This is a genomic window from Streptomyces violascens, from assembly GCF_014649955.1.
GTDB classification, from domain to species: domain Bacteria; phylum Actinomycetota; class Actinomycetes; order Streptomycetales; family Streptomycetaceae; genus Streptomyces; species Streptomyces violascens.
On record NZ_BMUA01000002.1, the window covers coordinates 631456 to 731234 of the forward strand.

Here is a 99779-nt window from a genome sequence, read left to right on the forward strand (position 1 = left end):
CACCGAGCCCTCGAATCCGGCGACGACGCCCTGGCCAACCGCCTCCTGGACGGCTTCTTCGTGCCGCTCGTCGAACTGCGCAACCAAGGGCGCGGGTACGCGGTGTCGCTGGTCAAGGCGGGGGTGCGTCTCGGCGGCCTGGAGGTGGGCGAGGTGCGGCCGCCCTTGAGCGAGCCGGACGCGGACCACGTCAAGCGGTTGGCCGCGCTGATCGAGCGGGGGCGGGGGCTGCTGGGATCGGGGGAGGCCGGGTCGGGCGCACCCGGGGCGGGCGCGTGAAGGCGTCCGCGTTCCTCTATCCGTGGGACGTCCTCGGCGACCCGGACGCCCCCGCCCGCATCGCCGACCTCGGCGTACGCCAGGTGACGCTGGCCTCCGCCTACCACTCGACCCGCGCCCTGACCCCGCACCACCCACGGCACCGCATCGTCACGGCCGAGCATGCGGCGGTGCTGTACCCGCCGGACGAACCGCACTGGCAGGGAAGGGAGTTGAGGCCGTACGGGGCCGGTGCCTGGGCGCCGGGCGACGCGTACGGCGAGGCCGCCGCATCGTTGGCGGCGGCCGGTCTCGACGTCCACTCCTGGGTGGTGCTCGCGCACAACTCCCGGCTGGGCGCGGAGCACCCCGAGACATCGGTGGTCAACGCGTACGGCGACCGCTACCCGTGGGCGCCCTGCATCGCCCGGCCCCGGGTCCGCGCCTACCTCGTCGCCCTGGCGGCGGAGGCGGCGGCGCGCCCCGGCGCGGGCGGCACCGAACTCGAATCCTGCGGCTGGTACGGCCTCGCGCATCTGCACGGCCACGACAAGATCGCGGGCGTGGCACTGGACGGCACCGCGGAGTATCTGATGTCGCTGTGCTTCTGTGCGTCCTGCGAGCGGGGGTACGGCGAAGTCGGCCTGGAGGCCGGTGAGTTGAGGGTACGGGTGCGGGGGGCACTGGAGCCGGTGTGGCGGGGCGGGCCGGTGGGGGCGTCCGGCGCGGAACTGCTCGCGGACACGCTGGAGTTCCGTACGCGCGCCGCACGGGAGCTCCAGGAGGCGGCCGTCGCGGCGGTACGGGAGCGGGGTGGGCCGGGGTTCCAGGTGCTGCTGCATGCGGATCCGCGGCCGGAGCGGTGCGGGGCCAATGCGGGGGTCGACGCGGGGCACGTCCTCGGCGTGGCCGACGGGGTGGTGGTGCCCTGCGCGGGCGGCCCGGAGCTTCTCGCGCCCTTCGCGGCGCTGGGCTCTTCGGGGGTGCTTGCGGCGAACCTTACGGTGGTGTCGGGGATGGGGGGCCGGCCGGGGGAGCTGGCGGGGGATGCGGCTCGGGTGGCGGCGCTCGGTGCGACCGAACTCCGGCTCTACCACGCGGGGTTGGCGTCGGGGGCGGACCTGGAGGCGGTACGGAGGGCGGGAGTGCTGGGGTAGCGGCCTGCGGCGCGTTCCCCACCCCGCCCCTTCCCGAGACCCTCCGGGGGCGGTGATGGTTCGGCTGCGGACCGTGCGTGGCTGGGCGCGCAGTTCCCCGCGCCCCCAGCAGGGGGTGCCGGCCCGCGCCGGGACATTTCAGCCTGTCCGGCGATTGAGGACGAGCGCCCTTCAGGCGCGAACGGGGTCTGGGGCGGAGCCCCAGCAGCCACCGGGCCGCAGCCGAACGAACTCCCCCCCGGAGGGTCTAGGGAAGGGGCGGGGTGGGGTCCTACCCCCGGTAGGACACAGTGCGGCAAAGATTTCCGCATTTCCCCTGGCGGGACGCCATGTGATGCGCGTAGACACTCCCCATGCGCACTCTCACCAAAGCCGCAGCCACCGCCGCCGCGTTCGCCGTCACCGGCGTCGCCTTCTACGGCGTCGGCGCGGCCTCCGCCGACAACGCCGCGCCGAAGTCGGACCGCGAGATCCCGAACATCACCAAGGTCGAAGACAAGATCAACGCGTACTACGGCGGTACCGCCGACGCCTCCGGAAACTTCCAGGCGTCGCCCAAGAGCAACTACGCCAAGCAGGTTGCCGACATCGAGGCCCGCGCCAAGCGGCAGATCAAGCACGCCGCCGAGCACCCCGGGCGGGACGGCCGCAAGCCCGCCATCGTGCTCGACGTCGACGACACGACGCTCCTGACGTACGACTACGAGAAGAAGAACGGCTTCGCCTACAACGCCGCCGCCTTCAACGCCTATGTGCAGAGCGCGCAGTCGATAGCCGTGTTCGGCATGCCGGACCTGGTCAACTACGCGGCCAAGAACGGCGTCACCGTCTTCTTCCTCACCGGGCGCGACGCCTCCCAGCGCAACGCCAGCGCCGCCAACCTCACCAAGGCCGGTTACAACGTGCCGGTCGACGCCGCGCACTTCTTCCTCAAGGACAAGGCCAACCCGCCGGCCTACCTGAGCTGCGGAAAGCCCACCTGGACCTGCTCGACCGTCGACTACAAGGCCGGCACCCGCAAGCACATCGAGTCGCTCGGCTACAACATCGTCGCCAACCTCGGCGACCAGTACACCGACCTCTCGGGCGGCTACGCCGACAACACGTACAAGATCCCGAACCCGATGTACTTCCTGCCGTAGCCCTTGGTGCCGACCACTTCGGTCCGGGGCGCCCGTCCGTCCGCGTGCGCCCCGGACCGTGCCTCACTGCGAGGCCAGTGCCGCCTTCATCATCGCCTGGGCCACCGGACCCGCCAGGCCGTTGCCGCTGACCTCCGAGCGCTCGGCGTCCGAGTCCTGGATGACCACGGCCACCGCGACCTCCTTGCCGGTCTTCGCGTCCTTGGCGAACGAGGTGAACCAGGCGTACGGCTTCTTGGAGTTGTCCACACCGTGCTGGGCCGTGCCCGTCTTGGCGCCGACCTCCATGCCGTCGATCTTCGCGTTGGAGCCGGTGCCGTCGGTGACCACCGAGACCATCGCGCTGTACATCTGCTGGGCCGTCTTCGACGACATGATGCGCTTTCCGTCCGAGTCCGGGTAGGACTGGAGGGTGCTTCCCTTGGAGTCCGTCACCTTGGACACCATGTGGGGTGAGGACATGACGCCGTCGTTGGCTATGGCGGCCGACACCATCGCCATCTGCATCGGCGTCGCCGTCACGTCGAACTGGCCGATGCCCGACAGCGCCGTCGACGACGCGTTCATCTTCTTCGGGTATACGCTCGCCGCCGCGCGCACCGGCACGTCCAGCTCCGCGTCGTTGAAGCCGAACTTCTCGGCCATCGCCCGCACCTTGTCCTGGCCCAGGTCCACGGCCATCTTGCCGAAGACGTTGTTGCAGGAGTATTCGAGCGCGGTACGGATCGAGGCGTTCTCGCAGGGCGCGGACGCCGACTCGTTGCGCAGGTCCGTCGTCGTGCCCGGCATCCGGTACGGGTTGGGGCTCGTCGTCTTCTCGTCGATCGAGGAGTAGAGGCCGTTCTCGAGCGCCGCCGACGCCACCACCAGCTTGAACGTGGAGCCCGGCGCCAGCGGCTGGCGCAGCGCCCGGTTGAGCATCGGCTGGCTCTTGTCCTCGGACAGCTGCTTCCACACGTCGCCGTCCGCGGAGGAGGACCCCGCGATCTTCGACGGGTCGTACGACGGGGTGGAGACCATGCCGAGGATGCGGCCGGTCTTCGGGTCCATCGCGACGGCCGCGCCCTCCTTGTTGCCCAGCGCCTGGAACCCGGCCTTCTGCACCGCCGGGTCGATCGTCGTCAGGACGTCGCCGCCGGGCGCGCGCTGCCGGGTGAGCGCGTCGAACGGGTTCTGCATGCGCGGGTCGCTGCCGTCGAGGACCTTGGAGTAGATCCCCTCCAGCTGGGTCGATCCGTACACCTGCGAGGCGTAGCCCGTGACCGGCGCGTACATCGGCCCGTCCTTGTAGCTGCGCTGGTAGGCGAGGTCGCCGCTCTTCGTCCTTTCCGAGCCGGTGACCGGCGAGCCGGCCACGATGATGTCCCCGAGCGGCTGCGAGTACTCCGCGATGGTGTTCCGCCGGTTCAGCTTGTCGTCCGCGAGGGCCTGGCCTTGGTAGAACTGCACATAGGTGGCTCGTCCGAGGAGGGCGAGCACCATCAGCAGACAGAAGACCGAGGCGCGCCTGATTGTCTTGTTCATCCCGTACGCAAGACGGACGGGCCGGAGCGCGGAGTTCCTGTTGTGCCGGGTTCTCAGGAAACCTTCATCGGGGCCGTACGAAGCCCGACTCGTACGCCGCGATCACCGCCTGGGTGCGGTCGCGGGTGCCCGTCTTGGCCAGGACCGAGGCGACATGGGTCTTCACGGTGGCGGGTCCCACGCCCATCCGCCCGGCGATCTCCGCGTTGGTGAGGCCCGTCGTCATCAGGCGGAGGACCTCCGCCTCGCGCTCGGTGAGCCGGGCCGTCCAGGGGGCTGCGGCGCGGGCGGACGAGTGCCGGGCGGCCAGCTCGCGGACCTTCGCGGGGAACAGGAGCGAGTCGCTGCGGGCGACCAGGCGGACCGCCTGGATCAGCTCCTCGGCGGCGGCCCGCTTCAGGAGGAACCCGGAGGCGCCCGCGCGCAGCGCGTCGTACACGTAACTGTCGTTCTCGAAGGTCGTGACCACCACGATCCTCGGCGGCGCGGAGAGCGTGGCCAGGATCTGCTCGGTGGCGCGGATGCCGTCGATCTCGGGCATCCGGACGTCCATCAGAACGACGTCGGGAAGCCTGTCGCGGACGACCGAGACGGCTTCGGCGCCCGTGGTGGCCTCGCCGACGACCTCCAGGTCGGGCTCGGCGTCGAGGATCACCCGCAGCGCCGTGCGCACCATCCGCTCGTCGTCGGCGACCACCACCCGCACCGTGCCGCTCATCGCGCACCGCCGAGCGGGAGGCGGGCGCTGAGCCGCCAGACGTCACCGTCCGGGCCCGCCGAGGCGTGTCCGCCGAGCAGCACGGCCCGCTCGGCGATGCCGCGCAGACCGCGTCCGCCGCCCGGCCGCACCACCGGCGCGGCCCCGGACAAGGGGTTCTCCATCACAAGGGCCAACTCTCCGTCGCTCAGGGCGACTTGCAGGGTGACGGGTGAACTCCCGCCGTGGCGAAGGGCGTTGCTCAGGCCCTCCTGCACGATCCGGTACGCCTCCCGCGAGACCAGCTCGGGCACCGAGGCCGGGTCGCCCTTCAGGGAGTACGCCACCTTCAGGCCCGTGCGGGACAGCAGGCCCTCCAGGGCGGTGAGGTCCGGCGTCGCGAGATCGCCGTCGTCCTGGCGCAACAGGCCGAGAACGGAGTCGAGTTCGCCGACCGTGCGCCGGGTGGTCTCCTCGATGGCGGCGAGCGCCTCGCGTACGAACTCGGGGTCCGAGTCCAGGACGCGGCGGGCCGCGCTCGCCTGGAGCGTCACCGCGCTCAGGGCGTGGCCCACCGAGTCGTGCAGCTCGCGCGCGAGCCGGTTGCGTACGGCCAGCTCCGCCGCGCGCTGCTCGGCGGCGGCCAGGCGGTCGGCGGGCGACGGGCCGAGCAGGACCGGCGCGAGCCGGGCGAGCAGCGCCCCGGCCGCCGCCGAACAGGCCGCCAGGGCGAGCAGCATCGCGATCCCGGCGGCCGGGGCGCACGCGATGCCCCAGCCGCTGGAGAGCGGGCCGGAGGTGCTGTACACCGTGTGGCGCAGGCCCGGGAAGGCGGGCAGCACGATCAGGAACACCGTGAACGGGGGCAGCGCCAGGCTCATCCCGCTCAGGATTCCGCCGAGTGCGACGTGCAGCGTGTACCAGGCGGAGGTGCGCAGGCGGGCGTCCCGGGAGCGCGCGGGCCCGTCGGCGAGCGCCGCCGGATCCACCCCGGACAGCGCCCGCGCGCCGAACACGAGCAGCGGCCGGGCGATCGGCACCAGGCCGGATACGGCCGCGAACGGCAGCGCGACGACGAAGGTGACGAGCGCACGAGGGAACGAGTCGAAGGAGCTGGCCCCGGGCGTGATCGAGCCGACGATGACCGAGCCCACCAGGAAGTACGGCATCAACAGGGCCCCGCCGATGACCAGATGGACCCAGCGGTGGCGCGCCCGCACCCCGAACAGCGCGCGCATCACGGCGTACGGCCCGGGTGGCGGGGGCGCTCGGCGAAGAACCGGACGCCCAGGGTGACGACGAGCATCCCGACGATCATCTGCACAGCGTAGGTGAGGTCCATCATCGCGGTGGGCCCGTCGGCGGTGCCGTCCGTGACCACGAGCGCGGAGAGCCAGAGCCAGCCGCCCCAGCAGGCGGTGGCGCCCGAGCCCAGCCACGCCAGGGCCAGCGGCACCCGGAGCGGAAGCGACCGGCCGAGCCCGAGGGCGACCATCAGCACCCCGGCCGCGCCGAGCACGGCGAACGCCGCGAACACCGCCTCCACGACGTACTGGTCGGAGGTCCGTTCCTCGGCCCAGGACCGGCTCAGACCCGCCGCCGAACCCGTCGCCCACAGCAGGTGCATCCCGGCCGGAAGCAGCGAAAGCACCGCCACGGCGACGGCGGCCGCCCGCAGCGCGGGCCGCACGGTGCCGTCCGGGAGCTCGCCGAGCCGGCCGCGCCACAAGTGCCCCCAGCGGTCACGGGCGTACAGCGCGAACAAGCCGCCGAGTGCGAGGCCCTGGACGATGAAGCCCGTGTAGACGACGCCGAAGACCCACTCGTGGAGGTACGGGGTGCTCGCGGGGGCGGACGACTTGCCGACGGCGGTGCCGCTCAGCGCGCGCACCAGGAGCTGGAGCGGGTATCCGGTCATGACCGGCGCGAGCAGACCGGTGGCGAGCCACATCGGCAGCAGGAGCAGCCAGGCCTTCACCCGCAGTCCCCAGGGCCGGGTCAGGAGCAGCGCGAGGACGACCACGCACGAGTCCATGAGCACCGAGGCGCTGTTGCCGGCCGCCATGGCGACGCGGTGTGCAAGCAGGACGCTGTGGTCCGGGATGCCCAGGTGGCTGCCCGCGACCCAGGCGATCTTGAGGGCGAGGTAGGGGAGGCAGGCGGCGATGGCGACGGCCCGCAGGGCGGGACGGAGCGCGGGGCGCGTGAGGGCGGCGGTGGTCATGCCTTCACGCTCCCGCGCGGCCCCGCCCCACCGCGTCCTGCGCCCCGATGATCCGCCTCCGCCGCGCGGGGGAGGGGAGGCGGGACCGTCAGAGGCGGCGGGTCGCCAGCGTCAGACGGTCGCGGGCGTCGAACAGGGCGTCCTTCACCATCTGTTCGTGGGCCGGGGTGAGCCGGGCCACCGGCACCGAGCAGCTGATCGCGTCGCGGGCCGGGGTGCGGTACGGGATCGCGACGCCGAAGCAGCGCAGGCCCAGCGTGTTCTCCTCGCGGTCCACGGCGTAGCCCTGCTCGCGGATGAGGTGCAGCTCCTCGATGAGCTTCTCGCGGTCGGTGATGGTGTGCTCGGTGAGCTGCTGGAGGGTCTCCGGGAGCAGCTTGCGCACCTGCTCGTCGCTGTGGGTGGCGAGCAGCGCCTTGCCGAGCGAGGTCGAGTGGGCCGGCAGGCGGCGGCCGACGCGGGTGAACGGGCGCAGATAGTGCTGCGACTGGCGGGTGGCGAGGTAGACCACGTTCGTGCCGTCGAGGCGGGCGAGGTGGATCGTCTCGGTGGTGTCGTCCGAGAGCCGGTCGAGGGTGGGGCGGGCCGCCGCCACCACCTCGTCGCCGTCGATGTACGAGGTGCCGACCAGCAGGGCCCGCACGCCGATGCCGTACCGGGTGCCCGTCGCGTCGGTCTCCACCCAGCCGAGCTCGACCAGCGTGCGCAGAAGCATGTACAAACTGGACTTCGGGTAGCCAACCGCTTCCTGGACCGCGGCGAGGGAGTGCATTCCGGGCCGCCCTGCGAAATACTCGAGCAACTCGACGGTCCGCACCGCGGACTTGACCTGTGCTCCACCTGAATCGGCAGCCGACATCCAGCACCCCGCTCCTTCTCGCCGAGGCTTCTTGCCAAGGCGGAACGCCCGTTAATAGAGTCCCAGCATATTCAGCACCGGGAACTCTGTTCAGAATACCGAACAAGTCCTGGTGGGTGGCAGGAGCGGACCGGCAGTGGAAGGACAATGCGGTGAGCGCAGCAGCACCAGTCTGGAGTGTCGACCCCCGAACGGGGAAGCCGCGTGAAGAGGTCGCGGTCGAAGCCACGCCCCAAGAGGTCGACCAGGCCGTCCGGGCCGCCCACGCCGCCCGCGGGGCCCTGGCCGGCCTGAGCGTACGCGCCGTGTTCCTGCGGACCGCGGCCGACCTCCTGGACGCCTCGGCCGAGCACGTGGTGGAGGCTGCCGACGCCGAGACGGCGCTCGGACCGGTCCGGCTCAAGGGCGAACTGGCCCGGACCACCGCCCAGTTGAGGGCGTTCGCCGAGGCCGTCGAGGACGGTTCCTTCCTCGACATACGCATCGACCACGCCGATGCGTCCCGCACCCCGCCGTGGTCGGACCTCAGGCGCGTCAAGATCCCGCTCGGTGTCGTCGCCGTCTACTCGGCGTCCAACTTCCCGCTCGCCTTCTCCGTGCCCGGCGGCGACACCGCGAGCGCGCTCGCGGCCGGCTGCCCGGTCGTCGTCAAGGCGCACCCGGACCACCCGGCGACCTCGGAGCTGTGCGTCTCGCTCCTGCGCCGCGCGGCCGTCCAGGCGGGCCTCCCCGAGGACGTCGTGGCCCTGGTGCACGGCTTCACCGCGGGCGTCGAGCTCGTACGTCATCCGCTGGTGTCGGCCGCCGGGTTCACCGGGTCGGTGCGCGGCGGACGGGCGCTGTTCGACGCGGCGGCCGCACGGCCCGTGCCGATCCCCTTCCACGGCGAGCTCGGCTCGCTCAACCCCGTCGTGGTGACGGCGGCCGCCGCCGAAGAGCGCGGCGAGCAGATCGGGTCGGGGCTCGGCGCCTCGATGACCGTGGGTGTCGGCCAGTTCTGCACCAAGCCCGGCTTCGTGCTCGCCCCCCAGGGCGAGGCGGGCGACGCGCTGATCAAGGCCCTCACGGCGGCCGTCAGCGACACCGACGCCGGGGTCATGCTCGACCACCGGATGCGGGACGCGTTCGTCGCCGGGGTCGCCGAGCGGGCCGCGCTGCCCGGCGTCGAGGCCCCGGTCACGCCCGGCGCGGGCGGCGAGCACACCGTGAGCGGTGGATTCCTGACCGTACCGGCGGCCCTGCTGGCCACGGAGGGCGAGCACGACCTGCTCCTGGAGGAGTGCTTCGGCCCGGTCACCGTCGTCGCCCGGTACGCGGACGAGTCCGAGATCGGCGCGGTGCTCTCGCGCCTGCCGGGCAACCTGACCGCGACCCTCCAACTGTCCTCCGCGGAGGCGGCGGGCGAGGGCTCGGGGTCCCAACTCCTCGCGAAGCTGACCCAGTTGGCGGGCCGCGTCCTGGTGGACGGCTGGCCCACCGGGGTCGCGGTCGCCCCCGCCCAGCACCACGGCGGCCCCTACCCGGCGACCACCTCCACCTCCACCTCGGTCGGCGCCACCGCCGTGGAACGCTGGCTGCGCCCGGTCACGTACCAGAGCATCCCCCAGGCCCTGCTGCCGCCGGAGCTGCGCGACGACAACCCGCTGGGGCTGCCCCGCCGCGTGAACGGCACCCTCGGATGACGGTGCGCCTGCCCGAACTGCCCTTCCCGCTGGAGCCGTTCGGGCCCGAGGCGCCCTGGACGTACGACGACGGCGTCCTCTCGGTACGCGCCGGAGCCCGCCAGGACCGGTTCGTGCCGCCGGGCGGGGAGAGCCTGGAGCCCGCCTCCGACGCGCCCCGGCTGCTCGGAACGCCCCCCGCGGGCGACTTCCAGCTGATCGCGCGGGCGACCGTCTCCTTCGAGGCGCCCTTCGACGCGGGCGTCCTGTACGTCCACGTGGGCGAGCGGCAGTGGGCCAAGCTCTGCCTGGAGCTCTCGCCGCGGCGGCCGACGATCTGCACGGTGGTCACGCGGGGCCTTTCCGACGACGCGAACTCCTGGGAGGTGGAGGGGGACAGCGTCTGGCTCCGCGTCAGCCGGACCGGCAAGGCGTTCGCCTTCCACGCCTCGACGGACGGCGAGCGCTGGATCTTCGTCCGGGTCTTCGCGCTCGGGACGGCGGAGGAGAGTGCCGGGGCCCGGGTCGGCTTCCTGGCGCAGTCGCCTGCGGGGGAGGGGTGTGCGGTGGCCTTCGACTCGGTGGAGTTCCGGGGGTGTGCGCCGCCGGATCTGCGCGACGGAACCTGACCCCGGGCGCCCTCCCGGGGCTCCGCCCCGGACCCCGGAATCCCCCACCCCGCCCCTTCCCGAGACCCTCCGGGGGGGGAGGTGGGGGACTACGCCCGAGGCGTGGTCGGTCGACCGCGGACCGTGCGTGGCTGATCGCGCAGTTCCCCGCGCCCCTGGCAGAGTCAGTGCTGGCCTGCACCGGGGCATTTCAGCCTGGCCGACGTTTGAGGACGAGCGTCCTTGAGGCGCGAACGGGGTCTGGGCCGGAGCCCCAGGGTCCTTCAACTCCCGGAGGGTCTCGGGAAGGGGCGGGGTGGGGAAAGCTACCCCGCCGACGGTCGCAGCCGCAGCGTCGCCAGCGCCGACACCGCGAACAACCCCGCCGCGACCAGCAGACTCGTCCGCAGGCCCGGCACGAACCCGCCCCCGCCCGCCACCAGCGTCCCGAACACCGCGATGCTCAGCGCCCCCGCGACCTGCCGGCCCGCGTTGAGGACGCCCGCCGCGAGCCCCGCCCGTTCCTGCGGCAGCGCCTCCATCATCGCCGCGGTCAGCGCGGGCACCGAGGTGCCGCAGCCCAGCGCGAGCGGGACCATCAGGAACGCGGCGAGCAGGGTGGGGGTGTGCTCGTCGGCCAGAAGGAGCACCAGCAACCCGGCCAGGGCCAGGAGTTGGCCCGCCAGCATCGGGACCCGGGCCCCGTACCGGGTCGACAGCTTGCCCGACAGCACGTTCACCACCGGGATCAGTGCCGTCATCGGCAGGAACATCAGGCCGGCCGTCAGGGCGGATTCTCCGCGCACCCGCTGGAAGTACAGGCTGAAGACGAAGATCACCCCGTAGAACGCGACGCTGGCCGCCGCGCCCGCGCCGATGGCGACGGTCACCGTGCGGTTGCGGAACAGGCCGAGCGGCACCACCGGGTGCGCGACGCGGCGCTCGATCAGCCAGAACGCCACCCCCGCGGCCACTGCCACCGCGCCCGCCACGATCCGTACCGTGCCCTGTTCGATCACCGCGAAGGCGAGTGCGGCCAGCGCGATCGCCGCCGTCAGCTGGCCCGGCAGGTCCAGCGGCGCGGGGCGGCGCTCGGTGCGCGGTGCGCGGGTGGTCAGGGCGAGGGCCGCGAGGCCGAGGGGCAGGTTGATGAAGAAGATGCCGCGCCAGTCCCACACCGTGGTCAGGGCGCCGCCCGCGACCGGGCCGAGCGCGACGGCGACCGAACCCCCTGCCGCCCACAGCGCCACCGCCCTGGCCCGCCGGGCCGGGTCCGGATACGCCTGGCGGACCAGGGCGAGGGAGGCGGGCAGGACCACCGCCGCTGCCACGCCCTGGACGACGCGGGCGCCGATCAGTACGCCGAGGTCCGGGGCCAGGCCGCAGGCCGCCGAGGCCAGGGTGAAGACCACCGTGCCCAGCGCGTACGCCTTCGCCGAGCCGATCCGGTCGGCGAAGGCCCCGGTCGAGAGCATCAGCGCGGCGAACGCGAGCGTGTAGGCGTCCACCACCCACTGGAGGCCCGACATGCCGCCGCCGAGGTCGCTGCCGATCGCCGGCAGCGCCACGTTCACCACGGAGGCGTCCAGGGTGATCAGCGCGAAGCCGAGCAGGGAGGCGGCGAGGGCCAGGGCGGGGGAGGCGCCGCGCGGCGGCCTCGGGGTCAACTGGTGGTCGGCGGGCGGGGCTTGGAGTGCGGCGTTGGGTGACATGCCCCCAGCTTGGCGAGCGCCGGCCGCGTACAGTAGTGGCCTGAACGCCATACGTCCGGAGGTTCTGGCCATGCCGCTGCACCGGGTCGCCGTCATCGCGCCCTCGCCCGTCTCGATGTTCAACCTCGCCATCCCCGAACTGCTCTTCGGCAAGGTCGAGGTGGCGGGGGAGCCCGGGTACGATCTGGTCGTCTGCACGCCCGAGCCGGGGCCGATCGCCACGACCGGCGGGCTCGATCTGTCCGTGGGCCGGGGCCTGGACGCGGTCGAGGGGGCCGATACGGTGCTCGTCGCCGGGACCGGGCAGCGCTACGAGCCCGACCCGCGCACCGTGGCCGTGGTCGCGAAGGCGGCCGCCGAGGGCGTGCGCATCGCGTCCATCTGCAGCGGCGCCTTCGTGCTCGCCGAGGCCGGACTGCTCGACGGCCGCAGCGCCACCACGTACTGGGAACTCGCCGAGGAACTGCGCAGGCGCTACCCGGCGCTCGACCTCAAGGGTGACGTCCTGTACGTCCAGGACGGCAACGTCATGACCTCGTCCGGGTACGCGGCCGGGATCGACCTGTGCCTGCACATCATCCGCACCGACTACGGCGCCGCCGTCGCCAACACGGTGGCCCGCCAGGCGCTGGTGGCGCCGGTGCGGCCGGGCGGGCAGACCCAGTTCACCCAGACCCCGCTGCCCGCCGAGCGCGGGACGGTCTGCGCGGACACCCGGGGCTGGGCGATGCGCAACCTCGACAAGCCGCTCACCCTCACCGACCTGGCCCGGCACGCGGGCGTCAGCGTGCGCACCCTGACCCGGCGCTTCCACGCCGAAAGCGGGGTCAGCCCGCTCCAGTGGCTCCTTCACCAGCGCATCGAGCGGGCCAAGGAGCTCCTGGAGACGACCACCCTCGCCATGGACCAGGTCGCCGAATCCAGTGGCCTGGGCAGCGCCGACTCCCTGCGCGGCCACCTCGTACGGCGCACCGGCCTCACCCCGAGCGCCTACCGGGCCACCTTCAGCAGGCTGGCCCCGGCGGCCTGACCTGGGCGAAAGCGCTCGGGAATGGGCCGGGCGCCCTGCGCGTTGGCCTAAAACGTACGACCTTCAACAAACTGAGAGAAGTGACATGCGCGTCGAGATCTGGAGCGACATCGCCTGCCCGTGGTGCTACATCGGCAAGGCCCGCTTCGAGAAGGGCCTGGCGGAGTTCGCCCACCGCGACGACATCGAGGTGGTCCACCGCTCCTTCGAGCTCGACCCCAGCCGCCCCAAGGGCGACATCGGCCCGGTGATCCCGATGCTGGCCAAGAAGTACGGCCGCACCATCGAGGAGGCCCGTGAGATGGAGGCGCACGTCGCGTCCAACGCGCACGCCGAGGGCCTGGGCTACCTGGCCGACGGCCGCGACCACGGCAACACCTTCGACATCCACCGCGTCCTGCACCTGGCCAAGGCCCGCGGCCGCCAGAGCGAGCTGCTCGACCTCGCCTACCGGGCCAACTTCGCCGAGGAGCGCTCCGTCTTCGACGCCGAGGTCCTGGTCGAGATCGCGGTCGCGGCCGGTCTGGACGCCGACGAGGTCCGTACCGTGCTCGCCGACGAGAACGCCTACGCCGACGAGGTGCGCGCGGACGAGCGCGAGGCGGCCGAGCTCGGTGCCAACGCCGTCCCGTTCTTCGTGCTCGACCGGAAGTACGGGATCTCCGGCGGCCAGCCCGCCGAGGTCTTCACGCAGGCTCTGGAGCAGGCCTGGCGGGCGCACACCCCGGCCCTGAAGATCGTCGAGGGCGACGCCGAGGCCTGCGGCCCCGAGGGGTGCGAGGTTCCCCGCTGAAGCCCCTTTCATAAGCGTTGCTTAGGGGTCTCGGTCAATTTTGCCCAATTGACTTGGGGTGGGCGGGGATTCAGGGTGGAGTCATGGAACTGGACTCCCTCGCGCGCAGCGAGTTCGCCCCGCAGACCACCTACCTCAACACCGCCAGCACCGGGCTGCTGCCCGCCCGGACCGTGGCGGCCATGGGCGAAGCCGTGGCCGCCTCCGCCGCCGGGGCGCCGACCGACATGTTCGGCGACGTGGAGGCGGCCCGCGCCACCTACGCCCGGCTCGCCGGCGTGTCCGTGCGGCGCGTCGCGGCCGGTGCGTCGGTCGCCGTCTACACCGGGCTCGTCGCGGCCTCCCTGCCCGAAGGGTCCGAAGTCCTCGTCGCGGAGGCCGACTTCAGCTCGGTGGTGAACCCGTTCCACATGTGCCGCGACCTGAAGGTGCGCACTGCCCCGCTCGACCGGCTCGCCGAGGCGGTGCGGCCGGGCACCGCCGTTGTCGCGGTCAGCGCGGTCCAGTCCGCCGACGGCCGCATCGCCGACCTCGCCGCGATCCGCGAGGCCGCCCGCACCCACGGCGCCAGGACCCTGGTCGACGTGTCCCAGGGGGCGGGCTGGTACCCCGTCGACGCCGACGCGTACGACTTCACGGTGACCGTCGGCTTCAAGTGGCTGACCACCCCGCGCGGGGTCGCCTTCCTCACTGTCCCCGACGACCTCGGCGGCCTGAACCCGGTCTTCGCGGGCTGGGTGGCCGGCGAGCACCCCTGGGACAGCTGCTACGGGCCGGTCGAGGAACTCGCCCACTCCGCGCGGCGGTTCGACGAGAGCCCCGCGCTCTTCTCGTACACCGGGGCCCGGCACTCCCTCGCGCTCGTCGAGGAGCTGGGCGCCGAACGCATCCGCGCGCACAACACCGCGCTCGCCGACCGCTTCCGCGCGGGGCTCGCGCCGCTCGGGTACGAGCCGGTGGCCGCGCCCGGCTCGGCGATCGTGGCGGTGCCCGGACTCGGCCACCGCCAGGAGGAGTTGAGCCGCGCGGGCATCGAGCTCTCCAACCGCGCGGGCAACCTGCGCGCGGCCTTCCACTTCTACACCTCGGCCGAGGACGTGGACCGGCTGCTCGACCTGCTGCCCGCCCGCTGAACCCGGGGTGCGCCCGGGGAGCCGAGGCTCCCCGGGCGCCTCACTTCCCGCAGCCGGCCTCGTCGCCCGCCGTACGGCACAGATTGGCCTCGACCTTCCCCAACAGCCGTGCCAGCTCGGCCTGTTCGGCCGGGTCGAGGCCGGTCAGGGTCTGCTCCTCCAGCTCGCTCCAGGCCGCCTTCACCCGCTCGTGGAGTACGAAGCCGTCCTCGGTCGACTCGACGAGCGAGGCCCGCCGGTCCTTCGGATCCGGGCTGCGCCGCACATAGCCCGCCTGCTCCAGGCGCTGGAGCATCTTGGTGACGGTCGACGGGTCGAGTTCGAGAAGCTTGATCAGCTCGGACTGCCGGGTCGCCCCCGCGTCCCACAGGTGCATCATCAGGAACTCCTGCCCCGGGTAGAGCCCGATGGCGCGCAGCAGGCGGCCCGCGGCGATGCGGTGCAGCCGGGCCACCCGGGAGACCGCGTGACTGAACGGTCCGCAGGCGGCGGCGCTCGGCAGGCGGGAGTACTGGGTACAGGCGGGGTCTTCGGACGTCATGCGTCAAGATTACCTTGGTCGGCCAATTAATGCGTTACAGTGACTCTCGGAGCCATTGCTTGGCCGACCACATATTCCTGTACGTCTCCTTGGAGGCCGTTGTGACCACCGCTTTCGACCCGATCGACCTGGCCGGCACCCGGCTCGCCAACCGCATCGCCCTGGCGCCCATGACCCGCAGCCGCGCCCACGGCCCGGGCAACTCGCCCACCTCCTCGACGGCCGAGTACTACGCCCAGCGCGCCTCCGCCGGACTCGTCATCACCGAGGGCATCCAGCCCTCCGTGGTCGGCCAGGGCTACCCCGACACCCCCGGGCTGCACAGCGCCGAGCAGATCGCCGCCTGGCGCAAGGTCACCGACGCCGTGCACGCCAAGGGCGGCCGGATCTTCGCCCAGCTGATGCACGCGGGCCGGATCGGCCACCCCGATCTGCTGCCCGACGGGCTGATCAACGTGGCACCGTCCGCCGTGGCCGCCGCCGGGCAGGTCTACACCCACGAGGGCCCGAAGCCGTTCGTCACCCCGCAGGCGCTGAGCGAGGACCAGATCCGGGTCACCGTCGGCGAGTTCGTCTCCGCCGCCCGCAACGCCGTCGAGGCGGGCTTCGACGGGGTCGAGCTGCACGGCGCCAACGGCTACCTCATCCACCAGTTCCTCGCGCCCAACTCCAATGTGCGCACCGACGGCTGGGGAGGATCGGTCGAAGGCCGCATCCGCTTCGCCGTCGAGGTCACCAAGGCCGTCGTCGCCGAGGTCGGCCCCGAGCGCACCGCCATCCGCCTCTCGCCCGGCAACCCGTACAACGACATCGCCGAGCCCGACCCGCAGCCGACCTACACCGCGCTCGTCGCCGCCCTCGAACCGCTGGGCCTCGCCTATCTGCACGTCCTCGAAGGCAGCCCGGAGCAGCGGGAGTTCACCCTTCAGCTGCGCAAGTCGTTCTCGGGCACGTTCATCCTGAACGCGGCAACCGAAGGGCCGACCGGGCCCGACGCGCTCGCCCTCGTCGAGGACGGCACCGCCGACCTCATCTCCTACGGCGCCCTCTTCCTCGCCAACCCGGACCTGCCGGCCCGGCTCAGGGCGGGCGGACCCTACAACACCCCCGACCCCTCCACGTTCTTCGGCGGCGACGACCGCGGCTACACCGACTACCCGGCGCTCGACGCGTGAAATCCGCTGGTCACGGCCCGGGCGTGCGATGCAGTATCGGGCCGTGACCATGGACACGAGCAACACCGGGCGGGTGCGCGAAGCCGTCCGCAACAACGCCGAGTGGTGCGCCGCGCTCTGCCGCGCGCACGGCATCGCGGGGGAGTCGGGACCGTACGCCTGGACCAGCCCGCGCAGAACGCCGCTCTACTATCCGGACGCGGTGACGCTCGCCCCCGAGGCCTCGCCCCGCGACATCGTCGGCCGTATCGATCTCGCGGCACCGGGCGCCTCGGTGAAGGACGGCTTCGCCTCGCTCGACCTGACCGGCGACGGCTTCGAGGTGCTCTTCGACGCGCAGTGGATCCATCGCCCGGCCCCGCGAGCCACCGGCGGAGGATGGCAACTCGTAAGCACCGAGGGCGAGTTGACCGAGTGGGAGCGGGCCTGGTCCGACGGGGACAGCGAAGCGCTCTTCCCGCCGGCACTGCTCGCCGAATCCGCCCACACCTTCCTCGCGGAGCGTGACGAGGGAGGCAAGGTGGTGGCGGGAGCCGTCGCCAGCAGGAGCGGACAGGTGGTGGGCATTTCCAACCTGTACGCGGTCGACGGTGATCAGGACGCCGCCTGGTCCGGCTGTCTCGACACCGTCGCCCGCGCCTGGCCGGGGCTCTCCGTCGTCGGCTACGAGAGCGGCGACGACCTGGCCGCGGCGCTGCGCGCGGGCTTCACGGCGACCGGACCGCTCAGAGTGTGGCTGCACCGGGGCTGAACGGCTCGCCCTGCGAGCGGCGGGTGTCAGCCGATCGGCTCGCCGTACCAGCGCCACTTCTCCGGGCGGGACCGCCCCGGCAGATCCGCCCGGCCGCTGACCCAGAGCAGCACCTGCCAGCGGTCCGGGTCGTCCGGAACATCCCGGAAAAGGCGGGCGAGCACCCGGTCGCACAGACCGGCCGGCGGGGCCCAGGCAAGACCGAGCCCCTCGGCCACGTCATGCGTGTGCAGCAGGGTCTCCACGATGCCCATCGCCCCGAACCCCTCCGGGTCCGAGACGCCGTGGCCGTGGTAGGCCCGTACCTCCGGCGAGGTGGTGCGGACCATCGCGGTGAGCAGGGCGCCGCTCGCCTCCAGGGTCTGAAGGAGCCCGGCCGGCCCCGCGGCGCGGTCCGCGTGCACCGCGTTGCGGGGGCCGCCGGGACGTTTCGCCTCCCACAGGTACGGCACCTCGCCGTCAAGGGGCGGCTGGGCGGGACCGAGCTGCACCGCGTAGGCGAAGAGATCGTCAGAGAGGTGCTCGACGGTCTCCCAGCAGTCCCACTCCAGCGTTCCGGCTTGCACGCCCCAGTCCGCGGCGAGCCCGGCCCGCAGCGCGGTCACCGAAAGGCGCACGGCGTGCTCGACGTCGGCGGCGGTGACGGGAGTTCGCGAAGTTTCATCGACCAAGGACATGGGGGGACCGTACCAACGATCTCTGTGGACACGGCCCCCAGCAGCCGACGGTCACCGTACCGGCCCGAAGTCCCTCGCCCCGAGCTGTATCTCCCGGGGGCAACCCCCGGACCCCCGGCCGGGGACGGCTTCACTTCACCGGCGTGAAGTCCCTCGCCCCAATGAATTCCGGTCGGCGGATCGGGGCCGCGAAGGGTTCCTGCGCCGCGTTCTCCACGCTGTTGAAGACGATGAAGACATTGCTGCGCGGGTACGGGGTGATGTTGTCCCCGGAGCCGTGCATCGCGTTGCAGTCGAACCAGGTCGCCGAGCCCGCCCGGCCGGTGAACAGGCGGATGCCGTGCCGGTCGGCCATCTTGGTGAGCGCCTCGTCGGACGGCGTCCCCGCGTCCTGCATCTGGAGGGACTTCTTGTAGTTGTCCTTCGGGGTGGCGCCCTCGCAGCCGAGGAAGTCCCGGTGCGAGCCGGGCATGATCATCAGGCCGCCGTTGGTGTCGTGGTTCTCGGTCAGCGCGATCGAGACCGAGACCGCCCGCATGCGCGGCAGCCCGTCCTCGGCGTGCCAGGTCTCGAAGTCCGAGTGCCAGTAGAAGCCCGAGGCGCCGAAGCCCGGCTTCACGTTGATCCGCGACTGGTGGACGTACACGTCCGAGCCGAGGATCCGGCGGGCCGTGCCCACCACCCGCTCGTCGCGCACGAGCCGCCCGAAGAGCTCGCTGATCCGGTGCACCTCGAAGACCGAACGCACGGACTGAGACTGCGGTTCGATGATCGACCGCTCATCGGCACGTACGGAAGGATCGGCGATCAATCGCTCAAGTTCCGAGCGATAGAGCGATACTTCGTCGTCCGTGAGCAGATCTTCGATCGCGAGGAAGCCGTCCTGCTCGAACGATTCGAGCCCGGCGGACGGGCCCCAGACGACCGGGTCCTGGCGGGGCGTGATCACCTCGGCGGTGCCACGGGTGGGGTAGAGATCCTGGGCGGTCATGGTCAGCCCTCCTCGGGTTCGGTCAGCAGGGGGTAGACGCCGTTCTCGTCGTGGTCCTCCCGTCCGGTGACGGGCGGGTTGAAGACGCAGACGCAGCGGAAGTCGGTCTTGGGGCGCAGGGTGTGGCGCTCGTGGCCGTCGAGGAGATACATCGTGCCCGGCGCGATCCAGTGGGTCTCGCCGGTCTCCTCATTGGTGAGCTCGGCCTCGCCCTCGGTGCACAGCACGGCCTCGATGTGGTTGGCGTACCACATGGAGGTCTCGGTGCCCGCGTACAGGACCGTCTCGTGCAGGGAGAAGCCGACCTTCTCCTTCGCGAGCACGATCCGCTTGCTCTCCCAGGTGCCGGAGGCGGCCTTCACGTGGCGGTCGGTGTTCTCGATGTCCTTGAACGAGCGGACTAGCACGGTGAGTCGGTGCCTTTCTGTGTTTGCTGTGTACGCAGGCTGTGCGCACGGACTGGGTACGTCGGTGGGGTGCGGGGGCGGATCAGACGGTCGCGGCGACCGCGCGGGCCAGCGTCCGCAGGCCCTCGTCGAGCTCCTCGGGCGTGATGGTCAGCGGCGGAAGCAGCTTGACCACCTCGCTCTGCGGTCCCGAGGTCTCCAGGAGCAGCCCCAGCTCGAAGGCGCGGGCGCAGACCTCGGAGGCGCGGGCCGGGTCGGCGAACTCCAGGCCCCAGACCAGGCCACGGCCCCGGTAGCTCGCGCCGAGGCGGCCGTGCTCGGTGCACAGCGCGAGCAGCGCCTGCTCGACCTGCTCGCCGCGGGCCAGGGTGTGCTTCTCCATCTGGCCGTCGGCCCAGTACGCCTCCAGCGCCGCGGTCGCGGTGACGAACGCCGGGTTGTTGCCGCGGAAGGTGCCGTTGTGCTCGCCGGGCTCCCACACATCGAGCTCGCCCTTGAACAGGCAGAGCGACAGGGGGAGTCCGTAGCCGCTGATCGACTTGGAGACGGTGACGATGTCCGGCACGATGCCCGCCTCCTCGAAGGAGAAGAACGCGCCGGTGCGGCCGCAGCCCATCTGGATGTCGTCGACGATGAGCAGCATGTCGCGGCGCCGGCACAGGTCGGCGAGCGCGCGCAGCCACTCGGCGCGGGCCACGTTGATGCCGCCCTCGCCCTGCACGGTCTCCACGATCACGGCGGCCGGCTTGTTGAGGCCGGAGCCCTGGTCCTCCAGGAGCCGCTCGAACCACAGGAAGTCGGGCACCCTGCCGTCGAGGTAGTTGTCGAACGGCATCGGCGTGCCGTGCACCAGCGGGATGCCGGCCCCGGCCCGCTTGAAGGCGTTGCCGGTCACCGCGAGCGAGCCGAGCGACATGCCGTGGAAGGCGTTGGTGAAGGAGACGATCGACTCGCGGCCCTTCACCTTACGGGCCAGCTTCAGCGCGGCCTCGACCGCGTTGGTGCCGGTCGGGCCGGGGAACATGACCTTGTACGGCAGGTCGCGCGGGCGCAGGATCACGTTCTGGAACGTCTCCAGGAACGCCCGTTTCGCGGTCGTCGCCATGTCCAGGCCGTGCGTGATGCCGTCCCGCTCGATGTAGTCGATCAACGCCCGTTTCAGTACGGGGTTGTTGTGGCCGTAGTTGAGTGATCCGGCCCCGGCGAAGAAGTCCAGATAGCTGTGGCCGTCCTCGTCGGTGAGGCGGGCACCCTGCGCACGGTCGAACACGGCGGGCCAGCCGCGGCAGTAGCTGCGCACCTCCGACTCGAGCGACTCGAAGACACTGAGGGCGGGCGGGGTGATGGTCACAGCGATTCTCCCTGGGGGTGGAGGGGGCCGATGCGGTAGAGGACTTCGGGCTGGTGCCCGTCGTCGGGGAACAGGCCCGCATCGAAGAGGAGTTCACGGTCGAGGGCGGCGCCGCGACGCCTGGCGTACGAGGTGAAGAGCCGGTCGGAGGGGATGTTGTCCGGCGACACCGTCGTCTCGACGCCGGTGATCCCGTGCGAGGCACACACCTTCGCGGTCAGCGCTTCGAGCAGCAGTCCCGCGAGCCCATGGCCCCGGTGGGCACGGTCGACGGCGACCTGCCAGACGACCAGGGTGCTGGGGCGCTCGGGCCGTACGTAGCCGGTGATGAACGCGATCGGCTCGCCGGCCTCGTCCCGGGCGACGGCGGAGGTCCCGGCGAAGTCGCGGCACCAGAGCAGATAGCTGTACGAGGAGTTGAGGTCGAGCACCTCGGAGTCACGGGCTATGCGCCAGATCGCGGCTCCGTCCTCCACTCGTGGGCTTTCGATACGGACTGCTGTTTGCGCGGCGGTCATGCCGAGGGAATTTACCGACCGGAAATTGAAATTGCATTCCCGTGAGGGGGTGTGCCAGAAGCCGGTTCGTGTTATCACGCGAGCATGTGCGCGAACCGTTTTGTCCGGTAATTACCGGACAAAACGGAAGTGTTGTGGAGTCGATCACACCCCTGTGACAGGCCCGGAACCTTGTTGAAACCTTTGCGTTTGAGGTCGGGAAGTCGGGGCAGAAGAAAACGGGAAGCTGCGGTGGATATGCAGCTTCCCGTTATGTGGAACGTTTTGCGGAATTCAGTTGTGCTTTACGTCCCGGAGGAACGCGGAAGAAGTGCCCCCAGGTTTGTCACCAGGTTTCGGAAACGGCCTTGCGGGCAGCTTCCAGGTCCACCGCGATCCCGTACTCGCCGAGCGCCGCACCCAGCGCCGCGAGCGAGGACTGGACGACGCCGCGCGTGGCGTCCACGCCGTAGTGGTTGACCCGGATCATCGTCGAGGCCAGCGCCCCGCCGCCGGCGATCAGCGGCAGCGAGGGGTCGGAGGCCAGCGCCTTGGCGACCAGCTCCGAGGCGTCGACTCCCTCCGGCGCGCGCAGAGTTGTGGCCACCGGGGCGGCGTCCGCGGCCTCGTGGACGTACGGGGCGAGCCCGCCGCCGAGCGCGACGGCGCCCGCCCGGGTCGCGGCGGCGGCCGAGGCGTGCCGGGCCGTCACCGCGTCCAGGCCCTCGGACTCGATGCGCTCCACGCACGCCTCAAGAGCGAGCATCTCCAGCTGTGCGGGCGCGTGCAGCAGGGCCTTGCGGCCGCCGTCGATCCAGCGCTGCTTCCAGTCCAGGAGGGAGAGGTAGGAGCGGCGCGGAGCGTTCGGGTTGGCGGCGATGCGCTCCCAGGCGCGGGCACTGACCGAGACCGCCGAGACGCCGGCCGGGCCGCCCATCGCCTTCTGCGCGCCGATCACGCACAGGTCGACGCCCCAGGCGTCGGGAAGCAGCGGCTCGGCGGCCACCGAGGCCACCGCGTCCAGCATGAACAGGGCGCCGTGCCGGCGCACGACCTCGCCGATCTCCGCGACCGGGTTCGTGTTGCCGGTTGCCGCCTCCGCGTGAACGAGCGAAACGAAATCGATCTCCGGGTGTTCGGTGAGCGATCGATCGATCTGCTCCGCGGTGACCGCCGCGTGGAACGGCACCTCCAGATCGATCACCTCGGCCCCGCAGTCGCGCAGCCAGTTGCCGAAGGTCTGCCCGTACGGACCGGTCACCACGTTCAGCGCGGTGGAGCCGGGGTGTGCGGCACCGCGGATGCAGCCCTCCAGGGGGAGCAGCGCCTCGCCCTGCATGATCACCACGTCCTGCCCGGTGTCGAGCAGGGCGGCCACGCGGCGCTCGATCGCCGCGAAGTGGTCGGCGGTGAGCGGGGCCAGGTCCAGGAGCGGGTGTGTCACGGCGGTGCCTTCTTCGGTCAAGTCGGGGTGTTCGAGCCTCTGGAGGGAGACTACCCAGCGCCTCGTACAGTGCTGACCATGAGCGATCGCACGGTGCTGCATGTGAAGGGGCGCGTCCTCGCGGGACCCGAGGACGTACGGGACGAGCTGTGGGCGGTCGACGGGCGGATCACCTACGAGCGGCCACCGGGCGAGACCCTCACCGTGACCGGCTGGGCGCTGCCGGGCCTGGTCGACGCGCACTGCCACGTGGGGCTCGACAAGCACGGCCCCGTACCGGACGAGGTGAGCGAGAAGCAGGCCCTCACCGACCGCGACGCCGGAACGCTGCTGATCCGCGACGCGGGCTCGCCCTCCGACACCCGCTGGGTCGACGACCGCGAGGACCTGCCGAAGATCATCAGGGCGGGCCGGCACATCGCCCGTACCCGCCGCTACATCCGCAACTACGGCCACGAGATCGAGCCCGGCGACCTCGTCGCCTACGTCGCCCAGGAGGCGCGGCGCGGAGACGGCTGGGTCAAGCTGGTCGGCGACTGGATCGACCGCGACGAGGGGGACCTGACCGCGTGCTGGCCGCGCGGCGAGGTCGAGGCCGCGATCGCGGAGGCCCACCGGCTCGGCGCCCGGGTCACCGCGCACTGCTTCGCCGAGGAATCGCTCCGGGACCTGGTCGAGGCGGGCATCGACTGCATCGAGCACGCCACCGGCCTGACCGAGGACACCATCCCGCTGTTCGCCGAGCGGGGCGTGGCGATCGTGCCGACGCTGGTCAACATCGCCACGTTCCCGCACATGGCCGACGGCGGCGAGGCCAAGTTCCCCGACTGGGCCGCCCACATGCGCCGGCTGTACGAGCGTCGCTACGACACGGTGCGCTCCGCCTACGACGCCGGGATCCCCGTTTTCGTCGGCACGGACGCGGGCGGCTCGCTCGCCCACGGCCTGGTCGCCGCCGAGGTCGCCGAGCTGGTGAAGGCGGGCATCCCGCCGATCGACGCGCTCTCCGCGACGGCCTGGGGGGCCAGGACCTGGCTCGGCCGCCCCGTCCTCGAGGAGGGCGCCCCGGCGGACCTGGTGGTCTACGACCAGGACCCGCGCGCGGACGTCCGGGCGCTTGCTGCGCCGAGCCGCATCGTGCTCAACGGGCGCGTTGTGGGCTGACGGGGATCAACTCGGCGCCCGCTGCCGGGAGTTCGCGGGTGCGCCGCCGGGCGGCCAGCTCGGGCAGCAGGCTGAGGATGCCGAGTGTGGCGAGCCCGGCGCCGAGCCACAGCGGTGCCCGCAGTCCGAAGTGGTTGACGCCGACCCCGCCGAGCGAGGAGCCGATGCCGACGCCGAGCGTGATGAACGAGGAGTGCACCGAGTTCACCAGCGGCCGGGCGTTGGCGATGCGCTGCACCCGCATGACCATCGCCGGGTTCATGGTGACCCCGACCAGGCCGATGCCCAGGATGAACACCACGGCGGGCAGGGCGAGTCGGGCGAGCAGCGCGAACCCGGTGAGGAAGAGCAGGTTCAGCGCGAGCCCGGCCGCGAGTACGTTCAGCGCGTACCGGTCGGCGAGCCGGCCCACCACGTGGTTGCCGATCACGGTCGCGGCCCCGTACGCGATGAGCAGCACGGGGACGGTCCCGTCGGCGAAGCCGGTGACCTCGGTCAGGATCGGGCTGAAGTAGCTGAACGCGGAGAACGTCGCGCCGATGATGAACGTGCTGGTGACGAGCGCCAGCCACAGCCTGCGCCGCCGGAAGACGGCCACCTCCTGCCGGAAGCCCCCGCCGTCCTCGGCCCGGCCGAGCCGGGGCACCCCGGCCAGGGTGCACAGCGCGGCGGCCACGGTCAGCATGGTGATGGCCCAGAACGCGGCCCGCCAGCCCAGGTGTTCACCTATCAGGGTGGACAGCGGCAGCCCGAGGAGGGTGCCGAGCATCAGCCCGTTGAGCGCGACGGACGTGGCCCGGCCGCGTTCCTCGGGGCGGGTCAGCTGGGCACAGATCGACAGCGAGACACCGAAGAACGCCTGCGAGGCGGTGCCGGTGACGACCCGCGCGAGCAGCATGACCGCGTACGTGGTGGCGGTCGCGGCCAGCACATTGCCGGCCAGGAAGACACCGAACAGGACCATCAGCGCCCGTTTCTGCGGCAGCCGCATCACGGCCACGGTCAGGAAGGGGCCGCCGAACGCCATGGCCAGCGCGAACGCGGTGACGAGATAGCCGATCCGAGGGACCGTGACTTCGAGGCCCGCAGCCATCTGCGGCATCAGTCCGGCGACGACGAACTCGCTGGTGACCATGGCGAATATCCCCAGGGCCAGTACGTAAACGGCGCGAGGCATGACAGGGGTGCTCCTGTTCGGGATTTGTTCGGACTACTGGTTATGGATTGGTCGGTACAAAACTGAGCCATGAAGCACGCGTCAACCCGGCCGGATCGAGTGGGAGTTGACGAAGAATCAGCTGATCAGGGTGTCCATGGCGGTGTCGATGATGCCCTCCAGGTCGGCGCGGCCGGCGCCGCCCTGGCCGGCCACCCGCAGTCCGGCGATCACGGAGTTGAGGTAACGGGCGAGGGTGAGCGGATCGCGCCGGGAGGTGATCTCGCCGGCGCTCCGGCCGGTGGCGATGACCGTGCGCAGCGCGTCGAGGCGGCGGGCCAGGTCGCGCTCCAGGAGGGCGGCGGCCCTGGTGTCGCGCCGGGCGAGCTCGACCGTGGCGTTGACCGCGAGGCAGCCGATGCTGCGCCCGTCTCGGCGCTCCTTCATCTCGCCGTCGACAACCAGGGCGAACAGGGCCCTGATGCGCTCCAGTGGGCCGAGCCGCTCGTCCTGGAGGAGTTCGAGCTGGGTCGCCGTCATCATGTCGACATAGCGGCCGAGTGCCCGCTCGAAGAGGTCGTGCTTGCTGATGAACGTGTTGTAGATGCTGCTGCGGCCCAGTCCGGTGGCCTCGCACAGGTCCTGGGTCGAGGTGGCCTCGTAGCCGTTCGCCCAGAACGCGCGCATGGCCGCGTCCAGGGCCCGCTCCTCGTCGAACTGTCTCGGTCGGGCCATGGTCGTACCGTAGCACCGTTTTGAATCGAGCTGTCCAATACGTTGCTCGGTTGACCGGACGTTACGCGGGGCGCGGCCGGATCGTTGAACGCCTTCATGTGTACGCCGGTGTGGTGGGGCGGCGTACGGGGTGGGAGTTGGTGTCGGGGGTGACGGGAGGGGGAGGTTGTGCCGGAAGAATCGAATATGGGAACGGAAACCACCCTTTGGGGTTAACTCGCGCCAGGTGACCGCCAGTTCACTCTCAGTGCGTAAAGATTCGGTGTCCCAAGTCGCCGGCGCGCCCCTCGATTCGCAGGAGTCCCACGAGTCCCCGTGGCGGGCGCCCGGACTGCCATGTCTCCTGTGGGGGTACCACCGTTTTGAACAGCAACAACTTCGGCCTGCCCTTCTGCCTGCCCGCGAACGGTCCGGCCGCACCTCGTCCGGTCGGCCGCCGCTCCGCCGCGATCGCGGCCTGCGTGGCGCTTGCCGCCGGGCCGCTGCTGCTCGCCGCGCCCGCGCGGGCCACCGGCGTCGAGGGCGACGGCGGCGGCCGGGCGAGCGCCGTCGTGCTGCGCACCGGGCTCGACGTCTCCCTGCTCAACAAGGCCGTCGACGTGCCGCTGAAGGCCACGCTCAACGAGGTGCAGGCGCCGGCCGGTGCCGAGAGGACCGCGCTGACCGTGAAGCTCGACGGGGTCGGCGGCGGGCAGCCCGTCGATGTCCTGAAGGCGGACGTGGCCACGGCCAGGGCGAGCGTCGACGCGAAGAAGGCGGAGGGCTCGTCGCGGCTGGTCAACGCCCGGCTGCACGTGCCCGGGCTTCCGCTGCTCTCCCTCGTCGAGGTGGGGGAGGTGACCTCCGGCGCGGTCTGCGAGGCGGGCCGTACTCCGGTCGCGAAGTCGAATGTGCTGGGTGCGGTGACCGTGCTCGGCAGGAAGGTCACGCTGTCGGCGGGCGGGACGACGCGGGTGCAGGTGCCGGGGGTCGGCGAGGTCACGCTCGACCTGTCGAAGGCCACGACCACCTCGCGGACCGCGGCGGCCGTCGCCCTTCGGCTGAAGGTCACGGTCAACCCGCTCCATCTGAACGTCGCCGTGGTCAAGGGCGAGGTGACCCTTGCGGAGGCGACCTGCCAGTCGCCGAAGACGCCCGCGAAGGCTGCGCCGGCAGCGGCGGACCCGGACGCGGGTCCCGTCTCCACGGCGGTGAAGACGCAGAGCGTCGCGTCGGACACGAAGCTGGCGGAGACCGGGGGGAGTTCCGCCACGCCGTATCTCGCGGGTGGGGCGGGGGTGCTGCTCGTGGGGGGTGCGGGGGCGCTGGTGCTGACCCGGATGCGGGCGCGGGCGCGAGGCTGACCCCGGGGGGCCGGGGCGCCGCCCGCCCGCGGGGCTGCGCCCCGGCCCCCCTTCGGCCTGCGGGCCGTGGGTGGTCGCTCGCGCGGTTCCCCGGCCCCTCAAGACTCCTTCGGCCGCGGACCGTGGACGGCCGGTCGCGCAGTTCCCCGCGCCCCTGGCAGGGTCGTCCCTGGCAGGGTGTCCAGGGGGAGGCACACCCAGCCCGTCCGGCGTTTGAGGGCGAGCGCCCTCCAGGCGCTCCCGGGGGCTGGGGCGGAGCCCCGGGATGGCCCCGTTTCAGCGGGTCGTCAGGGTCAGGGCCTGGTCCAGGGACTGGAGGAAGCGGTTCGTTGTGGCGCGGTCACGGACCGCCAGGCGGAGCCAGTCCGGGCCGAGGCCCGGGAACGTGTCGCCTCGGCGGGCCGCGAAGCCGAGCGTGCGCAGACGTTCTCTCACCTCCGCCGCGCCCTCGATCCGTACGAGTACGAAGGGGCCCTCCGCCGGCTCCACCACCGTCACCTCCTCGAACTCCGCCAGCCCGGCCAGCAGATGCGCCCGGTCCGAGGCCCCCCGCACCGCCGCCGCCTCGGCCTCCGCCAGCGCCCGGGGTTCCATGCAGGCGCTCGCCGCGACCAGTGCCGGGGTCGACACCGGCCACAGCGGCTGGGCCCGCTGGAGAGCGGAAATCGTCTCCGGGCCGGCCAGGACGTAGCCGATCCTCAGCCCCGCCAGGCCCCACGTCTTGGTCAGGCTGCGCAGTACGACCAGGCCGGGCAGGTCGGTGCGGCCCGCCAGGGCCTCGCGCTCGCCCGGCACCGCGTCCAGGAACGCCTCGTCCACCACCAACGTCCGCCCGGGCCGGGCGAGTTCGGCCAGTGTGCGGGCCGGGTGCAGTACCGACGTGGGGTTGGTCGGGTTGCCGACCACCACCAGGTCCGCCTCCTCGGGGACGGCAGCGGGGTCGAGCCGGAAGCCGTCCTCGGCCCGCAGCAGCACCCGCCGCACTTCGTGCCCCGCGTCGCGCAGCGCCGCCTCCGGCTCCGTGAACTGCGGGTGCACCACCACCGGGTGACGGAACGTCAGGGCGCGGGCAAGGAGCACGAACGCTTCCGCGGCGCCCGCCGTGAGCAGCACCCGTTCCACCGGGAGGCCGTGCCGTGCCGCCACCGCCGCGCGCGCGGAGCGCCCGTCCGGATAGGCGGCGAGCCCGGTCAGGGAGTCGGCGATGCGCTCCCGCAGCCAGGCCGGGGGAGTACCGGTGCGGACATTGACGGCGAGATCGGTCAGCTCGCCGCCGTCGTCGCGGACCTCGGCGTCACCGTGGTGACGCAGATCGTGCTGGGCCTCGGTGGCAGGCAGGGACATGGCTTCGCTCCTGGTGGGGGGTCCGTCGCGTCGGCCGGCGAACGGCCGGAGGTGGGGTCGACGTACGATCGCACACGTCGCCATGGCGGCACGGCCCGCGGCGCTCGACTTCCGCTTGGGGACGAGCAGTTCACCGCCCCCGGCCAGGGCGGCGGCCTCCGCCACGGACGGGGTCCCGACGGCCGCACGTACGTCGTTGGAACCGTGCGGCACCGGGATGGCCGCGAGCTCCTCGGCGGCGTACGGGACGATCGGAACCCCGAGTTCCGCGGCGGCGCCGACGATGCCCGGCTCCGTCGACTTGCCGTCCACGGTGGCCAGTTCGGTGACCGCGAGCGGATCGAGGCCCGCGTCCGACAGGGCGGCCTCGATCAGGCCGAGCACCTCGTCGACGGACACGCCCTTCGAGGCGCCGACACCCACGACGAGCGGCGCCCCGGCGCGCTGGGGGATGCGGGCGTCGTCGGCCATGGCGGGATCCTCTCAGGCCGCTCTGGAGCGGCGGCGGAGCCGGACGTGGACATGCGGAGTGCGGGCCCCGTCGGTTAGCAAGGGCGCATGGCGGTATTCGTCGCGCTCGGCGCGTTCCTGATGACCCTGGTCGGCGGCTGGACCGCCCAGCGGGTCACCGACCGGCGCCACCTGGTGCTCGGGCTCGCGGGCGGACTCATGCTCGGCGTGGTCGGGCTCGACCTGCTGCCCGAAGCCCTGGACGCGGCCGGCGACGACCTCTTCGGGGTACCCCGCGCGCTGCTCCTGTTCGTCGGCGGCTTCCTCTTCGCGCACGTCGTCGAGCGGGTCCTCGCCGTGCGCCAGGCCGCCCACGGGGCGGGCGAGCACCGGGCCCCACAGGTCGGCGTCACCGTCGCCTCCGCGATGGTCGGGCACAGCCTGATGGACGGCGTCGCCATCGGCGCGGCCTTCCAGGTGGGCGCCGGCATGGGCGTGGCCGTGGCGCTCGCCGTCATCACCCACGACTTCGCCGACGGCTTCAACACGTACACGATCACCAGTCTGTACGGGAACGAGAAGCGCAAGGCGCTGGCGATGCTGTTCGCCGACGCGCTCGCCCCGATGGCGGGGGCCGCCTCGACCCTGCTGTTCACCCTTCCGGAGCAGCTGCTCGGCAGCTATCTGGGGTTCTTCGGCGGCGTGCTCCTGTATCTGGCCGCCGCCGAGATCCTCCCCGAGGCCCACCACGAGCACCCCGCCCTGTCGACGCTGCTGTGCACCGTCGCGGGCGTGGGGTTCATCTGGCTGGTGGTGGGCATCGCCGGCTGAGTACGTCATCTCGCGCAGCCCTCGGCGAACCGGCGGGCGACCTCCGGCCGGGCCGCCCAGTGCGTGTGCAGATAGCTGGCGTGCACGCCCTGCTGTACGAAGCCCTCGACGCGGCGCTCGGGGTGCACGATGCCCCATGCGGGGTCGGCGCCCGCGCCCGGCTCGATCACCGTGCGGTGGAACTCGTGGCCGCGCAGCCTCGTCCCGGCGACGGCCAGGCTGTTGTCCCGCACCGCGACGGCCTCCCGGTACCCGAGTGTGAGCCGCCCCGACATCCGCGCGTCGGCGTCGAGCACCCCGCACATGGGCTGGCCGTCCAGCGACCGCGCGAGGTAGAGCAGCCCCGCGCACTCGGCGGCCACGGGCGCCCCCGACCGCGCGAGTTCGGCGACGGCCTTGCGGAGCGGTTCGTTGGCCGACAGCTCGGCGGCGTACACCTCGGGAAACCCGCCGCCTATCACCAACCCGCTCGTACCGAGCGGGAGTTGCTCGTCCCTGAGCGGGTCGAAGGTGACGACGTCCGCGCCGGCGGCGGCGAGCAGCTCGGTGTGCTCGGCGTAGGAAAAGGTGAACGCGGGCCCGCCGGCTACGGCGACGAGGGGCCGCCGACCTTGATTCCGCCGGCCGTGGATCGCAGCCCCAGCCGCAATATTCAGCCCCTCCTGCGGTTGGGGAGCGGGGTTCGGGGCGGAGCCCCGTGCGAACCGGTCCGAGGCCACTTCCACCGCCGGAGGCTTGCGGGAAGGGGCGGGGCGGGGGAAATCGGAGCCCGGCTCCCACGCCTGCGTACCCAACGGCGGAGCCGACCGCGCGAGGGCGGTCAGTGCATCCAGATCGCACCCCGCCCGCACCTGCTCCCCCATGGCCGCCACCGCGTCCACCGCATCGGCCCGACGCTCGGCGACCGGCACCAGACCCAGGTGCCGGGACGGGGTGTCGACCTGGGGGGCGCGGCGCAGGGCGCCGAGGACCGGCACGCCCACGTCCTCCATCGCCTCGCGCAGCAGCGCCTCGTGCCGGTCCGAGCCGACCTTGTTGAGGATCACCCCGCCGAGCCGCACCTCGGGGTCCCACGACGCGAAGCCGTGGACGAGCGCGGCCACCGACCGGGACTGCGAGGACGCGTCCACGACGAGCACCACGGGGGCGCGCAGCAGTTTGGACACCTGGGCGGTGGAGGCGAGCTCACCGAGCCCGCTCGCCCCGTCGTACAGGCCCATCACGCCCTCGACCACGGCGAGGTCGCAGCCGCGTGCCCCGTGCGCGAACAGCGGGGCCATTAGCTCGGGCCCGCACATGTACGCGTCGAGGTTGCGGCCGGGCCGCCCGGTCGCGAGCGAGTGGTACCCGGGGTCGATGTAGTCGGGCCCCACCTTGTGCGGGGACACGGCGAGCCCGGAGCGCGTGAACGCGGCCATCAGGCCCGTCGCGACGGTGGTCTTGCCGCTGCCCGACGCCGGGGCCGCGACGACGAGACGTGCTACCACTCGATGCCCCGCTGGCCCTTCTGCCCCGCGTCCATCGGGTGCTTGACCTTGGACATGTCCGTCACCAGATCCGCGTAGTCGAGCAGTGCCTGCGGCGCGTTGCGGCCGGTGATGACGACGTGCTGGGTGCCGGGACGGTCGCGCAGCACCGAGACGACCTCGTCGACGTCGACCCAGCCCCAGTGCAGCAGGTAGGCGAACTCGTCGAGGACGTAGAACTTGTACGTCTCGGCGGCCAGGTCGCGCTTGACCTGCTCCCAGCCCTCGCGGGCCTTCTCCTCGTGGGTCGGCTCGCCCTCGGCGGTCTCGCGCTGGATCCACGACCAGCCCTCGCCCATCTTGTGCCAGTCGACGGGGCCGCCCTCGCCGGACGCCCCGAGCACCTTCAGCGCGTTCTCCTCGCCGACCTTCCACTTCGCCGACTTCACGAACTGGAACACCCCGACCGGCCAGCCCTGGTTCCAGGCGCGCAGCGCCATCCCGAACGCTGCCGTCGACTTCCCCTTGCCGACACCCGTGTGCACCATGACCAGCGGCCGGTTGCGACGCTGACGGGTCGTCAGACCGTCCTCGGGTACGACACTGACCTGTCCCTGCGGCATTAAGCGGCCCTCCTCGAAGTTCCCTGTACGTCCTTGACGAGACCGGCGATCGAGTCCGCGCGCAGCTCGTCCAAGGTGACGGCGGTGCCGCCGAGTTCGCGCGCCAGCTCCCCGGCGAGCCCGAGCCGCACCATCCCCGACTCGCAGTCCACGACCACCGACGCGGTGCCCCCGGCGGCGTGCAGCCGGGCCGCGCGGGCGCCGAGCGCCACCGGCTCGGGGCCGCCCGTGGCCCGGCCGTCGGTGACGACCACGAGCAGCGGCCGCCGCGAGGGGTCGCGCAGCCGCTCCACGCGCAGCACGTCATGGGCCTTGAGCAGCCCCGCGGCGAGCGGCGTGCGCCCGCCGGTCGGCAGCGTTTCGAGCCGGGCGGCGGCCGCGTCCACCGACGAGGTGGGCGGCAGCGCCAGCTCGGCCTCCTTGCCGCGGAAGGTGACCAGACCGACCTTGTCGCGGCGCTGGTAGGCGTCGAGGAGCAGCGACAGCACCGCGCCCTTGACCGCGCTCATCCGCTGCCGGGCCGCCATCGACCCGGACGCGTCGACCACGAACAGGACGAGGTTGCCCTCGCGGCCCTCGCGGGTGGCCTGGCGCAGATCGTCCCGGCGCACCACGAGGCCGCGCCCCGACCGCCCGCGCGCCCGCTGGTGCGGGGCCGCCGCCTGTACGGTCGCCGCCAGGTGCAGCTTGGTGAGCGCCCCTTGGGGCCGACGCGAACCGGTCGTCCTGCCGTGGTCGGTACGGGCCCGTGAGCGCCGGCCCGCCGCGCCCTCTCCGAGCCCGGGCACGCTCAGCATCTTCGTACGGAACGGCTCGGCGGCCTTCACCGCGGCCCGCTCGCCGGGGGCGGGGGCGGGGGCGGCGGGCGGCTCCAACGCCTCGGAGGATTCGGACGAGTCGGGGGATTGTGCGGGGCTCTCGGGGGAGTCGCCCTGCGGCGGCACCCCGCCGCCTCCGCCGCCACCGCCCGGGCCATCGGGGCCCGGGTCCGGATCGTCGTCGCCCTCGTTCTCGTTCTCGTCCTGGAACTGCTCAAGCGTCTCGTCGAGCTTGTCCTGGTCGAGGCCCGGCGCGTCGAACGGGTTGCGCCGGCGCCGGTGCGGAAGGGCGAGCAGGGCGGCCTGGCGGACGTCCTCGCTCGTCACCTCGGTGCGCCCCGCCCACGCGGCGAGCGCGGTGGCGGTGCGCGCCATCACGATGTCGGCGCGCATTCCGTCCACCTCGAACGCGGCGCAGGTGGCGGCGATCTGGAGCAGCACCGCGTCGCCGAGCACGACCGAGGGCAGCAACTCCCGTGCCGCCACGATGCGTTGGCGCAGCTCGCCCTCCTCGTCCGCCCAGCGCGCGGCGAATCCGGCCGGGTCGTCGTCGTACGCCAGGCGGCGGCGCACCACCTCGACCCGCTGCTCGGGCTCGCGCGATGCCGCGACCTCGACGGTCAGGCCGAACCGGTCGAGCAACTGCGGCCGCAGCTCGCCCTCTTCGGGGTTCATGGTGCCGACGAGCAGGAACCGCGCGGCGTGCCGCACGGAGACGCCCTCGCGCTCGACGTACGAGGAGCCCATGGCGGCGGCGTCCAGCAGCAGGTCGATGAGGTGGTCGTGCAGGAGGTTGACCTCGTCGACGTACAGGATGCCGCGGTGCGCGTCCGCGAGCAGGCCCGGCTCGAAGGCCTTCACGCCCTCGCCGAGCGCCCGCTCGATGTCGAGGGCGCCCACCAGACGGTCCTCGGACGCGCCCACCGGGAGCTCGACCATGCGCGCCGCGCGGGCGGTGCCGGGACCGCTCTCGTGCGGCCCGTCCGGGCACTGCGCGTCGGGCGCGGCCGGGTCGCAGCTGAAGCGGCAGCCCGCCACGACCGCCACCTCGGGCAGCAGATCGGCAAGGGCACGCACGGCGGTGCTCTTCGCGGTGCCCTTCTCGCCCCGCACGAGCACGCCGCCCACGGCCGGGCTCACCGCGTTCAGGAGCAGCGCGAGGCGCAGGTCGTCCATGCCGACGACGGCGGTGAACGGATACCGGGTGCTCATGTGCCGATCTCTCCTTCGAGTAGTGCTGCAGGCCGCGGTGCTCGCCGGGTGTTCACGGTGCCCCCGGCGGGATGAAGGGCAGCCCGGCGGGCGGGCCCTGCTCGATCAGCCTCAACAGGGCATCGGTGTCCGCGTGTTCTTCGATCAGGTCGCCGAGCCGGTCGAGCTGTTCCTCGCGCAGTGCGCCGAACGAGGTGTCGGGTGCGGGCACGAACCGGCGGCCCGCGGCCCGGGCGACCTGTTCGAGGAACCGGCGCCGGAACCCGTCGCTCTCCAGGGAGCCGTGCCAGTGCGTACCCCAGACCGCGCCCACCCGGCATCCGTCCAAGAAGGACTGCCCGCCCAGGACCTCGGCCACGCCGTGGTGGATCTCGTACCCCTCGACGGATTCCCCGAGGGCCTCGCCGACCGGCCGGGCCAGGGTCTTCTCGGCGGCGAACCGCACCCGTACGGGCAGCAGGCCGAGGGCGGCCACCGAGCCCGCCTTCGACTCGACCTCGTCCTCGATGTGCTCGCCGAGCAGCTGGAACCCGCCGCAGATGCCGAGCACCGGACGGCCCTCGGCGGCCCTGCGCGCCAGCTCCGCAGCCAGGCCGCGCTCGCGCAGCCACTCCAGGGCGCGGACCGTGCCGCGGGTGCCGGGCACCACCACGAGGTCGGCGTCGGTGAGCTCCTCGGGACGGTCGACGAACCGCACGACCACGCCGGGCTCGGCCGCGAGCGCGTCCACATCGGTGAAGTTGGACATCAGCGGAACGGCACAGACGGCGACCCGCAGCACGTCCTCGCCGACCGGCGGCGCCACCACGGACTCCCGCACGGCTCCGCGCAGGGACACCCGGAGGCCGTCCTCCTCGTCGATGCCGAGGCCATGGGCGTACGGCAGGATCCCGTAGGTGTGCCGCCCGGTGAGGCCGCGCAGCATCTCGATGCCGGGCTCCAGGAGCGTCACGTCGCCCCGGAACTTGTTGACGATGTAGCCGGCGACCAGCGCCTGGTCCTCGGGGCCGAGCAGCGCCGTCGTCCCGAAGAACGAGGCGAACACGCCGCCCCGGTCGATGTCGCCGACCACGACGACGGGCAGCCGCGCGGCCCGCGCGATGCCCATGTTGACGATGTCGGTACGCCGCAGATTGATCTCGGCCGGGCTGCCCGCCCCCTCGCAGATCACGGCGTCATACGTGCCCCGAAGCTCCGCGAGGCAGTCCAGCACCGGCTCCAGCAGAGTCCGCTGGCGCCCCCCGTGGTAGCCGCGGGCACTCATCTCGCCCACCGGCCTGCCCATCAGGACGACCTGGCTGGAGCGGTCGCTGCCCGGCTTGAGCAGCACCGGGTTCATGAGCGCGGTCGGCTCCACGCGCGCCGCCTGCGCCTGCATCGCCTGCGCCCGGCCGATCTCCGCGCCCTCGCGCGTGACGAACGAGTTCAGCGACATGTTCTGGCCCTTGAAGGGCGCGACCTTGACGCCCCGGCGCACCAGCCAGCGGCAGATCCCGGCCGTGACGACGCTCTTTCCCGCGTCCGAGGTCGTGCCCGCGATCAGCAGCCCGCCACCCATGTACGTCCCTTCCTCACTGCGGCCCTCGTCGCCACGGAGGCGGCCAGCGTCAGCCAGCCCACCTTGCGCGAGAGCCGTACCGCCCGTTCGATGTCCGCGACCTCGACGGCCCGCCCCGATCCGTTGAGGACCGGCCGGTGTTCGACGCGTCCGGCATAGGAGAGCGTGCCCCCGAGCCGTACGCCCAGCGCTCCCGCGAACGCGGCCTCGACCGGGCCCGCGTTGGGGCTCGGGTGCCGGGCGGCATCGGCGCGCCAGGCCCGTACCGCGCCCTTGGTGTCGGGGCCCGCCAGCGCCGCGAGGACGGCGGTGAGGCGGGCGCCCGGCCAGCCCGCCACGTCGTCCAGGCGCGCCGAGGCCCAGCCGTACCTGCGGTACCTGGCCGATTTGTGCCCGACCATCGCGTCCAGCGTGTTGACCGCCCGGAAGCCCACCAGGCCGGGCACGCCCGCGAGCGCGCCCCACACCAGGGCGCCGACGACCGCGTCCGAGGTGTTCTCGGCGACCGACTCGACGACGGCCCGCGCGATGCCGTCCGCGTCCAGGGACTGCGGGTCGCGCCCGCACAGGTGCGGCAGCCGCTCCCGGGCCACCTCCACGTCGCCCGCGGCCAGCGCGCCGCCGATCGCCCGCGCCTCGCGGCCGAGCGACGTGCCGCCCACCACCGTCCAGGTGGCGGCGGCGGTCAGCGCGACGGATGCGGCGGGCCGGGCCCGTACGGCACGGGAAAGGAGGACGGCAGCGCCCGCGGCGCCGCCCGCGCACACCAGGGTGTGCAGCGCGCCCCGGCCGCGGTGGTCGCGCCACAGGACGCGTTCGACGGCGCCGGCCGCGCGTCCGAACGCGGCGACCGGATGGCCGCGGCGCGGATCGCCGAGCAGGAGGTCGCCGAGGAGTCCGGCCGTGGCGCCGTAGGCGAAGGTGCGATCGGCCCGCATCCGCTCAGCCCGTCAGGGCGTCGCGGGAAGGGCCGGAATGTCTCGACGGGCAGGCGCGCATGGCGGTATGTCCTCACTCAGGGTGTCCGCGCCCTGGTTCGACGTGACCGGCGGTGAGAGTTCCTGGCTCGCGGGGATCACTCCCCGGTGACAGTGGCGGGACCGCGCCGGATTCGCACCGGCTTCCTCTTCTGCCGCCGTAGCTGGCCGGTGCAGTCCACCACGCTGCGAGAACACCCGTCAACTTGCCGTTGACCTGCGGCGCGAGAGAGTGCGCGGCGCCACACAGAACCGCCCTCCGGCACGGGCCAAAGGGCGGTTCGGGTGATGTCCGTGGGTCAGGCGACGATCAGATAGATCCCGTACGCGACGGCCGCCGCGCAGGCCGCGAAGCAGACGTACGCACCGGTGCGGGCCAGCGCCACATTGCCGGTGCCGGATGCCGCGGCCTCGTGCTTGGTGAGGCCGACGATGCCGAGGGTGAACAGGCCCACCAGGCCGACGGTCACCACGAGGCTGACGCCGAAGACGGAGCCGAGAGCTGCCCAGTCGATGTGCATGAGGATTCCTTAGCTGTGCCGGAGAACCGGGGTCATCCCTGAAGGAGCGGGGCCGGGGTGGGCGGGTCGGCAGGGGTCGCCGGTGCCGGGGCCTGGATCGTGGCCTTGAGGTCGATGGCCGCGGCGGCCGCCGCGGTCGGCGGCGGGGTGACCGCGGCGATCGCGGTGGTGACGACACCGGCGGGCTCGGCCGCGGGGGCCTCGCCGATCTCGTCGGCGGTGACGTTGTGGTGGTCGACCGGCTGGCGGCGCGACAGCTTCCAGATGGTGCCCGAACCGGCGACCAGGAGGATCGCGACGGCGACGATGCCCCAGGTGCCCTGCTTGGTGAGGAACTCCGCGCCCGCGCCGACGAGGCCGGCGGCCGGCAGCGTCAGAACCCAGGCGACGGCCATCCGGGACGCGGTGGACCAGCGGACCACGCCGCCCTTGCGGCCGATGCCCGCGCCCATGACGGAGCCCGAGCAGACCTGGGTGGTGGAGAGCGAGAAGCCGATGTGCGAGGAGGCCAGGATGACGGTGGCGGCGCCGGTCTGGGCGGCGAAGCCCTGCGGCGGGCGCAGCTCGGTCAGGCCCTTGCCCATGGTGCGGATGATGCGCCAGCCGCCGAGGTAGGTACCCATCGCGATGGCCAGACCGGCCGAGACGATGACCCACAGCGGGGGGTTCGCGCCCGGGTGCAGCACGCCTCCGGTGACCAGGGCGAGGGTGATGATGCCCATCGTCTTCTGGGCGTCGTTGGTGCCGTGGGCGAGCGAGACGAGGCCGGCCGAGGCGATCTGGCCCGCGCGGTAGCCCTTGGCGGTGGCCTTCTCGTCGGTGTTCCGGTTGAGCCGGTACGTGAGCCGGGTGGCCAGCATCGCGGCGATGCCCGCGACGATCGGCGCGGCGACGGCGGGGAGCAGCACCTTGGTGACGACGGTCGAGCCGTTGACCGAGGACCATCCGGCCGACATGACCGCGGCGCCGATCAGGCCGCCGAACAGGGCGTGCGAGGAGCTGGAGGGCAGACCGAGCAGCCAGGTCAGCAGGTTCCAGAGGATGGCACCGACCAGGGCCGCGAAGATGACCTCTGTTCTGATGCCTTTTTCGTCGATGATCCCGCCGGAGATCGTCTTGGCGACCTCCACTGACAGGAACGCGCCGACCAGGTTGAGCACGGCGGACATCGCGACCGCCGTCTTGGGCTTCAGGGCGCCGGTCGAGATGGTGGTGGCCATCGCGTTGGCGGTGTCATGGAAACCGTTCGTGAAATCGAACACGAGAGCTGTCACGACCACAATCGCGAGCAGCAGCGTGATGTGTTCCATTTACCCAGGCAATCGTTCGACGTCAGTGGCTGGACGAACGTAAGTAACCTGAGTGAACGGAAGATGAACTGGCGCGGGCGTGTCGGTGTTCGTGGCCACTTCTCGCCTCCGTTCGGCTCACCGAGAACGTTCAGCGGCCCGCCGCGAACCGCTTCAACTGCCCAAAAGACCCATTGAAGAGATTCTGGTCACCCGGCAGGCTCCCGCTCCCGTTCTGGAACTGCCAGAACGTCCAGTACGACCAGCCCGCCGGCAGCGGGCCGGGCGTGTCGGCGTACCGGGCCAGCCACAGGGCGTGGTGGGCCGCGAAGGCCTTGCTGTGGCCGGTGCAGTCGTTCCACCAGCCCGCGGTCGTGTAGATCACCGGGCGGCGGCCGGTGAGCAGCTGCACCTCGTCGCTGAACCCGGTGATCCAGGAGGTCATCGCGGCCGGACTCAGCCCGTAGCACTTGCCGCCGCCGTCCTTGGCGTCCTTGCCGTACGGGTTGTGCTCCAGGTCGACCGCGGGCGGCAGCGTCCAGCCGTCGTCCGACCAGTCGCCGCCGTGGCGCACGAAGAAGTCGGCCTGCGCCTGGCCGGACGCCTGGTCGGGCAGCGCGAAGTGGTAGGCCCCGCGCACCAGACCCGCCTGCCGGGCGCCGTCGTACTGCTGCCCGAAGTAGGGATTGCGGTACGTCGTCGACTCGGTCGCCTTCACATAGACGAACGAGGCGCCCAGGCCCTTCGCCGAGCCCCAGTCGACGTCCTTCTGGTGCGAGGAGACGTCGTGGCCGAGCGGCTTGTCCGCGGCGGAGGCGGCGGGCAGCGCCGCGAGCGCCACACAACCCAGCGCCAGCACGGCCACGAACCCCGTGAGCGCGCCGCGCACCCGGGCCCGGCGCGGGAGAGGATTGCGGTCGCGAGCCATGAGGTCCCCCCAGAATTCCGATGATGTACGGAACAAAGCACCCAGAGGCTAGTTGAAGATCACCACCGAACTCCCGTATCCCGGCCGCTCGGCCCTGGCAGGATCGGCCGCATGAGCGACGACGAGGCGGCGATCGCCGCGGCATGGGCCGAACTGACCGACACCGCGCGCAGGACCGCCGCGGAAGGGCTGGTCGTCGGCACCTCGGGCAATGTGTCGGTACGCGTCGGCGAGCTGGTCCTGGTCACCCCGACCGGCGTCCCCTACGACCGGCTCGGCCCCGCCGACACCGTCGCCGTCGACCTCGAAGGCCGCCAGGTCATGGGCACGCTCCGGCCCACCAGCGAGATCCCGATGCACCTCGCGGTGTACCGGAACACCGACGCGCGGGCCGTCGTCCACACCCACGCCGTGCACGCCACGGCCGTGTCCACCCTGGCCACCGAGCTGCCGCTGGTCCACTACATGGCGGCCGCGCTCGGCGGCCCGGTCCGGGTCGCCCCGTACGCCCTGTACGGCAGCGAGGAGTTGGCCGAGAACATGCTGCGCGCCCTGGAGGGCCGCACCGGATGTCTCCTGCAGAACCACGGAACCGTCACTTACGGAACCGGCCTCGCCCAGGCCTACGACCGCACCGCCCAGCTGGAGTGGATGTGCCGGCTCTGGCTCACCGCCTCGGCGCTGCCCGGCCGCACTCCGTCCCTGCTCAGCCCCGCCCAGCTCGACGAGGTCGCCGAACGGCTGCGCGGCTACGGGCAGCCCCCGCCGTAGGACGCCGCCCCGATGGGCTCCGCCCACTGGCACCACGGAGGGCCCGAGCCGAGACTGGAGGGGTGCGCCCCGCTACGAAGACGGCCGTGGCCGTCACCACACTCCTCGGCGTCGGCGCGGCAGCGGTCGTCGCCGGACGCTGTGCCAGCGACGCCGCCCTCAAGGCGCCGCCGGGCCGCCCGCTGCCCACCGACCCCCGGCTGACCGTGCACGCCACGGCCCCGGGCCGGATCACCCTGACCCGCTCGCTCGTGTCGCTGCGGCCGGGCACGTACGGCCTGGAGGGGCGGGATGCCCACGCCGTCGTCGGCGAGGTCCTCGACGGCGCCCCGCCCACCGCCGACACCGTGGTACGCCGTCTGGAGCGGGTCACCCACGGCAGCCTCGCGCCGGGCGACCGGGTGCGGCTCACCCCCCAGGTGCACCGAGGCACCCCGAGCGCCACCCTCGGCCTCGCGTACCAGGACGTCGAGATCACGGCCGAACTCGGGCCGCTGCCCGCCTGGTTGGTGCCCGGCCCCCGCACCACCTGGGTGATCGCCGTGCACGGGCTCGGCACCACCCGCGAACACCCCCTGAACGTCGTGGAGTTCCTGCACCGCCAGCAGCTCCCGGTGCTCCTGCTCGCCTACCGCGGCGACGACGGCTCGCCCCGCTCGCCGGACGGGCTCGGCCACCTCGGCGACTCCGAGTGGCGCGACCTCGACGCCGCGATCCGCTACGCCCTGCGGTCCGGGGCCCGGCGGGTCATCCTGCACGGCTGGTCCACCGGCGCCACGATGGCCCTGCACGCCGCCACCCACTCCGCACTGCGTGAGCGCATCGCAGGCATCGTGCTCGACTCGCCCGTACTGGACTGGGAGTTCACCCTGAAGGCCCTCGCCACCGCCCACGGCACCCCGGGCGCGCTCCTTCCGCTCGCCGTCCGGGCCGCCCAGGGCCGCACCGGCCTCCACGGCGACCGCCTCCAGGAAGCCGTCGACCCCAAGGCCCTGCGCGTCCCGACGCTGCTCTTCCACGGCCCCGACGACACGCTCGCCCCCTGGGGCCCGTCCCGCGAACTCGCCGACCGCCGCCCCGAACTGATCAGCCTGCACACCGTCCCGCACGCCCCCCACGCCTCCATGTGGAACGCCGCCCCCCGGACCTACGAAGAAACCCTGCGCCGCTTCCTCACCCCGCTCATGTGACACCCCGCAGGACCCCCCGGTACGGCATGCGGGCACGAGGGCGGATTCCGTTTGGGCTTTCGTGCGGTGCCCGGACCGTGTCCGCCCGGGGCGCGACTCCCGGACCGCCGGCAGACCCGACGGCTCCGATGCGGCGTGAGGGCGAGATTCCGCTTCGGCTTTCGGGGGGTGCCGGGTCTGTGTCTCTCCACGGGACGGCCTCCGGATCCCCAGCAGTCCCCGCAGCCCCCGGCGTGGCGATCGTGGCCGATTCCGTTTGGGCTTTCGGGCAGTGACGGGGAAGACTGCCTGCGTGACGTCCCGGAAGCCTGAAGAGAAGTTGCCGCGCGACTCCAGACTGCGGCTTGTCCGCGCTCCGCACCCGATGCAAGCCCGACCCCTTGCCACCGCCCGCAGGGCCATGACCGGCCGGCGCACCCGGCCGGCGCCCAGGCCGCCCGCGGGCACCCCGGCCGCCGCCGAACTGGCCCGCCAGGCCAGGGCGGTGCTCGCCGACGCCGTGCGCGTCGCCCGCTGGACCGACGCCGAGCGTGCGCGGGGCGGCGCCCCCGGGCCCGGGCGGCCGGGCCCGCTGCCCGAGCCGGTGGCCGAGCGGGCCGCCGCCGCACTGGGTTTGACGCCCGGTCAGGTGCGGGCCGGCTGGGACCGGGCCCGGCTCGCCGGCCTCGTCGAGCTGCACGGCGCCACGGTGCGGCCCGGCTGGCGGCTGCGTGCCTGGGACCGCGACGACGCGGCGGTCCTGCGCGGCTGGGTCGCCCTGTTCGACGCCTGGTCCCTGGTCCACCCCGCGCCGGAGGACATCGCACCCACCGCGGTCGCCGAGGTCGTCGAAGCCGTCCCCCAAGTGCTCTCCCTCCTCCAGCTCTCCAACGGGCCGGTCCTCGTGCCGGCCCTGCTCGACCTGCTCGGGCAGCGGGTCGCCGAACTCCGTGAGGAGCGCTGCGAGGTCCCCTACGGACCCCAGCCCGACCCCGTGTCCCTGCCTCCGCTCCTGCCGCACCTCCTCGGCTGGGCCCTGGACGGGCTCGCCGCCGTCGGCGCGCTGGTCCTCGGCGAGGGCCAGGCGACCCTGACCCCGCTCGGCAACTGGGCGGTCTGGGTCAAGCTGGAGCAGATCTGCGTCGCCGCGCAGAGCCCCGCCGGGAACATCGAGCAGTCCGCCGAGGACATGCTGCGCGGCTGCGCCGGCCTCACCCCGGGCCCGGCCCGCACCGAGTACCGGGCCTGGACCGCCGCCCGCACCGTCGGCAGCGCCGTCACCGAGCTCCTCGACGTCGCCCGGGGCGACGACGCCCTGCTGCGCGGGCTCGCCTTCGAGGCACTGCGGGTCGTGGGAGCGCCCGCCGAGGCCGGGGTGCGCGCCGCCGCGACCGAAACCTGCCTGCGCCCCTATGCCCTGCTCTGGCTCGCCGAGTACGAGGGCGCCGACCCCGAGGACGTCCTCGGCGTCCTCACCCGCGAGGAGTCCACCTGGCTGTGGGTCGACACGGCCGCCGCCGTGGCCGACCACGGCGAGAGCGAACTGCTCGTACGCCACCTCGACTCGGCGGTGCAGGGCACGGTCCCGGCACTGCTCGACGAGGTGCGGGCCGTCGGGCATCCGCGCACCGTGCAGGTCCTGGTCGCCCTGGCCGCGGCCCACCCCGACCCGGCCCTGGCCAAGGCGGTCCGACGGGCCGCCTTCCAGGTCCATACGGGCTCCGTGTAGCGCGACGCGCGTAGCGAGACAGCCGCCCGCCCCCAGGGGCGGCACGTCCGACGTCTTCAACTCCCCTTGCCTGTAAGCCTGTTGAGAACGACCGGTCCGCCCGGCTCGGGGCCCTCGCGCCAGAGCTCAGACGCCGGCGGCGCCTGCCCCCTCACTCCGCGCCGCCCGGCGCATACGTGCCGAAGCTCCACACGTTGCCCTCCGCGTCCCTCGCCATGTAGTCCCGCGAGCCGTAGTCCTGGTCCGTCGGCTCCATGAGGATCTCCACGCCCTGCTCGGCGGCGCGCTTGTAGTGCGCGTCCACATCGCTCACCACCACGTACACGCCCACCGGGCCCGCGTTCGCCATCACCTTCGCGAAGAGGCCCTCGCGGCCCTTGGAGCCGAGCATCACCAGGCCCGTCCCACAGGACAGCTCGGCGTGCATCACGCTGCCGTCCTCACCCTCGTACGCGCACACCTCGGTGAAGCCGAAAGCGTCCTTGAGCTGGCGGATCGCCGCTTTCGCATCGCTGTAGAGAATCGTCGGGTACATGCTCATGCCGATCACTCCTTCCGGAGTCAAGCCGCCGATTGTGACCTGGATCTCAGTGTTGCACCCGGCACTGACAACGCCCGTCGGCGCCCGGAATCACCGCGCGAAGGTGTTGCAGCGGCCCATGTCGCCGGTCTGGTAGCCGGTGTAGAACCACTGCTGGCGCTGCTGCGCCGAGCCGTGCGTCCAGGTCTCCGGCGTGACCCGGCCCTGGAACTTCTCCTGGATCCGGTCGTCGCCGACCGCGGCCGCCGCGTCCAGGCCGTCCTTGATGTCCTGGGCGGTGAGCTTGGAGATGAGCGGGCGGCCCGTCGACTTGTCGGGGGTCGTCGTCGCGTGGTGCGCCCAGACCCCGGCGTAGCAGTCGGCCTGCAGTTCCACCTTCACCGAGTTGCTGTTGGCGCCCTGCTGCCCGTCCTGCGCCTTCTGCAGGGTGCCCGTCAGGTTCTGGATGTGGTGCCCGTACTCGTGCGCCACCACATACGCCTGCGCGAACGGGCCGCCGCTGGAGCCGAACTTGGTGCGCAGTTCGTCGAAGAAGCCGAGATCCAGATAGACCCGCCGGTCACCCGGGCAGTAGAAGGGCCCGACGGCCGAACTCGCTGCGCCACAGGCCGTGTTGACCCGGTTGGTGAAGAAGACCGTCTTGGCGGGGGAGTACTTGCCGCCGCGCCGGGGGACCTCCTGGCCCCAGTAGTCCTGCACGCTGTTGACCACCGCGACGATCCGGCAGTCCTCCTTGGTGTTGGCGTCCGAACCGGTGCGGCAGTTCTTGTCCACCTGGGCCTGCGACGACGAACTCGCCCCCGGCGTCGTGTCGCCGGACGAGAGCCCGAGCTCCTCGGGTCCCACGCCGAAGAACAGGCCGAGCAGCAGCGCGACGACGCCGACGATTCCGCCGCCGACCGTGGCGCGCCCGCCCGGGATCCGGCTGCCGCGCTCATCGTCGACCTCGGACGTGTCCAGATCGGCGTCGTCGTCGAACTGCATGGGCGCACCACTCTCTGTTCACCCGGGCGGCGTGAGGGGCAGCCCGCTCGCGGTCACCCCGAGTATCAGGAAAGTCACCCCGAGTATCAATCGGTTCATTGTCCTACGCCCGTTTTGTTACGTCGGCCGATACGCTCCGCACGTCAGGGACCGGACCCGCCTCGCGTGCCGGCATGCCCGCCGTCCGGCGGCTGTCGACGGCCTGGGCAAGATCACCCCTGGCGGTACCCCGCTGGGCAACGAACTCCCAGGTGGGCGGCCCACGGACCGCGGCGGAAATCGGGTTGCGCGGCCCAGTTAGAATTGGCCCATGGCAATTCTCCTTGTGCATTAGGCGGCGTCGACCTCCGCGACCCCCGTCCCGTCCGCCGTCCATACCGCCCTGGAGTCTTTCCGTGATCACCGCCACCGGCATCGAGCTGCGCGCCGGCGCCCGAGTCCTCATCGAGTCCGCAAACTTCCGCGTCGCCAAGGGCGACCGCATCGGCCTGGTCGGCCGCAACGGAGCCGGCAAGACCACCCTCACCAAGTGCCTGGCCGGCGAAGGCATCCCGGCCGCCGGCACCATCACGCGCTCCGGTGAGGTCGGCTATCTGCCGCAGGACCCGCGCACCGGCGACCTCGACGTCCTCGCCCGCGACCGCGTCCTCTCCGCTCGCGGCCTCGACGAAGTCCTGCGCAAGATGCGCGAGAACGAGGACCGCATGGCGAACGGCAAGGGCGCCACGCGCGAGAAGGCCATGAAGAAGTACGAGCGCCTGGAGACCGAGTTCCTCACCAAGGGCGGGTACGCCGCCGAGGCCGAGGCCGCCACGATCGCCGCCGCCCTCGGCCTGCCCGACCGGGTGCTCGGCCAGCCGCTGCATACGCTCTCCGGCGGTCAGCGCCGCCGCATCGAGCTCGCCCGCATCCTCTTCTCGGACGCCGACACCCTGCTCCTCGACGAGCCGACCAACCACCTCGACGCCGACTCCATCGTCTGGCTGCGCGACTACCTCAAGACGTACCGCGGCGGCTTCATCGTGATCTCCCACGATGTCGACCTCGTCGAGACGGTCGTCAACAAGGTCTTCTACCTGGACGCCAACCGCGCCCAGATCGACGTCTACAACATGGGCTGGAAGCTCTACCAGCAGCAGCGCGAGGCCGACGAGAAGCGCCGCAAGCGCGAGCGCCAGAACGCCGAGAAGAAGGCCGCGGCCCTCAACTCGCAGGCCGACAAGATGCGCGCCAAGGCCACCAAGACCGTCGCCGCGCAGAACATGGCCAAGCGTGCCGAGCGCCTGCTCTCGGGCCTGGAGGCGGTCCGCGTCTCCGACAAGGTCGCCAAGCTGCGCTTCCCCGAGCCCGCGCCCTGCGGCAAGACCCCGCTGACGGCGGAGGGCCTGTCGAAGTCGTACGGCTCGCTGGAGATCTTCACCGACGTCGACCTGGCCATCGACAAGGGCTCGCGCGTCGTCATCCTCGGCCTCAACGGCGCCGGCAAGACGACCCTGCTGCGGCTGCTCGCCGGGGCCGAGAAGCCGGACACCGGCGAGGTCACCCCGGGCCACGGCCTCAAGATGGGCTACTACGCCCAGGAGCACGAGACGCTCGACCCGGAGCGCACCGTCCTGGAGAACATGCGCTCCTCCGCGCCGGACCTGGACCTGGTCGAGGTCCGCAAGACGCTCGGCTCGTTCCTCTTCTCCGGCGACGACGTCGACAAGCCGGCCGGCGTCCTGTCCGGCGGCGAGAAGACCCGCCTGGCCCTCGCCACCCTCGTCGTGTCGTCCGCCAACGTGCTGCTCCTCGACGAGCCCACCAACAACCTCGACCCGGCCAGCCGCGAGGAGATCCTCGGCGCGCTGCGCACGTACAAGGGCGCCGTCGTCCTCGTCACGCACGACGAGGGCGCCGTCGAGGCGCTCCAGCCGGAGCGGATCATCCTGCTGCCGGACGGCGTCGAGGACCTGTGGGGTCCGGACTACGCGGACCTGGTCGCCCTCGCCTGACCGGACGCCCGTGGCTCGGGATTCCGTGCATGATCCATCCGCTGATCCACTCCGTATGGATCATTCGGCTTACGCGTGATCCTCAATCTGAGTGAGTGCGTCTCGTACCCCGGTGTGTCATGTGCGGGATCAAGGTCCGCCCCCTGTGGGGCGGGCCTTTTTCCGTGTGTGACCCGGAACACAGCGCTGACCTGGCGCTTCGTCTCGACTTTCGGCCCGGGTTATGTCCGCGCTCAGCCGGAATATGAAATTCCGCGCTGTTCGGCCGCCTTCTGAGCCCCAAAGCTTGTTGCACGGACCTTGCCGAATGGGTGGCCAGGAAGGCCGGAAGGGGTGATCATGAGAAGTCCAGAGCGCACTTCCCATGAGGAGGCACGGGTGGCCGAGACTCTGAAGAAGGGCAGCCGGGTTACCGGCGCCGCGCGCGACAAGCTCGCGGCAGACCTGAAGAAGAAGTACGACTCCGGTGCGAGTATCCGGGCGCTGGCCGAGGAAACCGGCCGGTCCTACGGATTCGTACACCGGATGCTCAGCGAGTCCGGGGTCACTCTCCGTGGACGCGGCGGAGCGACACGGGGCAAGAAGGCCGCCTCGGCCTGACCGAGGCAGTTTCGGACAGCTCCCTGTGGCCCACCGGGTCCGGTGGTGGCCACCCGGTCGGCCATGCGGTCGACCGGGTGGTTACTGTGCAGTCACTTAATGACCGCCGATGCGGTCATTCAATGACGGCCACTGACCCGGAGGCGCTCCATGGCTACGCCCGCATCCGCAGCTGAGGTATTCGACAAGGACGGCGTCCGGCTCTCCGTCGACGACGCGGTCGCCACGGTGACCCTGACCAATCCGGCCAAGCGCAACGCCCAGTCTCCCGCTCTGTGGCGGGCGTTGGCGGACGCCGGACGGTCGCTTCCGGGCAGCGTCCGCGTCGTCGTACTGCGCGGTGAGGGCAAGTCCTTCTCCGCGGGCCTCGACCGTCAGGCCTTCACCCCCGAAGGCTTCGACGGCGAGCCCTCGTTCATCGACCTCGCGCGCGGCTCCGACGAGGACCTCGACGCGGAAATCGCCGCGTACCAGGAGGCGTTCACCTGGTGGCGCCGCAACGACATCGTGTCGATCGCGGCCGTCCAGGGGCACGCGATCGGTGCCGGCTTCCAGCTCGCCCTCGCCTGCGACCTCCGGGTCGTCGCGCAGGACGTGCAGTTCGCCATGCGCGAGACCAGTCTCGGGCTCGTCCCCGACCTCACGGGTACGCATCCGCTGGTCGGGCTCGTGGGCTATGCCCGAGCGCTCGAAATCTGCGCGACGGGGCGGTTCGTCGGCGCCGAGGAGGCCGAGCGCGTCGGCCTGGCCAACCTCGCCGTCCCTGTCGAGGAACTCGACTCCGCCGTACGGGACTTGGCGGGCGCGGTGCTGGCTGCGCCGCGTTCCGCCGTGGTCGAGACGAAGGCTCTGCTGCGGGGTGCGGTTGGGCGGGATTACGAGGAGCAGCGGGTCGCCGAGCGTGCCGCTCAGGCCCGGCGGCTGCGCGACTTGGCCGGGCTTTCCGACTGAGCCCGGTCGCATCCTGCGGGGGTTCGGGGCTCGGTTGCGCTCTGCGGGCCTTGTGCTGGGGGCTCTGCCCCCAGACCCCCGTTCGCGCCTTGAGGGCGCTCGTCCTCAGTCGCCGGACGGGCCGAATCTTGATCCCCACCCTCGATGGTGGCGGAGGGGCTGAAGTTGCCCGCCCACGTGATCAGTACGGCCACCGAATCCGCCTCCGGCGTCGCCCTTGCCACCGCTTCTCGTACGGCTCTCGCCACTTCCAGAGGGTGGTGGGTCGTGGCCAGTTCCACCCTTACGTGGGCCGCTGACGTGTGAACCGGTGGGCCCAGTTCCGCTGTCAGGTGGGCCACTCCCGGGGTTGCCAGGGCTGCTGTCGCGGCTGGTGTCGCCGGGGGCTCGGCCGGGCCCGGTGGTGGGCTGCCGGGTGGGGGAGCCGGGAGGGCGTCCACCAGGGACGTCACCGTCAGGTCGATGTCCGAGACCGGTAGGCCCAGGCGGTCGTCCGACGCTGTGAACAGGGCCTCCCGTAGGGCCGCCGTCAGCTCCGGCAGCGGGTGGCCGCCCAGGGCCGCCACCTCGGCCGTGATCCGGAGCGGGCCGGCGGGCAGGGCGGTCGGCGGGGGCGGGATTGGCGGCTCGGGGCGGGATTCCGGGTCGGCCGGGGCGAGTCGCAGGGACGTCAGCGCCAGGCCCGGCAGCGTCGCCGCCGCGGCCCTCAGCACCGAGACCGCCGCGCGCTCGGTGATCCACGCGCCGTCGTGAACGTCACCCAGAGCGAGCAGCCGGCCCAGGCCGAGCCGCCGGCGTACCGCGGAACTCCAACTGTCACCCGTCATTGCTCCAGCCTGCCGCATCGCGGGCGCGAGTCGGGGCAACCGCACTTAATGTGGGCAATGGAGTCCAAGCCGAAGGGACAGACGGTCATGAGCGACACCGCACAGCGCAACCGGCCCGGCACACCCGCGAATGACCCGGCGGGCGAAACGGCCGAGCAGTTCAAGAAGGCGTCCGTCACCAAGCGGGGCGGCGGCGATCCGGCGGGACGCGGCCGCACCACGATCGCCGACGGCGTGGTCGAGAAGATCGCCGGGCTCGCCGCCCGCGACGTCGTGGGCGTGCATGCCATGGGCAGCGGCCTCTCCCGTACGTTCGGCGCGGTCAGGGACCGGGTGCCCGGCGGCAAATCGTCCGTCACGCGCGGGGTGAAGGCCGAGGTGGGCGAGGTGCAGACCGCGCTCGACCTCGAAATCGTCGTCGACTACGGGGTGTCCATCGCCGAGGTGGCCCGCGATGTGCGGGAGAACGTCATCTCCGCGGTCGAGCGGATGACCGGCCTCGAAGTCGTCGAGGTCAACATCGCGGTGAGTGATGTGAAGCTGCCCGACGAGGAGGACGAGGAGCCGGAGTCCCGGCTTCAGTAGGAGCCATCTGTCGGAACGTACTGATCCATCCGAACGTACTGGACCGAGGAGCTCGGCATGAGCATGGCGGTGGTTGGCTTGATGGCCGGCATGGCACTCGGCTTCGCCGGATACTTCGGCGGCTTCGGGGCCTTCCTGCTGGTCGCGGCGCTCGGCGCGATCGGCTTCGTGGTGGGGCGGTTCCTGGAGGGCGACCTCGAACCCGGCGACTTCTTCCGCCCCCGCGACCGCGGCGACCGGCGGCGCTGACCCATGGCGATGGCCGGACGGATCGAGCCCGCCGAGCGCGGTGCCACCCGGATCGCCGACCGGGTCGTCGCGAAGATCGCCGCGCAGGCGGCCAGGGAGGCGCTCGACGAGATCCCCGAGGGCGGCGCCCCGCCGCGCGCCACCGTCGTCGTGCACCAGGAGTCCGCCCGGGTACGGGTCAGCGTCGAGCTCGGCTACCCCGGCGATCTCGGCGGCCAGTGCCGCGCGGTGCGTCGCCAGGTCGCCGAACGGGTAAGGGCGTTGGCGGGGATGGAGGTGCCCGAGGTGGCGGTGCAGATCGAGCGTCTGCACGCGGCGGGCGCGGCGGACCGGGGGAGGATCCGATGAGCCAGCCGCACGAAGGCGACAACAGCACGCGGCGTCTGCCCGTGATCGAGCAGAATCCCGATCCGGCCGCGGCCGGGGCGCCCGGCCTCGACCAGTCGGTCTCGGCCGCCGACTACGACGCCGTGCCCGTTGTCGCGGAGGGCGAGGGCGGCAAGGCGGGGCGCTTCTGGTCGGTGCGCCGGATCCCTGCCGGACTGCTCGCCCTGGCGGTGCTTGCCGCGGCCGGGCTCCTCCTCTACGACATCGCGGCCGTACGCGCCCACCGCCCCGCGATGCGCTGGCGGGTCGGGCTCGCCGACTGGCTGGCGGACCACCCCGTCGACGACGTGGCGGTGCTCGCGGGCGCGGGGGCCGTCGCGCTGCTCGGCGCCTGGCTGATCGTGCTCGCCGTCACCCCGGGGCTGCGCAGCATCCTGCCGATGCGGCGCGAATCCGCGGCCGTACGCGCCGGGCTCGACCGGGCCGCGGCGGCGCTCGTGCTGCGTGACCGGGCCATGGAGGTGGGCGGCATCCAGTCGGTCCGGGTCCGCATGGGGCGCACCCGGGTCGTGGTGCGCGCCCTGTCGCACTTCCGTGAACTCGACGACGTACGGGCCGACTTGGACGCGGCGCTGGGTGCGGGCATCCGGGAGCTCGGCCTGGCCGGGCCGCCCGGGCTCGCGGTCCATGTGAGCCGCCCGGTACGGAAGGGCTGAGCCATGCTGAGGACGGTCAACCGGGTGCTGCTCGGCCTCGCGGGGCTCGTGCTGTTCCTCGCGGGCGGCGCGGTGCTGGCCGCCGGGTTCGGGCTCGACGTGCCGTCCTGGTGGCCCTGGCACGGCAAGACCGACGTACTCCTGAGCCGTTCGCGCCGGGACCACTGGAACGACCAGGGCTGGTGGTGGCCGGTCGTCATCGCCGTACTGGCGCTGATCGTGCTGCTCGCCCTGTGGTGGCTGCTCGCCCAGCTGCGCCGGGCCCGGCTCGCCGAGGTCCTGGTCGACTCCGGGGACGGGGAGGGGGCGTTGCTGCGGGGGCGGGCGCTGGAGGCGGTGCTCGCGGGGGAGGCGGAGGGGCTTGACGGGGTGTCCCGGGCGGAGGTCGTCCTGGGCGGCCGGCGCTCTGCCCCGTCGGCGCGGGTGGAGCTTCTCCTGGAGGCCCATGCGGAGCCGGCGGGGGCGCTGGCCCGTCTGGAGGGTGAGTCGCTGGCTCACGCGCGGGACTCGGCGGGGCTTGCCTCGCTGCCGGCGGAGGTCCGCCTCCGGGCGGTCAAACACCGGGCACGGCGCGTGAGCTGACGCCGCCGAGTTTCCCACCCGGCCCCACCCCACCCCACCCCTTCCCGTCCGCGACTTCGACACCTGCCGGGTGACTCCGACGACGTGGCGATGCGGCTGACCTCCCTCGGTCTCGAAGGAGGGTCCGCCCGGCTCAGAACCCGTGCCGCGCCCCGCCGTCCACCGGGAGCATCACGCCGGTCAGATACGACGCCGCCGGTGAGAGGAGGAACGCGGCCGTGCGGCCGAACTCCTCCGGGGTGCCGTAGCGGCGCAGCGGGATGCGGGACTCGTTGGCCGCCCGGGTCGCCTCCGCGTCGCCGGACAGCTCGTCGAGCTGGCGGACCCGGTCCGTGTCGATGCGGGAGGGGAGGAGTCCCACGACCCGGATTCCGCGCGGGCCCAGCTCGTCGGCCAGCGACTTGGCGAAGCCCGCCAAGCCCGGGCGGAGGCCGTTGGAGATGGTGAGGCCGGGGATCGGCTCGTGGACGGAGGCGGACAGGACGAAGCCGATCACGCCGCCCTCGTCGAGTTCGTCGGCCGCCGCGCGGGCGATGCGGACCGCGCCGAGGAACACCGAGTCGAAGGCCGACTGCCACTGCTCGTCGGTGTTGTCCGCGACGAAGCCCGGCGCCGGGCCGCCCACGCTGATCAGCACGCCGTCGAAGCGCCCGAAGTGTTCGCGGGCGGTGGCGATCAGCCGCGCCGCCGCTGCCGGGTCGGCGTTGTCGGAGGTCACCGGCAGGGCGCCGGGGCCGAGTTCGGCGGCGGCCTCCTTCAGCGTCTTCTCGTCGCGGGCGGTGATCAGCACCTTCGCGCCGTCCTCGACGAGCGCGCGGGCGGAGGCGAGACCGAGGCCCCGCGAAGCTCCGGTGACGACGTACACACGGTCCTTCAGTCCAAGATCCATGCGCCTATCCTGCCTCGTCCCCGCACTCCAGCGCGCAGGCGGTCGCGACCAGGCCGATGTGGCTGAAGGCCTGCGGGAAATTGCCGAGCTGGCGCTTGCCCACCGGGTCGTACTCCTCGGCGAGCAGCCCCACGTCGTTGCGCAGGTCCAGGAGCCGCTCGAAGAGTTCCCGGGCCTCGTCCTCGCGGCCGGTCAGGCGCAGCGCGTCCGCCAGCCAGAACGAGCACACCAGGAACGTTCCCTCGTCGCCGGGCAAGCCGTCCCCGGCCGTGGCGTCCGTGCTGTAGCGGCGTACGAAGCCGTTCACGCCGAGCTCCTCGCGCACCGCGTCGACCGTGCCCACCACCCGCGGGTCGTCCGGCGGCAGGAAGCCGACCCGGGGGATGAGCAGCGTCGCCGCGTCCAGCTCCGTCGAGCCGTACGCCTGGGTGAAGGTGTTGCGGACCGGGTCGAAGCCCTTCTCGCACACCTCCTTGTGCACCTCGTCGCGCATCCTGCGCCAGCGCCCGGCGGCGCCGCGCAGCTCCGGTTCGGCCTCCAGGGTGCGTACCGCGCGGTCCGCAGCCACCCACGCCATGACCTTCGAGTGGACGAAGTGCCGGCGCGGCCCGCGCACCTCCCACAGGCCCTCGTCCGGCTCGCGCCAGCGGTCCTCCAGGAAGCCGAGCAGGGCGAGCTGGATGTTCCAGGCGTGCGACTCGCTCTTGAGGCCCGCCTCGCGCGCCAGGAACAGCGAGTCGACGACCTCGCCGTACACATCGAGCTGGAGCTGGTCGACGGCCGCGTTGCCGATCCGTACCGGTGTGGACCCCAAGTGCCCCTTCAGCCAAGGGAGTTCGGTCTCGGGCAGCCTGCGTTCGCCCGCGAGTCCGTACATGATCTGGAGGTCGGCCGGGTCGCCGGCGACGGCGCGAAGCAGCCAGTCCCGCCAGTGGGCGGCCTCCTCCAGATAGCCGGCCGAAAGCAGCGCCTCCAGGGTGAGGGTGGAGTCGCGCAGCCAGCAGTAGCGGTAGTCCCAGTTCCGTACGCCGCCGATCTCCTCGGGCAGCGAGGTGGTGGCGGCCGCCACGATGCCGCCGGTGGGGGCGTAGGTGAGGGCCTTGAGGGTGATCAGGGAGCGGATCACCGCTTCCCGGTAGGGGCCCCGGTACTGGCAGCGGTCCGCCCATTCCTGCCAGTCGGCCACCGACTGCTCCAGCGCCTCGTACGGGTCGCAGAGGTCGGGGCGCGGCTGGTGCGAGGCGTGCCAGGTGAGGACGAAGGCGACCTTCTCCCCCTCGCCGACCGTGAACGAGGAGCGCGTACTCATGTGCTGGCCCCAGGTCTTGACCTCGGGCTCGCTGCGCAGCCACACCGAGTCGGGGCCCGCGATCGCCACCCGGTGCCCGTCCGCGCGCCGTATCCAGGGCACCACATGGCCGTAGTCGAAGCGCAGCCGCAGGACGGAGTCCATCTCGACGGTGCCGCTCAGGCCCTCCACGATGCGTACGACATCGGGGGCCCGGTCGCGCTGCGGCATGAAGTCGACGACCTTCACCGTGCCGGTGCGGGTCTCCCAGAACGTCTCCAGGACGAGCGAGTCGCCCAGGTAGGCGCGCCGGTCGCACTGTCCGGAGTGGCCCACCTCGGCCGGGGCGATCCGCCAGTGGCCGTTGTTCTCGTCACCGAGCAGCGCCGCGAAGCAGGCGGCGGAGTCGAAGCGGGGCAGACAGAGCCAGTCGACCGATCCGTCCCGGCCGACCAGGGCCGCGGTCTGCAGATCGCCGATGAGGGCGTAGTCCTCGATGCGCTGAGTACGTTGTGTCACGCCATGGCGTGTTCCCGGCCGGGCAAAATGCTAAGCAGCCGCGGGTTCGGGCTCCTCCGCGGGCGCGGTCGCCGCCTCCTCGCGGTCCTGCTTCTCACGCCGTACGAGGATGAACCAGCCGACCGGCACGGCGGCCGAGAAGAGCCACCACTGAACGGCGTACGCCATGTGCGGGCCGATCGAGCTGTCGTCGGGGGCCGGGATCAGCTCGGGGGAGTTGTCGGGCGTCTCGGGGGCGGTCTGCTCGATGTAGCCGCCGAGCACGGTGCGGCCGAGCGCCTTGGCCTGCTGGGCGCTGCTGATCAGCATGACCTGGCGGGGCGGCAGGCCCTTGACGTCCTTGATGCCGCTGGCCGCGGTTGTCTGGTCGGCCATGAGGCGGCCGGTGATCGTGACCTTGCCGGTGGGCGGCGCGGGGATCTTCGGGAAGTCCGTCTGGTTGCCGTTGTCGGCGATCCAGCCCCGGTTGACCATCACCGTCGGGCCGTTGTCCAGGACGAACGGGGTGAGTACGTGGTAGCCGACGCGGCCGTCGGCCGCGGTCCTGCGCCGTACGACGACCTCGTGCGCGGTGTCCCAGGTGCCGGTCGCGCTGACCTGGCGCCAGTAGTCCGACCGCGGGACGGTGTGGCCCGGCGAGGTGAGGTCGGTCACCGGGACGGGCTTCGCCTTGAGGTTGTCGGCGATCAGTGTGTTCTGGGCGACCTTGTGCTCGTGGCGGTGCAGCTGCCAGAAACCCAGCTCGATCATCGTGGGGATGAGAGCGAGGGCCAGAAGGGTGACGAGCACCCACTGCCGGGACAACAGGAAGCGGTACACCCCATGACCGTACAACTCGGGCCACGGGGTGCGCCGAGTGGGGTGGTGGGAGGCCTGGCGGGTGGCGGGAGGGGGAGGTCAGACCTTGTCGACGATGCCCACCTTTCCGTCCGCGCGGGCGCAGTGCGCTCCGCAGTACCACGCGCCCTCGACCTCGACGCCCTGGCCGATGATCTGGACCCGGCAGTGTTCACAGATGGGCGCCATGCGGTGGATGGCGCACGAGAAGCAGTCGAAGACGTGCACCGCGCCCTGCGCGTGCACCTCGAAGGACATCCCGTAGTCGTTTCCGCAGACCTCGCAACGTGCCATGCGCCACAGGGTGAGGGGTGCGCGGCGCACACGGTGGGCGCCGCGCCCGGCACTCACCCGTCTGCCGGTGTCACGTCCCGCAGGAGCTGGGTGAAGGCGGCCTCGTCGACGACCGGCGTGCCGAACGACTTCGCCTTGACGGTCTTGGAGGTCGCCGAGTCCGGATCGTTGGTGACCAGGAGGCTGGTGAGGCGCGAGACGCTGGTCGCCACGTGCAGCCCCGCCTCGATCGCCCGGTCCTCCAGGAGCTCCCGGTCGACCGAGGTGTCCCCGGAGAACGCCACCCGCATGCCCTGCTTCAGCGGCCGGTCCGGCTCGTAGCGGCCGGGGTTGGGGTGCGGGCAGGCGGGGCGCTTGCGCGAGGCCCGCCAGGTGCCCGAGCCGCCTCGGTAGGAGGCCTGGTAGCCGATGCGGGGCGTCGCGGGGGAGTCCGTCCACTCGGTGAGCGGGCGGCATTCGAGCAACGGGAGGCGCACCCCGCCGGCCGCGGCCGCGTGCAGGCTCGGCCGGAACGCCTCGGCGAGCACCCGCGCGTCGTCCAGGGCGTGGTGCGCGCGCTGCTGCACGACGCCGTAGTGCGCTGCGAGCGACTCCAGTTTGTGGTTGGGCAGCGGCAGGGCGAGCTCCTTGGACAGCGCGATGGTGCACAGCCGCTGCTTGACCGGGGCGGTGCGCTCGGCCCGTGCGTACTCGCGCGCGATCATCTGCCAGTCGAAGATCGCGTTGTGCGCGACCAGGACCCGCCCGTCGAGCCGGGCCGCGAACTCCTCGGCGATCTCCGGGAAGAGCGGCGCCCCTTCCAGGACGTCACTGGTCAGCCCGTGGATCCACACCGGCCCCGGGTCGCGCTCGGGATTGACCAGCGTGTACCAGTGGTCCTCGACGTTGCCCTGCGCGTCCAGCCGGTAGACGGCAGCCGAGATTATCCGGTCGTCGCGGGCGAGGCCGGTGGTCTCCACGTCGACGACCGCGTACCCCGGTGGGTAGGCGGCCGGCCACGTTGCTGCTGTCGTCAGGTCGTCGAGCATGGTCACAGAGAATACGGGTCGACACTGACACTCCGCCCCGGGCCCGGTCGGGTACGGGGTCCGGTGATGCCGTCCGCCGCAGGTAGGGCACCGTCAACTTCCCCTGGTTTCAGCCCATTCGCTGCCCTCGGGCCCGCGGGGGAGCCGCACCGCATCCTGCTGGGGGCGCGCGGAACTGCGCCCCCAGCCACAGCGGACCCGCACCCGAACAGCGCCCTTGCCGCAGCGTGAGCAGAGCGACTAGTCCGGGTCCGCCGGGAGCAGCCCCGCCACGAGCGCCCGTACCGAGGAGGTGAACAGCCGGTCCTGATCCACCGCAGAGCCGAGCGCACGCGCCAGCGCAGGGTCCTGCTCGGCCGCCGCGTTGTCCCACAGCTCCTCCTCCGCGGGGCGCTGCACCGGCGCGCGCTCCCGGTTGCGCTCCACCAGGACGTACCCCACCACCTGGAACTGGATCGCCCGCACCGCCTGCGCCGCCCGGGCCCCGCGCAGGCCCGCCGCGTGCATCTCGTGGACCAGGGCCTCCTGGGCGGGCAGGAACATCCGCTCGGTGAGGCCGCGTTCATGGACCATCGTGATCAGGTGCGGGCGTGCGCGCAGCTCGCGGCGCAGGGTGCGGGCCACCGACACGATGCGCGCGGCCGGCGTGCGCCCGCGCGGTCTGATCTCGCCCAGCTCCTCGACGGTGCGCTCGACGAGCGCGTCCAGGAGCGACTCGCGGTTGCCGACGTGCCAGTAGATCGAGGTGACCGCGGTGCCGAGCTCCGCGGCGAGCTTCCGCATCGTGAGGGCGGCCGGGCCGTGCTGTCTGACCAGGGATCCGGCCGCGGCAAGGACCTCCTCGCGGGTGAGTGACGTACGCGTCATATCTGACTCTCCATCAATTCCGTTGCGTGCAGGGGTCTTTACCCTTCATCGGACGCGGTGTAACTGTGTTACAGACCCCCGGAAGTGACCGGCGGAGAACAGCCTGCGAAGGGTGGTACGACATGGCACGCGTACGGTACGGGGCGCGCACCGAGGCCGAGATCCAGGCGGCGCGCACCGCGAGTTCCGAACTCCCCGACATCTGGTCGACCGGCGTGGTGGCGGTCTGGGAGAGCGACCCCGACGCGGTCGCGGCCGTGCTGCCGCCTCCGCTCAAGCCCGCCGAACGCCCGCTGGTGCGGGCCAACATCAGCAAGGTCGACCTGCCCGGCTATCCGCTCGGCGCGGGCTCGGTGGCGGTCGCCGCCGTGCACGACGGGCAGGAGGGCTGGTATCCGCTGGTCATGCCGATGACGCACGAGCGGGCCCTGATCGGCGGACGCGAGGTGTTCGGCGAGCCGAAGAAGCTCGGCGAGGTCCTCGTCGAGCGCGACGGCCTGGTCGTGAAGGCCTCGCTCGCCCGGCACGGGATCGCGTTCGTGGAGGTGCGCGGCGCCGTCGAGGGCGCGCTGCCGCTGCCCGAGCCGACCCAGAAGACCGACTTCTACTTCAAGTTCCTTCCCGCCGTGGACGGCGAGGGCTTCGACGCCGACCCCGTCCTCGTCCACTGCGTACGCAACGAGAAGGTGCGCAAGCTGGAGAAGATCACCGGCGATGTGGTCCTTCGCGAGTCGATGTACGACCCCGTCGCCGATCTTCCGGTGCGCCGCGTCGTCGAGATCAGCATCGGCGAGAAGACCACCGACCAGAAGGGCAAGGTGGCCGAACGGGTCAGCGCGCAGGCCCTGTTGCCGTACATCCACCAGCGCTACGACGACCCCCGGCAGATCCTCGACGGGCCGCCCGAGGGGAGCGTCTGACCATGGAGCTCAGGCAGGGGCAGGTCGCCGTCGTCACCGGTGCGGCGAGCGGGATCGGGCTCGCGATGGCCCGGCGGTTCGCCGCCGAAGGGCTCAGGGTCGTCCTCGCCGACGTCGAGGAGGGCGCCCTGGAGAAGGCCGCCGGGCAGCTCCGCGAGGAGGGGGCGCAGGTGCTCGCCCGCACCGTCGACGTCAGCGAGCGGGACTCGGTGATCGCGCTCGCGGACGCCGCGTACGACACCTTCGGGGCCGTGCACGTGCTGTGCAACAACGCCGGGGTCGGCTCCGGCGCCGAGGGCCGCATGTGGGAGCACGAGGTCAACGACTGGAAGTGGGCCTTCGCGGTCAATGTGTGGGGCGTCTTCCACGGCATCCAGGCCTTCGTGCCCCGCATGATCGCGGGCGGCGAGCCGGGCCGGGTCGTCAACACCTCGTCCAGCGACGGCGGAATCGCCCCGCTGCCGACCGCGTCCGTGTACGCCATCACCAAGTCGGCCGTCGTCACGATGACCGAGTCCCTGTATGCGCACCTGAAGGCGGAGGGCGCGGCGGTCGGCGCCTCGGTGCTCTTCCCCGGACCGCACATGCTGCGCACCGGACTGTGGGAGTCGCACCGCAACCGGCCCGAGCGGTACGCCAAGGAGCGGCCGCGCCGGACCCCGTACCGCAGCCTGGACCAGTGGGAGGCGGCGATGAAGGCGGCCGGCCAGGAGATCGAGTTCACGCCGGTCGAGGACGTGGCCGCCGAGGTGGTCGACGGGATCCGCGCCGACCGGTTCTGGATGCTGCCCGCCGGCGAGCACAGCGACCGGCAGATCAGAGCGCGGTCGCAGGCGATGCTCGACCGGGCGAACCCGGCGTACCTGGAAAGCTTCATTCTGGACTGACGAGGGACGTGCGATGACAGAACAGAGGACAGCGCAGAACGACCCGTACCTGATCATCTCCTCCGACTGCCACGCCGGGCTGCCCACCGAGCGGTACCGGCCCTATCTGGACGCCCGGTTCCACCGGGACTTCGACGGCTTCCTCGCGGGGCGCGACCGCCGCCGCGAGGAGATGACCCGGCTCGGCGTGCGCAACGAGGCGTTCGCCGACAAGTGGTTCAGCGAGAACGAGGAAGGCCTGCGCGGCGGTTGGGATGCGGTGCAGCGGCTCAAGGAGCTCGACGGCGACGGCGTGGCCGCCGAGGTCGTCTTCCCCGACGCGGACGCCGTGGACAGCCAGACCGCCGCGCCCTTCGGCGTGGGCCTCGGCCTCTCGGGCGACCAGGACCCCGAGCTCGGCATGGCGGGCGCCCAGGCGCACAACCGCTGGCTCGCCGAGTTCGTCGGCCAGAATCCCGAACGGCACTGCGGGGTCGCCCTGCTGCCCGTCACCGGCGAGGTCGACCGGGTCGTCGCCGAGATCCACCGGGCCAAGGAGTCCGGGCTCGGCGCCCTGATGATCCCTTCGATGTGGGTGGACCGGGCTCCGTACCACGACCGGCGCTACGACCCGGTGTGGGCGGCGGCCGCCGAGACCGGGATGCCGCTGGTGACCCACTCGGGCGCGGCCCCGCGCCACGAGTACGGCGACCACCTGGGCATCTACGTCTCCGAGGTGACGTTCTGGCCCGCCCGGCCCCTCTGGTTCCTGCTCTGGTCCGGCGTCTTCGAGCGGCACCCGGGGCTGAAGTTCGGGGTGGCGGAGTCGGGCTGCTGGTGGCTGCCGAACCTGCTGTGGTTCATGGACCGGCTCTATCTCGGCGCGCACGGCGGCAAGAAGCTGTCGCCGTTCGCCGAGCTGAAGCGCCCGCCGAGCGAGTACCTCGACCGGCAGATCTTCATCTGCGCCACCAACACCAAGCGCCGCGAGCTCGCCCAGCGCTACGAGATCGGCGTCGACAACATCCTGTGGGGCTCCGACTTCCCGCACCCGGAAGGGACCTGGCCCCACACCCGCGAATGGCTGCGCACCACCTTCCACGACATTCCGGTGACCGAGACCCGGCGCATGCTGGGCCTGGCGGCGGCGGAGGTCTTCGGCTTCGACACCGCGAAGCTGGCGCCGATCGCCCGCCGGATCGGGCCGACCCCGGCCGAACTCGGCCAGCCCGACGACCAGTTGGCGGTCGAGGCGTCGTGGGCGAGGTCGCGCGAGGTGGGCCGGCACTGGCTCACGGAACACGACTTCCCGGTCCTGGGGGTATCACGATGAGCGAGCGCTACACCGTCATCTCGGCGGACTGCCACGCCGGGGCCGACCTCCTGGACTACCGTCCGTACCTGGAATCCAAGCACCACGAGGCCTTCGACGCGTGGGCGGCGACCTACGTCAACCCGTACGAGGACCTGATGGCGGACACCGCCGACCGCAACTGGAACTCGGCCCGCCGGGTGGCCGACCTGGAGGCGGACGGCATCGTGGCGGAGGTCGTCTTCCCGAACACGATCCCGCCCTTCTTCCCCTCCGCGTCCCTCATGGCACCCGCGCCGACCCGCGAGGAGTTCGAGCAGCGCTGGGCGGGCCTGCGCGCCCACAACCGCTGGCTGGCGGACTTCTGCGCCGAGGCGCCGGGCCGCCGGGCGGGCGTCGCACAGATCCTCCTGAACGACGTCGACGAGGCGGTACGGGAGATCCGCCGGACCAAGGAGGCGGGCCTGACCGGCGGAATCCTGCTGCCGGGCGCGCCGCCGGGTTCGGGTGTCCCCGAGCTGTATTCCGAGGTGTACGACCCCATATGGGCGGTCTGCGCGGAGCTGGACGTACCGGTGAACCACCACGGCGGGTCCGCGTCCCCGCCGCTGGGGGAGGACCCGGCGGCCCGGGCGGTGTTCATGGTGGAGACGACGTGGTTCTCGCACCGGGCGCTGTGGCACCTGATCTTCGGCGGCGCCTTCAACCGGCACCCAACCCTCAAGCTCATCCTCACCGAACAGGGCTCGGGCTGGATCCCCGGCGTCCTGGACATGCTGGACTACTACCACGCCCGCCTGGTGGCGGCCGCGACGAAGGCGTCCACGGCGGAGTCCAAGTTCGGCGCGGGCCTGGCCGAATCGATGGGCAAAGGCCCGTCCCAGGTCTGGCGGGACAACTGCTTCGTGGGGGCGTCCTTCATGCGCCCGCACGAAGTCCCCCTCCGTGACCGGATCGGCCTCGACAAGATCATGTGGGGCAGTGACTACCCGCACGACGAGGGCACGACGCCGTTCTCCCGGGAGGGCCTGCGGATCGCCTACGCGGGCCTGCCCAGCGACGAGGTCGCCGCCATGGTCGGCGGCAACGCGGCCCGCGTCTACGGCTTCGACCTGCCCTCCCTCGACAGGGTCGCGGCCCGGGTCGGCCCCACGGTCGCCGAGATCGCCGAGCCGCTGAAGGAGATCCCGGCCGAGGCGTCGAGCCCTGCGTTCGCACTGGGTGGGTCGGTGCGCGTGTGGTGACAGGCGCGGTGAGACCCTCCCCGTATGAGCTCAACCGACCAGCACGACGAGGCGCACAACGGGGCCCTCGGCTCGCGGCTCAACTGGCTGCGGGCCGCGGTCCTGGGCGCCAATGACGGCATCGTGTCCACCGCCGGTCTCGTCGTCGGCGTGGCCGGCGCGACGGACGACCGCTCGGCCCTTCTGACGGCGGGCCTGGCCGGACTGCTCGCCGGTTCCATGTCGATGGCGGCCGGCGAGTACGTCTCCGTCTCCACCCAGCGCGACTCGGAGAAGGCCGCGCTCGCGACGGAGCGCCGCGAGCTGAAGGAGTTCCCCGAAGCCGAACTGGCCGAGCTGACCGGGCTGTTGGTGGGCCGTGGGCTGAGCGAGGAGGTGGCCCGAGAGGCGGCGGTCCAGCTCACCGAACGCGACGCCCTGCGCGCGCACGCCAGCGTCGAGCTGGGCATCAACCCGGACGACCTGACCAACCCCTGGCACGCGGCCTGGGCCAGCTTCTTCGCCTTCACGGCAGGCGCCCTGCTCCCCCTCCTGGCTATCGTCCTGCCCCCGTCCTCAATCCGCCTGTACGTAACAGTCGGCTCGGTCCTGGCAGCCCTGGCCCTGACGGGCTGGTGGAGCGCCCGCCTGGGCGCGGCCCCGGTGGGTCGCGCGGTCGTGCGGAATGCGGGTGGGGGTGCGGTGGCCATGGGGGTTACCTATGGGGCGGGGGTGCTTTTGGGGGCGGTGGGGGGTTAGGCCTTCAGCTCTGCCGCAGGCGTCCGGGCGGGATTGGCAGAACTCACCAAAGCCTGCTGACAACGCGTCTCGCATACTTGTCGGTAACAACATCTAGCCGGACCCGCCACCGCGCCCCTACGGTGCAGGCATGTCGCCGAACCTGCCCGATGTCGTGCTGTGGTCGATACCCGCCTTCGTGCTGCTCACCGTCATCGAGATGGTGAGCTACCGGCTCCATCCGGACGAGGACGCCGCCGGGTACGAGACGAAGGACGCCGCCACCAGCGTCGGCATGGGGCTCGGCAGTCTCGTCTTCGACGCGTTGTGGAAGATTCCGATCGTGGCGATTTACACGGCGGTCTACGCCCTGACGCCGCTCGCCATCCCGGTCCTGTGGTGGACCGTGCCGCTGATGCTGCTCGGGCAGGACTTCTTCTACTACTGGTCGCACCGCGGCCATCACGTCATCCGCGTCCTGTGGGCCTGCCACGTGGTGCACCACTCCAGCCGCAAGTTCAACCTCACCACCGCGCTGCGCCAGCCCTGGACGAGCTGGACCGTGTGGCCCTTCTACGTGCCGCTCATCGCGCTCGGCGTGCATCCTGCGGTGCTCGCGTTCTGCTCGTCGGCGAACCTCGTCTACCAGTTCTGGGTGCACACCGAGCGGGTCGGCAAGCTGCCCCGCCCGTTCGAGTACGTGCTCAACACGCCCTCCCACCACCGGGTGCACCACGCCTCCCAGGGCGGCTATCTGGACCGGAACTTCGGCGGGATCCTGATCGTCTGGGACCGGATGTTCGGCTCGTTCACGGCCGAGACCGAGCGGCCCGTGTTCGGTCTCACCAAGAACATCTCCACCTTCAACCCGCTGCGCGTCGCCACCCACGAGTACGCCGCCATCGCCCGCGACGTGCGGGCCGCCCGCACCTGGCGCGAGCGGGCCGGGCGGGTCTTTTGCGGCCCGGGCTGGCAGCCGCAGCCCCCGGTGGCCACGGCCGCCGAGCCCGCCGCCGTGGCGGAGCGCGCCGTATGACCCAGCCCGGCGCGGACGCCGTCCCGCGCGGGCTGAGCACGAGGGCCGCCGCGCTCCCCCCGCTCCTCGTCGCCTTCGGCGTAACGTCGGCCTTCGATCTCATCTCCCTGCTCGCCGGCTGGCACACCGGGCACCTGCTTGCCAAGCCGCTCCTCATGCCGCTGCTCGCCGGGCACGTGTACGCGCGGGGCGGGCCCCGGCTGCTCGTCGCGGCGCTGCTGTGCGGCTGGGGCGGCGACGTGTTCCTGCTGTCCGGCGCCGATGCCGCGTTCCTGCTGGGCATGGGCTGTTTCGCCGCCGGGCACGTCTGCTACCTCGTGCTGTTCGGGCGGGGCAGGACGCATGCCGGGCTCGGCGCCGCGTACGGGATCGCCCTGGCCGGGACCGTCGCCGCGCTCTGGCCGGACCTGCCCGCCGGGCTGCGCATCCCGGTCGCCGGATACAGCCTGCTGCTCACGGCGATGGCCTACCGCTCGTCCGGGATCGGACCGGTCGTGGGCCTCGGCGGGGCGCTGTTCCTGCTCTCCGACACCCTCATCGCCACCGGCGTCGCCGACTGGCCGCAGCCGCCGCGCCCCGACTTCTGGATCATGCTGACATATCTGGGGGCGCAGACACTTCTCGCACAGGCGTACCGTGAGAGGTCCCGTACCACCCCCTGACCGGCAAGGACCTGCAGCATGCGCGCCACCGTCATCCACGCTCCGCACGACATCCGGGTGGAGGAGGTGCCGGACCCGAAGGTCCAGGTGTCCACCGACGCGGTCGTGCGCGTCCTGCGGGCCTGCATCTGCGGCAGCGACCTGTGGGCCTACCGCGGCGAGTCCGCCCGGCAGCCCGGACAGCGCATCGGGCACGAGTTCCTCGGCATCGTCGAGGAGGCCGGCCCCGAGGTCCGCGGGTTCAGCAAGGGCGACCTTGTCGTCGCGCCGTTCGTCTGGTCGGACGGCACCTGCGACTTCTGCTCCGAGGGCCTGACCACCTCCTGCCCGCAGGGCGGGTTCTGGGGCTCGGTCGGCTCCGACGGCGGCCAGGGCGAGGCCGTCCGCGTCCCGTTCGCCGACGGCACCCTCGTCAAGCTCCCCGCCGACGCGGCCTGTGACGACCACCTGCTGACCGCGCTGCTCGCGCTGTCCGACGTCATGGGCACCGGCCACCACGCCGCCATCGGCGCGGGCGTCACGCGCGGCTCGACCGTCGCCGTCGTCGGTGACGGCGCCGTCGGTCTGTGCGGGGTGCTAGCCGCCAAGCGCCTCGGCGCGGAGCGCATCATCGCGCTCGGCCGCCACCAGGTCCGTACCGACATCGCGAAGCTCTTCGGTGCCACCGACGTCGTCGCCGAACGCGGCGAGGCCGCCGTCGACGCGGTGCGCGAGCTGACCCGCGGCCAGGGCGCGCACGCCGTCATCGAGGCCGTCGGCACCGAGCAGTCCATGCGCACCGCCGTCGAGATCACCCGCGACGGCGGCGCCATCGGCTACGTGGGCGTCCCGCACGGCTCCGGCACCGGCCTCGATCTCGGCGTCATGTTCGACCGCAACATCGCGCTGCGCGGCGGCGTCGCGCCCGTGCGCACCTACATCCCCGAGCTGCTCGCCGACGTGCTCGACGGCACCATCGACCCCTCCCCGGTCTTCGACCTCACGGTCGGCATCGAGGGCGTGCCCGACGGCTACCGCGCGATGGACGAGCGCACCGCCCTGAAGGTCCTCGTCAAGCCGTAGTAAGTATGCCGAAGGGGCCGCCCGGCGAACCGGACGGCCCCTCGGCTCCCTTGCTACTTCACGGCGTTGAGGGCGTTGGCGATGCCCGCCCCGTAGAAGCCGTTGTAGTACGTGCCGCCCTGGCAGACCGCGTCCGGCTTGCCGTCACCGTCGATGTCGTACGGCGTGGTGCACGGGGTGCTGTCCGCCTGCACCGCGAGCAGCGCCTTGATCTCAAGGGCCGACGCGTGCGGGTGCTGCGACTTCAGCAGGGCCGCCACGCCCACCACGTGGGGCGTCGCCATGGACGTACCGGCCATGTAGGCCCACGTGCCGCCGGGGACCGGGCCGAGGATCAGGCCGCTGGTGGCCGGGGCCTGCGGCGGCTGGTACGCGGTCGAGTCGCCGCCCGGGGCCGCGATGTCGATGATGCCGAAGCCGTAGTTGGAGAACGACGACTTCAGGCCCTTGGCGCCCGTCGAGGCGACCGTCACCACACCCGGCAGCTGGGTCGGGATGTCCAGGCACTCACGCGGGTTGATCACCCGGCTGCCCGGGGTCGTGTCGTTCGGGCTCGCCGGGTCGGTGATCGAGTCGGCCGCGAAGTCGTAGTTCTCGTTGCCGGCCGCGGCCACGTTCACCGTGCCCTTGGACTCGGCGTACTTCGACGCCCGGGTGATCGCGTCGACCAGCGCCTTCTGGTCGGGGTCGTTCTTGCAGTTGAAGTACCAGGGGTCGGTGTAATAGCTGTTGTTCGTGACGTCGATGTGGTGCTCGGCCGCCCATACGAAGCCGCAGACCACGGCCTCCGTGTAGAAGAAGCTGCCGCCTTGCGTCGACACCTTGATGGCCGCGACCTTCACTCCCGGCGCCACCCCCGTGATGCCGACGCCGTTCTTGGCGCCCGCGATCTCACCCGCCACATGGGTGCCGTGCGGGGAGCCTCCGGTGGTGAACGGGCGCCAGGCGCCGTCCGTGGTGTCCGGCTTGCCGGTGATGCAGCTGACCGACTTGGCGCGGTCGAAGTTCGGCGCGATGTCGGGGTGGGTGTCGTCGACGCCCGTGTCGATCACGCCGACGGTGACCTTGGAGCTGCCCAGCGTCTTCTCGTGCGCCTTGTCCGCCTTGATCGCCTTCAGGTCCCACTGGAGCGGCTCCAGGGGATCCTCGCCCGGCGCGGCCTTCGTGGAGGCGGCCTTCAGGTCGGCGGCGGTGAGGTTCTTCGGCGTGCCCACATCGGTGGTGGACTGCGCGGGCAGCGGCGCCGTCCGCGTCGCCCCCGCCGAATCGACGCCCTTGACCTTGCGGATCGTCTTCGCGAAGTCCGCGTCGGCGGAGTGCACGACGAGCACGCCGATCCGGTCGTACGCCTGGAGCACCGAGCCGCCCGCATCGGCGACGGCTCTTTGCACCCGGTCCGAATTTCCTTGCCCGGGGCGGACGTTGACGATGTAGCTCAGCTCGGGCCCGGCCGTCTGTGCGGCCTTCGGGCTCGTGGAGCCGATGCCGGCGGAGGCGGCCGAGGCCGTGCCGGGAAGCAGCGCCAGCGCGACGGCGGTGGCCAGGCCCGCCGAGGCGGCGACGGCGCGGCGCGTACGGGAGATGTGCAACGTCATGGGGTCTCCATGGGGTTGGCGGAACTCTCGATGCGTACGTAGGTGAAGGACCTGAGGAAGGGCGACAACTGCTCCGGCGGCACCGGTGCCGCCCGGCACATTGAGCGTGAAGCTATCGCCGATCATCTCGACGGATCAACGGCTTGCGCCGAGTCCGCGAAGAAAGTCGCGTAGTCGACCCGGCGAGCGCGCGGAACGCGCCACGCGCCGGTGGCGGATGCGCCACGGAGAAAAAAACGGCCGGACCGAACCGAGACGCCCCGCGCTCCGTGCCGTTGTCAGGGGGACCGCATCACACCCCCATACCGAGGACCCCCATGTCCGACGTTTCCGTTCCGCCCGCATCAGCATCGCGAGGAGATTCCGTGGCCACCGACGCGCCGCCGCCCGAAGCCGGGGCGGACCCCCGACCGGCCCAGCCCAGCACCGAGGCGTTCACCGCGGTGCAGCAGAGCGAGGAATTCGGTGAACTCCGCCGAGCCCACCGCTCGTTCGCCTTCCCGCTGACCATCGGCTTCATCGTCTGGTACCTGCTGTACGTGCTGCTGTCCAACTACGCGGGCGGCTTCATGGGCACCAAGGTCATCGGCAACATCAACGTGGCCTTCGTCTTCGGGCTCGCCCAGTTCCTGACCACCTTCCTCATCGCCTGGTTCTACTCGCGGCACGCCGCGGCGAAGCTCGACCCCAAGGCCGAGGCCATCAAGTCCCGCATGGAGGCCGACGCATCATGAGCCACGCCCTCGTTCCCCTCGCCGCCTCAGCGACCACCGAGCACCGGCCGCTGATCATCACCCTGTTCGCGGTGTTCGTCGCCGCGACCCTGGGCATCACCGTGTGGGCCGGCCGGCAGACCAAGAACGCGTCCGACTTCTACGCGGGCGGCCGTCAGTTCACCGCCTTCCAGAACGGCCTCGCGGTCTCCGGCGACTACATGTCGGCCGCGTCGTTCCTCGGCATCGCCGGAGCCATCGCGCTGTTCGGCTACGACGGCTTCCTGTACTCCATCGGCTTCCTGGTCGCCTGGCTGGTGGCGCTCCTCCTGGTCGCCGAGCCGCTGCGCAACTCCGGCCGCTACACGATGGGCGACGTGCTCGCCTACCGGATGCGCCAGCGCCCGGTCCGCACCGCGGCCGGCGCCTCCACCATCGTCGTCTCGATCTTCTACCTGCTCGCGCAGATGGCCGGCGCGGGCGTGCTCGTCTCCCTGCTGCTCGGCATCACCACCGACGCGGGCAAGATCCTCATCGTGGCCCTCGTCGGCGTCCTGATGATCGTGTACGTCACCATCGGCGGCATGAAGGGCACCACCTGGGTCCAGATGGTCAAGGCGGTGCTGCTCATCGCGGGCGCCGTCCTCATGACCTTCCTGGTGCTGCTCAAGTTCCACTTCAACGTCTCCGACCTGCTCGGCACGGCCGCCGAGAAGAGCGGCAAGGGCTCGGCCTTCCTGGAGCCCGGCCTGAAGTACGGCGCGAACGGCACCTCCAAGCTCGACTTCATCTCGCTCGGCATCGCGCTGGTCCTCGGCACGGCGGGCCTGCCGCACATCCTGATCCGCTTCTACACGGTGCCCACCGCGAAGGCCGCCCGTAAGTCCGTGAACTGGGCGATCGGCATCATCGGCGCCTTCTACCTGATGACGATCGCGCTCGGCTTCGGCGCGGCCGCGCTGGTGGGACCCGCCGCCATCAAGGCGCAGAACCCGGCGGGCAACACCGCGGCCCCGCAGCTCGCCGAGTACCTGGGCGGCGGCGTCGGCACCACCGGCGGCGCGACCCTGCTCGCGGTGATCTCGGCGGTCGCCTTCGCGACCATCCTGGCGGTCGTCGCCGGCCTCACGCTCGCCTCGTCCTCCTCCTTCGCGCACGACATCTACGCCAACGTCATCCGCAAGGGGAAGGCCACCGAGAAGGAGGAGATGGGGGCCGCCCGCTGGGCCACCGTGTTCATCGGCGCGATCGCGATCGTGCTCGGCGCCTTCGCCCGTGACATGAACGTGGCCGGCCTGGTCGCGCTCGCCTTCGCCGTCGCCGCCTCGGCAAACCTGCCGACCATCCTCTACAGCCTGTTCTGGAAACGCTTCACCACCCAGGGCGCGCTCTGGTCGATCTACGGCGGCCTCTTCAGCTCGGTGTTCCTGGTGCTGTTCTCGCCCGTCGTCTCCGGCAACCCGAAGACGTCGATGTTCAAGGGCGTCGACTTCCACTGGTTCCCGCTGGAGAACCCGGGCCTGATCTCGATCCCGCTCGGTTTCCTGCTCGGCTGGATCGGATCGCTCCTGTCCAAGGAGGAGCCCGACGCCGGCAAGTACGCCGAGCTGGAGGTCAAGTCCCTCACGGGCGTCGGAGCCCACTGACGTACATCCGCACCGTGGACGGCCGAGGCCGTGTCGTAGAGTCCTACGACACGGCCTCGCCGCACCTCGTGACAATTGGCCCCTCCGGTTGTCGGACGCAACGCGTAGGCTCGGGTGTATACACATTCGACGGATGTGCGACTGACCTTCGACGGACAGGGGAGGGGGCCCACAGTGCTCATCGACACCTACGGCCGAGTGGCCACTGACCTGCGGGTCTCACTCACCGACCGGTGCAATCTGCGGTGCACGTACTGCATGCCGGAAGAGGGTCTGCAGTGGCTGGCCAAGCCCGATCTGCTGACCGACGACGAGATCGTCCGCCTCATCCGCATCGCCGTCACCGACCTCGGCATCACCGAGGTCCGCTTCACCGGCGGCGAGCCGTTGCTGCGCCCCGGCATCGTGGGGATCGTGGAGCGCTGCGCCGCCCTGGAGCCGCGCCCCCAGATGTCGATCACCACCAACGGCATCGGCCTCAAGCGCACCGCGGCTGCCCTGAAGGCCGCCGGGCTGGACCGCGTCAATGTCTCCCTGGACACGCTGCGGCCCGACGTTTTCAAGACACTGACCCGCCGCGACCGTCACAAGGACGTCATCGAGGGCATGGAGGCCGCCCGCGAGGCGGGCCTCACGCCGGTCAAGGTCAATGCCGTCCTGATGCCGGGCCTCAACGACGACGAGGCCCCCGACCTGCTCGCCTGGGCCGTCGAGCACGACTACGAGCTCCGCTTCATCGAGCAGATGCCGCTCGACGCCCAGCACGGCTGGAAGCGCGACGGCATGATCACCGCCGGTGACATCCTCGAATCGCTGCGTACGCGCTTCACGCTCACCCCCGAGGGGGACGACCAGCGGGGCTCGGCGCCCGCCGAGCGCTGGGTGGTCGACGGCGGCCCGCACACCGTGGGCGTCATCGCCTCGGTGACGCGCCCGTTCTGCCGCGCCTGCGACCGCACCCGGCTGACTGCCGACGGCCAGGTGCGCACGTGCCTGTTCGCCCGCGAGGAGTCCGACCTGCGCGCGGCCCTGCGTTCGGACGCCGGTGACGAGGAGATCGCCCGGCTGTGGAAGCTGGCGATGTGGGGAAAGAAGGCCGGTTCCGGCCTCGACGACCCCTCGTTCCTGCAGCCCGACCGCCCGATGTCAGCGATCGGCGGCTGAGCCGGCCGACTCCCACTCGGCGAGCGTCACGACATCCTTCAAGAAGCCCCGTACGTCCAGGAATTGGGACAGGTGCTCGCGGTGCTCCTCGCACGCGAGCCACGTCTTGCGCCGCTCCGGCGTGTGGATCTTCGGATTGTTCCAGGCCAGGACCCATACGGCGGCGGCACGGCAGCCCTTGGCGGAACAGCTGGGGGTCTCGTCGGTCGTCTCGTCACTCACAGAGACATTGTCCGCCATGCGGCCCCGTGCAAAAGGCGACGCCGAGCAGCCACGGGGGGAGCTGCCCGGCGTCGGTCCGTCGCTCCGACGGGGGATGCGGAGCGCCTACGAAGTATGTCATGGGGGACCCGGTGTGGTGCACCGGAACTTCATGATTGATCTGAGCTTTTCCTGAGCTTCGCGGACGGTGACGGATCAGCCGTGTTCGCGTGAACGCCACTCCTGGTCACCGGCCGCGGGTTCCGTGGGGGATTCCGCGGCGCCGCCCACGGGGGCCGCTCCGAGCGCCGGCCGGGCAGGGGCGGGGATGAAGGTGGAGGGCAGCGAAGTCACGTTCTCCCGGCCCGCGTTGGCGAACACGACCGCCACATAGGGCAGCAGCGCGCCGAGTACCAGCGTCACGATGGCGACAGGACGCTCGATGTTCCACAGCACCGCGGTCAGCACCACCGAAACGGTGCGGATCGACATCGAGATCACATAGCGGCGCTGCCTGCCCCGGACGTCCTCGGCGAGCCCCTGACGGGCCCCCGTGATCCGGAAGACCTGGCCGCCGCGCTGCTTCCGCATCACGTTCCACCATCCGAGTTCCACGGCGGGCTCTCCCCGGCCCGCACCGTTATCACCGTACGCCGGGGCTCCGCCGGGTTCGAGACCGGGGCGGCTCCTACCTGTGCGGATGCCGCAGGACGTACCGCGTACGGAGGTGTCCGACATGCGCCGTACGGAGTACGGGCTGACACTGGCTGGACCCGCTCACGTCGAGCCGTACTAGGAGGCAGCCATGGGCTGGTTGTGGGCCATCATCGTGGGATTCGTGCTCGGTCTCATCGCCAAGGCGATCATTCCCGGCAAGCAGCACAGTCCCCTCTGGCTGACCACCATCTTCGGCATCATCGGCGGCATCGTCGGCAACTCCATCGCCCGGGCGATCGGGATCGCCGAGACCAAGGGCATCGACTGGGGCCGGCACGGCCTCCAGATCGCGGCCGCCGTCGTGATCGTCTTCCTCGGCGACATGCTGTACATGGCACTGCGCGGCAACAAACAGAGGGCCTGACGAGCAGGACGAAGGGGCGGTCCCGGGAGGGAGCCGCCCCTTCGTGTGCGTACGGACCTCAGGCGCCGGTGACCTCGATGGCCGCCAGGTTCTTCTTGCCCCGGCGCAGCACCAGCCAGCGCCCGTGCAGGAGCTCGTCCGCCGCCACCACCGCGTCCTCGGCCGTCACCTTCACGTTGTTCACGTAGGCGCCGCCCTCCTTCACGGTGCGGCGGGCCGCCGACTTGCTGGCGACCAGGCCGACCTCGGCGAACAGGTCGGTGACCAGGCCGAGTTCGGACACCTGGGCGCGCGGCAGCTCGGACAGCGCCGCGGCCAGCGTCGACGCGTCGAGCTCAGCGAGCTCGCCCTGGCCGAACAGCGCCTTGGACGCGGCGATCACGGCAGCGCACTGGTCGGCGCCGTGCACCAGCGTGGTCAGCTCCTCGGCGAGCGCCCGCTGCGCGGTGCGCGCCTGAGGCCGCTCCCCGGTGAGCTTCTCGATCTCCTCCAGCTCCTCGCGGGACTTGAAGGAGAGGATGCGCATGTACGTCGAGATGTCCCGGTCGTCCACGTTCAGCCAGAACTGGTAGAACGCGTACGGCGTGGTCATCTCCGGGTCGAGCCAGACGGCCCCGCCCTCGGTCTTGCCGAACTTGGTGCCGTCCGCCTTGACCATCAGCGGCGTCGCCAGGCAGTGCACCTCGGCGTCCGGCTCCAGGCGGTGGATCAGGTCGAGCCCGGCCGTGAGGTTGCCCCACTGGTCGCTGCCGCCCTGCTGGAGGGTGCAGCCGTACCGCCGGTACAGCTCCAGGAAGTCCATGCCCTGGAGCAGTTGGTAGCTGAACTCCGTGTAGCTGATGCCCTGTTCGGACTCCAGTCGGCGGGCCACCGAGTCCTTGGTGAGCATCTTGTTGACCCGGAAGTGCTTGCCGATGTCCCGCAGGAACTCGATCGCGGACATCCCCGCGGTCCAGTCCAGGTTGTTGACCATCACGGCCGCGTTCTCGCCCTCGAAGGACAGGTACGGCTCGATCTGGCTCCGCAGCCGGTCCACCCAGTTCGCGACCGTCTCCGGATCGTTCAGGGTGCGCTCGGCGGTCGGCCGCGGGTCACCGATCTGGCCGGTCGCGCCGCCCACGAGCGCCAGCGGCCGATGCCCGGCCTGCTGGAGCCGGCGGACGGTGAGCACCTGCACGAGGTGGCCGACGTGCAGGCTGGCCGCGGTCGGGTCGAAGCCGCAATAGAACGTGACGGGACCGTCCGCGAGAGCCTTGCGCAGTGCGTCCTCGTCAGTGGACAGCGAGAAAAGCCCGCGCCACTTCAGCTCGTCGACGATGTCCGTCACGGTTCTGGGCTCCTTGTAGTAGTTCCGGGTGGGACGGCCAGTCTAGGCGGGTCACACGCCCCGGCTGACCGAGCTCATGTTGAAATCCGGAATGCGCAGCGCCGGCATGGCCGCCCGGGTGAAGTAGTCGCTCCACTCCCGGGGCAGGGTCTTCGCGGTGCGGCCGGCCTCGGTGGCCCGGGACAGCAGGTCCACCGGGGACTCGTTGAACCGGAAGTTGTTCACCTCGCCGACCACCTCGCCGTTCTCGACGAGGTACACGCCGTCCCGGGTCAGGCCGGTGAGCAGCAGCGTCGCCGGGTCCACCTCGCGGATGTACCAGAGGCACGTGACCAACAGGCCCCGCTCGGTGGCGGCGACCATCTCGTCCAGGGTGCGCTCGCCGCCGCCGTCCAGGATCAGGTTCCCGGGCGCGGGCGCGACCGGCAGGCCGGTGAGCCCGGCGCTGTGCCGGGTGGTGACCAGGTGCTCCAGGCGGCCCTCGCGCATCCAGTCCGTCGCGGTGAGGGGGAGCCCGTTGTCGAACACCGACTCCGTGTCGCCCGAGGCGTGCGCCACCATGAACGGCGCGTACTCCAGGCCGGGCTCGTTCGGGTCGCTGCGCAGGGAGAGCGGCAGCTCGGAGAGGGTCTCGCCGATGCGGGTGCCGCCGCCCTGCCGGGAGAAGACGGTCCGGCCCTCGGCCGCGTCCCGGGCCGCCGCCGACCACAGCTGGTAGATCAGCAGGTCGGCCACGGCGGTCGGCGGAAGCAGCGTCTCGTACCGCCCGGCGGGCAGCTCGACGCGCCGCTCGGCCCAGCCGAGCCTGCGGGCGAGCTCCTCGTCGAGGGCGGCCGGGTCGACGTCCTTGAAGTCCGCGGTCGCGCGTCCGGCCCAGGCCGAGCGGGTCCGGTCCGGCGACTTGGCGTTGAGCTCCAGGGTGCCGTTGGGCTGGTCGTGGCGCAGCCGCAGGCCCGTCGACGTACCGAGGTAGGTGGAGCTCAGCTCGTGGCTTGCGAAGCCGTACAGCTCGCGGCCGCCCGCCCTGGCCCGCGCGAAGGCCTCGCCGAGGGCGGGCGCGAAGTCGGCGAACACGGCGGAGGTGGTCTCGGCCGGGGCGTCGGCGAAGTCCGGCGACGCCGGTACCCCGCTGACCAGCGGCTGGGCGTCCTCGGCGGGCCCGGCGCCGCGGGCCGCCGCCTCGGCGGCCCGCACCAGCGGCTCCAGGTCGTCGGCGGTGACGGCCGAGCGGGACACGACCCCGGAGGCGGTGCCCTCGGCGCCGTCCACCGTCGCGATCACGGTCAGGGTGCGCCCGCGCGTGACGCCGTTGGTGGTCAGCGCGTTGCCGGCCCAGCGCAGGTTGGCCGAGGAGTGCTCGTCGGCGATGACGACACAGCCGTCGGCGGTGGACAGCTCGAGGGCCCGCTCGACGATCTCGTGCGGCTTGACGGTCGTACGGGAGCTCATCGCCCGGCCTCCTGCGTGGTGTTCAGAATGTTGACGCCCCGGAACAGGGCGGAGGGGCAGCCGTGGGAGACCGCGGCCACCTGGCCCGGCTGGGCCTTGCCGCAGTTGAAGGCGCCGCCCAGGACGTACGTCTGGGGGCCGCCGACCTTCTCCATGGAGCCCCAGAAGTCCGTGGTGGTGGCCTGGTAGGCGACGTCGCGGAGCTGGCCCGCCAGGCGCCCGTTCTCGATGCGGAAGAAGCGCTGGCCGGTGAACTGGAAGTTGTAGCGCTGCATGTCGATCGACCAGGACCGGTCGCCGACCACGTAGATGCCGCGCTCGACCCCGCCGATCAGATCCTCGGTGGACAGGCCGCCCGGATCGGGCTGGAGCGAGACATTCGCCATCCGCTGGACCGGAACGTGACCGGGGGAGTCCGCGTAGGCGCAGCCGTTGGAGCGGCCCAGGCCGGTCAACTTCGCGATGCGGCGGTCGAGTTGGTAGCCGACGAGCGTGCCGTCCTTCACCAGGTCCCAGGACTGCGCCTCGACGCCCTCGTCGTCGTAGCCGATGGTCGCGAGCCCGTGCTCGGCGGTCCGGTCGCCGGTCACGTTCATGACCTGCGAGCCGTACGCCAGCTTGCCCAGCTGGTCGAAGGTGGCGAACGAGGTGCCCGCGTACGCGGCCTCATAGCCGAGCGCGCGGTCCAGCTCGGTGGCGTGGCCGATCGACTCGTGGATGGTCAGCCACAGGTTGGACGGGTCCACCACGAGGTCGTAGAGGCCGCCCTCGACGCCGGGCGCCCGCATCTTCTCGGCCAGAAGCGAAGGAATCTCATCCAGTTCCGCGTCCCAGTCCCAGCCGGTCCCGGTCAGGTACTCCCAGCCGCGCCCGGCCGGCGGAGCGATGGTGCGCATCGAGTCGAACTCGCCGGTCGTGCGGTCCACCGCGATCGCGGTGAGCTGCGGGTGCAGCCGCACGCGCTGCTGTGTGGTCACGGTGCCCGCCGTGTCCGCGTAGAACTTGTTCTCGTGCACGGTGAGCAGCGAGGCGTCCACGTGCTCGACTCCGTCGGCGCCGAGCAGCCGCGCACTCCAGTCGGCGAGCAGCGCGCTCTTGTCCTCGTCCGGCACCGAGAACGGGTCGATCTCGTACGAGGAGATCCAGGTCTTCTCGGAGTGCACCGGCTCGGCCGCGAGCTCGACCCGTTCCTTCGACCCGGCAGCCGCGATGACCTGCGCGGACAGCTTGGCCATGGCCACCGCCTGGGAGGCGACCTTGGCCGCCGCGTCCATCGTCAGATCGACTCCGGAGGCGAACCCCCAGGCCCCGCCGTGCACGACCCGGACCGCGTAGCCGAGGTCGGTGGTGTCGGAGGATCCGGCGGGCCGCGCGTCGCGAAGGCGCCAGGCGGCGCTTCGCACCCGCTCGAACCGGAAGTCGGCGTGGTCGGCGCCGAGCGCGCGGGCCCGCGCGAGCGCCGCGTCGGCGAGTGCCCGCAGGGGCAGCGCCGTGAAGGCTTCGTCGATGGAATGGGTCCCAGATGGCACAGCTGTCTCCCTGTCGTATGAGACCGGTCGCCCCGATCATGTCGCGTCGACGGGCCTCGTGACTACGGCTTTCTGTAGGGACCCGACAGCGCTCGTTCCACGCCACTGTCAGGGCTCGATTCCTCGTAAGTCGGGCGGTACCGATAGTTTGCGGGAGTACGAATCCGCCTATCGAAAGGGTGATCCGTTGAGCCGCTCGGTTCTCGTCACCGGAGGTAACCGGGGCATCGGCCTCGCCATCGCCCGCGCTTTTGCCGACAGCGGCGACAAGGTCGCGATCACGTACCGCTCCGGAGAGCCGCCCGAGGCCCTCATGGAACTGGGCTGCCTGGCCGTCCGGTGCGACATCACCGACACCGAGCAGGTGGAGCAGGCCTACAAGGAGATCGAGGACAAGCACGGTCCCGTCGAGGTCCTGGTCGCCAACGCGGGCGTCACCAAGGACCAGCTCCTGATGCGCATGTCCGAGGAGGACTTCACGTCCGTCCTCGACACCAACCTCACCGGCACCTTCCGTGTGGTCAAGCGCGCCAACCGCGCCATGCTGCGCGCGAAGAAGGGCCGCGTGGTCCTGATCTCCTCGGTCGTCGGGCTGCTCGGCTCGGCGGGCCAGGCCAACTACGCCGCCTCCAAGGCGGGTCTGGTCGGCTTCGCCCGGTCGCTCGCGCGTGAGCTCGGGTCCCGGAACATCACTTTCAACGTCGTCGCGCCCGGTTTTGTCGACACCGACATGACCAAGGTGCTCACCGAGGAGCAGCGCGCGGGCATCGTGTCCCAGGTGCCGCTCGGCCGCTACGCGCAGCCCGAGGAGATCGCCGCCGCGGTGAAGTTCCTCGCCTCGGACGATGCCTCGTACATCACTGGAGCCGTCATCCCGGTTGACGGCGGATTGGGCATGGGTCACTGATCACCATGAGCGGAATTCTTGAAGGCAAGCGCATCCTGATCACCGGTGTGCTGATGGAGTCCTCCATCGCCTTCCACACCGCGAAGCTGGCTCAGGAGCAGGGCGCCGAGGTCATTCTGACCGCCTTTCCGCGTCCGACCCTGACCGAGCGCATCGCCAAGAAGCTCCCCAAGCCCGCCAAGGTCATCGAGCTGGACGTGACCAACCAGGAGCACCTGGACCGGCTTGCGGGCCTCGTCAAGGAGGAGCTCGGCGGCCGTCTGGACGGCATCGTCCACTCGATCGGCTTCGCCCCGCAGGACGCACTCGGCGGCAACTTCCTGAACACGCCGTTCGAGTCGGTCGCCACCGCCATGCACGTCTCGGCGTTCTCGCTGAAGTCGCTGACCATGGCGCTGCGCGAGCTGCTCGTCCCGGGCAGCGCCGTCGTCGGCCTCACCTTCGACGCGCAGTTCGCCTGGCCGCAGTACGACTGGATGGGCCCGGCCAAGGCCGCCCTGGAGGCGACGTCCCGTTACATGGCCCGTGACCTGGGCAAGGACGACATCCGCTGCAACCTGATCTCGGCAGGGCCGATCGGCTCGATGGCCGCCAAGTCCATCCCGGGCTTCGCCGAGCTCGCGGACGTGTGGAACCACCGCTCCCCGATGGAGTGGAACATGGCCGACCCCGAGCCCGCCGGCAAGGGCGTCGTGGCGCTGCTCTCGGACTGGTTCCCGAAGACCACGGGCGAGATCATCCACGTCGACGGCGGTCTGCACGCCGTGGGTGCCTGACCCCGCACAGCACGTTTCGCGGCCGCCCACCGGACCATCCGGTGGGCGGCCGCCGTGCGTGGACCGCGACTTCCCCGCAGACTGATCGAACGGACATGTCGGGCAGTCGGCCGGGGAGGAGGTGCGGCGTGCGTCCCTTGCGCGCGGGTCCCCGTGTACGCTTCCTGAACGTGCGGCAGCGCCGGGCCCTGGCCCTGCTGTTCCTGCTGCTCGCGACGGCGGCCGGGTTCGCCGCGCCCTCCGTGGTGCGCGCGGCCACCGCCCCCGACCCGGCGCCGGCCGTGGCGCCGCCCGCGCCGTTCGGCGCCGCGTGCCGGACCTCCGTGCAGGGCTCGCACGTCATCGCGTACTGCCACAACCCCTACCCGGACGCCGACCTGGTGCGCCTGCACACCGACTGCGCGCACTGGTGGGACCTGGACGCGGACGCGGCGCCGGTGGAGGTGGGCCCCGGGCAGACCGTACGGCTCGACGACCGCTGCTGGAAGGACGTCCGCGCGGTCTGGGTGACCCACCAGAAGGCGCTCTGACCGCGGGCGAGGCTCCGGCCGACCGGCCTCGATCAGTCCGTTCGGCGGCCTTCGAGCCGGTCCGGCAGGCAGATGAAGGCGTGGGCCGCGGCTTCGGAGGCGGCTCTCTCCGCGTCGCCGGCCCGGATCGCGTCGATCATCCGGCCGTGGTCCATGTGGTTCTCCGGGGTCATCTCCAGTGCCACGTCGTCCCGCAGCCAGTCGCGCAGCAGATGGCCGAGGTCGGCGTACAGCTCGGTCAGTACGTCGTTGTGCGAGGCCGCGACGACCGCCAGGTGGAGCGTGGCGTCGGCCGCGACGAAGGCCTCCCGGTCGCCCGAGGCCCACGCCTGCTCGCGCCGCTCAAGCAGCGTGTCCAGCTGTTTCAGCTCGCGCTCGGTACGCCGCTCGGCCGCCAGCTTCGCCGCCGACGACTCAAGCGTGGAGCGCAGCTCGGCCACATGGCGCGGGTCCGCGGAGGCGAACCGGCGGTGCATCACCCCGGCCAGCTCACTGGTCGCCACGACGTACGTCCCCGAGCCCTGGCGGATGTCGAGGAGGCCGTTGTGCGCGAGGGCGCGGACGGCCTCGCGGACGGTGTTGCGCGCCACCCCGAGCTGTTCGACCAGCTCCGGCTCGGTCGGGATGCGCGAACCCACCGCCCACTCGCCCGAGGTGATCTGGTTGCGCAACTGCGCGATCACCTGGTCGGCGAGGGCGGAGCGCCGGGGAGAGCTCAGGGTCATGGTGCTCCAGTCCGAGAGGGGAGTTCGTCAGCGGCGTGAGCGTAGGCCGTGAACGACCAGGGCCGTGAATCGATTGGACAACCAATCATCCCATGATTCTATGATGGCACCATGCCCGACGAAGAGACCGCCACGCTGAGCCCCGCGCCCGCCGCCCGCACCGAGCCCCTCGAAGCCCCCGCCGAGGCGGGCCGGGTGCCGTCGTGGGCGCGCTGGCTCGTGCCGCTCGCGCTGGTGCTCGCCGCCCTCAATCTGCGCCCCGCCATCACCAGCCTCGGCTCGCTGATGAAGGAAGTCACCGGCGGGCTGCACATGAGCGGCGGCATCGCGGGCGTCCTCACCTCGGTCCCGGCGTTCTGCTTCGCCGTGTTCGGCATCATGGCGCCGCGCCTCGCCCGCCGCTTCGGCCCCGGCGCCGTCGTCTTCGCGGGCATGATCGCCATCACCGCGGGCCTGCTCCTGCGCCCGTTCGCGGGCGGCACCGTCACCTTCCTCGCGGCCAGCGCGCTCGCCCTGATGGGCATAGCCGTCAGCAACGTCCTGATGCCGGTGATCGTCAAGCGGTACTTCCCCGACCGGGTCGGCTCGATGACCGGGCTCTACTCGATGGCGCTCGCCGCGGGCACCTCGCTCGCCGCGGTCACCACCGTGCCCCTCACCGATGCGCTGGGCGGCAGTTGGCGCCAGGGTCTCGGCATCTGGGCGCTGCTCGCCGTCGTCGCGGTGGCCGCCTGGATCCCGCTGACCCGCGACCGCTCCGGGAGCGCGGGCCCGGCCCTCAGCGCCAAGGAGGAGGCGGCTCCCGCGCTGCGCATCACCCGCAGCGGCACCGCCTGGGCGCTGGCCTGCTTCTTCGGGCTCCAGGCCACCGGCGCGTACATCACCATGGGCTGGATGCCGACGATCTTCCGCGACGCGGGCGTCTCGGCCGGCACCGCGGGGCTGCTGCTCTCCATCACCATGGTCATGGGTGTGCCGCTCGGCTTCGTCATCCCGTGGCTGGTCAACCGGCTGCGCAGCCAGGGCCCCATCGTCGTCGCGCTCGGCAGCTGCGGCCTGGCCGGCTACGCCGGGCTCTACCTCGCGCCGGCCGCCGGAGCCTGGGCCTGGGCGCTGCTGCTCGGCATCTCCAACTGCGCCTTCCCGCTGGCCCTCACGATGATCGGCAAGCGGTCGCGGACCGGCGCGGGCGTCGTACGGCTCTCCGCCTTCGCCCAGTGCGTCGGCTACCTGCTCTCCATCCCCGGGCCGCTCCTGGTCGGCGTCCTGCACGACCGCAGCGGCGGCTGGGACCTGCCCATCGCGATGATGGCGGCCCTCATGGTGCCGCAGATCGTCGTCGGCATCCTGGCGGGCCGCGACCGTACGATCGAGGACGAGGCCGGGGCCCGGCGATAGCGGGCGAAACCCGGATGCGACACTGGCCGCATGCCAGTGCTCGAACCCAATCCGCAGAACAGCCACAAGAAGCTCCTGCTCGTGCTCGGCGCGATGCTCGCCGTCACGGTCGTCGTCGCCGTCATCGCGACGATCGCCTCCCCCTGACCGAGGCCCGACCGAGGCCCGACGGACTCCCGACCGGGGTCGGCCGACACCCGGCCGCTTGCCCCGGACGGGGGGATGGTGGTGCTAGCCCCACCATCCCCTAGGGGGGCAGGGTCAGGGTCAAGTGGGTGGGTCACCGGATGGGATGACGTCCGCCGGATCCGTAGGTTTTGAAGTACCGCGACGAACGCCCCGTTCGCCCGCGGCACTCGAACCCGGAACCCACACGGAGGCGGTCATGTCGGCCCACACCCACCCCAGGTCCCCCCAACCGGCCGCGGGTGGCGTCGACTTCAAGCTGCCGTGGTGGGGCGTCGTGCTGCCCGCGATCGCGTTCTTCGTGCTGCTCGCGCTCGTCATCGGATCGGGCGACGCCCACGCCGTCTCCGGCGACGGCACCCTCACCCACCTCGTCGACCGCATCCACGAGAGCCTCTCGCACTAGGTCGCGAAAGCATCGCCCACCCCACTCGTCACCCCTCTGGCGGAGCCCGCGAACACCCTGCGCCCGATGGCGCGATTCATGCGAAGCTGGGGAACATGAGCGTCGATACACCCCGCAGGATCGTCCTTCTGAGGCACGCGAAAGCCGACTGGCCCCAGGTGTCCGACCACGACCGGCCGCTCGCCGAACGGGGCAGGGCGGACGCCCCCGTCGCCGGCCGCTGGCTGGCCGGGGCCGGCGTCGCCCCGGACCTCGCCCTCTGCTCCAGCGCGGCCAGGACCCGCGAGACCTGGAAGCTCGCCGTCCAGGAACTGCCGCAGCGCCCCAAGACGGTGTACGAGGAGAGGATGTACGAGGCCTCCCTCGGCGAACTGATCGCGCTGGTCAACGAGACCCCCGACGACGTCGCCGACCTCCTGCTCGTCGGGCACAACCCCGGGATGCACGCGCTCGCCGACGCGCTCGCCGGTGACGCCGAGGGCGACGTACTGGCCCGGATGAACCGCAGCGGCTTCCCCACCTGCGCCGTCGCCGTGCTCACCTTCAACGGCTCCTGGAAGTCCGTGGAGCACGGAGTGGGCAGGCTCGTCTCCTTCTGGGCCCCGCACGCCTGACCTCGTAACGAACGCTTTCGTATGCGGTGAAGGCCCCGGTACGCAACGCGCGCCGGGGCCTTCACCGCGTACGGGCGGTTCAGTCGACGAGGCCGTCCGCCGCCTCGACCTCTTCCCGCGTGATGCCGAGCAGATAGAGCACGGTGTCGAGGAAGGGCACGTTCACCGCGGTGTGCGCGGCCTCGCGGACCACCGGCTTGGCGTTGAAGGCGACACCGAGGCCCGCCGCGTTCAGCATGTCGAGGTCGTTGGCGCCGTCGCCGATCGCCACCGTCTGGGCCAGCGGCACCCCGGCCTCGGCGGCGAACTCCCGCAGCAGCCGCGCCTTCCCGGCCCGGTCGACGATGTCGCCCGTGACCCGGCCGGTGAACTTGCCGTCCTCGATCTCCAGGGTGTTGGCGGAGGCGAAGTCGAGGCCGAGACGGTCCTTGAGGTCGTCGGTGACCTGGGTGAACCCGCCCGAGACGACGCCCACTTGATAGCCGAGCGCCTTGAGCGTACGGATCAGAGTGCGGGCACCGGGCGTGAGCCGGACCTCGGCCCGCACCTTGTCCACCACCGACGCGTCCAGGCCGCGAAGGAGCGCCACCCGGGCGTGCAGCGACTGCTCGAAGTCCAGCTCGCCGCGCATCGCGGCGGCGGTGACCTCGGCGACCTCGTCCTCGCACCCGGCGTGCGCGGCGAAGAGCTCGATCACCTCGTCCTGGATCAGCGTGGAGTCCACGTCCATCACGACGAGCCGCTGGGCCCGCCGGTGCAGCCCCGCCGAGACGACGGCCACGTCCACGCCGAGGGCGGCGGCCTCGGTCGCGAGCGCGGTGCGCAGCGGCGCGGTCTCCACTCCGGACACAGCGAACTCCACTGCCGTGACCGGGTACTTGGCGAGCCGGAAGATACGGTCGATGTTGCCGCCGGTGGCGGTGATGCTGGCCGCTATGGCCGCCGTGGACTCGGCGGTCAGCGGGTGGCCGAGCACCGTGACGTGCGAACGGCCGCTGCCGCGCGGCCTGTTGTCGCCGATGCCGGAGATGATCTCGGCTTCGAGCTTGAGCGATTCGGCCCAGCTGTGCACGGTGGCACGCAGTTCCCCCGAGGAGGCGACCGTCGGCGCGGTGACGAGCACGCACAGGACGAGGCGGCCACGGGAGACGACCTGTTCGATGTCCACGACATCGACGGAGTAGGCGGCGAGGGTGTCGAAGAGCCCGGCGGTGATGCCGGGGCGGTCCTTGCCGAAGATCTTGACGAGGAGGGTGGGTACGTCAGAGCTCTGACCGGCGTCGGAGTTCTGGCCGGCGGGGGGCAGGGGCGATGGCGTCATGGTGATCCCCACCGTATCCGGCCACGGCTCACGCCCGGCACGCCGTCCCGCCCTGCGGACAGTGCCCCCTCGTACGGCCCCGTCACCGGGACGGCGTGCTGTTCAGCGGCGGCCCCGCGGCACCCCGGGCGGAGGCGGCGGACCCTCCTCCGGGGGCCGGTACGGGCGGGGCGCCGCCCGGGGGCGGCCCGGGGGGCCCGGCATCGTGGGGGAGCCGTGCAGGCCCGGCGGCAGCTTCAGATACGGGTTGGTGTCGGGGTTCGGCGGGCGGTAGGACGGCGCCGCCGGGTTGTACGGGCCCGGCACCGTCTCCTCGCGGGGCCCGGGCGCGCCGGGTGCCGAGACGCGGGCCAGGACCGCGGCCCGCCGCCCCGCCGCCCCCGCCGTCCGGGCGAGCAGCGCGCCCACCGCGCCCGCCACGGCCCCCCACCCGGCGCCGAGCGCGAGGGCGAGCCCCGCGTTGCCGTGCAGCTCGATGCCCGCCCCGAACGCGTCGAAGCCCAGAACCGAGAGCGACGCGTTCGCGGACACCCCGGTGAGCCACACCATCAGGGGCAGCGCCACCGCGGCGGCCGCGGCCAGCGACAGCGCACACCGCCCCACGAAGGCACCGGGCGAGCGCCCGCCCACCGGCGTACGGGCCGCGGCGAGCACCCCCGCGTACAGCATGAGCACCCCCGTAGCCACCGCCAACAACCAGACCCGGTGGTCGAGTTGGGCGATCCGCCCCAGTGTCACCGGCTCGTCGCTCCTCGCCCCGACGAGCCGGTCGAGCGGGTCGGGCAGGACGGTGGCGAGGGTGCCCGTGGCCCGGCCGTGCCAGGGCACGAAGAGGCCGAGCGGGATGGCCAGCCACACCCCGTTGGGCGCGCCGAGCAGGGCCGCGCCCGCGATCCGCTTCGGGTGGGCGTCGCCGATCGCCGCGTACGCCGCCGCCGCGAGCCCCGCCACGACCGCCACCAGGATCACCGTCACCAGCGCGGAGACCGCGGGCCGCACCACCCGGTGCAGCGCCGACCAGCCGCGCGGCAGCGGGGTGCGGCGCGAGGCGAGCAGGGCGATCACCAGGACCGCGAGCACCCAGCACGCGGCGCCCGCCAGCGAGCGGGTCGTCTCGACGCTGAAGCCGACCTGCGCCCTGGCGTCCGCGAGATCGGCGAGCCGGCCGGGCAGCAGGCCGCCGACGTCCCCGAGGCCGGGGATGCCCGGCACGCCGGGCACCTTCACCCGGCCGAGGCCCAGCTGGGAGCCGTCGAGCGTGATGAGGTCGTGGCCGGCCCAGGCGAGCCCGCCGACGACGGCGACGAACAGGACGGCCACCGCGGCCGCGCGGGCCGTGAGTTCGGCGCCGGAGATCCAGGCTCCGGCGGCCCGTAGCGAGCGGAGGAAGAAGAAGGCGAGCAGCAGGGCGCCCGCGAGCCCGACGCCCAGTGGCGTGAAATCGACGGCCGTTTTCGCCTCCGCGCCGGTGAGGCCGAACGCCGAGACGTCGCCGGACGGGGTGACCGAGCCGCCGGCCCCGAGCACCACCACGGCCGCGGTCATCGGGCCGAGCGCCCCCGCCGCGTCGGCCCCGAGCAGATGCAGTCCGAGCGCGGCCGTGCCCGCCATGGCGACCAGTGCCCAGCTCACCGACGCGATCGAGGCGAGCACGACATCGCCCCACCGGATCGCACCTCGGACGTCGTTGTCGCCCACGCTCATCAGGACCCCCCGATACGAGCCGACTTGCCCCTATTCACACGGAGGGACCATTTTCATCCGCTGCCATGTTCATTTATGGGCGGACATCATGATCCGTACGCACTCATGGGTGCTTACTACTCTCGGGGGGCGTTTGGTCCACGTCAACGGGCGGGCCGCGGGCGCCTGTTGCACGACCGCGACCGGACTGTGCCGGGTCTGTGCACGTAATTCACAAGGCCCGGGTTTCGGATACGAGCCCGGGCCTGAAATAGTTCCCCACGATGTTCACCATCCCTAGACTCCCTGTGTCGGGAGTCACAGGCCTCCGGTGCGGAGGTCTTTCGGGGGACGATAAGTGGGGCTGGAGTGCCGGAACTCGTACTGGAATTGAATGGCAGCACCTGGACGCTCGATCCGTCCAGGTCGTACACCCTCGGGCGTGATCCGCAGGGTGACCTCGTGGTCGACGACGCCAGAGTCTCGTGGCGCCACGCCACGATCAGCTGGGGCGGCCGCAGTTGGGTCATCGAGGATCACGGATCGACCAACGGCACTTATGTGCAGGGCCAGCGGATCCACCAGATGGAAATCGGCCCCGGCTCTTCCGTCCACCTCGGCAACGCCACCGACGGCCCGCGGCTGAATCTGAGCGGTGCCGCCGCGGCCGCCTACGCGCAGCCCGCCCCGGCCCAGCAGGCGCAGGCCGCGCCCGCCCACCCGCAGCCCCAGCAGGCTCCGCCGCAGCAACAGTGGCAGCAGCAGCCCCAGCAGGCTCAGGTCCCGCCGCAGCAGCAGTGGCAGCAGCCTCAGCCTCAGCAGCCGCAGTTCCCGCAACAGCAGGGTGGCGGCGCCGCGGGTGCTCCGCCGGTCTACGGCGACCGCAGCCCGACCACGTTCCACCAGGTCGCGCTCGGCCGGGTCATGCGGATCGGCCGTGCGCTGGAGAACGAGCTGGTGGTCTCCGACCTCCAGGTCTCGCGCCACCACGCCGAGTTCCACGCGACGCCCGACGGCCGGATGGAGATCCGCGACCTCGGGTCCCACAACGGCACCTACGTCAACGGTCAGCCGATCGCCAAGGGCGGCAGCGTCCTGCTCGGCCCGCAGGACATCGTCGGCGTCGGCCACTCGACCTTCCGCATCGTCGGCGACCGGCTCGAAGAGTTCGTCGACACCGGTGACGTCTCCTTCTCGGCCCGCCACCTGACCGTCACGGTCGACGGCGGCAAGGACATCCTCAAGGACGTCTCCTTCGGCGTCCCCGAGAAGTCCCTCATCGCGGTCATCGGCCCCTCGGGCTCCGGAAAGTCCACCCTGCTCAAGGCGCTCACCGGCTACCGGCCCGCCAACAAGGGTGACGTCCTCTACGACAACCGGAACCTGTACAAGCAGTTCGCCGAGCTGCGCCAGCGCATCGGTCTGGTCCCGCAGGACGACATCCTGCACAAGGAGCTGACCGTCAAGAAGGCGCTGAAGTACGCGGCCAAGCTGCGCTTCCCCGCCGACACCACCGAGAACGAGCGCCAGCAGCGCATCGACGAGGTGCTGCGCGAGCTCAAGCTGGACATCCACAAGGAGAAGAAGGTCACCTCCCTCTCCGGTGGCCAGCGCAAGCGCGTCTCGGTGGCCCTGGAGCTCCTGACCAAGCCGTCGCTGATCTTCCTCGACGAGCCCACCTCGGGCCTCGACCCGGGCATGGACCGCGATGTCATGCAGCTGCTCCGCGGCCTCGCCGACGACGGCCGCACGGTCCTCGTGGTGACCCACTCGGTGGCCGAGCTCGCCATCTGCGACAAGCTGCTCGTGATGGCGCCGGGCGGCTCGGTGGCGTACTTCGGTCCGCCCGAGGAGGCGCTGAACTTCTTCGGCTACAGCACGTGGGCCGATGTCTTCTCCGCCTTCGAGAGCTACCGCGACTACGACTGGGCCGGCCGCTGGAAGGGCTCGCAGCACTACCAGATGTACGCCGCGGACATCGACGCCGTGGCCCCGCAGTCCGTACAGATGCCGCCGGCCCAGGCGATGAAGCCGCCGAAGCCGCAGGGCTGGGTCTCCCAGCTGTGGACCCTGATGCGCCGCTACGTCTCGGTCATCGCCTCCGACAAGGGCTTCCTCGCCCTGTCGGTGGCCCTGCCCGCGGTGATCGGCTCGGTCAGCGTGGTCATCCCGGCGAAGTTCGGCCTCGCGCCGCCCACGCCGCCGTCCCGGTTCAACGGCGACGCCGGCACGATCATGCTGATCCTCGCGGTCGGCATGTGCTTCTCCGGCGCGGCCAACTCCGTACGAGAACTGATCAAGGAACGGGTCATCTACGAACGGGAACGGGCCACCGGCCTGTCCCGCTCGGCGTACCTGATGTCCAAGATCCTTGTACTCGGCGTCATCACGGCCTTCCAGGGCGTGATCCTCTGCGTGATCGGCTTCTCGACCCGCAAGCTGCCCACCGAGGGCCTCGTGATGCCGCCCGCGGTCGAGATGTGCCTGGTCGTGATCGCGCTCGGCTTCACCTCGATGATGTTCGGCCTGATCATCTCCTCGCTGGTGAAGACCTCCGAGAAGACGATGCCGCTCCTGGTCATGTTCGCCATCGTGCAGGTCGTCTTCACCGGCATCCTGTTCAAGGTGTACGACTCGGTCGGCCTGGAGCAGTTCGCCTGGCTGATGCCGTCGCGCTGGGCCATCGCGGGCGTCGGCACGACGCTCGACCTGTCCCACCTGATGGGGCCGATGGACCAGAACGACCCGACCAACCTCGACCCGCTGTGGAAGCACGAGGCGTCGCAGTGGTTCATCAACATCTCGGTGCTGCTGTTCATCGGCGTCGTCCTCGGCTTCTTCGTCGCGCGTCTGCTGCGCCGCCACGAGCCCGAGGTCATGCGCAAGTAGCCTGCGCCTGACAACGCGAGAAGGGCGGCACCCCCGAGGGGGTGCCGCCCTTCTGCTGCGTCCGGAGAGATCGGCCGTCCGGAGAGGACCAGCGGTCCGATGCGGATCAGTAGGCGCTGTTGACGTTGTCCATCGAGCCGTACTTGTCGGCCGCGTAGTTGGCGGCGGCCGTGATGTTGGCGACCGGGTCGTAGATGTTCCACGACGTGCCGGGCACGTGGTACGCGTTGAAGGTCGGCGGGATGACCTGGAGCAGGCCCTTGGACGGGATGCCGTTGATGGCGTTGATGTCCCAGTTGTTGATGGCGTTCGGGTTGCCGGTCGACTCGCGCATGATGTTGCGGTGCAGACCGTCGTAGGTGCCCGGAATGCCCCTGCTCTTCATGATGTCGAGGGACTGGCGGATCCAGCCGTCGAGGTTGTTCGCGTACACCGGCTTGCGGGCGGCGGAGCGGCTGGCGGCGGCCGCCTCGTCCCGCTTCTTCGCCTCGGCCGCGGCCTTCGCCTTGGCGTCCGCGTCGGCCTTCGCCTTGGCGGCGGTCTCGGCCTGCTGGGCGGCGGTGACGTGCTGCTTGGAGACGGACTCCGAAACGGTCTTCGTGCTGGCAACGGTCGCCGAGAAGGCGGCGGGCTCGGCAGCTACGGCGTTGCCCGACTGACCCGTCCCGGGGAGGACCGAGAGGGCGAGAGCGGCGGCGCCGAGGGCGGCGACACCGGCAATCGAGATCTTGTGCGTCTGGGTCAGACGACTGTGACCAGGGTTGCTGGACTCGGGCATGGCTGTGGACCTCTTCCGAATGGCGTGGACGGCGCATCGAAGCGCCGCGGCGATGGAGCCGCAGCGCTGTGCGACGGGAGCCATTGTTAGCGGCCGCAAAATCTGGTGGCAAAGGTGCTACATACGAAGCCGGGTAGTGGATCACGCCCGGGCGAAAGACGGTTCGTACCCACTCTCGTCCCGCTCACACCGGCTTTATTTGTCCACTAAACGGCTTCGTAAGTGATGTGCGTCCTATGCGCGGGCTCACATCGGACGCGTAACAGTCTCACCAGGCGTTGCTGTCGCAATGCGCACGGTGAGGGTTCTCGTCCGGAAGGATGAGGTGGACGTCGCCGAACTCGTGCCACAGGTAGAGCCTGCTCAGTGCCTGGTCGTAGGCGACGGCCAGCGCCTCGCGCCCCGCGATCGCCTCCAGCATCAGAAGGTGGGAGGCCTCCGGCTCGTGCAGCCCGGTCAGCAGGCCGTCCACCACCCGCACCCCGCGCTCCGGGGTCACCACGAGATCCGTCCAGCCCGCGGCCGCGCGCACCACCCCGTCGGCCCCGGCCGCCGACTCCAGGGCGCGCACCCCCGTAGTCCCTACAGCCACGACCCGGCCGCCCCCCGCCTTGGCGGCGTTCACCAGGCGGGCCGTAGCCCCCGGCACCTCGAAACGCTCCGGGTGCGGCGGCTCGTGCGCCTCCGCCGACGCCACCCCCGTATGCAGCGTGACCGGCGCGAACTGCACGCCGCGCCGCACGAGCTCCGCGACCAGCTCGACCGTGAAGGGCCGCGCCGCACTCGGCATCTCCGCCGAGCCGAGCCCGCCGGGCGCCGGCAGCGCGAACACCGTCTGGTAGGCGGCGAGCGGCTGGTCCCGCTCGGTGTACCCGTACCGGATGGGCCGCCCGTGCCGGTGCAGCAGACCCGGCACATCGGCCGCGGAGACCCGCGCCCACCACAGCCGGTCCGGGCTCAGCGCCGTATCGAGCACGAGCCGCTCCCCGCCGGGCAGCGCCACCACGGCCCCCGCCCGGTCCCCGGTCCGCCGCTCGGTACTCCCCGACGCCGCGGGCGTACGCAGCTCCACCGCCCAGCGCCCGTCCGGCCCCCGGGTCGAGAAGTGCACCACCACCGGCCGGCCCTCCACCGTCCCGTCGACCGCCGCGGGCATCGTCTGCGAGGTATTGACGACAAGCACGTCACCGGCCCGCAGCTGCCCGGCCAGATCGCGGAAGGCGTGGTGGGAGACCCGCGTGCCGCGCGACACCATCAGCCGTACGTCGTCGCGCCCCGTCCCGCGCACCTCCGCGGGCACCGAGGCGAGCAGGTCGTCGGGCACCCGCACCACCATCGGCACGGTCATCGGGTCACCTCCACAAGGCCCTCCGTAAGAGAGGGGGCGCTGTAGCGCCCGCTCGCCGGCCGCTCGTCGAGCAGCCGCAGGAATCCCGGCACCACCGTCGAGGGCTCCGGCCGACCCGACTCGTCGCCCGGCACCGCCGCCGCGTACAGGTCGGTGCGCATGTCGCCCGGGTCCACCGCCCACACCCGAAGCCCCGGCTCCTCCGCGGCGAGCACCGCCGCCAGCTGGTCCAGGGCCGCCTTCGAGGCCCCGTACCCGCCCCATGTCCCGTACGCCTCGACCGCCGCGTCCGAACTGACCGCGACCACCGCGCCCACGGAAGACTCCCGCAGCAGTGGCAGCGCCTCCTGTACGAGGCCGAGCGCCGCGACCACATTGGTCTCCAGGGCCGCCCGCAGGCCGGCCAGGTCCAGCTCATCGAGCCGTACGAGCGGCTCGGCGCCCAGCGCGGAGGCGTTGTTCACCAGCAGGTCGAGCCCGCCCAGGTCCCGGGCCGCGGCCACCAGCTCCGCGCGGTGCCCCGCGTCGGTGACGTCCCCGGGCAGCGCCACGACCTTCGTCCCGTACGTATCGAGCCCGCGCGCCGCCTCCTCGAGTACGGGAGGGGTCCTGGCATCGAGGACCAGGTCCCAGCCCCGCTCCGCCAGCGCCCCGGCGAGCGCCCGTCCGAGCCCCTTCGAGGCCCCCGTGATGATCGCAACCGGCATGATGACCAACCCCTCTGTCACGTCGATCCGTGCGTCGATGCGTTCAGAGTGGCTCCCGGTGCTCCCCGGCCGCCTCGGACGCGGGCCCCACCCCGGCAAGGCACTTCGACCTAGGCCCGGCGACCTAATCAGCGGGGGGCCACAGGCCGAGGCGCGCTGTCACACCCCGCCGGTACGGTGACCACATGAGCCGCTCCCGTCCTGCGCACGCCCCCGGACCAGGGGAGACCCCGTCACCGAGCGCGGGCCTCGCCGCCGTGAGCACCGCCCTGCTCGCCATGAGCAGGCACCTGGAGGTCGGTGACGTCCTCAAGACGATCACCGCGTCGGCGCGCGAGCTGCTCGACGCGGAGTACGCGGCGCTCGGCGTGCCCGACGACCACGGAGGCTTCGCCCAGTTCGTGGTCGACGGGGTGAGCGACGAGCAGTGGCGGGCGATCGGGCCGCTGCCGCGCCAGCACGGCATCCTGGCCGCGATGCTCCACGAGGAGAAGGCCGAGCGCCTCGCCGACGTCCGCAAGGACCCGCGCTTCGAGGGCTGGCCCTCCGCCCACCCCGACATGTCCGACTTCCTGGGCATGCCGATCCGCGACGGCGAGGAGACGCTCGGCGCCCTCTTCCTCGCCAACAAGCGCTGCCCCAAGGTCTCCCTCTCCCGCAGGGGCGACCGCTGCGGCTTCACCGAGCACGACGAGGAGCTGCTCCGCCTGCTCGCCCAGCACGCCGCGATCGCCCTCACCAATGCCCGCCTGTACGAGCGCAGCCGCGAGCTGACCATCGCCGAGGAGCGCTCCCGGCTCGCCCACGAGCTGCACGACGCGGTCAGCCAGAAGCTCTTCTCGCTCCGCCTCACCGCCCAGGCGGCCGCCACCCTGGTGGACCGCGACCCGGTGCGCGCCAAGGGCGAGCTCCAGCAGGTCGCGGCCCTGGCGGCGGAAGCCGCCGACGAACTGCGCGCCGCCGTGGTCGAGTTGAGGCCGGCGGCCCTGGAGGAGGACGGTCTGGTGCACACCCTGCGCACCCAGATCCAGGTCCTCGACCGGGCCCACGCGGCCCGCGTCACCTTCGACAACCAAGGGGTGCGCGCGCTGCCGCCGGCCCAGGAGGAGGCCCTGCTCCGGGTCGCCCAGGAGGCCCTGCACAACGCGCTGCGCCACTCCGGCGCCGGCCGGGTCGACGTCGTCCTGGAGCGGCGCGGCCAGGGCGCGGTCCTGCGGATCACCGACAACGGCCGGGGCTTCGAGCCGAGCCGGGTCCGCCGCGCGGGCCGCCACCTCGGCCTGGTGTCGATGCGGCACCGGGCGAGCGGCGTCGGCGGCAGGCTCACCGTGCAATCGGCACCCGGCGAGGGCGCCACGATCGAGATGGAGGTCCCCGGTGGCTGACAAGGTGATCAGGGTCCTGCTCGTGGACGACCACCAGGTGGTCCGCCGAGGGCTGCGTACGTTCCTGGAAGTACAGGACGACATAGAGGTGGTGGGGGAGGCCTCCGACGGCGCCGAGGGCGTGGCCCGCGCCGAGGAGCTGAAGCCGGACGTCGTCCTGATGGACGTGAAGATGCCGGGCATGGACGGCATCGAGGCCCTGCGCAAGCTCCGCGAGCTCGCCAACGGGGCCAAGGTCCTCATCGTCACCAGCTTCACCGAGCAGCGCACCGTGGTCCCCGCCCTGCGCGCCGGCGCGTCCGGCTACGTATACAAGGACGTCGACCCGGACGCGCTGGCCGGAGCGATCCGCTCGGTGCACGCCGGCCATGTGCTGCTCCAGCCCGAGGTCGCGGGCGCCCTGCTCAGCCAGGAAGAGGGGCACGGCGGCACCGGCCGCGGCTCGACCCTCACCGAGCGGGAGAAGGAGGTCCTGGCCCTGATCGCCGACGGCCGCTCCAACCGCGAGATCGCCCGCCACCTCGTGCTGTCCGAGAAGACCGTCAAGACCCACGTCTCCAACATCCTGATGAAGCTGGACCTGGCCGACCGCACGCAGGCCGCGCTGTGGGCCGTACGGCACGGCGTGACGGGCTGATCGGACTGTCCGACATACGTAAACCGGATCGTCATCATCCGGTGCAAGATTCATACCGTCGTGTGGATGTCACCCACATAGCGCATCCCCCTGGTGGCGGCGGCCGTTCTCCAGGCATGCCGCGGCGGTTGGCCGCGGCGAAGACCAGGAGGATCCAGAACATGAAGCTCAACAAGGCTCTCGCCGTCACCGTGCTCGCCGGCGGCGCCCTCGCCGCTGCGACCGGCGCCGCCTCCGCCGACGGGGTGGCCAACGGCAAGGCCGAGCACTCCCCGGGCATCGTCTCCGGCAACCTGACCCAGGTGCCGGTGCACGTCCCGGTGAACGTCGCGGGCAACACGCTCAACGTGGTCGGCCTGCTCAACCCGGCCTTCGGGAACGAGGCCTCCAACAGCTGACCGGCCCCGCGCCTGCGCAGTGACCTCCGGCCCCCGGGTTCCACCCGGGGGCCGGTCCCTTGCCCGGCCCGTTTCGGCCCCGGGCCCCGGGCGCGCAAGGCTCCGGCCCCCGAGGCGCAGGCCCGCGAGACCTCAGCCCCGCTCCCGCTCCTCCACATACGCGTTGTACGCCGCGACCCTGGCCCGCCGGGCCACCCGCTCGACCGGGCGCAGCAGCTCGCCCCGCGCCGCGATCTCCGAGGCGCTCACCGCGCCCCCGTGCCCGCTCTCGTACGCAAGGGACACCAGGAGCCCGACCCGCCGGGCCAACTCCAGCACCCGTACCGCGCGCGGCGGATAGCCCGGCGCGAGCACCTCCTCGTCGGGGCCCTCGGCCCGTGCCCGGTACGCGTCGATCGCGGCGGCCGCGGCCGGACCCGAGCCCGCCACGTCGAGCCGGCTGAGCGCGACCGTCGCCTCCCGCAGCGCCTCCGCCAGCTCGCGCTCGGCCTCCCCGAGCGAGGGCACGTCCGCGGGCGGCGCCTCGCGCACCGCCAGGCAGTGCCAGACCACCTGTGTGTGCACATCCCCGGCGGGCCCGGCCTCGTACAGCTCGGGCACGAGACCGTAGGGCGCCCCGAACCCGACCACGGCCTCCTCGGCCTCAAGGGCGCGCGCGTTGAACTCCGGGGGACCGCTGAGCCCCAGCGGATGCCCCGCCGCCGGGAGCGCGACCCGCCAGCCGGTCACCCCGAGGGTGCGCAGCCGGCCGAGCGCCAGAGTGAGCCCCACCGGCCCGGATTCACCGGGCAGCCCCTCCACGCGGTGCACCGCGTCGTCCCCGACGATTGCGATCGCCGCGTCGTCCGGCGAGACATTTCCGGCCAACAGGGCATTTCCCCAAGCAGCCAGCCGACCTGAACGTGGTTCCGAGAACATGCCTCCACCCTAGGGAAGCCGCCGAGACGGACCTAGGCCCTGCCCGACGGATCTTGTCCGGGACGCGCGGCCCTGGCACGCCCTCCCCCAAGGCCATATGGGCCAGGGGCCCCCATCGCGTCGCCACCCTCTCCGCCTCGCAGCTGGACGCACCAGGCCCCCGCTCAACGGCGCCGCAGAGACAAGGCATCTCGCGGGCGACCAGATCCGCCGGACAGACCCTAGAGGCGGGATCACTTCGCCAGTGGCGTAGGTTTTCCCTGGGGACCGCGCCCACAGGCGCCCCCGGCAAGCACTCGCGAACTCAAGACGATGGCATGGGGAGACAACGCGCTCATGAGCGATGTACTGGAGCTGGTGGACGTATCCGTGGTCCGCGACGGACGCGCTCTGGTGGACGACGTCTCCTGGTCGGTCAAGGAAGGCGAGCGCTGGGTCATCCTCGGGCCCAACGGCGCCGGCAAGACCACCCTCCTCAACATCGCCTCCAGCTACCTCTTCCCGAGCACCGGCACCGCCAAGATCCTCGGTGAACGGCTCGGCAAGGTGGACGTCTTCGAGCTGCGCCCGCGCATCGGCATGGCCGGCATCGCCATGGCCGACAAGCTCCCCAAGCGCCAGACCGTCCTGCAGACCGTGCTCACCGCCGCGTACGGCATGACCGCCACCTGGCAGGAGGAGTACGACGCCGTCGACGAGGACCGCGCCCGCGCCTTCCTCGACCGGCTCGGCATGACGGACTTCGTGGACCGCAAGTTCGGCACGCTCTCCGAGGGCGAGCGCAAGCGCACCCTGATCGCCCGCGCCATGATGACCGACCCCGAGCTCCTCCTCCTCGACGAGCCCGCCGCCGGCCTCGACCTCGGCGGCCGCGAGGACCTGGTCCGGCGCCTGGGCCGGCTCGCCCGCGACCCGTACGCGCCCTCGATGGTGATGGTCACCCACCACGTCGAGGAGATCGCCCCCGGCTTCACCCACGTCCTCATGATCCGCCAGGGCAAGGTCCTCGCCGCCGGCCCCATGGAGACCGAGCTCACCTCCCGCAACCTCTCCCTCTGCTTCGGCCTCCCGCTCCTCGTCGAGCACCGCGGCGACCGCTACACAGCGACCGGCCTCCCCCTCGGCTAGGGCCTTGGTGCACTGTCGGTGAGGGGACACCCGGACCTACCATGACCTTGTGGACATCGAGGCATGGGTGTGGTGGCTGATAGGCGCGGCAGCTCTGGGCATTCCCCTCGTTCTGACCGCCATGCCCGAGTTCGGCATGATGGCGGTCGGCGCGGTCGCCGCCGCCATAGGCGCGGGCTTCGGACTCGGGCCCGTCGCCCAGGTCCTCGTCTTCGTGGTCGTCTCGGTCGCCCTCGTCTCCGTCGTACGGCCCATCGCCGCCCGCCACCGCGCCCAGCGTCCCCAACTCGCCACCGGCACCGAGGCGTTGAAGGGCCGTCAGGCCGTCGTCCTGGAACGGGTCGACGCCGGCGGCGGCCGGATCAAACTCGCGGGCGAGGTCTGGTCGGCCCGTGCGCTCGACACGGAACAGGTTTACGAACCGGGCCACCAGGTCGACGTCGTCGAGATCGACGGAGCCACTGCCATCGTCATGTGAACCATGCCAGGATCATCGGGTCCGGTAACTCCCAACGTTTCCAGGGCCATCCGAGAGCAAGAAGGGCACGGGGTACGCGATGCAACCGATCATCATCGTCCTGATCATTCTGGTGGTGCTGGTCTTCATCGCCCTGATCAAAACGATCCAGGTGATCCCGCAGGCCAGCGCCGCCATCGTGGAGCGCTTCGGCCGCTACACGAGGACGCTGAACGCGGGTCTGAACATCGTCGTCCCGTTCATCGACTCGATCCGCAACCGGATCGACCTCCGTGAGCAGGTCGTCCCCTTCCCGCCCCAGCCGGTGATCACCCAGGACAACCTGGTCGTCAACATCGACACCGTCATCTACTACCAGGTGACCGACGCCCGGGCCGCCACCTACGAAGTCGCCAGCTACATCCAGGCGATCGAGCAGCTCACCGTCACCACGCTCCGCAACATCATCGGCGGCATGGACCTGGAGCGGACCCTGACCTCCCGCGAGGAGATCAACGCTGCCCTGCGCGGCGTCCTCGACGAGGCGACCGGCAAGTGGGGCATCCGCGTCAACCGCGTCGAGCTCAAGGCGATCGAGCCGCCGACCTCCATCCAGGACTCGATGGAGAAGCAGATGCGCGCCGACCGTGACAAGCGCGCGGCCATCCTCCAGGCCGAAGGTGTACGGCAGTCGGAGATCCTGCGCGCCGAGGGCGAGAAGCAGTCCGCGATCCTGCGCGCCGAAGGTGAGGCCAAGGCGGCCGCCCTGCGGGCCGAGGGCGAGGCCCAGGCGATCCGTACGGTCTTCGAGTCCATCCATGCCGGCGACCCCGACCAGAAGCTGCTCTCCTACCAGTACCTCCAGATGCTCCCGAAGATCGCCGAGGGCGATGCCAACAAGCTCTGGATCGTGCCCAGCGAGATCGGCGACGCCCTCAAGGGTCTCTCCGGCGCCTTCGGCAACCTCGGCGGCGGCATGCCCGGCTTCAACACGGGCGGCAACAACGGCAACGGCGGGGTCGAGCGCCGCGAAGCACCCCCGGTGGACTGACGGCCATGGGCCGAACGGCCCATGCGCCAGGGGCAGTTGACTGCCCCATACACTCTTCATGCATGATCAGTGAGGCCCCTCGACCTACATGGCGGGGAGGCGACTCACTGAACGTGTAAGGAGATGGCCTTGTCCATCTGGGAAGCACTCGCGGTCTTCGCGGCCGGCATCGGCGCGGGCACCATCAACACGATCGTCGGATCCGGCACGCTCCTCACTTTCCCGGTGCTCCTTGCCACCGGCCTGCCACCGATCACCGCGAACGTCTCCAACGCGCTCGGCCTGGTCCCCGGCTCCATCAGCGGGGCCATCGGCTACCGCCACGAACTGCGCGGCCAGACCCGCAGGGTGCTCCGCCTCGGCGGCATCGCCCTGCTCGGTGGCCTCGCCGGCGCGATCCTGCTGCTCGCGCTGCCGTCCTCGTCGTTCGACGCGATCGTGCCGGTCCTGGTCGGCGCGGCCCTCGTCCTCGTCCTGTTCCAGCCGCGTCTGGCCGCCGCCATCAAGCGCCGCCGCGAGGCCCGCGGCACCGAGGCCCACCCCGAGGGCGGCGCCGCCCTCCTCGCCGGCCTCTTCCTCGCCAGCATGTACGGCGGCTACTTCGGCGCCGCCCAGGGCGTGCTCTACCTCTCCCTGATGGGCCTGCTCCTGCACGACAGCCTGCAGCGCATCAACGCCGTCAAGAACATCCTCGGCGCCGTGGTCAACGGCATCGCGGCCGTCTTCTTCCTCTTCGTCGCCGATTTCGACTGGACCGCAGTCCTGCTCATCGCCGTCGGCTCGACCATAGGAGGCCAGATCGGCGCCAAGGTCGGCCGCCGCCTCAAGCCCGCGGTGCTGCGCGGAGTGATCATCGCCGTCGGCGTCGTCGCGATCCTCCAACTGACCCTGAAATAGCGGCCGTACGCGCATGAGATAGCGGCCGTACGCGCATAACGAATGTCACGCACATTACGCACATTACGCACATGAAGAAGCCCGCCTTCATCCCGAAGGCGGGCTCCCCGCAAGAAAGTTGGCCCCGTTACGCGGCCGGCACGGCGCCCGAAGCCAGCCACTCGGGCAGCTCGGACCGGTCCCCGGCCGCCATCGCGAGCAGCATCGCATCGGCCGGCGACGGCACGAACGGCTGCCGGAGCAGCGGCATCCCCGCCTCCTCCGGCGTCCGGTCCGCCTTGCGGTGGTTGTCCTCGGCGCAGGACGCCACCGTGTTCAACCAGCCGTCCCGGCCGCCCTGCGCCCGCGGCACCACGTGGTCCACGGTCGTCGCGCGCCGCCCGCAGTACGCGCACCGGTGCTGGTCCCTGATCAGCACGCCCCGCCTCGACCACGGAGCCTGTCTTCGGAAGGGCACCCGTACGTACCGGCACAGCCGGATCACCCGCGGCGCCGGTATGTCCATGGTGGCCGCACGCATCCGCAGACGGGGGTGGGACTGTTCGACGACGGCCTTGTCCTGGAGCACCAGCACCACGGCACGGTTGAGCGTCACCGTCGACAGTGGCTCGAAGCTCGCGTTGAGTACCAGCGTGTCCCGCATCCTGCCCACCTCCGTAGTGCCGGCCCACTGACTGGCGGGCTGGGATCAACTCTGGCCGGGCTCGCCACGATGGACAACGCAATATCGGTGCCGGCGCGGGCGACGAACCCGGCCGACAACAGAAAAATGCCCTGCCCTGATCTCTCCAAGACCAGGGCAGGGCAAACGGAAAGCGAACGATCAGCTCTGTGCGGGACCCGTGTACTCACCGATGAGCTGCGCACGCCCGAGCGTGTGGAACCGCAGATTGAAACCGACCACGGCAGGCGAGGCATCCGCATCCGGGCCGAGCTTCTCGCTGTCGACCGCGTACACCGTGAAGACGTAACGGTGGGTCTCGCCGGCCGGCGGGGCCGCACCGCCGAAGTCCTTCGACCCGTAGTCGTTGCGCACCTGTACGGCCCCGGCCGGCAGCCCCTCGAACTTGCCGCTGCCGGCACCCGCGGGCAGCTCGGTCACCGACGCCGGGATGTCGAACACCGACCAGTGCCAGAAACCGCTGCCCGTGGGCGCGTCCGGGTCGAAGCACGTCACCGCGAAGCTCTTCGTCCCGGCCGGAAACCCTTCCCACCGCAGCTGCGGCGAGGTGTTCCCGGCCGCGTAGACCTGCGCGTCCTTGAGCACGGCACCCGGCTCGACGTCCTCGCTCACCACAGTGAACGACGGCACCTCGGGGTGGAAGTCGTGGGGAAGCGGCGGCCTCTTGAGCTCGCTCACGTCGGCACCTCCTGAATCGGCATCAACTGGTGGAACCGAGCCTAGGGCGTCTTCGCTCAGAACCAGTTCCGCCGCCCGCCGACCTCGGCCAGCCACTGATTGAGGTACGCCGCCCAGTCGGTCCCCCGGAAGTCGTGGAGGCCGACCTCGAACGAGCGGTAGGAGTCGCTGCCCTCGCTGAACAGACCCGGCTTCTTGTCCATCTCCAGGACCACGTCCATCGCGCGGTCGTCCGCGACGAAGGACAGCTCCACCTGGTTCAGACCCCGGTACTGCGACGGCGGGTGGAACTCGATCTCCTGGTAGAAGGGCAGCCGCTGCCGCGTCCCGCGGATGTGCCCCTTCTCCATGTCCGCGCTCTTGAAGCGGAAGCCCAGCTGGATGAACGCGTCGAGGATGGCCTGCTGGGCGGGCAGCGGATGCACCTGGATCGGGTCGAGGTCGCCCGAGTCGAGCGCCCGGGCGATCTCCAGCTCGGTCGTCACGCCGATGTGCATGCCCCGCAGCTGCTGCCCGTCGACGGCCGTGACCGGCGTCTCCCAGGGAATCTCCAAGCCGAACGGCACCACGTGCACGGCCCCCGCCTTCACCTCGAAGGCCCCGCCGAGCCGCACCTTGGTGAACTCGATGTCCTGCTTGTGCTCGTGCTCGCCGCCCTCGACCTCGACGCGGGCCTGCAGCCCGACCGAGAGCCCCTCGATCTGCTGGTCGACCGACCCGCCCTGGATCCGCACCTCACCCTGGACGACCCCGCCCGGCACCACATTGGTCTCGGCGAGCTCGGTCTCCACCGAAGCCCCACCGGCCCCCAAGCTCGCCAGCAGCCGCTTGAACCCCATGCCAGTCCTTCCTCTACGTCTTCTCGACCTGGACACCTACGAACGCGCAACCGCCGTGCCCGGTTCCGCCCCGCCGTCCACTACCCTCGGACGCCATGATCGCGGGCACCGAACGTACGCCACTACCAAGGGACTTCTTCGACCGGCCCGTCCTGGAGGTCGCTCCGGACCTCCTGGGCCGCACGCTCGTACGCCATACCGCGTCGGGTCCCCTCGAACTCCGCCTGACGGAGGTGGAGGCGTACGACGGTCCGAACGACCCGGGCTCCCACGCCTTCCGCGGCCGTACGCCCCGGAACGAGGTGATGTTCGGGCCGCCCGGACACGCGTACGTCTACTTCACGTACGGCATGTGGCACTGCCTCAACCTGGTGTGCGGCCCCGAGGGGCGCGCGAGCGGTGTTCTGCTCAGGGCGGGGGAGATCCGGGTGGGCGCCGACCTGGCCCGCAAACGTCGAATCTCGGCCCGATATGACCGAGAACTGGCCAAAGGACCGGCCCGCCTGGCCACCGCACTGGACGTGGGACGGGCCCTGAACGGTACCGACGTGTGCGACGGCCCGGAGGCCCCCCTCTCCGTACTGATGGGTACCCCTCCCACGCCCGACCAGGTACGCAGTGGACCGCGCACCGGAGTGGGCGGCGACGGAGCCCCGCATCCGTGGCGCTTCTGGATCTCCGAGGACCCCACGGTGAGCCCGTATCGGGCGCATCAGCCCCGCAAACGCCGAACTTGACTCGGCCTCAAGCGGCGCCTAACGTAGCCCGAGCCGCTTGAGACGGGCCCTGCTGCTCAGCAACCCCAGGCGGCCATCCACTACCTACGATCGAACCCCAACGGGTCTGCATTTCGGCATGCCGAAATTCGAGCTCGAATGACTCGATTTTGAATGGCCGGGGAAACCCGCTAAAGTAGTGGACACGCCGAAAGGGAAACGCGAAAGCGAAGATCTCGAAGCGAACCCCAATTCCGACGGGGAATCGGACACGAAAGAGTCTGATAGAGTCGGGAACACGAAATACCGAAGGGAAGCGCCCGGAGGAAAGCCCGAGAGGGTGAGTACAAAGGAAGCGTCCGTTCCTTGAGAACTCAACAGCGTGCCAAAAGTCAACGCCAGATTGA

101 protein-coding genes and 1 riboswitch (1 of these 102 running past the window's edge) are annotated in these 99779 nt (G+C 71.6%); of the genes, 52 read left to right on the forward strand and 49 right to left on the reverse strand.

Annotated features, from left to right (window positions below):
- The 3 genes from IE206_RS07940 to IE206_RS07950 all read left to right on the forward strand — a co-directional run.
- Positions 1 to 279, forward strand: the final stretch of a protein-coding gene (locus IE206_RS07940) for a 5-dehydro-4-deoxyglucarate dehydratase (protein WP_189961286.1). The gene continues 690 nt to the left of window position 1, outside the view; 279 of the gene's 969 nt are visible here — the last part of the coding sequence; its start codon lies beyond the left edge, outside the window; it ends in the stop codon at positions 277 to 279.
- A complete protein-coding gene (locus IE206_RS07945) occupies positions 276 to 1415 on the forward strand; it encodes a hypothetical protein (protein WP_189961287.1) in 1140 nt (379 codons plus the stop codon). Before IE206_RS07940 ends, IE206_RS07945 begins: the two co-directional genes overlap by 4 nt.
- 353 nt (positions 1416 to 1768) lie before the next feature.
- On the forward strand, positions 1769 to 2557 hold the full coding sequence (locus tag IE206_RS07950; RefSeq protein WP_189961288.1) for an HAD family acid phosphatase: 789 nt from the start codon (positions 1769 to 1771) through the stop codon (positions 2555 to 2557).
- Between the two features lie 63 nt (positions 2558 to 2620).
- Here IE206_RS07950 and IE206_RS07955 read toward each other — a convergent pair whose 3' ends face one another.
- From IE206_RS07955 to IE206_RS07975, 5 genes are all read right to left on the reverse strand, one after another.
- The gene (locus IE206_RS07955) at positions 2621 to 4081 is read right to left on the reverse strand and encodes a peptidoglycan D,D-transpeptidase FtsI family protein (protein ID WP_189961289.1); all 1461 of its coding nucleotides are present in this window, start codon (positions 4079 to 4081) and stop codon (positions 2621 to 2623) included.
- Positions 4082 to 4145: 64 nt separating this feature from the next.
- Complete coding sequence (locus IE206_RS07960) at positions 4146 to 4799, reverse strand: response regulator transcription factor (RefSeq protein ID WP_189961290.1); 654 nt, start codon at positions 4797 to 4799, stop codon at positions 4146 to 4148.
- On the reverse strand, positions 4796 to 6016 hold the full coding sequence (locus IE206_RS07965) for a sensor histidine kinase (protein WP_189961291.1): 1221 nt from the start codon (positions 6014 to 6016) through the stop codon (positions 4796 to 4798). Before IE206_RS07965 ends, IE206_RS07960 begins: the two co-directional genes overlap by 4 nt.
- Positions 6016 to 7002: a hypothetical protein gene (locus IE206_RS07970; RefSeq protein ID WP_189961292.1), complete on the reverse strand. Its 987-nt coding sequence runs from the start codon at positions 7000 to 7002 to the stop codon at positions 6016 to 6018. Before IE206_RS07970 ends, IE206_RS07965 begins: the two co-directional genes overlap by 1 nt.
- A gap of 88 nt (positions 7003 to 7090) precedes the next feature.
- Positions 7091 to 7861 carry an IclR family transcriptional regulator gene (locus tag IE206_RS07975; RefSeq protein WP_053729383.1) on the reverse strand — a complete coding sequence of 257 codons (771 nt, stop codon included), beginning with the start codon at positions 7859 to 7861 and terminating at the stop codon, positions 7091 to 7093.
- A gap of 152 nt (positions 7862 to 8013) precedes the next feature.
- Between IE206_RS07975 and IE206_RS07980 the strand changes: the two genes are divergently transcribed.
- Together IE206_RS07980 and IE206_RS07985 are read left to right on the forward strand one after the other, a co-directional pair.
- The gene (locus IE206_RS07980; RefSeq protein WP_189961293.1) at positions 8014 to 9543 is read left to right on the forward strand and encodes an aldehyde dehydrogenase (NADP(+)); all 1530 of its coding nucleotides are present in this window, start codon (positions 8014 to 8016) and stop codon (positions 9541 to 9543) included.
- Positions 9540 to 10151 carry a DUF1349 domain-containing protein gene (locus tag IE206_RS07985; RefSeq protein WP_189961294.1) on the forward strand — a complete coding sequence of 204 codons (612 nt, stop codon included), beginning with the start codon at positions 9540 to 9542 and terminating at the stop codon, positions 10149 to 10151. Before IE206_RS07980 ends, IE206_RS07985 begins: the two co-directional genes overlap by 4 nt.
- A gap of 305 nt (positions 10152 to 10456) precedes the next feature.
- On the opposite strand, the gene IE206_RS07990 is transcribed toward IE206_RS07985, so the two are convergent.
- Complete coding sequence (locus IE206_RS07990; RefSeq protein ID WP_189961295.1) at positions 10457 to 11842, reverse strand: MFS transporter; 1386 nt, start codon at positions 11840 to 11842, stop codon at positions 10457 to 10459.
- A 70-nt stretch (positions 11843 to 11912) separates the two neighbouring features.
- Here IE206_RS07990 and IE206_RS07995 point away from each other — a divergent pair, with 70 nt between their 5' ends.
- The 3 genes from IE206_RS07995 (at position 11913) to IE206_RS08005 (ending at position 14798) form a co-directional block, all read left to right on the forward strand.
- A complete protein-coding gene (locus IE206_RS07995; protein ID WP_189961296.1) occupies positions 11913 to 12872 on the forward strand; it encodes a GlxA family transcriptional regulator in 960 nt (319 codons plus the stop codon).
- An 85-nt stretch (positions 12873 to 12957) separates the two neighbouring features.
- A complete protein-coding gene (locus IE206_RS08000) occupies positions 12958 to 13665 on the forward strand; it encodes a DsbA family oxidoreductase (RefSeq protein ID WP_189961297.1) in 708 nt (235 codons plus the stop codon).
- A gap of 83 nt (positions 13666 to 13748) precedes the next feature.
- Positions 13749 to 14798, forward strand: a complete 1050-nt coding sequence (locus IE206_RS08005; RefSeq protein ID WP_189961298.1) for an aminotransferase class V-fold PLP-dependent enzyme — start codon at positions 13749 to 13751, stop codon at positions 14796 to 14798.
- 40 nt (positions 14799 to 14838) lie between these two features.
- On the opposite strand, the gene IE206_RS08010 is transcribed toward IE206_RS08005, so the two are convergent.
- Entirely contained in the window at positions 14839 to 15339 is a 501-nt protein-coding gene (locus tag IE206_RS08010) for a MarR family winged helix-turn-helix transcriptional regulator (protein WP_189961299.1), read from the reverse strand.
- 101 nt (positions 15340 to 15440) lie between these two features.
- Between IE206_RS08010 and IE206_RS08015 the strand changes: the two genes are divergently transcribed.
- Both IE206_RS08015 and IE206_RS08020 read left to right on the forward strand, forming a co-directional pair.
- The gene (locus tag IE206_RS08015; protein WP_189961426.1) at positions 15441 to 16514 is read left to right on the forward strand and encodes an alkene reductase; all 1074 of its coding nucleotides are present in this window, start codon (positions 15441 to 15443) and stop codon (positions 16512 to 16514) included.
- Positions 16515 to 16563: 49 nt separating this feature from the next.
- Complete coding sequence (locus IE206_RS08020) at positions 16564 to 17265, forward strand: hypothetical protein (protein WP_189961427.1); 702 nt, start codon at positions 16564 to 16566, stop codon at positions 17263 to 17265.
- A 26-nt stretch (positions 17266 to 17291) separates the two neighbouring features.
- On the opposite strand, the gene IE206_RS08025 is transcribed toward IE206_RS08020, so the two are convergent.
- From IE206_RS08025 to IE206_RS08050, 6 genes are all read right to left on the reverse strand, one after another.
- On the reverse strand, positions 17292 to 17942 hold the full coding sequence (locus IE206_RS08025) for a hypothetical protein (RefSeq protein ID WP_189961300.1): 651 nt from the start codon (positions 17940 to 17942) through the stop codon (positions 17292 to 17294).
- A 130-nt stretch (positions 17943 to 18072) separates the two neighbouring features.
- A complete protein-coding gene (thpD, locus tag IE206_RS08030) occupies positions 18073 to 18933 on the reverse strand; it encodes an ectoine hydroxylase (protein WP_189961301.1) in 861 nt (286 codons plus the stop codon).
- Between the two features lie 2 nt (positions 18934 to 18935).
- Complete coding sequence (locus IE206_RS08035) at positions 18936 to 19340, reverse strand: ectoine synthase (RefSeq protein ID WP_189961302.1); 405 nt, start codon at positions 19338 to 19340, stop codon at positions 18936 to 18938.
- A gap of 82 nt (positions 19341 to 19422) precedes the next feature.
- Positions 19423 to 20691 carry a diaminobutyrate--2-oxoglutarate transaminase gene (gene ectB / locus IE206_RS08040; RefSeq protein WP_189961303.1) on the reverse strand — a complete coding sequence of 423 codons (1269 nt, stop codon included), beginning with the start codon at positions 20689 to 20691 and terminating at the stop codon, positions 19423 to 19425.
- Positions 20688 to 21209 carry a diaminobutyrate acetyltransferase gene (ectA, locus tag IE206_RS08045; RefSeq protein WP_189961304.1) on the reverse strand — a complete coding sequence of 174 codons (522 nt, stop codon included), beginning with the start codon at positions 21207 to 21209 and terminating at the stop codon, positions 20688 to 20690. Before ectA ends, ectB begins: the two co-directional genes overlap by 4 nt.
- Before the next feature lie 325 nt (positions 21210 to 21534).
- A complete protein-coding gene (locus tag IE206_RS08050; RefSeq protein WP_189961305.1) occupies positions 21535 to 22632 on the reverse strand; it encodes a pyridoxal-phosphate-dependent aminotransferase family protein in 1098 nt (365 codons plus the stop codon).
- A gap of 78 nt (positions 22633 to 22710) precedes the next feature.
- Between IE206_RS08050 and IE206_RS08055 the strand changes: the two genes are divergently transcribed.
- Positions 22711 to 23796, forward strand: a complete 1086-nt coding sequence (locus IE206_RS08055) for an amidohydrolase family protein (RefSeq protein WP_189961306.1) — start codon at positions 22711 to 22713, stop codon at positions 23794 to 23796.
- Here the strand turns inward: IE206_RS08055 and IE206_RS08060 are convergent.
- Together IE206_RS08060 and IE206_RS08065 are read right to left on the reverse strand one after the other, a co-directional pair.
- Positions 23774 to 24973 carry an MFS transporter gene (locus tag IE206_RS08060; protein ID WP_189961307.1) on the reverse strand — a complete coding sequence of 400 codons (1200 nt, stop codon included), beginning with the start codon at positions 24971 to 24973 and terminating at the stop codon, positions 23774 to 23776. The two genes, IE206_RS08055 and IE206_RS08060, sit on opposite strands and share 23 nt — an antisense overlap.
- Before the next feature lie 117 nt (positions 24974 to 25090).
- On the reverse strand, positions 25091 to 25687 hold the full coding sequence (locus tag IE206_RS08065) for a TetR/AcrR family transcriptional regulator (RefSeq protein ID WP_189961308.1): 597 nt from the start codon (positions 25685 to 25687) through the stop codon (positions 25091 to 25093).
- A 362-nt stretch (positions 25688 to 26049) separates the two neighbouring features.
- On the opposite strand from IE206_RS08065, the gene IE206_RS08070 reads away from it, so the two are divergent.
- Complete coding sequence (locus tag IE206_RS08070; RefSeq protein ID WP_373300886.1) at positions 26050 to 27030, forward strand: SCO1860 family LAETG-anchored protein; 981 nt, start codon at positions 26050 to 26052, stop codon at positions 27028 to 27030.
- Positions 27031 to 27306: 276 nt separating this feature from the next.
- Here the strand turns inward: IE206_RS08070 and cobC are convergent, their stop codons facing one another.
- On the reverse strand, positions 27307 to 28845 hold the full coding sequence (gene cobC / locus IE206_RS08075; RefSeq protein ID WP_189961309.1) for an Rv2231c family histidinol phosphate aminotransferase CobC: 1539 nt from the start codon (positions 28843 to 28845) through the stop codon (positions 27307 to 27309).
- An 87-nt stretch (positions 28846 to 28932) separates the two neighbouring features.
- Here cobC and IE206_RS08080 point away from each other — a divergent pair, with 87 nt between their 5' ends.
- Complete coding sequence (locus tag IE206_RS08080) at positions 28933 to 29655, forward strand: ZIP family metal transporter (RefSeq protein WP_189961310.1); 723 nt, start codon at positions 28933 to 28935, stop codon at positions 29653 to 29655.
- A gap of 5 nt (positions 29656 to 29660) precedes the next feature.
- On the opposite strand, the gene IE206_RS08085 is transcribed toward IE206_RS08080, so the two are convergent.
- The 8 genes from IE206_RS08085 to IE206_RS08120 form a co-directional block, all read right to left on the reverse strand.
- Positions 29661 to 31142 (reverse strand): cobyrinic acid a,c-diamide synthase CobB, encoded by a 1482-nt coding sequence (locus IE206_RS08085; protein ID WP_189961311.1) that lies wholly within the window; start codon positions 31140 to 31142, stop codon positions 29661 to 29663.
- On the reverse strand, positions 31136 to 31744 hold the full coding sequence (gene cobO / locus IE206_RS08090; protein WP_189961312.1) for a cob(I)yrinic acid a,c-diamide adenosyltransferase: 609 nt from the start codon (positions 31742 to 31744) through the stop codon (positions 31136 to 31138). The genes IE206_RS08085 and cobO overlap by 7 nt, the downstream gene beginning before the upstream one ends.
- Positions 31744 to 33774: a putative cobaltochelatase gene (locus tag IE206_RS08095; protein WP_189961313.1), complete on the reverse strand. Its 2031-nt coding sequence runs from the start codon at positions 33772 to 33774 to the stop codon at positions 31744 to 31746. Before IE206_RS08095 ends, cobO begins: the two co-directional genes overlap by 1 nt.
- 52 nt (positions 33775 to 33826) lie before the next feature.
- Positions 33827 to 35332: a cobyric acid synthase gene (locus tag IE206_RS08100; RefSeq protein WP_189961314.1), complete on the reverse strand. Its 1506-nt coding sequence runs from the start codon at positions 35330 to 35332 to the stop codon at positions 33827 to 33829.
- A complete protein-coding gene (locus tag IE206_RS08105; protein WP_189961315.1) occupies positions 35314 to 36270 on the reverse strand; it encodes a cobalamin biosynthesis protein in 957 nt (318 codons plus the stop codon). The genes IE206_RS08100 and IE206_RS08105 overlap by 19 nt, the downstream gene beginning before the upstream one ends.
- A 98-nt stretch (positions 36271 to 36368) precedes the next feature.
- A riboswitch (cobalamin riboswitch) is annotated at positions 36369 to 36507 on the reverse strand.
- A gap of 101 nt (positions 36508 to 36608) precedes the next feature.
- Positions 36609 to 36830, reverse strand: a complete 222-nt coding sequence (locus tag IE206_RS08110; RefSeq protein ID WP_189961316.1) for a hypothetical protein — start codon at positions 36828 to 36830, stop codon at positions 36609 to 36611.
- A gap of 32 nt (positions 36831 to 36862) precedes the next feature.
- The gene (locus tag IE206_RS08115; RefSeq protein ID WP_189961317.1) at positions 36863 to 38140 is read right to left on the reverse strand and encodes an inorganic phosphate transporter; all 1278 of its coding nucleotides are present in this window, start codon (positions 38138 to 38140) and stop codon (positions 36863 to 36865) included.
- 130 nt (positions 38141 to 38270) lie between these two features.
- Entirely contained in the window at positions 38271 to 39047 is a 777-nt protein-coding gene (locus IE206_RS08120) for a lysozyme (protein WP_189961318.1), read from the reverse strand.
- Positions 39048 to 39158: 111 nt separating this feature from the next.
- Here IE206_RS08120 and IE206_RS08125 point away from each other — a divergent pair, with 111 nt between their 5' ends.
- The 3 genes from IE206_RS08125 (at position 39159) to IE206_RS08135 (ending at position 42716) form a co-directional block, all read left to right on the forward strand.
- Entirely contained in the window at positions 39159 to 39818 is a 660-nt protein-coding gene (locus tag IE206_RS08125; RefSeq protein ID WP_189961319.1) for a class II aldolase/adducin family protein, read from the forward strand.
- A 62-nt stretch (positions 39819 to 39880) separates the two neighbouring features.
- Complete coding sequence (locus IE206_RS08130; protein WP_189961320.1) at positions 39881 to 41008, forward strand: alpha/beta hydrolase; 1128 nt, start codon at positions 39881 to 39883, stop codon at positions 41006 to 41008.
- 364 nt (positions 41009 to 41372) lie between these two features.
- Positions 41373 to 42716 (forward strand): hypothetical protein, encoded by a 1344-nt coding sequence (locus IE206_RS08135; protein WP_189961321.1) that lies wholly within the window; start codon positions 41373 to 41375, stop codon positions 42714 to 42716.
- A gap of 151 nt (positions 42717 to 42867) precedes the next feature.
- Here IE206_RS08135 and IE206_RS08140 read toward each other — a convergent pair whose 3' ends face one another.
- Both IE206_RS08140 and ypfJ read right to left on the reverse strand, forming a co-directional pair.
- Positions 42868 to 43257 carry a VOC family protein gene (locus tag IE206_RS08140; protein ID WP_189961322.1) on the reverse strand — a complete coding sequence of 130 codons (390 nt, stop codon included), beginning with the start codon at positions 43255 to 43257 and terminating at the stop codon, positions 42868 to 42870.
- 90 nt (positions 43258 to 43347) lie between these two features.
- Positions 43348 to 44241, reverse strand: coding sequence for a KPN_02809 family neutral zinc metallopeptidase (gene ypfJ / locus IE206_RS08145; RefSeq protein WP_189961323.1), 894 nt, complete (start codon positions 44239 to 44241; stop codon positions 43348 to 43350).
- Positions 44242 to 44636: 395 nt separating this feature from the next.
- Here ypfJ and IE206_RS08150 point away from each other — a divergent pair, with 395 nt between their 5' ends.
- The 3 genes from IE206_RS08150 to IE206_RS08160 all read left to right on the forward strand — a co-directional run bounded on the left by IE206_RS08150 (position 44637) and on the right by IE206_RS08160 (position 47786).
- The gene (locus IE206_RS08150) at positions 44637 to 46235 is read left to right on the forward strand and encodes an ABC-F family ATP-binding cassette domain-containing protein (RefSeq protein WP_189961324.1); all 1599 of its coding nucleotides are present in this window, start codon (positions 44637 to 44639) and stop codon (positions 46233 to 46235) included.
- 378 nt (positions 46236 to 46613) lie between these two features.
- Positions 46614 to 46835 (forward strand): helix-turn-helix domain-containing protein, encoded by a 222-nt coding sequence (locus tag IE206_RS08155; protein ID WP_006123601.1) that lies wholly within the window; start codon positions 46614 to 46616, stop codon positions 46833 to 46835.
- Positions 46836 to 46985: 150 nt separating this feature from the next.
- Positions 46986 to 47786 (forward strand): enoyl-CoA hydratase/isomerase family protein, encoded by an 801-nt coding sequence (locus tag IE206_RS08160; RefSeq protein WP_189961325.1) that lies wholly within the window; start codon positions 46986 to 46988, stop codon positions 47784 to 47786.
- Here IE206_RS08160 and IE206_RS08165 read toward each other — a convergent pair.
- Complete coding sequence (locus tag IE206_RS08165) at positions 47744 to 48613, reverse strand: hypothetical protein (RefSeq protein ID WP_308433912.1); 870 nt, start codon at positions 48611 to 48613, stop codon at positions 47744 to 47746. The two genes, IE206_RS08160 and IE206_RS08165, sit on opposite strands and share 43 nt — an antisense overlap.
- A gap of 87 nt (positions 48614 to 48700) precedes the next feature.
- On the opposite strand from IE206_RS08165, the gene IE206_RS08170 reads away from it, so the two are divergent.
- Genes IE206_RS08170 through amaP form a run of 5 tightly spaced genes read left to right on the forward strand, consistent with a single transcriptional unit; the run spans position 48701 to position 51072 of the window.
- Positions 48701 to 49198: an Asp23/Gls24 family envelope stress response protein gene (locus IE206_RS08170; RefSeq protein ID WP_189961326.1), complete on the forward strand. Its 498-nt coding sequence runs from the start codon at positions 48701 to 48703 to the stop codon at positions 49196 to 49198.
- Positions 49199 to 49255: 57 nt separating this feature from the next.
- A complete protein-coding gene (locus tag IE206_RS08175) occupies positions 49256 to 49447 on the forward strand; it encodes a hypothetical protein (RefSeq protein ID WP_053730757.1) in 192 nt (63 codons plus the stop codon).
- Positions 49448 to 49450: 3 nt separating this feature from the next.
- The gene (locus tag IE206_RS08180; protein ID WP_226598758.1) at positions 49451 to 49795 is read left to right on the forward strand and encodes an iron-sulfur cluster assembly protein; all 345 of its coding nucleotides are present in this window, start codon (positions 49451 to 49453) and stop codon (positions 49793 to 49795) included.
- Positions 49792 to 50490, forward strand: coding sequence for a DUF6286 domain-containing protein (locus IE206_RS08185; protein WP_189961327.1), 699 nt, complete (start codon positions 49792 to 49794; stop codon positions 50488 to 50490). The genes IE206_RS08180 and IE206_RS08185 overlap by 4 nt, the downstream gene beginning before the upstream one ends.
- 3 nt (positions 50491 to 50493) lie before the next feature.
- The gene (amaP, locus tag IE206_RS08190) at positions 50494 to 51072 is read left to right on the forward strand and encodes an alkaline shock response membrane anchor protein AmaP (RefSeq protein WP_189961328.1); all 579 of its coding nucleotides are present in this window, start codon (positions 50494 to 50496) and stop codon (positions 51070 to 51072) included.
- Positions 51073 to 51205: 133 nt separating this feature from the next.
- On the opposite strand, the gene IE206_RS08195 is transcribed toward amaP, so the two are convergent.
- From IE206_RS08195 to IE206_RS08220, 6 genes are all read right to left on the reverse strand, one after another.
- Positions 51206 to 51961, reverse strand: a complete 756-nt coding sequence (locus tag IE206_RS08195; RefSeq protein ID WP_189961329.1) for an SDR family oxidoreductase — start codon at positions 51959 to 51961, stop codon at positions 51206 to 51208.
- A 4-nt stretch (positions 51962 to 51965) separates the two neighbouring features.
- A complete protein-coding gene (locus IE206_RS08200; RefSeq protein WP_189961330.1) occupies positions 51966 to 53768 on the reverse strand; it encodes a glycoside hydrolase family 15 protein in 1803 nt (600 codons plus the stop codon).
- 30 nt (positions 53769 to 53798) lie between these two features.
- On the reverse strand, positions 53799 to 54587 hold the full coding sequence (locus IE206_RS08205) for an SURF1 family cytochrome oxidase biogenesis protein (RefSeq protein ID WP_189961331.1): 789 nt from the start codon (positions 54585 to 54587) through the stop codon (positions 53799 to 53801).
- A gap of 78 nt (positions 54588 to 54665) precedes the next feature.
- Positions 54666 to 54899: a metallothionein gene (locus IE206_RS08210; protein WP_078967008.1), complete on the reverse strand. Its 234-nt coding sequence runs from the start codon at positions 54897 to 54899 to the stop codon at positions 54666 to 54668.
- 53 nt (positions 54900 to 54952) lie between these two features.
- A complete protein-coding gene (locus tag IE206_RS08215; RefSeq protein ID WP_189961332.1) occupies positions 54953 to 55933 on the reverse strand; it encodes a DEDDh family exonuclease in 981 nt (326 codons plus the stop codon).
- A 234-nt stretch (positions 55934 to 56167) separates the two neighbouring features.
- Positions 56168 to 56794, reverse strand: a complete 627-nt coding sequence (locus tag IE206_RS08220) for a TetR/AcrR family transcriptional regulator (protein WP_189961333.1) — start codon at positions 56792 to 56794, stop codon at positions 56168 to 56170.
- Positions 56795 to 56916: 122 nt separating this feature from the next.
- On the opposite strand from IE206_RS08220, the gene IE206_RS08225 reads away from it, so the two are divergent.
- The 8 genes from IE206_RS08225 to IE206_RS08260 all read left to right on the forward strand — a co-directional run bounded on the left by IE206_RS08225 (position 56917) and on the right by IE206_RS08260 (position 64613).
- Positions 56917 to 57714, forward strand: coding sequence for an acetoacetate decarboxylase family protein (locus tag IE206_RS08225; RefSeq protein WP_189961334.1), 798 nt, complete (start codon positions 56917 to 56919; stop codon positions 57712 to 57714).
- A 2-nt stretch (positions 57715 to 57716) separates the two neighbouring features.
- A complete protein-coding gene (locus IE206_RS08230) occupies positions 57717 to 58601 on the forward strand; it encodes an SDR family NAD(P)-dependent oxidoreductase (protein ID WP_189961335.1) in 885 nt (294 codons plus the stop codon).
- A gap of 13 nt (positions 58602 to 58614) precedes the next feature.
- Entirely contained in the window at positions 58615 to 59913 is a 1299-nt protein-coding gene (locus IE206_RS08235) for an amidohydrolase family protein (protein WP_189961336.1), read from the forward strand.
- The gene (locus tag IE206_RS08240) at positions 59910 to 61136 is read left to right on the forward strand and encodes an amidohydrolase family protein (protein ID WP_189961337.1); all 1227 of its coding nucleotides are present in this window, start codon (positions 59910 to 59912) and stop codon (positions 61134 to 61136) included. Before IE206_RS08235 ends, IE206_RS08240 begins: the two co-directional genes overlap by 4 nt.
- A gap of 24 nt (positions 61137 to 61160) precedes the next feature.
- On the forward strand, positions 61161 to 61874 hold the full coding sequence (locus tag IE206_RS08245; RefSeq protein ID WP_189961338.1) for a VIT1/CCC1 transporter family protein: 714 nt from the start codon (positions 61161 to 61163) through the stop codon (positions 61872 to 61874).
- Positions 61875 to 62004: 130 nt separating this feature from the next.
- Complete coding sequence (locus IE206_RS08250; protein WP_189961339.1) at positions 62005 to 62889, forward strand: sterol desaturase family protein; 885 nt, start codon at positions 62005 to 62007, stop codon at positions 62887 to 62889.
- On the forward strand, positions 62886 to 63551 hold the full coding sequence (locus IE206_RS08255; protein ID WP_189961340.1) for a lysoplasmalogenase: 666 nt from the start codon (positions 62886 to 62888) through the stop codon (positions 63549 to 63551). Before IE206_RS08250 ends, IE206_RS08255 begins: the two co-directional genes overlap by 4 nt.
- A gap of 18 nt (positions 63552 to 63569) precedes the next feature.
- Positions 63570 to 64613 carry a zinc-dependent alcohol dehydrogenase family protein gene (locus tag IE206_RS08260; protein WP_189961341.1) on the forward strand — a complete coding sequence of 348 codons (1044 nt, stop codon included), beginning with the start codon at positions 63570 to 63572 and terminating at the stop codon, positions 64611 to 64613.
- Positions 64614 to 64666: 53 nt separating this feature from the next.
- Here IE206_RS08260 and IE206_RS08265 read toward each other — a convergent pair whose 3' ends face one another.
- Complete coding sequence (locus IE206_RS08265; protein WP_189961342.1) at positions 64667 to 66208, reverse strand: S8 family peptidase; 1542 nt, start codon at positions 66206 to 66208, stop codon at positions 64667 to 64669.
- 365 nt (positions 66209 to 66573) lie between these two features.
- On the opposite strand from IE206_RS08265, the gene IE206_RS08270 reads away from it, so the two are divergent.
- The 3 genes from IE206_RS08270 (at position 66574) to moaA (ending at position 69731) form a co-directional block, all read left to right on the forward strand.
- Positions 66574 to 66942, forward strand: a complete 369-nt coding sequence (locus IE206_RS08270; RefSeq protein WP_189961343.1) for a DUF485 domain-containing protein — start codon at positions 66574 to 66576, stop codon at positions 66940 to 66942.
- The gene (locus IE206_RS08275; RefSeq protein WP_189961344.1) at positions 66939 to 68567 is read left to right on the forward strand and encodes a monocarboxylic acid transporter; all 1629 of its coding nucleotides are present in this window, start codon (positions 66939 to 66941) and stop codon (positions 68565 to 68567) included. Before IE206_RS08270 ends, IE206_RS08275 begins: the two co-directional genes overlap by 4 nt.
- A 174-nt stretch (positions 68568 to 68741) precedes the next feature.
- The gene (gene moaA, locus IE206_RS08280; protein ID WP_189961345.1) at positions 68742 to 69731 is read left to right on the forward strand and encodes a GTP 3',8-cyclase MoaA; all 990 of its coding nucleotides are present in this window, start codon (positions 68742 to 68744) and stop codon (positions 69729 to 69731) included.
- Here moaA and IE206_RS08285 read toward each other — a convergent pair.
- Both IE206_RS08285 and IE206_RS08290 read right to left on the reverse strand, forming a co-directional pair.
- Positions 69714 to 69953, reverse strand: a complete 240-nt coding sequence (locus tag IE206_RS08285) for a hypothetical protein (RefSeq protein ID WP_229853174.1) — start codon at positions 69951 to 69953, stop codon at positions 69714 to 69716. The genes moaA and IE206_RS08285 overlap by 18 nt on opposite strands.
- 195 nt (positions 69954 to 70148) lie before the next feature.
- Positions 70149 to 70523 (reverse strand): DUF3099 domain-containing protein, encoded by a 375-nt coding sequence (locus tag IE206_RS08290; protein ID WP_189961430.1) that lies wholly within the window; start codon positions 70521 to 70523, stop codon positions 70149 to 70151.
- A gap of 214 nt (positions 70524 to 70737) precedes the next feature.
- Between IE206_RS08290 and IE206_RS08295 the strand changes: the two genes are divergently transcribed.
- On the forward strand, positions 70738 to 71013 hold the full coding sequence (locus IE206_RS08295; protein ID WP_189961347.1) for a GlsB/YeaQ/YmgE family stress response membrane protein: 276 nt from the start codon (positions 70738 to 70740) through the stop codon (positions 71011 to 71013).
- A gap of 58 nt (positions 71014 to 71071) precedes the next feature.
- Here IE206_RS08295 and tyrS read toward each other — a convergent pair whose 3' ends face one another.
- From tyrS to IE206_RS08310, 3 genes are read right to left on the reverse strand one after another with little or no spacing between them, the layout of a single operon-like run.
- Entirely contained in the window at positions 71072 to 72340 is a 1269-nt protein-coding gene (gene tyrS / locus IE206_RS08300; RefSeq protein ID WP_189961348.1) for a tyrosine--tRNA ligase, read from the reverse strand.
- Positions 72341 to 72391: 51 nt separating this feature from the next.
- A complete protein-coding gene (locus tag IE206_RS08305; protein ID WP_189961349.1) occupies positions 72392 to 73789 on the reverse strand; it encodes a metallopeptidase TldD-related protein in 1398 nt (465 codons plus the stop codon).
- Complete coding sequence (locus IE206_RS08310) at positions 73786 to 75297, reverse strand: TldD/PmbA family protein (RefSeq protein ID WP_189961431.1); 1512 nt, start codon at positions 75295 to 75297, stop codon at positions 73786 to 73788. The genes IE206_RS08305 and IE206_RS08310 overlap by 4 nt, the downstream gene beginning before the upstream one ends.
- A gap of 208 nt (positions 75298 to 75505) precedes the next feature.
- Between IE206_RS08310 and fabG the strand changes: the two genes are divergently transcribed.
- The 3 genes from fabG to IE206_RS08325 all read left to right on the forward strand — a co-directional run bounded on the left by fabG (position 75506) and on the right by IE206_RS08325 (position 77531).
- Positions 75506 to 76225, forward strand: coding sequence for a 3-oxoacyl-[acyl-carrier-protein] reductase (fabG, locus tag IE206_RS08315; protein WP_189961350.1), 720 nt, complete (start codon positions 75506 to 75508; stop codon positions 76223 to 76225).
- Between the two features lie 5 nt (positions 76226 to 76230).
- Positions 76231 to 77001, forward strand: coding sequence for an enoyl-ACP reductase FabI (fabI, locus tag IE206_RS08320; protein ID WP_189961351.1), 771 nt, complete (start codon positions 76231 to 76233; stop codon positions 76999 to 77001).
- A 137-nt stretch (positions 77002 to 77138) separates the two neighbouring features.
- Positions 77139 to 77531, forward strand: coding sequence for a hypothetical protein (locus IE206_RS08325; RefSeq protein WP_226598837.1), 393 nt, complete (start codon positions 77139 to 77141; stop codon positions 77529 to 77531).
- A 32-nt stretch (positions 77532 to 77563) separates the two neighbouring features.
- Here the strand turns inward: IE206_RS08325 and IE206_RS08330 are convergent, their stop codons facing one another.
- Positions 77564 to 78256, reverse strand: coding sequence for a FadR/GntR family transcriptional regulator (locus IE206_RS08330; protein WP_189961352.1), 693 nt, complete (start codon positions 78254 to 78256; stop codon positions 77564 to 77566).
- A 111-nt stretch (positions 78257 to 78367) separates the two neighbouring features.
- On the opposite strand from IE206_RS08330, the gene IE206_RS08335 reads away from it, so the two are divergent.
- The 4 genes from IE206_RS08335 (at position 78368) to IE206_RS08345 (ending at position 80860) form a co-directional block, all read left to right on the forward strand.
- The gene (locus IE206_RS08335) at positions 78368 to 79654 is read left to right on the forward strand and encodes a CynX/NimT family MFS transporter (protein ID WP_189961353.1); all 1287 of its coding nucleotides are present in this window, start codon (positions 78368 to 78370) and stop codon (positions 79652 to 79654) included.
- A 30-nt stretch (positions 79655 to 79684) separates the two neighbouring features.
- Entirely contained in the window at positions 79685 to 79801 is a 117-nt protein-coding gene (locus IE206_RS43120; RefSeq protein WP_264197919.1) for an SGM_5486 family transporter-associated protein, read from the forward strand.
- A 238-nt stretch (positions 79802 to 80039) separates the two neighbouring features.
- Positions 80040 to 80246, forward strand: coding sequence for a hypothetical protein (locus tag IE206_RS08340; RefSeq protein ID WP_189961354.1), 207 nt, complete (start codon positions 80040 to 80042; stop codon positions 80244 to 80246).
- Between the two features lie 95 nt (positions 80247 to 80341).
- Positions 80342 to 80860, forward strand: coding sequence for a SixA phosphatase family protein (locus IE206_RS08345; protein WP_189961355.1), 519 nt, complete (start codon positions 80342 to 80344; stop codon positions 80858 to 80860).
- A gap of 79 nt (positions 80861 to 80939) precedes the next feature.
- Here IE206_RS08345 and serB read toward each other — a convergent pair whose 3' ends face one another.
- Together serB and IE206_RS08355 are read right to left on the reverse strand one after the other, a co-directional pair.
- Positions 80940 to 82181, reverse strand: coding sequence for a phosphoserine phosphatase SerB (gene serB, locus IE206_RS08350; RefSeq protein WP_189961356.1), 1242 nt, complete (start codon positions 82179 to 82181; stop codon positions 80940 to 80942).
- A gap of 102 nt (positions 82182 to 82283) precedes the next feature.
- Positions 82284 to 83885, reverse strand: a complete 1602-nt coding sequence (locus tag IE206_RS08355; protein WP_189961357.1) for a streptophobe family protein — start codon at positions 83883 to 83885, stop codon at positions 82284 to 82286.
- A 348-nt stretch (positions 83886 to 84233) separates the two neighbouring features.
- Here IE206_RS08355 and IE206_RS08360 point away from each other — a divergent pair, with 348 nt between their 5' ends.
- Positions 84234 to 86753: an ABC transporter ATP-binding protein/permease gene (locus tag IE206_RS08360; protein WP_189961358.1), complete on the forward strand. Its 2520-nt coding sequence runs from the start codon at positions 84234 to 84236 to the stop codon at positions 86751 to 86753.
- 106 nt (positions 86754 to 86859) lie between these two features.
- On the opposite strand, the gene IE206_RS08365 is transcribed toward IE206_RS08360, so the two are convergent.
- The 3 genes from IE206_RS08365 to IE206_RS08375 form a co-directional block, all read right to left on the reverse strand.
- Complete coding sequence (locus IE206_RS08365; RefSeq protein WP_189961359.1) at positions 86860 to 87531, reverse strand: transglycosylase SLT domain-containing protein; 672 nt, start codon at positions 87529 to 87531, stop codon at positions 86860 to 86862.
- Between the two features lie 268 nt (positions 87532 to 87799).
- A complete protein-coding gene (locus IE206_RS08370) occupies positions 87800 to 88879 on the reverse strand; it encodes an S-adenosylmethionine:tRNA ribosyltransferase-isomerase (RefSeq protein ID WP_189961360.1) in 1080 nt (359 codons plus the stop codon).
- Positions 88876 to 89586 (reverse strand): SDR family NAD(P)-dependent oxidoreductase, encoded by a 711-nt coding sequence (locus IE206_RS08375; protein WP_189961361.1) that lies wholly within the window; start codon positions 89584 to 89586, stop codon positions 88876 to 88878. Before IE206_RS08375 ends, IE206_RS08370 begins: the two co-directional genes overlap by 4 nt.
- Positions 89587 to 89771: 185 nt before the next feature.
- Here IE206_RS08375 and IE206_RS08380 point away from each other — a divergent pair, with 185 nt between their 5' ends.
- The 3 genes from IE206_RS08380 (at position 89772) to IE206_RS08390 (ending at position 92006) form a co-directional block, all read left to right on the forward strand.
- Positions 89772 to 90971: a GAF domain-containing sensor histidine kinase gene (locus IE206_RS08380; RefSeq protein ID WP_189961362.1), complete on the forward strand. Its 1200-nt coding sequence runs from the start codon at positions 89772 to 89774 to the stop codon at positions 90969 to 90971.
- Positions 90964 to 91608, forward strand: a complete 645-nt coding sequence (locus IE206_RS08385) for a response regulator (RefSeq protein WP_189961363.1) — start codon at positions 90964 to 90966, stop codon at positions 91606 to 91608. Before IE206_RS08380 ends, IE206_RS08385 begins: the two co-directional genes overlap by 8 nt.
- 161 nt (positions 91609 to 91769) lie before the next feature.
- Positions 91770 to 92006 carry a chaplin gene (locus IE206_RS08390; protein ID WP_189961364.1) on the forward strand — a complete coding sequence of 79 codons (237 nt, stop codon included), beginning with the start codon at positions 91770 to 91772 and terminating at the stop codon, positions 92004 to 92006.
- Between the two features lie 132 nt (positions 92007 to 92138).
- On the opposite strand, the gene IE206_RS08395 is transcribed toward IE206_RS08390, so the two are convergent.
- Positions 92139 to 92924 carry an Rv1486c family protein gene (locus IE206_RS08395; protein ID WP_189961365.1) on the reverse strand — a complete coding sequence of 262 codons (786 nt, stop codon included), beginning with the start codon at positions 92922 to 92924 and terminating at the stop codon, positions 92139 to 92141.
- 336 nt (positions 92925 to 93260) lie between these two features.
- Between IE206_RS08395 and IE206_RS08400 the strand changes: the two genes are divergently transcribed.
- The 4 genes from IE206_RS08400 to IE206_RS08415 all read left to right on the forward strand — a co-directional run bounded on the left by IE206_RS08400 (position 93261) and on the right by IE206_RS08415 (position 96457).
- Entirely contained in the window at positions 93261 to 94052 is a 792-nt protein-coding gene (locus IE206_RS08400; protein WP_189961366.1) for an ABC transporter ATP-binding protein, read from the forward strand.
- A 49-nt stretch (positions 94053 to 94101) separates the two neighbouring features.
- Positions 94102 to 94530 (forward strand): NfeD family protein, encoded by a 429-nt coding sequence (locus IE206_RS08405; RefSeq protein ID WP_226598756.1) that lies wholly within the window; start codon positions 94102 to 94104, stop codon positions 94528 to 94530.
- 79 nt (positions 94531 to 94609) lie between these two features.
- Positions 94610 to 95560 carry an SPFH domain-containing protein gene (locus IE206_RS08410; protein WP_189961367.1) on the forward strand — a complete coding sequence of 317 codons (951 nt, stop codon included), beginning with the start codon at positions 94610 to 94612 and terminating at the stop codon, positions 95558 to 95560.
- Between the two features lie 123 nt (positions 95561 to 95683).
- A complete protein-coding gene (locus IE206_RS08415) occupies positions 95684 to 96457 on the forward strand; it encodes a sulfite exporter TauE/SafE family protein (RefSeq protein WP_189961368.1) in 774 nt (257 codons plus the stop codon).
- 127 nt (positions 96458 to 96584) lie between these two features.
- On the opposite strand, the gene IE206_RS08420 is transcribed toward IE206_RS08415, so the two are convergent.
- The 3 genes from IE206_RS08420 to IE206_RS08430 all read right to left on the reverse strand — a co-directional run bounded on the left by IE206_RS08420 (position 96585) and on the right by IE206_RS08430 (position 98656).
- Positions 96585 to 97100: an HNH endonuclease gene (locus IE206_RS08420; protein WP_189961369.1), complete on the reverse strand. Its 516-nt coding sequence runs from the start codon at positions 97098 to 97100 to the stop codon at positions 96585 to 96587.
- A 180-nt stretch (positions 97101 to 97280) separates the two neighbouring features.
- Positions 97281 to 97817: a YbhB/YbcL family Raf kinase inhibitor-like protein gene (locus IE206_RS08425; RefSeq protein ID WP_189961370.1), complete on the reverse strand. Its 537-nt coding sequence runs from the start codon at positions 97815 to 97817 to the stop codon at positions 97281 to 97283.
- A gap of 56 nt (positions 97818 to 97873) precedes the next feature.
- Entirely contained in the window at positions 97874 to 98656 is a 783-nt protein-coding gene (locus IE206_RS08430) for a sporulation protein (RefSeq protein ID WP_189961371.1), read from the reverse strand.
- 95 nt (positions 98657 to 98751) lie between these two features.
- Here IE206_RS08430 and IE206_RS08435 point away from each other — a divergent pair, with 95 nt between their 5' ends.
- Positions 98752 to 99393 (forward strand): DNA-3-methyladenine glycosylase, encoded by a 642-nt coding sequence (locus IE206_RS08435; RefSeq protein ID WP_189961372.1) that lies wholly within the window; start codon positions 98752 to 98754, stop codon positions 99391 to 99393.
- The last annotated feature ends 386 nt before the right edge of the window (positions 99394 to 99779 follow it).

Excerpts from the sequence above, each read along its gene's own strand:
- IE206_RS07975 (WP_053729383.1), bottom strand. The coding sequence starts at position 7,861 with ATGTCGGCTGCCGATTCAGGTGGAGCACAGGTCAAGTCCGCGGTGCGG.
- IE206_RS07995 (WP_189961296.1), top strand. The coding sequence starts at position 11,913 with ATGCCGCTGCACCGGGTCGCCGTCATCGCGCCCTCGCCCGTCTCGATG.
- IE206_RS08365 (WP_189961359.1), bottom strand. The coding sequence starts at position 87,531 with ATGCCCGAGTCCAGCAACCCTGGTCACAGTCGTCTGACCCAGACGCAC.
- IE206_RS08100 (WP_189961314.1), bottom strand. The coding sequence starts at position 35,332 with ATGGGTGGCGGGCTGCTGATCGCGGGCACGACCTCGGACGCGGGAAAG.
- IE206_RS08000 (WP_189961297.1), top strand. The coding sequence starts at position 12,958 with ATGCGCGTCGAGATCTGGAGCGACATCGCCTGCCCGTGGTGCTACATC.
- IE206_RS08395 (WP_189961365.1), bottom strand. The coding sequence starts at position 92,924 with ATGTTCTCGGAACCACGTTCAGGTCGGCTGGCTGCTTGGGGAAATGCC.
- IE206_RS08410 (WP_189961367.1), top strand. The coding sequence starts at position 94,610 with ATGCAACCGATCATCATCGTCCTGATCATTCTGGTGGTGCTGGTCTTC.
- IE206_RS08055 (WP_189961306.1), top strand. The coding sequence starts at position 22,711 with ATGAGCGATCGCACGGTGCTGCATGTGAAGGGGCGCGTCCTCGCGGGA.
- IE206_RS07985 (WP_189961294.1), top strand. The coding sequence starts at position 9,540 with ATGACGGTGCGCCTGCCCGAACTGCCCTTCCCGCTGGAGCCGTTCGGG.
- IE206_RS08165 (WP_308433912.1), bottom strand. The coding sequence starts at position 48,613 with ATGACGGGTGACAGTTGGAGTTCCGCGGTACGCCGGCGGCTCGGCCTG.
- IE206_RS07990 (WP_189961295.1), bottom strand. The coding sequence starts at position 11,842 with ATGTCACCCAACGCCGCACTCCAAGCCCCGCCCGCCGACCACCAGTTG.
- IE206_RS08355 (WP_189961357.1), bottom strand. The coding sequence starts at position 83,885 with ATGAGCGTGGGCGACAACGACGTCCGAGGTGCGATCCGGTGGGGCGAT.
- IE206_RS08180 (WP_226598758.1), top strand. The coding sequence starts at position 49,451 with ATGGCGATGGCCGGACGGATCGAGCCCGCCGAGCGCGGTGCCACCCGG.
- IE206_RS08225 (WP_189961334.1), top strand. The coding sequence starts at position 56,917 with ATGGCACGCGTACGGTACGGGGCGCGCACCGAGGCCGAGATCCAGGCG.
- IE206_RS07970 (WP_189961292.1), bottom strand. The coding sequence starts at position 7,002 with ATGACCACCGCCGCCCTCACGCGCCCCGCGCTCCGTCCCGCCCTGCGG.
- IE206_RS08390 (WP_189961364.1), top strand. The coding sequence starts at position 91,770 with ATGAAGCTCAACAAGGCTCTCGCCGTCACCGTGCTCGCCGGCGGCGCC.
- fabI (WP_189961351.1), top strand. The coding sequence starts at position 76,231 with ATGAGCGGAATTCTTGAAGGCAAGCGCATCCTGATCACCGGTGTGCTG.
- IE206_RS07950 (WP_189961288.1), top strand. The coding sequence starts at position 1,769 with ATGCGCACTCTCACCAAAGCCGCAGCCACCGCCGCCGCGTTCGCCGTC.
- IE206_RS08400 (WP_189961366.1), top strand. The coding sequence starts at position 93,261 with ATGAGCGATGTACTGGAGCTGGTGGACGTATCCGTGGTCCGCGACGGA.
- IE206_RS08120 (WP_189961318.1), bottom strand. The coding sequence starts at position 39,047 with ATGGCTCGCGACCGCAATCCTCTCCCGCGCCGGGCCCGGGTGCGCGGC.
- IE206_RS08185 (WP_189961327.1), top strand. The coding sequence starts at position 49,792 with ATGAGCCAGCCGCACGAAGGCGACAACAGCACGCGGCGTCTGCCCGTG.
- IE206_RS08335 (WP_189961353.1), top strand. The coding sequence starts at position 78,368 with ATGCCCGACGAAGAGACCGCCACGCTGAGCCCCGCGCCCGCCGCCCGC.
- IE206_RS08060 (WP_189961307.1), bottom strand. The coding sequence starts at position 24,973 with ATGCCTCGCGCCGTTTACGTACTGGCCCTGGGGATATTCGCCATGGTC.
- IE206_RS08235 (WP_189961336.1), top strand. The coding sequence starts at position 58,615 with ATGACAGAACAGAGGACAGCGCAGAACGACCCGTACCTGATCATCTCC.
- IE206_RS08345 (WP_189961355.1), top strand. The coding sequence starts at position 80,342 with ATGAGCGTCGATACACCCCGCAGGATCGTCCTTCTGAGGCACGCGAAA.
- IE206_RS08245 (WP_189961338.1), top strand. The coding sequence starts at position 61,161 with ATGAGCTCAACCGACCAGCACGACGAGGCGCACAACGGGGCCCTCGGC.
- IE206_RS08420 (WP_189961369.1), bottom strand. The coding sequence starts at position 97,100 with ATGCGGGACACGCTGGTACTCAACGCGAGCTTCGAGCCACTGTCGACG.
- IE206_RS08435 (WP_189961372.1), top strand. The coding sequence starts at position 98,752 with ATGATCGCGGGCACCGAACGTACGCCACTACCAAGGGACTTCTTCGAC.
- amaP (WP_189961328.1), top strand. The coding sequence starts at position 50,494 with ATGCTGAGGACGGTCAACCGGGTGCTGCTCGGCCTCGCGGGGCTCGTG.
- IE206_RS08210 (WP_078967008.1), bottom strand. The coding sequence starts at position 54,899 with ATGGCACGTTGCGAGGTCTGCGGAAACGACTACGGGATGTCCTTCGAG.
- IE206_RS08110 (WP_189961316.1), bottom strand. The coding sequence starts at position 36,830 with ATGCACATCGACTGGGCAGCTCTCGGCTCCGTCTTCGGCGTCAGCCTC.
- IE206_RS08080 (WP_189961310.1), top strand. The coding sequence starts at position 28,933 with ATGGCGGTATTCGTCGCGCTCGGCGCGTTCCTGATGACCCTGGTCGGC.
- IE206_RS08375 (WP_189961361.1), bottom strand. The coding sequence starts at position 89,586 with ATGCCGGTTGCGATCATCACGGGGGCCTCGAAGGGGCTCGGACGGGCG.
- IE206_RS07965 (WP_189961291.1), bottom strand. The coding sequence starts at position 6,016 with ATGCGCGCGCTGTTCGGGGTGCGGGCGCGCCACCGCTGGGTCCATCTG.
- IE206_RS08275 (WP_189961344.1), top strand. The coding sequence starts at position 66,939 with ATGAGCCACGCCCTCGTTCCCCTCGCCGCCTCAGCGACCACCGAGCAC.
- IE206_RS08160 (WP_189961325.1), top strand. The coding sequence starts at position 46,986 with ATGGCTACGCCCGCATCCGCAGCTGAGGTATTCGACAAGGACGGCGTC.
- IE206_RS08115 (WP_189961317.1), bottom strand. The coding sequence starts at position 38,140 with ATGGAACACATCACGCTGCTGCTCGCGATTGTGGTCGTGACAGCTCTC.
- IE206_RS07960 (WP_189961290.1), bottom strand. The coding sequence starts at position 4,799 with ATGAGCGGCACGGTGCGGGTGGTGGTCGCCGACGACGAGCGGATGGTG.
- IE206_RS08105 (WP_189961315.1), bottom strand. The coding sequence starts at position 36,270 with ATGCGGGCCGATCGCACCTTCGCCTACGGCGCCACGGCCGGACTCCTC.
- IE206_RS08330 (WP_189961352.1), bottom strand. The coding sequence starts at position 78,256 with ATGACCCTGAGCTCTCCCCGGCGCTCCGCCCTCGCCGACCAGGTGATC.
- IE206_RS43120 (WP_264197919.1), top strand. The coding sequence starts at position 79,685 with ATGCCAGTGCTCGAACCCAATCCGCAGAACAGCCACAAGAAGCTCCTG.
- IE206_RS08290 (WP_189961430.1), bottom strand. The coding sequence starts at position 70,523 with ATGCGGAAGCAGCGCGGCGGCCAGGTCTTCCGGATCACGGGGGCCCGT.
- IE206_RS08175 (WP_053730757.1), top strand. The coding sequence starts at position 49,256 with ATGAGCATGGCGGTGGTTGGCTTGATGGCCGGCATGGCACTCGGCTTC.
- IE206_RS08340 (WP_189961354.1), top strand. The coding sequence starts at position 80,040 with ATGTCGGCCCACACCCACCCCAGGTCCCCCCAACCGGCCGCGGGTGGC.
- IE206_RS08260 (WP_189961341.1), top strand. The coding sequence starts at position 63,570 with ATGCGCGCCACCGTCATCCACGCTCCGCACGACATCCGGGTGGAGGAG.
- IE206_RS08305 (WP_189961349.1), bottom strand. The coding sequence starts at position 73,789 with ATGAGCTCCCGTACGACCGTCAAGCCGCACGAGATCGTCGAGCGGGCC.
- thpD (WP_189961301.1), bottom strand. The coding sequence starts at position 18,933 with ATGACCGCCCAGGATCTCTACCCCACCCGTGGCACCGCCGAGGTGATC.
- IE206_RS08125 (WP_189961319.1), top strand. The coding sequence starts at position 39,159 with ATGAGCGACGACGAGGCGGCGATCGCCGCGGCATGGGCCGAACTGACC.
- ypfJ (WP_189961323.1), bottom strand. The coding sequence starts at position 44,241 with ATGCAGTTCGACGACGACGCCGATCTGGACACGTCCGAGGTCGACGAT.
- IE206_RS08025 (WP_189961300.1), bottom strand. The coding sequence starts at position 17,942 with ATGTCCTTGGTCGATGAAACTTCGCGAACTCCCGTCACCGCCGCCGAC.
- ectA (WP_189961304.1), bottom strand. The coding sequence starts at position 21,209 with ATGACCGCCGCGCAAACAGCAGTCCGTATCGAAAGCCCACGAGTGGAG.
- serB (WP_189961356.1), bottom strand. The coding sequence starts at position 82,181 with ATGACGCCATCGCCCCTGCCCCCCGCCGGCCAGAACTCCGACGCCGGT.
- cobO (WP_189961312.1), bottom strand. The coding sequence starts at position 31,744 with ATGCCGCAGGGACAGGTCAGTGTCGTACCCGAGGACGGTCTGACGACC.
- IE206_RS07955 (WP_189961289.1), bottom strand. The coding sequence starts at position 4,081 with ATGAACAAGACAATCAGGCGCGCCTCGGTCTTCTGTCTGCTGATGGTG.
- IE206_RS08370 (WP_189961360.1), bottom strand. The coding sequence starts at position 88,879 with ATGACCGTGCCGATGGTGGTGCGGGTGCCCGACGACCTGCTCGCCTCG.
- IE206_RS08240 (WP_189961337.1), top strand. The coding sequence starts at position 59,910 with ATGAGCGAGCGCTACACCGTCATCTCGGCGGACTGCCACGCCGGGGCC.
- IE206_RS08255 (WP_189961340.1), top strand. The coding sequence starts at position 62,886 with ATGACCCAGCCCGGCGCGGACGCCGTCCCGCGCGGGCTGAGCACGAGG.
- IE206_RS08005 (WP_189961298.1), top strand. The coding sequence starts at position 13,749 with ATGGAACTGGACTCCCTCGCGCGCAGCGAGTTCGCCCCGCAGACCACC.
- IE206_RS08010 (WP_189961299.1), bottom strand. The coding sequence starts at position 15,339 with ATGACGTCCGAAGACCCCGCCTGTACCCAGTACTCCCGCCTGCCGAGC.
- IE206_RS08135 (WP_189961321.1), top strand. The coding sequence starts at position 41,373 with ATGCAAGCCCGACCCCTTGCCACCGCCCGCAGGGCCATGACCGGCCGG.
- IE206_RS08170 (WP_189961326.1), top strand. The coding sequence starts at position 48,701 with ATGAGCGACACCGCACAGCGCAACCGGCCCGGCACACCCGCGAATGAC.
- IE206_RS08095 (WP_189961313.1), bottom strand. The coding sequence starts at position 33,774 with ATGAGCACCCGGTATCCGTTCACCGCCGTCGTCGGCATGGACGACCTG.
- IE206_RS08020 (WP_189961427.1), top strand. The coding sequence starts at position 16,564 with ATGGACACGAGCAACACCGGGCGGGTGCGCGAAGCCGTCCGCAACAAC.
- IE206_RS08065 (WP_189961308.1), bottom strand. The coding sequence starts at position 25,687 with ATGGCCCGACCGAGACAGTTCGACGAGGAGCGGGCCCTGGACGCGGCC.
- cobC (WP_189961309.1), bottom strand. The coding sequence starts at position 28,845 with ATGGCCGACGACGCCCGCATCCCCCAGCGCGCCGGGGCGCCGCTCGTC.
- IE206_RS08265 (WP_189961342.1), bottom strand. The coding sequence starts at position 66,208 with ATGACGTTGCACATCTCCCGTACGCGCCGCGCCGTCGCCGCCTCGGCG.
- IE206_RS08195 (WP_189961329.1), bottom strand. The coding sequence starts at position 51,961 with ATGGATCTTGGACTGAAGGACCGTGTGTACGTCGTCACCGGAGCTTCG.
- IE206_RS08415 (WP_189961368.1), top strand. The coding sequence starts at position 95,684 with ATGGCCTTGTCCATCTGGGAAGCACTCGCGGTCTTCGCGGCCGGCATC.
- IE206_RS08295 (WP_189961347.1), top strand. The coding sequence starts at position 70,738 with ATGGGCTGGTTGTGGGCCATCATCGTGGGATTCGTGCTCGGTCTCATC.
- IE206_RS08380 (WP_189961362.1), top strand. The coding sequence starts at position 89,772 with ATGAGCCGCTCCCGTCCTGCGCACGCCCCCGGACCAGGGGAGACCCCG.
- IE206_RS08140 (WP_189961322.1), bottom strand. The coding sequence starts at position 43,257 with ATGAGCATGTACCCGACGATTCTCTACAGCGATGCGAAAGCGGCGATC.
- IE206_RS08430 (WP_189961371.1), bottom strand. The coding sequence starts at position 98,656 with ATGGGGTTCAAGCGGCTGCTGGCGAGCTTGGGGGCCGGTGGGGCTTCG.
- IE206_RS08250 (WP_189961339.1), top strand. The coding sequence starts at position 62,005 with ATGTCGCCGAACCTGCCCGATGTCGTGCTGTGGTCGATACCCGCCTTC.
- IE206_RS08230 (WP_189961335.1), top strand. The coding sequence starts at position 57,717 with ATGGAGCTCAGGCAGGGGCAGGTCGCCGTCGTCACCGGTGCGGCGAGC.
- IE206_RS08220 (WP_189961333.1), bottom strand. The coding sequence starts at position 56,794 with ATGACGCGTACGTCACTCACCCGCGAGGAGGTCCTTGCCGCGGCCGGA.